The 110,298-nt window shown below is 70.3% G+C and carries 112 protein-coding genes, 1 tRNA gene, 1 other RNA gene and 1 pseudogene (1 of these 115 only partly in view); 52 read left to right on the forward strand and 63 right to left on the reverse strand.

Annotation, left to right across the window (positions count from 1 at the left end; translation table 11 throughout):
• The 7 genes from tnpC to G3576_RS21355 all read right to left on the reverse strand — a co-directional run.
• The coding region (gene tnpC / locus G3576_RS21325; protein WP_164696475.1) for an IS66 family transposase at positions 1-1,298 on the reverse strand (1,298 nt) is incomplete at its 3' end.
• A 65-nt stretch (positions 1,299-1,363) separates the two neighbouring features.
• A protein-coding gene (locus tag G3576_RS21330; protein ID WP_235952311.1) for an IS3 family transposase occupies positions 1,364-2,601 on the reverse strand; the annotation gives its coding sequence in 2 pieces (ribosomal slippage) (positions 1,364-2,265 and positions 2,265-2,601; 1,239 coding nt in all).
• 30 nt (positions 2,602-2,631) lie between these two features.
• On the reverse strand, positions 2,632-3,009 hold the full coding sequence (gene tnpB, locus G3576_RS21335) for an IS66 family insertion sequence element accessory protein TnpB (protein WP_164696476.1): 378 nt from the start codon (positions 3,007-3,009) through the stop codon (positions 2,632-2,634).
• A complete protein-coding gene (tnpA, locus tag G3576_RS21340; RefSeq protein ID WP_164696477.1) occupies positions 3,006-3,422 on the reverse strand; it encodes an IS66-like element accessory protein TnpA in 417 nt (138 codons plus the stop codon). The genes tnpB and tnpA overlap by 4 nt, the downstream gene beginning before the upstream one ends.
• Before the next feature lie 407 nt (positions 3,423-3,829).
• Positions 3,830-4,234, reverse strand: a complete 405-nt coding sequence (locus tag G3576_RS21345; RefSeq protein ID WP_164696478.1) for a hypothetical protein — start codon at positions 4,232-4,234, stop codon at positions 3,830-3,832.
• Positions 4,200-5,330: a relaxase/mobilization nuclease domain-containing protein gene (locus G3576_RS21350; protein ID WP_164696479.1), complete on the reverse strand. Its 1,131-nt coding sequence runs from the start codon at positions 5,328-5,330 to the stop codon at positions 4,200-4,202. The genes G3576_RS21345 and G3576_RS21350 overlap by 35 nt, the downstream gene beginning before the upstream one ends.
• Positions 5,327-5,671: a plasmid mobilization protein gene (locus G3576_RS21355; protein WP_164696480.1), complete on the reverse strand. Its 345-nt coding sequence runs from the start codon at positions 5,669-5,671 to the stop codon at positions 5,327-5,329. Before G3576_RS21355 ends, G3576_RS21350 begins: the two co-directional genes overlap by 4 nt.
• Positions 5,672-6,458: 787 nt before the next feature.
• On the opposite strand from G3576_RS21355, the gene G3576_RS21360 reads away from it, so the two are divergent.
• The 6 genes from G3576_RS21360 (at position 6,459) to G3576_RS21385 (ending at position 15,544) form a co-directional block, all read left to right on the forward strand.
• The gene (locus G3576_RS21360; protein WP_235952313.1) at positions 6,459-9,227 is read left to right on the forward strand and encodes a type I restriction endonuclease subunit R; all 2,769 of its coding nucleotides are present in this window, start codon (positions 6,459-6,461) and stop codon (positions 9,225-9,227) included.
• Positions 9,228-9,229: 2 nt separating this feature from the next.
• Positions 9,230-10,147 (forward strand): restriction endonuclease subunit S, encoded by a 918-nt coding sequence (locus G3576_RS21365; protein WP_164696482.1) that lies wholly within the window; start codon positions 9,230-9,232, stop codon positions 10,145-10,147.
• 120 nt (positions 10,148-10,267) lie between these two features.
• Complete coding sequence (locus G3576_RS21370; RefSeq protein WP_164696483.1) at positions 10,268-10,738, forward strand: restriction endonuclease subunit S domain-containing protein; 471 nt, start codon at positions 10,268-10,270, stop codon at positions 10,736-10,738.
• A complete protein-coding gene (locus tag G3576_RS21375; protein ID WP_164696484.1) occupies positions 10,735-12,186 on the forward strand; it encodes a type I restriction-modification system subunit M in 1,452 nt (483 codons plus the stop codon). Before G3576_RS21370 ends, G3576_RS21375 begins: the two co-directional genes overlap by 4 nt.
• Before the next feature lie 218 nt (positions 12,187-12,404).
• Positions 12,405-13,421, forward strand: coding sequence for a hypothetical protein (locus tag G3576_RS21380; protein ID WP_164696485.1), 1,017 nt, complete (start codon positions 12,405-12,407; stop codon positions 13,419-13,421).
• Positions 13,418-15,544, forward strand: a complete 2,127-nt coding sequence (locus tag G3576_RS21385; RefSeq protein ID WP_164696486.1) for a hypothetical protein — start codon at positions 13,418-13,420, stop codon at positions 15,542-15,544. Before G3576_RS21380 ends, G3576_RS21385 begins: the two co-directional genes overlap by 4 nt.
• Before the next feature lie 56 nt (positions 15,545-15,600).
• Here the strand turns inward: G3576_RS21385 and G3576_RS21390 are convergent, their stop codons facing one another.
• Positions 15,601-15,912 carry a hypothetical protein gene (locus tag G3576_RS21390; RefSeq protein WP_164696487.1) on the reverse strand — a complete coding sequence of 104 codons (312 nt, stop codon included), beginning with the start codon at positions 15,910-15,912 and terminating at the stop codon, positions 15,601-15,603.
• 818 nt (positions 15,913-16,730) lie between these two features.
• Here G3576_RS21390 and G3576_RS21395 point away from each other — a divergent pair.
• Together G3576_RS21395 and G3576_RS32720 are read left to right on the forward strand one after the other, a co-directional pair.
• The gene (locus G3576_RS21395; RefSeq protein ID WP_164696488.1) at positions 16,731-17,060 is read left to right on the forward strand and encodes a hypothetical protein; all 330 of its coding nucleotides are present in this window, start codon (positions 16,731-16,733) and stop codon (positions 17,058-17,060) included.
• A gap of 14 nt (positions 17,061-17,074) precedes the next feature.
• A pseudogene (locus tag G3576_RS32720) lies at positions 17,075-18,154 on the forward strand (recombinase family protein); the annotation flags it as partial.
• Between the two features lie 15 nt (positions 18,155-18,169).
• Here G3576_RS32720 and G3576_RS31885 read toward each other — a convergent pair.
• From G3576_RS31885 to G3576_RS21440, 8 genes are all read right to left on the reverse strand, one after another.
• The gene (locus G3576_RS31885; RefSeq protein ID WP_235952314.1) at positions 18,170-18,388 is read right to left on the reverse strand and encodes a hypothetical protein; all 219 of its coding nucleotides are present in this window, start codon (positions 18,386-18,388) and stop codon (positions 18,170-18,172) included.
• A 334-nt stretch (positions 18,389-18,722) separates the two neighbouring features.
• Positions 18,723-18,799, reverse strand: a tRNA-Met gene (locus G3576_RS21410).
• A gap of 46 nt (positions 18,800-18,845) precedes the next feature.
• Complete coding sequence (gene mnmA, locus G3576_RS21415; protein ID WP_164696489.1) at positions 18,846-19,940, reverse strand: tRNA 2-thiouridine(34) synthase MnmA; 1,095 nt, start codon at positions 19,938-19,940, stop codon at positions 18,846-18,848.
• Positions 19,940-20,650: a TenA family protein gene (locus tag G3576_RS21420; RefSeq protein ID WP_164696490.1), complete on the reverse strand. Its 711-nt coding sequence runs from the start codon at positions 20,648-20,650 to the stop codon at positions 19,940-19,942. The genes mnmA and G3576_RS21420 overlap by 1 nt, the downstream gene beginning before the upstream one ends.
• Before the next feature lie 15 nt (positions 20,651-20,665).
• Positions 20,666-20,995, reverse strand: coding sequence for a ferredoxin family 2Fe-2S iron-sulfur cluster binding protein (locus tag G3576_RS21425; RefSeq protein ID WP_164696491.1), 330 nt, complete (start codon positions 20,993-20,995; stop codon positions 20,666-20,668).
• Positions 20,996-21,004: 9 nt separating this feature from the next.
• On the reverse strand, positions 21,005-22,237 hold the full coding sequence (locus G3576_RS21430; RefSeq protein WP_164696492.1) for a cysteine desulfurase family protein: 1,233 nt from the start codon (positions 22,235-22,237) through the stop codon (positions 21,005-21,007).
• A gap of 8 nt (positions 22,238-22,245) precedes the next feature.
• A complete protein-coding gene (locus G3576_RS21435; protein ID WP_164696493.1) occupies positions 22,246-23,334 on the reverse strand; it encodes a cysteine desulfurase family protein in 1,089 nt (362 codons plus the stop codon).
• Between the two features lie 7 nt (positions 23,335-23,341).
• Positions 23,342-23,803, reverse strand: coding sequence for an Rrf2 family transcriptional regulator (locus G3576_RS21440; RefSeq protein WP_164696494.1), 462 nt, complete (start codon positions 23,801-23,803; stop codon positions 23,342-23,344).
• 536 nt (positions 23,804-24,339) lie between these two features.
• Between G3576_RS21440 and G3576_RS21445 the strand changes: the two genes are divergently transcribed.
• Positions 24,340-25,008, forward strand: coding sequence for an alpha/beta hydrolase (locus G3576_RS21445; RefSeq protein WP_164696495.1), 669 nt, complete (start codon positions 24,340-24,342; stop codon positions 25,006-25,008).
• A gap of 63 nt (positions 25,009-25,071) precedes the next feature.
• On the opposite strand, the gene G3576_RS21450 is transcribed toward G3576_RS21445, so the two are convergent.
• On the reverse strand, positions 25,072-26,166 hold the full coding sequence (locus tag G3576_RS21450) for an anhydro-N-acetylmuramic acid kinase (RefSeq protein ID WP_164696654.1): 1,095 nt from the start codon (positions 26,164-26,166) through the stop codon (positions 25,072-25,074).
• Positions 26,167-26,231: 65 nt separating this feature from the next.
• Here G3576_RS21450 and tyrS point away from each other — a divergent pair, with 65 nt between their 5' ends.
• The 4 genes from tyrS to G3576_RS21470 all read left to right on the forward strand — a co-directional run bounded on the left by tyrS (position 26,232) and on the right by G3576_RS21470 (position 30,574).
• The gene (gene tyrS, locus G3576_RS21455; RefSeq protein ID WP_164696496.1) at positions 26,232-27,458 is read left to right on the forward strand and encodes a tyrosine--tRNA ligase; all 1,227 of its coding nucleotides are present in this window, start codon (positions 26,232-26,234) and stop codon (positions 27,456-27,458) included.
• A gap of 403 nt (positions 27,459-27,861) precedes the next feature.
• Positions 27,862-29,571, forward strand: a complete 1,710-nt coding sequence (locus G3576_RS21460; RefSeq protein WP_164696497.1) for a DUF6311 domain-containing protein — start codon at positions 27,862-27,864, stop codon at positions 29,569-29,571.
• A gap of 6 nt (positions 29,572-29,577) precedes the next feature.
• Positions 29,578-30,279 (forward strand): AzlC family ABC transporter permease, encoded by a 702-nt coding sequence (locus tag G3576_RS21465; RefSeq protein WP_164696498.1) that lies wholly within the window; start codon positions 29,578-29,580, stop codon positions 30,277-30,279.
• The gene (locus G3576_RS21470) at positions 30,272-30,574 is read left to right on the forward strand and encodes an AzlD domain-containing protein (RefSeq protein ID WP_164696499.1); all 303 of its coding nucleotides are present in this window, start codon (positions 30,272-30,274) and stop codon (positions 30,572-30,574) included. Before G3576_RS21465 ends, G3576_RS21470 begins: the two co-directional genes overlap by 8 nt.
• Before the next feature lie 39 nt (positions 30,575-30,613).
• Here G3576_RS21470 and G3576_RS21475 read toward each other — a convergent pair whose 3' ends face one another.
• The 3 genes from G3576_RS21475 to hflK form a co-directional block, all read right to left on the reverse strand.
• Complete coding sequence (locus tag G3576_RS21475) at positions 30,614-32,128, reverse strand: DegQ family serine endoprotease (RefSeq protein WP_164696655.1); 1,515 nt, start codon at positions 32,126-32,128, stop codon at positions 30,614-30,616.
• A gap of 191 nt (positions 32,129-32,319) precedes the next feature.
• Positions 32,320-33,318, reverse strand: a complete 999-nt coding sequence (gene hflC / locus G3576_RS21480; RefSeq protein WP_164696500.1) for a protease modulator HflC — start codon at positions 33,316-33,318, stop codon at positions 32,320-32,322.
• Complete coding sequence (hflK, locus tag G3576_RS21485; RefSeq protein WP_164696501.1) at positions 33,315-34,541, reverse strand: FtsH protease activity modulator HflK; 1,227 nt, start codon at positions 34,539-34,541, stop codon at positions 33,315-33,317. Before hflK ends, hflC begins: the two co-directional genes overlap by 4 nt.
• Positions 34,542-34,782: 241 nt before the next feature.
• Here hflK and G3576_RS21490 point away from each other — a divergent pair, with 241 nt between their 5' ends.
• Positions 34,783-35,895, forward strand: a complete 1,113-nt coding sequence (locus G3576_RS21490) for an Mrp/NBP35 family ATP-binding protein (protein ID WP_164696502.1) — start codon at positions 34,783-34,785, stop codon at positions 35,893-35,895.
• Here the strand turns inward: G3576_RS21490 and G3576_RS21495 are convergent.
• From G3576_RS21495 to G3576_RS21515, 5 genes are all read right to left on the reverse strand, one after another.
• Positions 35,885-36,778: a ribokinase gene (locus G3576_RS21495; protein WP_164696503.1), complete on the reverse strand. Its 894-nt coding sequence runs from the start codon at positions 36,776-36,778 to the stop codon at positions 35,885-35,887. The genes G3576_RS21490 and G3576_RS21495 overlap by 11 nt on opposite strands.
• Positions 36,775-37,371 carry an HD domain-containing protein gene (locus tag G3576_RS21500; RefSeq protein ID WP_164696504.1) on the reverse strand — a complete coding sequence of 199 codons (597 nt, stop codon included), beginning with the start codon at positions 37,369-37,371 and terminating at the stop codon, positions 36,775-36,777. Before G3576_RS21500 ends, G3576_RS21495 begins: the two co-directional genes overlap by 4 nt.
• Positions 37,372-37,381: 10 nt before the next feature.
• Positions 37,382-37,615, reverse strand: a complete 234-nt coding sequence (locus G3576_RS21505; protein ID WP_164696505.1) for a hypothetical protein — start codon at positions 37,613-37,615, stop codon at positions 37,382-37,384.
• Entirely contained in the window at positions 37,605-38,543 is a 939-nt protein-coding gene (gene thyX / locus G3576_RS21510) for an FAD-dependent thymidylate synthase (RefSeq protein ID WP_164696506.1), read from the reverse strand. The genes G3576_RS21505 and thyX overlap by 11 nt, the downstream gene beginning before the upstream one ends.
• A gap of 74 nt (positions 38,544-38,617) precedes the next feature.
• Complete coding sequence (locus tag G3576_RS21515; protein WP_235952317.1) at positions 38,618-39,493, reverse strand: alpha/beta fold hydrolase; 876 nt, start codon at positions 39,491-39,493, stop codon at positions 38,618-38,620.
• Between the two features lie 69 nt (positions 39,494-39,562).
• On the opposite strand from G3576_RS21515, the gene ssrA reads away from it, so the two are divergent.
• Together ssrA and G3576_RS21525 are read left to right on the forward strand one after the other, a co-directional pair.
• Positions 39,563-39,891: a transfer-messenger RNA gene (gene ssrA / locus G3576_RS21520) on the forward strand.
• A gap of 73 nt (positions 39,892-39,964) precedes the next feature.
• Positions 39,965-40,477 (forward strand): SspB family protein, encoded by a 513-nt coding sequence (locus G3576_RS21525; protein WP_164696507.1) that lies wholly within the window; start codon positions 39,965-39,967, stop codon positions 40,475-40,477.
• Positions 40,478-40,505: 28 nt separating this feature from the next.
• On the opposite strand, the gene G3576_RS21530 is transcribed toward G3576_RS21525, so the two are convergent.
• On the reverse strand, positions 40,506-41,144 hold the full coding sequence (locus G3576_RS21530) for a calcium-binding protein (RefSeq protein ID WP_164696508.1): 639 nt from the start codon (positions 41,142-41,144) through the stop codon (positions 40,506-40,508).
• Positions 41,145-41,424: 280 nt separating this feature from the next.
• Between G3576_RS21530 and G3576_RS21535 the strand changes: the two genes are divergently transcribed.
• Complete coding sequence (locus G3576_RS21535) at positions 41,425-43,026, forward strand: fumarate hydratase (RefSeq protein ID WP_164696657.1); 1,602 nt, start codon at positions 41,425-41,427, stop codon at positions 43,024-43,026.
• A 4-nt stretch (positions 43,027-43,030) separates the two neighbouring features.
• Positions 43,031-43,282, forward strand: coding sequence for a DUF1272 domain-containing protein (locus G3576_RS21540; RefSeq protein ID WP_164696509.1), 252 nt, complete (start codon positions 43,031-43,033; stop codon positions 43,280-43,282).
• 18 nt (positions 43,283-43,300) lie between these two features.
• On the opposite strand, the gene G3576_RS21545 is transcribed toward G3576_RS21540, so the two are convergent.
• Positions 43,301-46,486 carry an AsmA-like C-terminal region-containing protein gene (locus G3576_RS21545; protein WP_164696510.1) on the reverse strand — a complete coding sequence of 1,062 codons (3,186 nt, stop codon included), beginning with the start codon at positions 46,484-46,486 and terminating at the stop codon, positions 43,301-43,303.
• A gap of 17 nt (positions 46,487-46,503) precedes the next feature.
• Between G3576_RS21545 and G3576_RS21550 the strand changes: the two genes are divergently transcribed.
• From G3576_RS21550 to G3576_RS21575, 6 genes are all read left to right on the forward strand, one after another.
• Complete coding sequence (locus tag G3576_RS21550; RefSeq protein ID WP_235952319.1) at positions 46,504-49,542, forward strand: bifunctional [glutamine synthetase] adenylyltransferase/[glutamine synthetase]-adenylyl-L-tyrosine phosphorylase; 3,039 nt, start codon at positions 46,504-46,506, stop codon at positions 49,540-49,542.
• Positions 49,543-49,556: 14 nt separating this feature from the next.
• Positions 49,557-50,033 carry a thioredoxin-dependent thiol peroxidase gene (bcp, locus tag G3576_RS21555; protein WP_164696511.1) on the forward strand — a complete coding sequence of 159 codons (477 nt, stop codon included), beginning with the start codon at positions 49,557-49,559 and terminating at the stop codon, positions 50,031-50,033.
• Positions 50,034-50,062: 29 nt separating this feature from the next.
• Positions 50,063-51,145, forward strand: a complete 1,083-nt coding sequence (locus G3576_RS21560) for a class I SAM-dependent methyltransferase (protein WP_164696512.1) — start codon at positions 50,063-50,065, stop codon at positions 51,143-51,145.
• 120 nt (positions 51,146-51,265) lie between these two features.
• Positions 51,266-52,480, forward strand: a complete 1,215-nt coding sequence (locus tag G3576_RS21565; RefSeq protein ID WP_164696513.1) for an MFS transporter — start codon at positions 51,266-51,268, stop codon at positions 52,478-52,480.
• A 349-nt stretch (positions 52,481-52,829) separates the two neighbouring features.
• Complete coding sequence (locus tag G3576_RS21570) at positions 52,830-53,276, forward strand: hypothetical protein (RefSeq protein ID WP_164696514.1); 447 nt, start codon at positions 52,830-52,832, stop codon at positions 53,274-53,276.
• A gap of 5 nt (positions 53,277-53,281) precedes the next feature.
• The gene (locus G3576_RS21575) at positions 53,282-53,920 is read left to right on the forward strand and encodes an aspartate/glutamate racemase family protein (protein ID WP_164696515.1); all 639 of its coding nucleotides are present in this window, start codon (positions 53,282-53,284) and stop codon (positions 53,918-53,920) included.
• 6 nt (positions 53,921-53,926) lie between these two features.
• Here G3576_RS21575 and G3576_RS21580 read toward each other — a convergent pair whose 3' ends face one another.
• The 5 genes from G3576_RS21580 to G3576_RS21600 all read right to left on the reverse strand — a co-directional run bounded on the left by G3576_RS21580 (position 53,927) and on the right by G3576_RS21600 (position 58,536).
• Entirely contained in the window at positions 53,927-55,246 is a 1,320-nt protein-coding gene (locus G3576_RS21580) for a M48 family metalloprotease (protein WP_164696516.1), read from the reverse strand.
• A 5-nt stretch (positions 55,247-55,251) separates the two neighbouring features.
• Positions 55,252-55,809: a LemA family protein gene (locus G3576_RS21585; RefSeq protein WP_164696517.1), complete on the reverse strand. Its 558-nt coding sequence runs from the start codon at positions 55,807-55,809 to the stop codon at positions 55,252-55,254.
• Positions 55,810-55,895: 86 nt separating this feature from the next.
• Complete coding sequence (locus G3576_RS21590) at positions 55,896-56,630, reverse strand: DsbA family oxidoreductase (RefSeq protein ID WP_164696518.1); 735 nt, start codon at positions 56,628-56,630, stop codon at positions 55,896-55,898.
• 11 nt (positions 56,631-56,641) lie between these two features.
• Positions 56,642-57,829, reverse strand: coding sequence for an aminotransferase (locus G3576_RS21595; protein ID WP_207622964.1), 1,188 nt, complete (start codon positions 57,827-57,829; stop codon positions 56,642-56,644).
• Positions 57,826-58,536, reverse strand: a complete 711-nt coding sequence (locus G3576_RS21600) for a DNA-3-methyladenine glycosylase family protein (RefSeq protein WP_164696519.1) — start codon at positions 58,534-58,536, stop codon at positions 57,826-57,828. Before G3576_RS21600 ends, G3576_RS21595 begins: the two co-directional genes overlap by 4 nt.
• Before the next feature lie 245 nt (positions 58,537-58,781).
• Here G3576_RS21600 and G3576_RS21605 point away from each other — a divergent pair, with 245 nt between their 5' ends.
• Complete coding sequence (locus G3576_RS21605; RefSeq protein WP_164696520.1) at positions 58,782-59,510, forward strand: response regulator; 729 nt, start codon at positions 58,782-58,784, stop codon at positions 59,508-59,510.
• A gap of 2 nt (positions 59,511-59,512) precedes the next feature.
• The gene (locus tag G3576_RS21610; protein ID WP_328729532.1) at positions 59,513-60,859 is read left to right on the forward strand and encodes an ATP-binding protein; all 1,347 of its coding nucleotides are present in this window, start codon (positions 59,513-59,515) and stop codon (positions 60,857-60,859) included.
• A gap of 9 nt (positions 60,860-60,868) precedes the next feature.
• Here G3576_RS21610 and G3576_RS21615 read toward each other — a convergent pair whose 3' ends face one another.
• Positions 60,869-61,072 carry a hypothetical protein gene (locus G3576_RS21615; RefSeq protein ID WP_164696521.1) on the reverse strand — a complete coding sequence of 68 codons (204 nt, stop codon included), beginning with the start codon at positions 61,070-61,072 and terminating at the stop codon, positions 60,869-60,871.
• 288 nt (positions 61,073-61,360) lie between these two features.
• Here G3576_RS21615 and G3576_RS21620 point away from each other — a divergent pair, with 288 nt between their 5' ends.
• Complete coding sequence (locus G3576_RS21620) at positions 61,361-62,122, forward strand: hypothetical protein (RefSeq protein ID WP_164696522.1); 762 nt, start codon at positions 61,361-61,363, stop codon at positions 62,120-62,122.
• Between the two features lie 25 nt (positions 62,123-62,147).
• On the opposite strand, the gene G3576_RS21625 is transcribed toward G3576_RS21620, so the two are convergent.
• The 6 genes from G3576_RS21625 to G3576_RS21650 all read right to left on the reverse strand — a co-directional run bounded on the left by G3576_RS21625 (position 62,148) and on the right by G3576_RS21650 (position 69,561).
• The gene (locus G3576_RS21625) at positions 62,148-63,965 is read right to left on the reverse strand and encodes a DUF6492 family protein (protein ID WP_164696523.1); all 1,818 of its coding nucleotides are present in this window, start codon (positions 63,963-63,965) and stop codon (positions 62,148-62,150) included.
• Positions 63,966-64,026: 61 nt separating this feature from the next.
• A complete protein-coding gene (locus G3576_RS21630) occupies positions 64,027-65,073 on the reverse strand; it encodes an ABC transporter ATP-binding protein (RefSeq protein ID WP_164696524.1) in 1,047 nt (348 codons plus the stop codon).
• Positions 65,070-66,053, reverse strand: coding sequence for an ABC transporter ATP-binding protein (locus G3576_RS21635; RefSeq protein ID WP_164696525.1), 984 nt, complete (start codon positions 66,051-66,053; stop codon positions 65,070-65,072). The genes G3576_RS21630 and G3576_RS21635 overlap by 4 nt, the downstream gene beginning before the upstream one ends.
• Positions 66,050-66,985, reverse strand: a complete 936-nt coding sequence (locus G3576_RS21640; protein WP_164696526.1) for an ABC transporter permease — start codon at positions 66,983-66,985, stop codon at positions 66,050-66,052. The genes G3576_RS21635 and G3576_RS21640 overlap by 4 nt, the downstream gene beginning before the upstream one ends.
• 1 nt (position 66,986) lies before the next feature.
• Positions 66,987-67,958 carry an ABC transporter permease gene (locus G3576_RS21645; protein WP_164696527.1) on the reverse strand — a complete coding sequence of 324 codons (972 nt, stop codon included), beginning with the start codon at positions 67,956-67,958 and terminating at the stop codon, positions 66,987-66,989.
• A gap of 13 nt (positions 67,959-67,971) precedes the next feature.
• Positions 67,972-69,561, reverse strand: a complete 1,590-nt coding sequence (locus G3576_RS21650) for an ABC transporter substrate-binding protein (RefSeq protein WP_164696528.1) — start codon at positions 69,559-69,561, stop codon at positions 67,972-67,974.
• A gap of 100 nt (positions 69,562-69,661) precedes the next feature.
• On the opposite strand from G3576_RS21650, the gene G3576_RS21655 reads away from it, so the two are divergent.
• The 4 genes from G3576_RS21655 to G3576_RS21670 all read left to right on the forward strand — a co-directional run bounded on the left by G3576_RS21655 (position 69,662) and on the right by G3576_RS21670 (position 72,572).
• Complete coding sequence (locus G3576_RS21655) at positions 69,662-71,245, forward strand: ABC transporter substrate-binding protein (RefSeq protein ID WP_164696529.1); 1,584 nt, start codon at positions 69,662-69,664, stop codon at positions 71,243-71,245.
• A gap of 84 nt (positions 71,246-71,329) precedes the next feature.
• Complete coding sequence (locus G3576_RS21660; RefSeq protein WP_164696530.1) at positions 71,330-72,034, forward strand: hypothetical protein; 705 nt, start codon at positions 71,330-71,332, stop codon at positions 72,032-72,034.
• Complete coding sequence (locus G3576_RS21665; protein WP_164696531.1) at positions 72,034-72,297, forward strand: hypothetical protein; 264 nt, start codon at positions 72,034-72,036, stop codon at positions 72,295-72,297. Before G3576_RS21660 ends, G3576_RS21665 begins: the two co-directional genes overlap by 1 nt.
• 95 nt (positions 72,298-72,392) lie before the next feature.
• Positions 72,393-72,572, forward strand: coding sequence for a hypothetical protein (locus G3576_RS21670; RefSeq protein ID WP_235952321.1), 180 nt, complete (start codon positions 72,393-72,395; stop codon positions 72,570-72,572).
• 11 nt (positions 72,573-72,583) lie between these two features.
• Here the strand turns inward: G3576_RS21670 and G3576_RS21675 are convergent, their stop codons facing one another.
• On the reverse strand, positions 72,584-73,048 hold the full coding sequence (locus G3576_RS21675) for an Lrp/AsnC family transcriptional regulator (RefSeq protein ID WP_164696532.1): 465 nt from the start codon (positions 73,046-73,048) through the stop codon (positions 72,584-72,586).
• Between the two features lie 175 nt (positions 73,049-73,223).
• Between G3576_RS21675 and G3576_RS21680 the strand changes: the two genes are divergently transcribed.
• Positions 73,224-73,724: a calcium-binding protein gene (locus G3576_RS21680; RefSeq protein WP_207622965.1), complete on the forward strand. Its 501-nt coding sequence runs from the start codon at positions 73,224-73,226 to the stop codon at positions 73,722-73,724.
• 36 nt (positions 73,725-73,760) lie between these two features.
• Here the strand turns inward: G3576_RS21680 and G3576_RS21685 are convergent, their stop codons facing one another.
• The 4 genes from G3576_RS21685 to thiS all read right to left on the reverse strand — a co-directional run bounded on the left by G3576_RS21685 (position 73,761) and on the right by thiS (position 77,057).
• Positions 73,761-74,891: a type III PLP-dependent enzyme gene (locus tag G3576_RS21685; protein ID WP_164696534.1), complete on the reverse strand. Its 1,131-nt coding sequence runs from the start codon at positions 74,889-74,891 to the stop codon at positions 73,761-73,763.
• 668 nt (positions 74,892-75,559) lie between these two features.
• A complete protein-coding gene (locus G3576_RS21690) occupies positions 75,560-75,943 on the reverse strand; it encodes a hypothetical protein (protein WP_164696535.1) in 384 nt (127 codons plus the stop codon).
• An 87-nt stretch (positions 75,944-76,030) separates the two neighbouring features.
• Positions 76,031-76,843, reverse strand: coding sequence for a thiazole synthase (locus G3576_RS21695; RefSeq protein WP_164696536.1), 813 nt, complete (start codon positions 76,841-76,843; stop codon positions 76,031-76,033).
• A gap of 1 nt (position 76,844) precedes the next feature.
• Complete coding sequence (gene thiS / locus G3576_RS21700; protein ID WP_207622966.1) at positions 76,845-77,057, reverse strand: sulfur carrier protein ThiS; 213 nt, start codon at positions 77,055-77,057, stop codon at positions 76,845-76,847.
• 162 nt (positions 77,058-77,219) lie between these two features.
• Here thiS and aroQ point away from each other — a divergent pair, with 162 nt between their 5' ends.
• From aroQ to accC, 3 genes are read left to right on the forward strand one after another with little or no spacing between them, the layout of a single operon-like run.
• On the forward strand, positions 77,220-77,675 hold the full coding sequence (aroQ, locus tag G3576_RS21705) for a type II 3-dehydroquinate dehydratase (RefSeq protein ID WP_164696538.1): 456 nt from the start codon (positions 77,220-77,222) through the stop codon (positions 77,673-77,675).
• On the forward strand, positions 77,675-78,139 hold the full coding sequence (gene accB, locus G3576_RS21710) for an acetyl-CoA carboxylase biotin carboxyl carrier protein (RefSeq protein ID WP_164696539.1): 465 nt from the start codon (positions 77,675-77,677) through the stop codon (positions 78,137-78,139). Before aroQ ends, accB begins: the two co-directional genes overlap by 1 nt.
• A gap of 10 nt (positions 78,140-78,149) precedes the next feature.
• On the forward strand, positions 78,150-79,493 hold the full coding sequence (gene accC, locus G3576_RS21715; protein WP_164696540.1) for an acetyl-CoA carboxylase biotin carboxylase subunit: 1,344 nt from the start codon (positions 78,150-78,152) through the stop codon (positions 79,491-79,493).
• On the opposite strand, the gene G3576_RS21720 is transcribed toward accC, so the two are convergent.
• The 5 genes from G3576_RS21720 to G3576_RS21740 all read right to left on the reverse strand — a co-directional run bounded on the left by G3576_RS21720 (position 79,477) and on the right by G3576_RS21740 (position 83,583).
• Entirely contained in the window at positions 79,477-80,235 is a 759-nt protein-coding gene (locus G3576_RS21720) for an ABC transporter ATP-binding protein (protein ID WP_328729546.1), read from the reverse strand. The genes accC and G3576_RS21720 overlap by 17 nt on opposite strands.
• Positions 80,232-81,308, reverse strand: coding sequence for a FecCD family ABC transporter permease (locus G3576_RS21725; RefSeq protein WP_235952325.1), 1,077 nt, complete (start codon positions 81,306-81,308; stop codon positions 80,232-80,234). The genes G3576_RS21720 and G3576_RS21725 overlap by 4 nt, the downstream gene beginning before the upstream one ends.
• Positions 81,274-81,954 (reverse strand): hypothetical protein, encoded by a 681-nt coding sequence (locus tag G3576_RS21730; RefSeq protein WP_164696541.1) that lies wholly within the window; start codon positions 81,952-81,954, stop codon positions 81,274-81,276. Before G3576_RS21730 ends, G3576_RS21725 begins: the two co-directional genes overlap by 35 nt.
• A gap of 60 nt (positions 81,955-82,014) precedes the next feature.
• The gene (locus G3576_RS21735; RefSeq protein ID WP_207622967.1) at positions 82,015-83,142 is read right to left on the reverse strand and encodes an ABC transporter substrate-binding protein; all 1,128 of its coding nucleotides are present in this window, start codon (positions 83,140-83,142) and stop codon (positions 82,015-82,017) included.
• A gap of 63 nt (positions 83,143-83,205) precedes the next feature.
• On the reverse strand, positions 83,206-83,583 hold the full coding sequence (locus G3576_RS21740; RefSeq protein ID WP_164696542.1) for a DUF2946 family protein: 378 nt from the start codon (positions 83,581-83,583) through the stop codon (positions 83,206-83,208).
• Positions 83,584-83,675: 92 nt separating this feature from the next.
• Here G3576_RS21740 and aat point away from each other — a divergent pair, with 92 nt between their 5' ends.
• Positions 83,676-84,359 (forward strand): leucyl/phenylalanyl-tRNA--protein transferase, encoded by a 684-nt coding sequence (gene aat / locus G3576_RS21745; RefSeq protein WP_164696543.1) that lies wholly within the window; start codon positions 83,676-83,678, stop codon positions 84,357-84,359.
• On the opposite strand, the gene G3576_RS21750 is transcribed toward aat, so the two are convergent.
• The 5 genes from G3576_RS21750 to G3576_RS21770 are packed head-to-tail and all read right to left on the reverse strand — an operon-like array spanning position 84,360 to position 86,270.
• Positions 84,360-84,758, reverse strand: coding sequence for a DUF805 domain-containing protein (locus G3576_RS21750; protein ID WP_164696544.1), 399 nt, complete (start codon positions 84,756-84,758; stop codon positions 84,360-84,362).
• A 28-nt stretch (positions 84,759-84,786) separates the two neighbouring features.
• Entirely contained in the window at positions 84,787-85,161 is a 375-nt protein-coding gene (locus G3576_RS21755; RefSeq protein ID WP_164696545.1) for a DUF2155 domain-containing protein, read from the reverse strand.
• A complete protein-coding gene (locus tag G3576_RS21760) occupies positions 85,158-85,382 on the reverse strand; it encodes a hypothetical protein (protein ID WP_164696546.1) in 225 nt (74 codons plus the stop codon). Before G3576_RS21760 ends, G3576_RS21755 begins: the two co-directional genes overlap by 4 nt.
• On the reverse strand, positions 85,379-85,897 hold the full coding sequence (gene mlaD / locus G3576_RS21765) for an outer membrane lipid asymmetry maintenance protein MlaD (protein WP_164696547.1): 519 nt from the start codon (positions 85,895-85,897) through the stop codon (positions 85,379-85,381). The genes G3576_RS21760 and mlaD overlap by 4 nt, the downstream gene beginning before the upstream one ends.
• A gap of 16 nt (positions 85,898-85,913) precedes the next feature.
• The gene (locus G3576_RS21770; RefSeq protein WP_164696548.1) at positions 85,914-86,270 is read right to left on the reverse strand and encodes an NADH:ubiquinone oxidoreductase subunit NDUFA12; all 357 of its coding nucleotides are present in this window, start codon (positions 86,268-86,270) and stop codon (positions 85,914-85,916) included.
• Between the two features lie 234 nt (positions 86,271-86,504).
• Here G3576_RS21770 and G3576_RS21775 point away from each other — a divergent pair, with 234 nt between their 5' ends.
• Genes G3576_RS21775 through G3576_RS21840 form a run of 14 tightly spaced genes read left to right on the forward strand, consistent with a single transcriptional unit; the run spans position 86,505 to position 99,200 of the window.
• Positions 86,505-88,004 carry a TSCPD domain-containing protein gene (locus tag G3576_RS21775; RefSeq protein ID WP_164696549.1) on the forward strand — a complete coding sequence of 500 codons (1,500 nt, stop codon included), beginning with the start codon at positions 86,505-86,507 and terminating at the stop codon, positions 88,002-88,004.
• 55 nt (positions 88,005-88,059) lie between these two features.
• Positions 88,060-88,527 carry a RidA family protein gene (locus tag G3576_RS21780; RefSeq protein WP_164696550.1) on the forward strand — a complete coding sequence of 156 codons (468 nt, stop codon included), beginning with the start codon at positions 88,060-88,062 and terminating at the stop codon, positions 88,525-88,527.
• Between the two features lie 42 nt (positions 88,528-88,569).
• Positions 88,570-89,736, forward strand: coding sequence for a GNAT family N-acetyltransferase (locus tag G3576_RS21785; RefSeq protein WP_164696551.1), 1,167 nt, complete (start codon positions 88,570-88,572; stop codon positions 89,734-89,736).
• Positions 89,736-90,131, forward strand: coding sequence for an MGMT family protein (locus G3576_RS21790; protein WP_164696552.1), 396 nt, complete (start codon positions 89,736-89,738; stop codon positions 90,129-90,131). The genes G3576_RS21785 and G3576_RS21790 overlap by 1 nt, the downstream gene beginning before the upstream one ends.
• Positions 90,128-90,580 carry a GNAT family N-acetyltransferase gene (locus G3576_RS21795; RefSeq protein ID WP_164696553.1) on the forward strand — a complete coding sequence of 151 codons (453 nt, stop codon included), beginning with the start codon at positions 90,128-90,130 and terminating at the stop codon, positions 90,578-90,580. Before G3576_RS21790 ends, G3576_RS21795 begins: the two co-directional genes overlap by 4 nt.
• A 10-nt stretch (positions 90,581-90,590) precedes the next feature.
• Positions 90,591-91,472, forward strand: a complete 882-nt coding sequence (locus tag G3576_RS32630) for a DMT family transporter (protein WP_164696554.1) — start codon at positions 90,591-90,593, stop codon at positions 91,470-91,472.
• A 46-nt stretch (positions 91,473-91,518) separates the two neighbouring features.
• Positions 91,519-91,812: a hypothetical protein gene (locus G3576_RS21805; protein WP_164696555.1), complete on the forward strand. Its 294-nt coding sequence runs from the start codon at positions 91,519-91,521 to the stop codon at positions 91,810-91,812.
• Between the two features lie 2 nt (positions 91,813-91,814).
• Positions 91,815-92,945, forward strand: a complete 1,131-nt coding sequence (locus G3576_RS21810; protein WP_164696556.1) for a glutathionylspermidine synthase family protein — start codon at positions 91,815-91,817, stop codon at positions 92,943-92,945.
• Positions 92,942-93,343, forward strand: a complete 402-nt coding sequence (locus G3576_RS21815) for a DUF350 domain-containing protein (protein ID WP_207622968.1) — start codon at positions 92,942-92,944, stop codon at positions 93,341-93,343. Before G3576_RS21810 ends, G3576_RS21815 begins: the two co-directional genes overlap by 4 nt.
• A complete protein-coding gene (locus tag G3576_RS21820) occupies positions 93,340-95,340 on the forward strand; it encodes a DNA/RNA helicase domain-containing protein (RefSeq protein WP_164696557.1) in 2,001 nt (666 codons plus the stop codon). The genes G3576_RS21815 and G3576_RS21820 overlap by 4 nt, the downstream gene beginning before the upstream one ends.
• Positions 95,341-95,348: 8 nt before the next feature.
• The gene (locus G3576_RS21825; protein ID WP_164696558.1) at positions 95,349-96,218 is read left to right on the forward strand and encodes an endonuclease/exonuclease/phosphatase family protein; all 870 of its coding nucleotides are present in this window, start codon (positions 95,349-95,351) and stop codon (positions 96,216-96,218) included.
• A 27-nt stretch (positions 96,219-96,245) separates the two neighbouring features.
• Positions 96,246-97,469, forward strand: a complete 1,224-nt coding sequence (locus G3576_RS21830) for an MFS transporter (protein ID WP_164696559.1) — start codon at positions 96,246-96,248, stop codon at positions 97,467-97,469.
• A gap of 13 nt (positions 97,470-97,482) precedes the next feature.
• Complete coding sequence (locus tag G3576_RS21835) at positions 97,483-98,361, forward strand: polyphosphate kinase 2 family protein (protein WP_164696560.1); 879 nt, start codon at positions 97,483-97,485, stop codon at positions 98,359-98,361.
• Positions 98,361-99,200: an alpha/beta hydrolase gene (locus tag G3576_RS21840; protein ID WP_164696561.1), complete on the forward strand. Its 840-nt coding sequence runs from the start codon at positions 98,361-98,363 to the stop codon at positions 99,198-99,200. Before G3576_RS21835 ends, G3576_RS21840 begins: the two co-directional genes overlap by 1 nt.
• Here the strand turns inward: G3576_RS21840 and G3576_RS21845 are convergent.
• The 6 genes from G3576_RS21845 to G3576_RS21870 form a co-directional block, all read right to left on the reverse strand.
• The gene (locus G3576_RS21845; RefSeq protein ID WP_164696562.1) at positions 99,185-99,667 is read right to left on the reverse strand and encodes a ribonuclease toxin HepT-like protein; all 483 of its coding nucleotides are present in this window, start codon (positions 99,665-99,667) and stop codon (positions 99,185-99,187) included. The two genes, G3576_RS21840 and G3576_RS21845, sit on opposite strands and share 16 nt — an antisense overlap.
• On the reverse strand, positions 99,660-99,983 hold the full coding sequence (locus G3576_RS21850) for a nucleotidyltransferase domain-containing protein (RefSeq protein WP_164696563.1): 324 nt from the start codon (positions 99,981-99,983) through the stop codon (positions 99,660-99,662). The genes G3576_RS21845 and G3576_RS21850 overlap by 8 nt, the downstream gene beginning before the upstream one ends.
• A gap of 27 nt (positions 99,984-100,010) precedes the next feature.
• Positions 100,011-100,352, reverse strand: a complete 342-nt coding sequence (locus tag G3576_RS21855; protein WP_328729588.1) for a carboxymuconolactone decarboxylase family protein — start codon at positions 100,350-100,352, stop codon at positions 100,011-100,013.
• Positions 100,353-100,453: 101 nt separating this feature from the next.
• Complete coding sequence (gene clpA, locus G3576_RS21860) at positions 100,454-102,808, reverse strand: ATP-dependent Clp protease ATP-binding subunit ClpA (protein WP_164696565.1); 2,355 nt, start codon at positions 102,806-102,808, stop codon at positions 100,454-100,456.
• A gap of 159 nt (positions 102,809-102,967) precedes the next feature.
• Positions 102,968-103,309 (reverse strand): ATP-dependent Clp protease adapter ClpS, encoded by a 342-nt coding sequence (gene clpS / locus G3576_RS21865; protein WP_203073370.1) that lies wholly within the window; start codon positions 103,307-103,309, stop codon positions 102,968-102,970.
• A 272-nt stretch (positions 103,310-103,581) separates the two neighbouring features.
• Positions 103,582-104,103 (reverse strand): phasin family protein, encoded by a 522-nt coding sequence (locus G3576_RS21870; RefSeq protein ID WP_164696566.1) that lies wholly within the window; start codon positions 104,101-104,103, stop codon positions 103,582-103,584.
• Between the two features lie 350 nt (positions 104,104-104,453).
• Between G3576_RS21870 and G3576_RS21875 the strand changes: the two genes are divergently transcribed.
• Positions 104,454-105,629: a D-alanyl-D-alanine carboxypeptidase family protein gene (locus G3576_RS21875; protein ID WP_207622969.1), complete on the forward strand. Its 1,176-nt coding sequence runs from the start codon at positions 104,454-104,456 to the stop codon at positions 105,627-105,629.
• 179 nt (positions 105,630-105,808) lie between these two features.
• Positions 105,809-107,035: an SAM-dependent methyltransferase gene (locus G3576_RS21880; protein ID WP_164696567.1), complete on the forward strand. Its 1,227-nt coding sequence runs from the start codon at positions 105,809-105,811 to the stop codon at positions 107,033-107,035.
• 3 nt (positions 107,036-107,038) lie between these two features.
• Here G3576_RS21880 and G3576_RS21885 read toward each other — a convergent pair whose 3' ends face one another.
• The 3 genes in view from G3576_RS21885 to G3576_RS21895 are tightly spaced (at most 47 nt apart) and all read right to left on the reverse strand, a layout consistent with a single transcriptional unit that may run on beyond the window.
• A complete protein-coding gene (locus G3576_RS21885) occupies positions 107,039-108,355 on the reverse strand; it encodes a protease (protein WP_164696568.1) in 1,317 nt (438 codons plus the stop codon).
• Between the two features lie 47 nt (positions 108,356-108,402).
• The gene (locus tag G3576_RS21890) at positions 108,403-109,512 is read right to left on the reverse strand and encodes a DSD1 family PLP-dependent enzyme (protein ID WP_164696569.1); all 1,110 of its coding nucleotides are present in this window, start codon (positions 109,510-109,512) and stop codon (positions 108,403-108,405) included.
• 15 nt (positions 109,513-109,527) lie between these two features.
• Positions 109,528-110,298, reverse strand: the 3' portion of a protein-coding gene (locus G3576_RS21895) for an aminotransferase class V-fold PLP-dependent enzyme (RefSeq protein ID WP_164696570.1). It continues 402 nt past the right edge of the window; the window shows 771 of its 1,173 coding nt (coding positions 403-1,173); the start codon falls outside the window, past its right edge — the gene reads right to left on this strand; the stop codon is at positions 109,528-109,530.

Genomic DNA, 110,298 nt, shown 5'->3' on the forward strand with positions numbered 1-110,298 from the left:
GTCAGGAAGCGCTCCAGCCCGGTCCAGTGGCGCAGGCCGTAGCGGATGGCCTTGGCGAGCGCGCTGTCGCTGCTGACGCGGTTCAGCTGCGCCCGCAGCCAGGTCTGCATGGCGGCGACGAGCGGCGCGGTGCTGGCCTGGCGGATGGCGACGCGTTGCTGCGGTGACTGGCCGCGGACTTCACGCTCGATGGCGTAGATCTCGCCGATCCGCAGCAGGGCCTCGGCGGCGATCGGCGAGGCGGTGCCGGCATGGATCTCGAAGAAGCGTCGGCGCAAATGCGCCCAGCAGAAGGCGAGCACGACCGAGCCGTCGTTGCGCGATCTCTCCAGCGCCTTGAAGCCGGCATAGCCATCGACCTGCAGCACGCCCCGGAAGCTGGCGAGATGGGCGGCGGGCCGTATGCCCTTGCGGTCAGGGGCGTAGAGGTAGGCGACCGCCGGCGGGCCGGTGCCGCCGCAGGCGCGGTCGTCCACGGCGTAGGCCCAGAGCCGGCCGTCCATGGTCCGTCTCAGGCCGCGCTCGAGGGTCGGCAGCGGCGTATCGTCCGCGAAGACCCTGGCGTTGCCGGTGATGTGGGCGAGGATCAGCCCGTGCAGCGGCCGCAGCCACCAGCAGGACTTGGCGACCCAGTCGCACAGCGTCGAGCGGTCGAGGTTGATGCCCTGGCGCGCGAGGATCGCCGCCTGGCGGTAGAGTGGCAGGCCGTCGCCGTACTTCGCGACCAGCACCTGGGCGAGCAGCGCCTCGGTCGGCAGGCCGCCGGGGATGGCGCGGGCCGGGGCGGGGACCTGGTGCACGCCCTCCTCGCATCGCCGGCAGGCATAGCGCGGGCGGATGGTGACGCGGACGCGCAGCTGTGCCGGCACTATGTCGAGCCGTTCCGACCGATCCTCGCCGATCCGGCGCATGGCGATCCCGCAGCAGGGGCAGCCCTGGTCGGAGAGGTCGAGTACCTCCTCGATCCGCTCGAGATGGGAAGGCAGCGCGCCGCGGTTCCGCCGACGCTGGCCGGGATCGTGGTGATCGCGAGGCTTGGCCGGGGTGTCGTTCGGGGGCTCGGGCAGCACTGGCGCGCGGCCGAGTTCCAGCGCGAGTTGGCCAGCCTCGGTGCGTTCGCTGCTCTGCCCGAAGCGGGCCCGCTGGAAGCCCTTGATGATCTGCTCAAGGGCCGCGATCCGGACCTCCGCCGCGGCTAGCGCGGCGCGCAGCATCGCGGTGTCGTCGGGCTCGGCAAGGCTTTGCGGGATGTCGTCCGGCACGAGGGAATCGTCACCGATGCGCCCGTGTTGCGGCAAGCCAGAATCTGCATCCGCACGGCGATCAGGTGGCGCTCGGCCGCCAGGTTCTGGAGTGGCCCCCATCAAACCGGACAAGCGGCTTGGTTGGTTGACTGCTCGGCGATGAACTCACGCGGCGACCGCATGCGCAAGCCGGAGTGAGGGTGGACGGTGTTGTAGTCCTCGAACCAGGCGGGCAGTTGCTGAAGAACGGAGATAGCGTCCGGCCTGGGGTTCACGCGGGCATAGTCGCGCTTGAGGGTTTTGACGAAGGCCTCGCAGACGCCGTTGCTCTCGGGGCTGCGGACCGGCGTGAAGCATGGAACCAGATTCACCGCGGCGGCGAAGTCGGTCGTCTCCGCGGCGGTGTAGGCGGAGCCGTTATCGGCGAGCCACTGGACCGGCTGTGGGGCGCGGATGTCGTCGAACCGGCGCTCGACGCAGTCCAGCATCATGTCTCGGATCATCTCGCCCGAGATGCCGCCGCCGGAGGTGGCGACCCATGCGATGATCTCGCGGTCATGGGTGTCGATGGCGAAGGCGATGCGAACCACCTCGCCGTTCCAGCAGGAGATCTCGAGGCCATCGGATGCCCAGCGCTGATTGGACGAGGGCGCGATGACGGTGCCCTCGTGAGCGCGGATCGGCCGCCTGCCGGTATGGGGCTGAAGAAGCATTGAGGAGAGGCGCATCAGCCGGAAGATGCGCTTGTGGTTGAGAGGCGGCTCGCCGGAGCTGCGCCTTGCTCTGTTCAGGAGGGCGGTGACGCGGCGGTAGCCATAGGTGGGGCGGGCATCGGTGATGGCGCGGATCTCGGCCAGCACGGCCTCGTCCTCGGCACGGCGGTAGGGGCCACGCCGCGGCCGGTCGGGGCGTCGGAGCTGGTCAACCAGGTTGGACCTGGCGACGCCGAGGGTGTCGGCCACGGCCTTCACCGGGAACCGCCCCGTGGCGGCAACGGCAAGCGCAACGGCTGTTTTTTTGGGCGTGAGGCTTCCAGAGCCTCGCGGAGTATCTCGGTTTCCATGGTCTTGCGGCCGAGAAGGCGCTCCAGCTCGCGCACCTTCGCCTCGAGCTCGCGGACGCGGCTCGCGGCCACGACGTCCTCGTCGGCCCTGACCGCCTCCAACCCGCCCTCGGTCATGCGTCGCCTCCACCCGAACAGAAGGCTGGGGGAGACGCCGTGAAGCCTGGCGACGGCAGAGACCGTCATGCCGGGCTGCATCGTCTCCTCGACCAGCCGGACCTTTTCCTCGGCAGTGTAGCGTCTGCGGCGCTCGCGGCCGGTGATGATTTCGACGCGCTCGATGGGCTTCGACATAGGCGCACGCCTAGGCTTCCACCTAGGCCCTCACGGTTGCGCCGCCTGTCCGGTCGAATTGGGGGCCGCTCCACTCGGCCGCCAGGTTCGCTGCGGATTTCGCCAGTCGATTCCTTCAAGCAGCATCGAGGCCTGCGCTGCCGACAGCGCGACACTGCCGGTGCTGGTCACCGGCCAGGGGAAGTGGCCTTGTTCCAGCCGTTTCGCGAACAGGCACAGCCCCTGTCCATCGTGCCACAGGCACTTCACCAGCCGGCCGCGACGGCCGCGGAAGAACCAAAGCGCGCCGACGAAGGGATCCGCGCCGAAGGACTGCTGCACCAATGCCGCCAGCCCATCCATGCCGCGGCGCATGTCGGTGTGGCCGCAGGCCAGGAATATCCGCGTCCCCGGTGCCGGTCCGATCATGGAGACGCCAGCGCGGCGAGCACCCGGCCCAGCGCGGACCCGTCCACATCGGCGCCGACGCGCACGACCGCGCCGCCCGGCAGTACGATTTCCATCTGGCCGGCCGCCGGTGCCGTGCCCGCTTTGACGGCAGCCGGATGTGGCGGCGCGGCCTCAGGTTCCACCGGCGGCGCCAGGCTGACCTGAGCGAAGGCCGGCGCCGCCACCGGCGGCTCGTTCAACTCGCCCGCAAAGAACTGCTGCCGCCATGTGTAGAGCAGACCCGTGCCGATGCCCCAGCGCCGCGCCACCTCCGTCGGCGTTGCGCCCGGCTGCATCGCCTCGGCGACAATCAGGCGTTTCTTTTCCACCGACCAAGCCCGGCGCCGCTCACCGCGGGTCACCACCTCCACCACTTCGCTGCGTGCACTCATACGACTTCTCGTATGAGCGCTCACAGCCTCCGCCTCGATCTCCATCCCGATCCCTATCGCGACATCGGCCGCGACAGCGCACCATCAGCAGCCCGCGCCGCAAGGTGGGTGCCAGACGACGGTTACCGTCATCCGACATCGTCACCTCCAGGCCCTTCAGCCTATCTGAGGTGTCCGCTTATGCGGGGCAGACCCAGGATGCGGTCCGCATATCACGATTCTCAGCAACGCCAGCCGAGCCGCAATTGCCGATCAGCTACGCCGTCGCCTGCGACCGAGCGGTCCAGACGGGCATACGCCAGTCGATGCCCTCGACCAGCATCGACAGTTGCTCCGCAGTGAGCGACACCGCGCCACTCGGTGTCTGTGGCTTGGTCGCTTTGGCGGCACCGCCGTGTTGCTCTCAACTAATCATTGAGATCTGCGTCGCGTGGTGCGCCTTTCAGCCGATCGATAATAGCCCCATGGATGTACAAGCAAACGACAAGAAGCGAGAACCAGCACGAAGCGATACCCAGCAGCTTAAACGTGTACCAGAGTTCCCGTGGCCCACCGTCAATCAGCCAGATCAGGAACCCGAGCGCCGCGCCGACGAAGTGCACGACGCAAAGTAGACTGACGATGCAGAACACGCCGACCACCGCGAGGTAGGCAGTTGCCAAGGGCAGCACCAGAAATCCTGCAGCAGCGACGCCAACCAATTGGCCGACACGGCCCGCACTACGAACCAGCCGCCCTGGCGCCTGGCGCGTACCGCCTGCCAGCGTTCGAGCGTCATCATCGCTCAATGGAGTACGAAGGTGGATCCGCATTTTTATCTCCCTGATCCGGCCTGCTGAGCTGCTGCCCGCTCGGCCGTCGACGGCCCAGCACAGGCGCAAGACTGCGAATCGCCCTTTGCGATGAGACGTCAGGCACATCACTGCGCCGGCGAGTTGAACGCAGTTGCAACTGACGGAGCAGCTCAGATATCGCCGGTTCTCCGGTAGCAGCCTCTTTCTCAAGCCATGCCGTCCAGTCGAGTGCGCCGAGGCGGGCCTTTATCTCTTTTCGCTCAGAGGTCCCGAGTTCGACGAGGAGCGAGCGGCGATTGCTCGTTTCCTGCCGCAACTGCCTGATAGCCTCGGGCAGTCTAGCCGGATCGACGTTCGCCAGGTTCTCGATGACCGCGCGCGTGGCTGCCTCTTCGGCCAGAAGGGCAGCCTTGCGCTTGTCCATGGAACGCCGCTGACGCGCTAGCTCGTCGCGCCGTATTGTCGAGCGCTCAGCCTCGGCACGTGCAAAGCGCGCGTGCAGCCTCGCCGAGAGAAGCGGATCCACATCACCCAGAAACGGATCGCGGCTTTCGCGACGCGGGCCGGGCGGCAAAGGGTTACGGCCACGGTACTCGCCATGATACGCGGGCACCAAGTTGTATCGGTCTTCCAGGACGCGCGACATCTGCATCAGTCGGCGTCGGTCGAAGCTGGGCGCAACTAGGCGGTCCGAGATCGGGTCCACGCGGCTCGCCAGCACATGCAAGTGCCGGTACTCGCTGTCGATGTGATACGCGGTGATCCGGCGATGGTGGGCCAAGCCAATTGCCTCCAGCAGGTGATGCTCGATGGCCTTAAGCAGGTAGACCGCGGGATTCTCCCCAGCCGCGAACGATGCAACGAGATGATAGGTAGCACTCGCCCGCTGCGCCGGACGATTGCGATAATGCGTCGCCGAGATCTCGATCGTCGCGAGTCCAGGGTCCGCCATCGCGCAGTTTGTCGTCCATGCCGCTCCGACATCCCGATGTGACACGTCGCCTCGGCGGCGCCACCAAGCCACGGGGCTCATCGAGGCATCAGCGCGTAGCACGTAAGCTGCTGTATCGAGAAAGGTGCGCTTTTGCGCACGTGGGATGACGCGAACGATCATCGCGGGAACACCAGCGCTTCCATGTGGCGCTGCAGGTGTTCGGCGTGCCGGATCACCTCGACGCGCTGTGCATCGGCGTCAGGGCCGAGGCCCTGCAAGTTCTTCAGTTCGATGATCACGTCGTCGTACCGCTCCAGCGTCTGCAAGACGGCGACGATGGTCGCGTGCGTCACTGCCGGAGGGATGACTGCTTGGAGACCGAGATCGCGCAGCAAGCCGCCAACGCTTCTGCCGGCGAGTCGCGCGCGCTCCGTGATGATCCCGCGCTCGACCGGGGTGACAACAAGCCGGATCGCTTCCGTCCGACGGTCAGCAGATGTGGATCCGGTGGGTTTGGGCATCTTGGAAGCTCCGGGCCGCTGGTGAGGAAACAGTGCTGCGGCCACCCATTATGTATATTGTATTTTGTTGGATTTTGAGGGCAACTCGTTGGTTTCACGATTTCGTGATGATGGCCGGGGTTTGTCGCATTCCATGCTCCTGGCACGCACATCGCGGGCGCGGCTGGTCGCGCCACACATGATGTCGGCGAGGTCGAGAGTGACAGGCGATCAAGAGCTGCCAGGGCGTTGGGGCGCCGGGCGCGTCGCCGTCCTCGCGCTGGCGGATAGCATTCGGCTTGATCTCGAAGCGGGCCACCCGCTCACAGAGATCTATCGCAAGCACAAGGCAACATTGGGCGCGCTCGGCTACGAGCGCTTTCGACAGCTTGTCACTCGAATCGTCGGCCCCATCCGATCGACGACCTCCGGCGCCCGCCAAGCGCAGCCGTCTAGCCAGGACGCGGGCGACCGAAAGACGCCCCGCGAGTCCGATGGAAGCTGATCATGGCCCAGAAGACATATCTTGCAGTCGCGCACGACGAACGGACGAACAGCGATTCGGCGAAGATCGGCGATGATCAGGAGAGATCGGCGATGATCAGGCAGGATCGGCGAAGTTCCGGCATCTTCGGCGAGGATCGGTCAAGATCGGCGAAGATCGGCAATTCTGCACCGTCGGGCCGGAGCGGGGGTTGCCGTCGCGCGACGCTTCGAAGCGGATGGTTGCCGGACCAACCAGAGGCGCAACGAAATCTGCGCTGCCACGTGGGGATTCTGCTATGTCTCCGGCATGACCGCCCGGCCCATGCAACACGCCGACGCGCCCGAGCGCCGATCCCGCCGCGTAATCGATGCTGCGCTGGCCGCGGCCGGCTGGATCGTCCAGGACCGGGCGGAGGTGAATCTTCACGCCGGGCCCGGTGTCATCGTCCGGGAGACACCGACGGCGACCGGCGCTGCCGACTACCTGCTCTTCCTAGATGGCCGCGCCTGCGGCGTTCTCGAGGCTAAGCCGGAAGGCACGACCCTCTCCGGCGTCGTGCCCCAGGGCACCGGCTATGCCCGCGCCGCGCCATCCGGCTATCCGGCCTGGGCCTCGCCACTGCCCTTCGTCAACGTCTCGACCGGCACTGAGACCCTGTTCCATGATACCCGCGACCCGCAGGCCCGGCCGCGCTCGGTCTTCGCGCCCCATCGGCCCGAGAAGCTTCGCGCCATGATTGCGGCGGGCGGAAGCCTCCGCGCCCGCCTCGTCACCCTGCCGCCGCTCGACCCGACCCGGCTGCGCCCCTGCCAGGCCGAGGCCATTGCCGGCGTCGAAGCCTCCCTCGCCCAGGGCAGGCCGCGCGCCCTCGTCTCCATGGCGACCGGAGCCGGTAAGACCTACACCGCCTGCGCGCTGACGCACCGCCTACTCTCGCCGCCCGTCCGCATGGGCCGGGTGCTGTTCCTCGTAGACCGCGCCAACCTCGGCACCCAGGCCAAGCGCGAGTTCGACGGTTTCGTCCCCTCTGGCGCCCCCGGCGGCGCCGGCCTGCTGTTCCGCGAGGAGTTCACGGTCCAGCACCTCCAGGGGAGCACCATCGATCCCTCAGCCAGCGTCGTCATCTCCACCGTGCAGCGCCTCTATTCGGTCCTGCGCGGTCAGCCCTTCGACGACGCCGACGACGAGCGCGGCGGCTTCGAGCGCGCGGCCGACGACGCGGAGCGCCCCGTCACCTACAACCCCGCCATCCCGCCCGAGACCTTCGACCTCATCGTCGTCGACGAGTGCCACCGCTCCATCTACGGCAACTGGCGCCAGGTGCTGGAATACTTCGACGCCTTCCTCGTCGGCCTCACCGCCACCCCCGGCCGCCACACGCTCGGCTTCTTCCAGCAGAACCTGGTCAGCCAGTATCCCTTCGAGCGCTCCGTCGCCGACGGCGTGAACGTGGACTTCGAGGTCTGGCGCGTCCGCACCGAGGTCGGCGAGCGCGGCGGCACCATCCCCGCCGGCTTCACCGTCCCCCACCGCGACAAGGCGACGCGCCGCCGCCGCCTCGCCGCGCTGGACGAGGACATGCCCTACACCCCCGGCCAGCTGAACCGCGCCGTGGAGGTGCCGAACCAGATCCGCACCGTCCTGCAAGCCTATCGCGATGCCCTGCCGACCCAGCTTTTCCCCGGCCGGCAGGAGGTGCCGAAGACCCTCATCTTCTGCCAGTCCGACAGCCACGCCGAGACGGTGACGGAGATCGCCCGCGAGGTCTTCGGCGGCGACGCCCGCTTCGCCCAGAAGATCACCTATCGCGCCACCGGCCGCAGCGGGCAGGAACTGATCCAGGATTTCCGGACCGACCACCTGTTCCGCATCGCCACCACCGTGGACATGGTCGCCACCGGCACCGACATCAAACCGCTGGAGGTCGTGATCTTCCTGCGCGACGTCCGCAGCGCCCAGTATTTCGAGCAGATGCGCGGCCGCGGCGCTCGCACCATCCTGCCCACCGACCTGCAGCGCGCCACGCCCTCCGCCGAGCGGAAGGACCGCTTCATCATCGTGGACGCCGTCGGCGTGACGGAGAGCGTGAAGACGCCGACCGAGCCCCTGGAGCGCGACCGCACCCTCAGCCTGGAAGCCCTGCTGGAGCGCGTCGCCTTCGGCCACACCGATGAGGACACCTGCGCCACCCTCGCCGGCCGCCTGGCCCGCCTGGAACGCCGCCTGCCCGACCCGGCCCGCGCCGAGCTGACCCAGGCCGCCGCCGGGGCGACGCTCATCCACCTCGCCCGCGCTTTGGTGGACGCCGCCGATCCCGTCCGCATCGAGGCTCGTGCGCGGGAGGCCGGCGCCGCGACGCCCGACGATGAAGCCGCCTGGGACGACGCCGCCGCGGCCCTGCGCGCCGAGGCCTGCCGGCCGCTCGCCGCCAACCCCGCCCTGCGCCGCGCCATCCTGGAGGCGCAGCGCCAGACCGAAATCATCGTGGACGAGCTGACGGCCGACGCCGTGCTCTCCGCCGATTTCGACCTGAACCGCGCGACCGAGATCACCGAGCGCTTCGGCCGCTTCCTGGCGGAGGAAGCGGACAAGCTCGCCGCGCTCGCCATCCTCTACGCCCGGTCGCATTCGCAGCGTCGATTGACCTACGCGATGCTGCAGGAACTGCGCGCGGCGATGGCGCGGCCGCCCTGGCTGCTGGACGACAAGGCGGTGTGGGCGTGCTACCGGCGCTTGCATGCAGGACAGACGCGCGCGCCGACAGGGCTGCTGACCGACCTGGTGGGGCTGGTGCGCTACGCCATCGGGGCACGCGCAGTGCTCGCCCCCTTCGCGCCGGACGTGAACCGCAATTTCGAGCTGTGGCTCGGCCGCGAGAAGAAGGCCGGGCGCGACTACACCGAGGCGCAGATGGAGTGGCTGCGGCCGATGAAGGACTGGGTGGCGAGCAACGTGGAACTGACGCTGGCCGATCTGCGCGAGGCCTCGGATTTCTCGTCCCGCGGCGGCACCGCGCGGGCGCGCGCGCTGTTCGGCGCGGAGCGGCTGCCGTCGCTGGTGGATGACCTGACCGACGCGCTGGTGGCGTGACGATGGATGCGCTGCTGTCGCGGGAGTTACCGCCCGGCTGGGCTGTTGCGTCGCTCGGCGACCTGATCGACGGCATCGAAGCCGGCAAGAACGTCGCCGCCATTGGCCGCCCGCCCGAGAATGGCGAAACCGGCATCGTGAAGGTGAGCGCCGTCACCTGGGGCGAGTTCGATGAGGACGAGAGCAAGGCACTGCACCCGGGCACCGAGATCGACCCGACGGACCTGATCCGCCCGGGCGATCTCCTCATCTCGCGTGCCAACACCATCGAGCTGGTCGGCGCCCCGGTCATTGTGAAGCAATTCCGGCGGCGCCTGGTGCTCAGCGACAAGGTGCTCCGCGTTCGCGTGGTCGAGAGCTTCGACCGCTGGCTCGAGTTGTTTCTCAAGTCGCATTTCGGCCGCACGCAGATCGAGCAGTATGCGACGGGCGCGCAGCTTTCCATGCGCAATATCTCTCAGGAGAACCTGCGACGCATTGCGGTGCCTGTCGCGCCGCGAGCCGAGCAGGACCGTATCGTCGCCGCGGTGAACGCGCTGTTCGAGGAGGTGGAGGCCGGCGAAGCCGCGCTGGCTCGGGCGCGCGAGGGCCTGACGCGGTTCCGCGCCAGCCTCCTCCACGCCGCCAGCACTGGCGCCCTCACTGCCGACTGGCGCACCGCAAACCCGACGAATGAGACAGCCGACGATCTGCTGGCGGAGATCATGGAGGCACGTGGCGAAATCATCGGCAGGCGCGGGCGGTCCCTGCTGCAACCCGACTTGTCGAACGAACCCGACCTCCCACCAGGATGGCGCTGGGCATCGGTCGATCAGGTGACCAATTTCCTGGGCAATGGCCTTGCCCGCGCGCCTGATGGTGACACCACGGACTTTCGCATTCTCCGCATCTCGGCGGTGCGCCCGCTCAAGGTGGATTAAGGAGAACATCGCTTCTACCGCCCCCTGCCAGGAGAAATCCTGGCTGGCGCAACGACGCAGCGTCACGATCTGCTGTTCACGCGCTATTCCGGCTCGGAGCAGTATGTCGGTGTCTGCGGGATGGTGCGCTTCGAGGAGCCGACACTGTTTCCCGACAAGGTGATGTGTGCCCGACCGCTTCCCGGTTTCGCCGACCTCGCTGAGTACCTGGAGATCGCGCTCAACGCAGGGCCAAGCCGCGCTTACATCGCACGGAACATCCGGACGACTGCGGGCCAAAAGGGCATAGCGGGATCGTCGATCCGGGCGTGCCCCGTGCCGCTCCCGCCGCGCAGCGAGTTGGCCGCCATCATCGCTGCGGTTCGCGAAGCACAGGCGGAGGCCACTGCTCTCCCGCCTGACGCCTTCGCGGACCAACTGCGCCAATCCATCCTCCACGCCGCCTTCACCGGCCGCCTCGTCCCCCAGGACCCGGCCGACGAGCCCGCCGCCGCCCTGCTCGCGCGCCTCCGCGCCACGCCGGCCGCTGCACGTCGCCCCCGCGCGCGCCGCACCGCCACGCAGCCCGACCTGATCGGGATACCGGCATGAGCGAGACCGAGAACGTCCTGACCGCGAAGGTCTGGAACCTCGCCCATGTCATGAACAACGCCGGCGTCGGCTCCGGCGACTATGTGGAGCAGGTCACCTACCTGCTCTTCCTCAAGCTCGACGCGGAGCGGGAGGAAGACGGCCTGCCCTCCCTGCTGCCGGAGGAGTGCCGCTGGGCGCGCCTCGCCGCGCTCTCCGGCCGCGAGCTTGCGCAGCACTACGCCCGCACGCTGGAAACGCTGGCCGGCCAGCCCGGCCTCGTCGGCACCATCTACACCCGCGCCCGCAACACCATCGAGGAACCGGCACATCTGCACCGCCTGGTGCGCATGATCGGCGCGGAGAGCTGGTCGGGCTTCGGCGTGGACGTGAAGGGCGCGATCTACGAAAGCCTGCTGGAGCGCACCGCCTCCGACACCAAGTCCGGCGCCGGCCAGTATTTCACCCCGCGTCCCGTCATCCAGGCCTGCGTCGAGGTGGTGGACCCCAGGCCCGGCCGGACCATCTGCGACCCCGCCTGCGGGACCGCCGGCTTCCTCCTCGCCGCCTTTGAGCACATGCGCCAGAAGCCCGAGGCGCGCGACCGCGAGACAGGGCGCAAGATGCGGGAGGAAGGCTTCACCGGCTACGACATCGTCGCCGGCGTCGCGCGGCTCGCCGCCATGAACCTCTACCTGCATGGCCTCGGCCGCGCCGACGTCACGCCGATCCACCGCGCCGACGCGCTGCTGGCCGATCCGGGCCGGCGCTGGGACGTGATCCTGACAAACCCGCCCTTCGGCCGCCGCCAGTCCATCCAGGTCTTCACCGGCGACGGCGAGGCGGAGACAGAGCGCGAGGACTACCAGCGCCCCGACTTCAACGTCACCACCGGCAACAAGCAGCTCAACTTCGTCCAGCACATCATGACTGTGCTGGCGCCGGGCGGCGTCGCCGCCGTGGTGCTGCCCGACAACGTGCTGTTCGAGGGCGGCGCCGGCGAGAAGATCCGCCGCCGCCTGCTGGACGAATTCGAGTGCCACACCCTGCTGCGCCTGCCGACCGGCATCTTCTACCGCCAGGGCGTGAAGGCGAACGTGCTGTTCTTCGAGGCGCGGCCGCGCCGCAAGGAGCCTTGGACAGAGGCCCTGTGGGTCTACGACCTCCGCACCAACAAGCGCTTCACCTTGAAGGAACGCCCGCTGCGCGACGCCGACATGTCGGAATTCGTGAGCGTGGCGAAGCTTTCCGACCGCGGGAAGCGGCAGGAGACCGAGCGCTTCAAGCGCTTCACCTACGCCGAGTTGGCCGCTCGCGAGAAGCTGGACCTGAACCTGACCTGGCTGCGCGAGGAAGGCGCCACCGACCCCGCCAGCCTGCCCCCGCCCGCGGAGATTGCGGCGAGCATCGCCGAGGATCTGGAGGCGGCGCTCGCGCGTTTCCGCGCGGTCGCAGCACGGCTTGGTTGACCCCTGGAGTTTCGATCGAAACAGCCACACCGGCAGCCATCCGCCATAAGCCAATTCGGATCGTCGGACCCCTATGCCACCCCGACCCTCCTTGTCCGAAATTGGAACCGGCATGGTGTCAATCGACTTAGTAGGTGAGGCACCAGCAGAGCAGTGAGATTCCTGTGTGACGCCGAGGCAGCTGAGTATGCCGGTGGGGTCAACCGGGAGACCCTGCCATGCCGAGGAAGCCAATCGTTAGGACGCCGAAAAGCAAGCCTGCCGTCGTCGATGATACACTCGATCCGCTGCTGAGCCAGGACGGCAGGGCTGCGCTCCAGGCGCTCCGGGACGCCGCCACGGAACTGAACAACGCCACCGACGCGGGCCACCACGCCCGGCAGCGCATCGATGTCGGTCTGACGCGCGCTGCCAGGTCGGTGGTGCAAGCCTGTTCCTCCCTGGCGGCAGCCGACATCGAAACGCTCCGCTCTCATGCGAGAACAGCAGGCCTGACGAAAAAGAGTTCCACGGGCCGCGCCTATGCGATGATGCGCATTGCCTGCGGCACGTCGCTGTCCGTTTCGATGGTGTCACGGGCGGCGAAGCTGTGCGACTATATCCTGGACCAGGGGCTTACCCTGGATTCCATCCTGCCGGAGCGATCGCCCTTTTGGCGGGTGTTTGAGCTCCACTGCGGGAAGCAGCGCTCGGCGGCGACCGGTGATCGCGTGGCCGTTTTGATGACTCCGGACCTGTCCACGCGCCTGCGCGGCGGCGAAGTGCTCACGGTAACCATGACTTGGAACAAGGCTGCGAAGTACGCGACTGCGAACGTGTACGCGTCCGTATCCGCTGGGGAAGCCCTGCCGCTGGCTGCCGCAGCAGTTCCGTCGTTGATGATCGCGTACGAGGTTGCTGTTGCGGATGCACCCCAGATCCCGGATCCAGCTCTGGTTTCGACGGAGACCTTTCCGGCAACGGAGACCGCGCCAGTTCAGGCTGAACTCGGTCGCGAGCTTGACGCTCATCAGCCAGTGGACGACGAGGTGCCCTGCTTTGTCTTCTTTGCACAGAACCTGAAGACCGAAAATCCAGGTGCCCTTGCAAAGCTGAATAATGCCGGCGCCTGGTGCAAGATCGCCCTGAACGGCAAGCAACGGACTGTGTGGCGAGGTCGCGTTAATGCGACGATCCGCCTGATCATCGATGCCTGCCGCGGGCAGCAGGTCGTCCCCGATCGGCTACTTACATGACCGCCGCGGCCTTCATTCGCATCGAGAGTTTCGCGCGTGTTGCCACCACGCAGCCCGGCAGGGCTGGTGCGCAACCGGGACGCCACAAGCGCACTTGGACCGTGGACGACGTCATCGGGGAACTCACACGACGACCTGGCAACATTCCCCACATCGATGTGCCCGAACCGCCTGTGCTTCTGATGGGACGACCTGCGGAGGAAGTCGGTGCAGAAGCTGCAGCAATGGCGGCGAGAGGCCGAGATCTGCGCGGGCGCTGCGTGAAGAAGGATGCGAAGATTCTCACTTGCATCGTTGCGTCTTGGCACGAGCCCTGGGCGGAAGTCAGACTCTCTCGAGCCAACACAGAGCGCCTCGACCGATGGTGCAACCTGACGGTCGACTTCGTCAGGAAGGAGTTTGGTGACCGCCTTGCCTGCGCTGTTCTTCACACCGACGAAGGGCGCCCGAATATACATCTGCTCCTTCTACCCTCGCTCACCAAGGTGACGCTTCCGACGGGTGACGAAATCGAGCACTTCAGTATTCTGCCCGTTGATCCCCTGCGCGCCGCGGCGAAGGCTGCCAAGCGAGAGTCAGGCGGAAACGGTCGGGAAGCCGCCGCCCGCGCCGCATCCGCTTTCCAAAATCGATACGTACGCGATGTCGGTTACCAGTGCGGCCTGACACGGGGCGACGGAAGCGCCGGGCCAAGGCAGTCCCGCACGGAAGCGTTGTTCCAGCGACGGGTTAGGGAAGAGACCGCCACCCTCACCGCCGAGATTTCCCGACTGGACGCGGAGGTCCGTCGTCTCGGCCAAGCCGCCGTAATCGATGCTGCAGAGAAGCGGGCAGCGAGCGCGCGATATGGTCCAAACGGTCGCAGTCGCGCCGCGAAGCTGACCGATAATGTCCGACTGGCTGCGATCCTCCGCATCCCCGACGGGCACTTCATACACCGGATCAGCGACGACGGTACCATCAAGCATGACGAGTTGGACGGGCGCCCGGGTGTCGAGCCTCGTTTCAGCAAGAGTCTGCATGGACGGCTCGAAGCCGCGCGCGGCGACGAGGCCGCCATCGGCGCGTATCGCGACGCTCTGGGCCACAGTGCATCAACACGTCAGGAGGCGGAACAAAGCCTCGATGCGGCTCGACAAGATGTGGCAAGACTGACTGCCGCGATCGAAACGCAAAGCAAACAACTAAAAAGGGAGTCGGATCGCGCGGAACTTGCCATCCGCAAGCAAAATGAAGAGTCTGCGAAGCGACGATCGGTTGAAACCGAGCTCGAGAGTCTGCGGCACGCGTTTGAGGCAGTGACGGCGGACCTGGCGGAGGCGCACCGTGGATGGAGGCGAGATCGCCAAATTCAGGAACTTGTCTTCCGGCAGCTTTCGGACGTTTCAAAAGAAGCGGATGGGGCGAAGGCAGCTGAGGAAGTAGTCCGGCAGACGCACGCGACACAGCAGCGCGTTATGGTCGAGGCGATGGCCAAAGCGGACGCGAGGGTCGAACAGCTGGAGAAGCAGCTTGGCGACCTTCGCGCACGGACGCCAATTTCAACCGTCATCTCACCCGTAGCTTTTGCGCTGAAGGCCGACAGAGTATCGGGCCAGCCGGCATCACCGGCGAAGCCATTCCTGGATAAGGGCCTTGGTGCAGGATTGAGGACCACGATCGTCGATGCCCCCGGCCCAATCGTTCCATCCACGGTAATTTCTCGGCCGCTTGCCGATGTCGACCTGATTCTCGGGCGCATCAGTGACGTGATCCAGTCAGCTGTCGCGTCGGGACAGGTCCCGGCGATCAGCGTGGTTGCACCGGCCCTGCCTGACCTCGAACGGCATTCTCACCGACTGGGCATCGCGCTGCGGCTGATGGATGCGCGGACGGTCGCTGATGCCCAAGCCATCGATGCGCTCTTGGAGAAGCGCAACGAGATCAGCGAAGCCGTCGAGACAATGGCGGGCGCCGATAGAGGCTGGGCGGACGTCAGCCGTCGTGTCCGCGCCGCGCTAGCGCCGCGGGTTCTGCGGTCCGTTGAGCCGCGCTTGGGCGGCTCCAAGAACGACCCGGCGTCACGAGAGCCACCGCCGTCTCTAGCGCGTTTACCGATGAGCACACACGTTACCGAACGCTGACGACAGTGTACGCAGCGTCGAGGAGCAATGGAATGTCGTCTCATACCGTCGTAGGCTCAGCGGCTGTACAGGAATCCACGCCAGCTGTGGCCCGTGTCATCCAGCGGGTTGTCCAAGCTCTCACGACGCTCATCGATGGGGCGATGATCGTCGAAGATCGATGGTCTGGGCCACTTGTCGGCCTTGAATCGAACGGCGTGAACATACTCGCTGCTGTCGAGCACCTTAGCCAATGCAGAGGTGCCGATGATGTGTTCGAACAAGCCTATAGGCGGATGCGAAGGGCCATCGCGGCCTTGGAAGAGTCGGCAGACGAGCTTCTTGCCGCAGCCGAGGCTGGACAGTTGTCCCTTGCCGATATCGATCAAATCCTACGACTTCGAAACGCAGCAATGGCGGCAACGAACGAACGGGTGGGCGCCTTGTTGATCTCTCGGCAGATACAGCCGGTCGAGAAGCAACTCCGACACCTCATCCCATTTGCGTTGTCGCGGGGTGAGGCACGTCGGTGGCGCGTGCGGCGAAGGCTCGCATCAGCCCGGCTGCAAGCGGCAAGCGGGAGGCTTTTGGCGCGTACACATTCAGATGAGCGCGGCGCTAGTGGCGACGTGGTGCGAACGCCTGTACTGAAGCAAGAAGGAAAATGAGGATGACGTCGCCAGTGATCGAGATAGATGATCGAATACCTTCATCATGCCTGGAATGCCGCTACTTTGACGACGATCCGGAAGCGAAAGATTCGGCCGAGATGTCCGACCGTAGAACGGGTCTTTGCCGACGCTCTCCACCGATAGCGACTGAGCCTCCTGATCGAGATCGTAGGATCCGAGGCGGTTGGCTTACCGTTCGCGTAACGGACTGGTGCGGCGCCGGCAGCACCGGAATTCGTGGGACAACTTGATCGCGAGGGCCGCGCGGCACCGCAGCTGGAATGCTCGACCCGATGGCGAGCGACAGCTGATCCAACCCAGTGGATACCAAGTCGAATTGGCGTTTTTTTGCAACATACGTGACGTGGATCGTTGGGTCGGTGGCGAGCTATGGCGATGTAAGTTGCGGTTTCGAGGCGCGCTGAAAGTCGAAGCAGACGTGAGGCACCGATGCGCCTCAGGAATAGACTGAAATTCGATTATGCCTTGGGCACACGGCGCGCCGGACGAAGGACGCCTCGGTCTCAGGAGCAACGATGATGCAGCGACGAACCCCTGTAGGCGCTGGCAAGGTGCACACCCGGGACGAGAGCGACCGGCGTGAGGTGCGCGCGGTTGTGCGCGCTGAGATACATGTACTCGAAGCGCCCGGCTTCCTGACTTCGGCGAGGGCCGAGAGGGACACCGCAGCGATCGAGGCAGATCGGAATGCCTCGGCCGCACTGCTTCTGTTCGCACGATCGATGGGTCGCTCGGCAGCGCGGAAGCGTTTCGGGATCGGACGCGGCATGTCGCGGCCAGCCACGATCGTCTGGCTGGGCGTGCTGGCATTGATGGCGTCCTTTGTGATCCTGTCGACTTGGTAAACAGCGAGCATCCCATGCAGATCGACAGTGCCCCATCATCGCAAGCGACACGCTGCATCATCTATGCACGCTACTCGTCCGAGTCTCAGAAAGATACCTCGATCGAGGATCAGCTGCGGACCTGTCAAGTGCACGCCAGGAATCTTGGCTGGCTCGTTATTGCTGAAATCTTCGATCGTGCGGTCAGCGGAAGCACCGACCAGCGGGACGGCTACCGACAACTCCTGCAGGCTTGCCGCAGCGGCGTCGTGGACGTCGTTTTGGCCGAGGGGTTGGACCGATTGTCGCGAGACCAGGAGCACGTCGCGGCGCTATTCAAGGAGGCCAACTACAGAAGGGTGAGAGTTGTCACGCTCGCCGAAGGCGAGATCAACGAGATGCACATCGGCCTCAAGGGGACGATGAACGCCTTGTTCCTGAAAGACCTCGCGCGAAAGGTGGTGCGCGGCATGGAAGGGCAGGTGATCAAGGGCAAGAGCGGTGGTGGGCTGCCATATGGCTACCGAGTTGTGCGGAGCTTCGACGAACGGGGCAACGTCATCACCGGCGAGCGCGAGATTGATGCCATACAGGCCGACGTCATTCGGCGAGTGTTCCGGGAGTATGTCGCAGGTCTCTCACCCCGGCGGATCGCTAAGCGGTTGAACGAGGAGGGCATCCCGGGTCCTCGTAAAGGCGGATGGACCGCCAGCATGCTGCTCGGCAACGAACAGCGCGGGCTCGGCCTGTTACGCAACGCCCTATACAGCGGCGTCCTGGTTTGGAACCGGCAGGCATTTGTCCGCGACCCTCATACCGGCAAGCGGCAATCGCGGCCCAATCCGCCGGAGATCTGGATCCGCTGTGAGGTTCCAGCCCTTCGGGTCGTCGACGCGGAACTCTGGGTCGCCGCGCAGGAGCGCTTGGCTGCATCTCGGCGCGCCACGCTCGCCCCTCGCCAGGATCGTACCAGCGCAGGCGCTGCCCTGGCGGCATTGCGGCGTCCGCCTAGCCTGCTGTCCGGGCTGGTCCGCTGCGGGCTCTGCGGTGGAAACTACGCCGTGGCTGCCCAGGAGCGGCGGCTCCGTTGCACGAACAACAAGGAACGCGGCACCTGCACAAACAACCGGTCAGTGCGGGAGCATGATCTCGAGGATCGGGTCTTCGCCGCGTTTCGCGAGCGCCTCTTGTCCGTCGATATGGTGGAGGCCTTCGTCGCGGCCTATCGCGCCGAGGCACAGGAATGGCTGCGGCGGCAGAACGCCGAGCGTCGGCGGCTTGGCGCCGAGCAACAGACGGTGGTCGGGCGGATCCGACGCATCATGGACGCGATCGCCGCCGTGGGTCATTCGAAAGCCCTGCTGGAGGAACTGGCGACCCTTGAAGCCCGTCAGGCGCAGCTCGAGGCCGACGCGCAGGCCGCTGAGCGGCCGCTTGAGGTGCCGGACCTCGACCCGGACCTCACGGACCTTTACCGCCGGCGCGTCGAAGACCTGAGATCGGCGCTGGCCGACCCGGAAACGACTGCCGCAGCTCGGGAGGCGCTGCGGGCCCTGTTAGTGGCGATCACAATCAGCCCCCCGCCCGAGCCGCGCGGCAAGGTCCTGGTTGCCCTGGAGGGATGTCTGGAACCGCTTTCCCGCGCCGGCCAAATCGGCCCCGGAAAGACAGGTATAGTATCGTTGGTAGCGGCGAGCGGACTTGAACCGCTGACCCCGGCATTATGAGTGCCGTGCTCTAACCAGCTGAGCTACGCCGCCCCAAGCGTCGCGGGCACCACGAAGGCGTCCGCCGAGGGCCCGCGACTTACGCCGCGGCCCCCTCGCTGTCAATCGCCGCCGCGCGCAGGAATCCGCCGCCCAGCACGCGGTCGCCGTCATAGACGACGCAGGCTTGGCCTGGCGCAGCGATGTTCGGCTCCTCCAGCGTCACGCGCAGCACGCCCTGCGTAGCGTCCCAACGCATGATGCCAGGCCGCGGCGCCTCCCGCCCTCGCAGCTTCACCTGGACGGCCCTGGGGCCCGCCGGCGGCGTGCTGAGCCAGTTCACCTCGCCTGCCACCACCTCCGCCTGCGGCAGGGCCGCGCGGGGGCCGACGACGACGCGCCGGCGCGGCGCATCGATGGCGGCGACGTAGAGACGTTCCTGCGTCCCGCCGACGCCGATGCCCCGGCCCTGCCCCACCGTGAAACGCCCGATGCCCTCATGCCGCCCCAGCACGCGGCCGGAGAGGTCGACGATCTCGCCGCCCTCCGCCGTCTCGGGGCGCAGCTTGGCCACCAGCCGGTCGTAGCGGCCTTCGGGGACGAAGCAGATGTCCTGGCTGTCCGGCTTCTGCGCAACCGCCAGTCCAAGCCGCTCCGCCACCGCGCGCACCGCCGCCTTGTCCGGCATGTCGCCGAGGGGGAAGCGGGCGAAATCCAGCTGCGCCTGCGTCGTCGCGAACAGGAAGTAGGACTGGTCCCGCGCGGGATCGACGGCGCGGTGGAGTTCAGCCCCGTCGGGGCCCTCCACGCGGCGGGCGTAGTGGCCGGTCGCCATCGCCTCGCAGCCGAGGTCGCGGGCCATCTCCACCAGATCCTGGAACTTCACGGTCTGGTTGCAGCGCACGCAGGGGATCGGCGTCTCGCCGCGGGCATAGGTGGCGGCGAAATCGTCGATGACGGCGGCGCGGAAGCGCGCCTCCCGATCCAGCACGTAGTGCGGGATGTCGAGCGCATCGGCCACGCGCCGCGCATCATGGATGTCCTGCCCCGCGCAGCAGGCGCCCTTCTTCTGCACGGCGGCGCCGTGGTCGTAGAGCTGCAGCGTGGCGCCGATGACCTCGTGCCCCGCCTCCTTCATCAGGGCTGCGACGACGCTGCTGTCCACGCCCCCGGACATGGCGACCAGGATGCGCATCAGGCGGCGTCCAGGCCCTGCTGCCAGAAGCGGGCTTCCAGGCGGGCGGCTTCGGCAAAGGTGGCGGAGAGCGTCCGGAACCGCGCCGCGCCGCCATGGCTCTCGCCCAGCGCATCGATCCGCGCAGCGGCCGCCCGCGCCATGGCCTGGTAGGAATCGCTGCTGTAGCTGTCGATCCAGGACTGGTAGGGATTTCCTTCAACCCGCCGGTTCGGGTCGGCCAGGATGCGGAGTGCGACCTCGGCGTAGCCGACCGTGCAGGGCGCCAGCGCCACCTCCAGGTCCAGGATGTCCCCGGCCAGGCCGCGATCGATCACGTAGCGGGTGTAGCTGACCGTCTCCGCGCTTTCGGGCGTGCCGCGCACCACCGCCTCCGGGATCCCCCACTCCGCGCAATAGGTCAGGTGCAGGGAGGTCTCGGCCAGGATCGCCCCGATGGAGGCGGTCTTCTCCCGCATCGCCTCGATGCTCTCCGCCTTGAAGACGGCGAGTGCCTTGGCGCGCGCGAAGTGGATCAGGAAGAGGTAGTCCTGGATCAGGTAGGTGCGGAAGGCCGCCAGAGGCAGCGTGCCGTCCGACAGGCCCTGCACGAAGGGATGCCAGGTATAGGCGACCCATTCGGCCGCGCAGCCATCGCGCAGCCGGCGATAGAGCCCGCCCTCGCTGCCGAAATCATGGCCCCCAGCGGGGATCCACGCCGGGGTGCCCATGACCTGCCCCTGCCCTCAGCCGCCGGCGTTGCGCGTGCCGGCGGGCAGCTTGACCACCAGACCGTCCAGCGCGTCGGTCATGATGATCTGGCAGCCGAGGCGCGACGTCTCCTGCAGGTCGAAGGCCAGGTCGAGCATGTCCTCCTCGTCCTCGGTCGCCTCGGTCAGCTTGCCGTACCAGGACCCGTCCACGATGACGTGGCAGGTGGAGCAGGCGAGGCTGCCCTCGCAGGCGCCCTCGATATCCACGCCGTGCTTGTGCGCGATCTCGAGCACGGACAGGCCGAGGGGGGCGTCCACCTCCTTCTTGTTCCCGTCGCGCTCGATGAAGGTCATCTTCGGCATGTCAGGCCCTTATTCCGCCGCGCTCGCCGGGCGGGTGTCCCGCTCGGCCGCCAGCTTGTCCGGTGCTTCGGTTGATTGCATGGCCCTGTGCCAGGCGCCGGCCAGCGCCCTTGCCGCAAGGTCCACTTCCGCGGGCGACGTAAAGCGACCGATGCCGATGCGCAAGGTGGAACGCGCCCGTGCCTCCTCGACACCGAGCGCCTTCAGCACATAGGAGGTCTCGACCTCCGCCGAGGAACAGGCCGAACCCGTGGAGACGCAGAGCTCCGGCGCCGCCGCCATGATCGCCTGGGCCGTGACGCCGCCGGGGAAACTGAGGGAGAGGTTGCCCGCAACCCGGCGCTCCATCGTCCCGTTCACCGCCACCCCCGGTACCGCGGCGGACAAGGCAGCCAGGAAGCGGTCCCGCTGCCCGGCGATGCGCCCGGAATCCAGCGCCCCCTCCAGCGCCGCGATCCGGCAAGCTTCCCCGAAGCCCACGATCAGCGGCGCCGGCAGGGTGCCCGACCGCAGCCCCCTTTCCTGCCCGCCGCCCGAGAAGAGCGGCGCGAGACGCACCCGCGGCCGCCGGCGGACATAGAGCGCCCCGATCCCCTTGGGCCCATAGACCTTGTGGCCCGAGAGGCTGACCAGGTCCGCACGGATCGCCTGGACATCGATCGCCACGCGTCCTGCCGCCTGCGCCGCATCGGTGTGGAACAGAGCCCCGTGGCGCTTCACCACCTCACCGATCGCGGCCAGATCCTGGGCCACACCGATCTCGTTGTTCACCGCCATGACGGAGACCAGCAGCGTCGGCGCCTCGGCCAGGGTGCTGTCCAGCAGGTCGAGGTCCAGCAGCCCATCCGGCCCGACCGGCAGCAGCACCGGCTCGAAGCCCTCCGCCACCAGGTCCTTCACGCTTTCCAGGACGCATTTGTGCTCGGTCACCGGCGTGACGATGCGCAGGCGCTCCGTGCCCTGCGTGCGGGCGAAGCGGGCCGCCCCCTTGATGGCCAGGTTGTTCGCCTCCGTGGCGCCGGAGGTGAACAGGATCTCCGCCGGTTCCGCCCCGATCAGCGCGGCGACGTGCCCGCGCGCCGCCTCCACCGCCGCCTCCGCCGCCAGGCCCATCCCATGCTCGACGGAGCCCGGATTGGCGAAGTTGTCCTCCCACCACGGCCGCATCGCCGCCAGCACCCGGGGGTCGACCGGCGTGGTGGCGTGGTTGTCGAGGTAGATGGGGCGGTTCGAACGGGTCATGGCGCCCCCTATGTGGCGGCGCCCGGGCCCTTGCGCGAGAGCCTTGCGCGCATGGCCGACCACGCCGCGAGGAAACGCTCCGCCGTATCCGGGGCCGCATCCCAGGGCAGGGAGACGCGGATGGCCGAACCGGCCGCCTCCCCCAGCCCCATCGCCGTCAGCACGTGGCTGGCCTTCACCTTGCCCGAGGAGCAGGCCGAGCCCGCGGAGACCTGCACCCCCGCCAGGTCGAGCGCGATCACCTGCGTCTCCGCCGCCACACCCGGCAGCACCAGGCTCGTGGTGTTCGGCAGCCGGGGCGCGCCGGCGCCCGCCACCGCCACGCCCGCGCCGGCCTCGATGGCGTCCCGCAGCGAGGCCAGATGCGCCGCGGCGGCGGGGTCGGCAGCCTCCGCGGCGGCGCCAAGGCCGGCGATGGCCGGCAATGCCTCCGTCCCACCACGCCTGCCGCGTTCCTGGCCCCCGCCCGCGATCAGGGCCGGCAGTTCGAGCCCCGGCCGCAGCAGCAGCGCGCCGGCCCCCTTCGGCCCGCCCAGCTTGTGGCCGGAGATCGCCAGGCTGTCCGCCGGCCCGAGCGCAAGCGGCACCCGCCCCGCCGCCTGGACGCCGTCCACATGCAGCAGGGCCCCCTGCGCCCGGCAGAGCCCGGCGGCCTGGTCCAGCGGGTGCAGCACCCCCGTCTCGTTGTTGGCGGCCATGAGGCAGACCAGGGCGGGCGGCCCCTCCGCCAGGGCGGCGGCCAGCGCCGCCAGGTCCAGCCTGCCATCGGCCAGCACCGGAAGCAGCGTGGCGCCGGGGGCCGCGGCCAGCACGGCGGGGTGTTCCGTGGCGCCCAGCAGCACGCGGCGGCCGCGACCCAGCGCGGCGATGGCCAGCGCATTGGCCTCCGTGCCCCCGCTGGTGAAGACGACCTCCGCAGGGCTGCCGCCGAAGCGCGCCGCCACCTGCTCCCGCGCCGTCTCCAGCACCCGCCGCGCCGCCCGCCCTGCGCCATGGACCGAGGAGGGATTGCCCACCAGGTCCAGCGCGCGGATCACCGCGGCGCGGGCCTCGGGCCGCAGGGGCTCCGTGGCATTGGCATCGAGGTAGAGGGCCATGACCGGCTCAGGAGGGCACTGCCGGCGCGATGGCGCGGCCCAGCACCCGGCCCTCGATCACATCCGCCAGCGTGACGCCCTCCAGGAACAGGCGGATCTGGTCGCCGAGTTCGGCCCAGAGGTCATGGGTCAGGCAGCGCTGGCCCGCCAGGCAGCCCGGCCCGCCCTCGTCGCAGCGCGTGGCGTGGATTGGCTCATCCACCGCCGCGACGATGTCGGCGATCGAGATCGCGCCCGCCCCCCGCGCCAGCCGGTAGCCCCCGCCCGGACCCCGGGTGGAGACGACCAAGCCGGCACGCCGCAGCGGCCCGAAGAGCTGTTCCAGATAGGCGAGGGAGAGGTGCTGCGCCTGCGCGATCTCCGCCAGGCTGACCTGGCCACGCGCCGCCTTGGCCTCCGCCGAGTCGTCTCGCGCCGCCAGTTCGACCATCGCCATCACGGCGTAGCGGCCCCGGGTGGAGAGTCTCATGTGTCACTCCCGCGCGGCGTGTTCCCGCACAGCACAAATCCCCCTGGGGGCGAGTGATGCTGTCCACTGTCCGGAACGTGAGGCGCCATCAGGCACCTCGGCAGCAGGAACATGCGGGCCATGCCATGAATCCGATATGAAACTTGCCCGCTCCTCACCTATATTCCGGCCACCCTGGGGCTCGGGAGCCCGCCTCGGGGTGTCCTCGGGCGCGGGCCTGCCGCGTCCACCAGAGCCAAGACCGGAGCCGGATGACCGCGACGACCCGTCGCCATCACGAGGCTATTGTTCCCGACCAACGCCGTCAACAATCGGCGTTGGACCCAGAAGGGGTCCCACCAGGGGCGGGGATGCCGAAGGATGAGGTCTGGCCCTGGGTCGTGCCTGAGGCGCGCCGCGGCGGCGGCGCGGGTGGTTCCCCAAACGGCCAGGTGGCGGGCAACGCGCAGCCCCGCCCCCGGTCATGGTGCGTGATGGACGGGTTGGGCTGAGGCCCGGACCATCGCGGACCCAACACGGACTGGATCGAAGGAACGATGCCCGAAGTCATGTTCGCCGGCCCCGACGGCCGGCTTGAGGGTCGTTATCACCATGCGAAGCAGGCCCATGCGCCGGTCGCGCTGATCCTGCACCCGCATCCGCTGCATGGCGGGACCATGAACAACCGGATCGTTCATGCCCTGTACCAACGGTTCCAGGCGATGGGGTTCTCCACCCTTCGCTTCAACTTCCGCGGCGTCGGCCGCAGCCAGGGCCGCTACGATGGCGGCATTGGGGAGATCTCGGACGCCGCGGCGGCGCTGGACTTCCTGCAGGCCGTGAACCCGAACGCCTCCTCCCTCTGGGTCGCGGGCTATTCCTTCGGGTCCTATGTCGGCATGCAGCTGCTGATGCGGCGGCCGGAGATGGGCGGCTTCGTCAGCGTCTCCGCCCCCGCCAGCCACTACGATTTCGGCTTCCTCGCCCCCTGCCCCTGCAACGGCCTGATGCTGCATGGCGCGGATGACGAGCTCGTGCCCGAAAGCTCCGTGCGCAAGCTTGTCGACAAGCTGAATACCCAGAAGGGCATCCGGATCGACTACCGCGTGATGCCGGGCGCCGGCCACATCTTCACGCCGCCCCAGGCGGAGCAGGTGGCGGATGCGGCGGAAGACCATGTGATGGGCGTGCTGAACCGCGGCCGCATGGCGCTCGCGGCCGACTGACCCGCCCAGGGTCATCGAGCCTTCCGGAACGGCGCGCGGCACCCCCGCGCGCCGTTTCGCGTTCTACAGCAGCGAACCCACCAGCCTGCCTCCTGGCAGCGGATACGGCGCGCCGGTCGTGCCCGGGAAGGTCAGCGGCAGGCCGCGCCAGACGCGGGCCGCCAGCACGCCGAAGGCCTGCGCCTCCAGCGCATCGCCATTCCAGCCCGCCACCTCCACCGCCCGCACCGGCTCCGCCAGCGCCGCACCCAGCGCCCGCATCATCGCGGGGTTGCGGCGCCCGCCCCCGGCGACCAGCCACTGCACCGGCGGCTCCGGGAAGTGCCGCGCGGCAGCCGCCACGCAGACGGCGGCGAAGGCCACCAGCGTGGCCGCGCCATCGGCAGGCGAGAGCGCGCCCGCGCCCGCTTCCCGCAGCGCGCGGTCGAAATCCAGCCGGTCCAGCGATTTGGGCGGCGGCGCCAGCAGCCAGGGATGGTCCAGCATATGGGCCATCACCCCGCCATCGACCTGGCCGGCCAGCGCCAGCCGGCCGTCGCGATCGAAGGCCTCCCCCGTATGCAGCCGCAACCAGTCATCCAGCGGGCCATTGGCGGGGCCGGTATCGAAGGCCACCAGCGTGCCATCCGCGCCGATCCAGGTGACGTTGGCCACGCCGCCGAGATTCAGCACCGCCAGCGGCTTCGGCAGGTCCCGCGCCATGGCGGCATGCACCACCGGCACCAGCGGCGCCCCCTGCCCGCCCGCCGCCACATCGGCGCTGCGGAAATCATGGGCGACGGTCATCCCCGTCTCCCGCGCCAGGCGCTGCGCATCCCCCACCTGCCAGGTGAAGCCGGCGGCATTCGTGCCGGGCCGCGCAGGCCTGTGCAGAATGGTCTGGCCGTGGAAGCCGATGACATCCGCGGGCCAGCCGATGGCGCGCACCGCCTCCACATGCCGGTCCGTCAGCCGCGCCACGCAGCCCTGGAGGAAGGGGTCCTCGGGCGACATCTCCGGTGCCCGGTCCAGCAACTGCCGCAGGTCACGCCGCAGCGACGGATCGTAGGGCAGGGTCAGCACCGGGCCCAGCCGGCCGATCGCCTCCCCATCCGTCTCCACCCAGGCGGCATCCACCCCATCGAGGGAGGTCCCGCTCATCAGCCCTATGGTTCGCAGCATCCCCCCAACGTGCTACGCCGCGCGCCGCCGGGAAAGACCCGGGCAGCCGATGACGGACGACCATGAGCATCACCAGCGACTTCCTGCGGATCGCCAAGGAACGCGGCTACATCCACCAGACCTCTGACGAGGCGGAGCTGGATGCCGCGCTGCGCAAGGGGGGTCTCACTGCCTATATCGGCTATGACTGCACCGCGGACAGCCTGCATGTCGGGCACCTGATGCCGACCATGCTGCTGCGGCTGCTGCAGAAGACCGGCGGCAAGCCCATCGCGCTGATCGGCGGCGGCACCACCAAGGTCGGCGACCCCTCCGGCAAGGATGAGGCGCGGCAGCTGCTGACCGACGAGATCATCGCCACCAACAAGCTCGGCATCCGCCGCACCTTCGAGGCGCTGCTCGATTTCGACGCCGGCGCGCTGATGCTCGACAATGCCGAATGGCTGGATGAGCTGCGCTACATCCCCTTCCTGCGCGACATCGGCCGCCATTTCAGCGTCAACCGGATGCTGACCATGGACAGCGTGCGGCTGCGCCTCGAACGCGAGCAGCCGCTCAGCTTCCTCGAATTCAACTACATGCTGCTGCAGTCCTACGACTTCTTGGAACTGCATCGCCGCCATGGGGCGGTGCTCCAGATGGGCGGGTCGGACCAGTGGGGCAACATCATCATGGGGGCGGAACTGATCCGCCGCGTGGCCGGTGGCCAGGCGCATGTGCTGACCACGCCGCTGCTGACCACGGCGTCGGGCGCCAAGATGGGCAAGACGGCGGCGGGCGCGGTGTGGCTGAACCCGGATCGCCTTTCCCCCTACGACTACTGGCAGTTCTGGCGGAACACGGAGGATGCAGATGTCGGCCGCTTCCTCGCGCTCTTCACCGAACTGCCCATGGAGGAAGTGCGCCGCCTCGGCGCGCTGGCCGGCGCCGAGATCAACGAGGCCAAGAAGATCCTGGCCACCGAGGCGACCGCCCTGCTGCATGGCCGCGCCGCCGCGGAGACCGCCGCCGAGACCGCCCGCCGCGCCTTCGAACAGGGCGAGGCGGCGGAGACGCTGCCGAGCCTGGCCACCAAACTGCCGGCCGGCATCATCGACCTGCTGGCGGAGGCGAAGCTCGTCGCCAGCAAGGGCGAGGCCCGGCGGCTGATGGCGCAGGGCGGCGTGCGGCTGAACGATGCGCCGGTGTCGGACGTCGCGGCGGTGGTGACGGAAGCCGATCTGCGTGACGGCGCGGCGAAGCTTTCGCTCGGCCGCAAGAAGCATCTGCTGGTCCGGCAGGCTTCGTGAGACTACTGCCGGTCTGGAACTCCCCGCAAAGCCGCTTCACCGTTTTGCGCGGACCCGGATCGGCGCCGGTCATCGACGGTTTCGCTGCGTTGCCGCGCCGCCGCCCTGGGCTAGGCGGGTTTCGATAGGGGCTCTTGGCCCGCTCTGCCGGTTCAACAGGGTTCCCGCTGGTGTTTGCGGAGGCGGCGCGCGTCGCGCCTCCGGCGGGCTCCGTATCCACAGCGAAATCCAGGCCTAGGATTTTTTGCCGCACACGGCGCTGCGGCGCCACCGTTTTTCGGCCTTGGCGTCGCCTTAATTTTTGTTCATCTGAGGGGCCATCAGCGGTGCTTCGGGAACCCCCGGGGCGCTGCCGTTCTTCAACCGCGCCGCGCATCACGCCGGCCGACAGGAACGACCTGCCATGCCCCGCGCCATCCTGGCTGGGCTGACGCTGCCCGCCAGCCGCCCCCTCTCCATTCCCCGCTGGTGGAGCGGCGTGGCGGCGGTCGCGCTGGGTTGTCTCGTCATTGCCGCGATCTACGGCCCCGGCATCCTCGCTCCCTGGCGCACCGGCTGGATGCTGGAAGGCACGATCGGACCCGACCCGGTGCAGTACTGGCTGGGCTGGACCTATTTCAGCCGCGCCCCCTGGTCCTGGCCGCCCGGCCTGAACCCGGATTGGGGGCTGGAGATCGGCTCCTCCATCTTCTACTCGGACTCCATCCCGCTGCTCGCCTTTGCCTTCAAGGCGCTGCGGCCGCTGATGGAGGTCTCCCAGTATTGGGGCCTCTGGCTCTATGCCTGCGGGGCCCTGCAGGCCTTGATGGCCTGGCGGATCATCGGCCTCTTCACGGCCGACCCGCTGGCGCGGTTGGCGGGGGCTGCGCTGTTCCTGGTCCAGCCGCTGATCCTGAACCGGCTGGGCGGTCATTTCGCCCTGGGCGGCCAGTTTCTCCTGTTGATGGCGCTGTATCTCTGCCTGACGCGAGAGCCCGCGGCTCGGCGGCTGGCGGGGTGGGCGGCGCTGGTGGGCGCTTCCTCCCTCATCCACGCCTATCTCCTGCCGATGGTCGCGGGGCTCTGGGCGACGGATCTGCTGGCCCGGGCGCTGCGCGATGGCCGCCGCCCGGCCTGGCTGGGCATGGAGGCGCTGGCCGTGCCCTTGATCGGCCTGTGCGGCCTGTGGCTGGCCGGTTTCTTCGTGCTGCAAAGTGGGCTCGGCGGCACCTGGGGCGGCTTCGGCCGCATGCAGCTCGACCTGCTGGCCCCCTTCGACCCCGGCGAATGGGGACGCTTCCTGCCGCAATTGCCGCGGGCGGACCATCTGGAGGCCGCCGATTCCTATCTTGGCCTCGGCGTGCTGCTGCTGCTGGCCGCTGGCCTGATCGCCTTCCTGGCGCGGCCGGGGATGCGGCCCGGATGGCCGTTGCTGGCCGGGCTTGCGGTCTTCATGGCGCTGGCCGTCACCCACCGCGTCTCGATCGGCGGGTGGGTGGTGACCGTCCTCGATCTGCCGGAGCGGGCCGTCAGCCTTGCCGATGCGCTGCGGGCCTCCGTCCGCTTCTTCTGGCCTGTCGCCTATGCCGCCATGGTCGGTGCGATCGCCGCGCTGGTGCATGCGCTGGGCGGGCGCCGGGCGGGCCTGGTCCTGGCGGGGCTGCTGGTGGTGCAGGTGGCGGACCTTCAGCCGGGCGTTGCGCGGTTGCACGGCTTCTTCCGCCCGGCGCCCGCGACCGCGCCGCTGCGCCTGGCCGATCCCTTCTGGACGCAGGCGACCGCGCGCTACGAGCGGATCCGCCTGGCGCCCACCGGGATGCAGGCCCGGCATTGGGAGGAAGTCGCCGTGCTGGCCGCGACGCGCGGCCTGCCTACCGATGCCGTCTACCTCGCGCGCCTGGATCCCGAGCGCGTGGCGGCGCTCAACGCCACCACCCTGGCGCGGCTTTCGACCGGGCGGCATGAGCGGGGCAGCCTCTACGTGCTGGGCGACAAGGATGCCCTGGCGGCCGCCTGGGCCGGGATGGACCCGACCCGCGACCTGCTGCGACAGGCCGATGGCATCTGGGTACTGGCCCCGGGCTGGCTCCAGCCGCTGGTCGCCGCCCACACTGGCGCGTCGCCGCCGCCCTGAGGTCCGATGCCCGACGAGACGCCGCCCGCATGCTTCACCACCGCCGGCGTGGCGCGCGGCATGATGCTCGCCTGGCCCCTGCTCCTCTCGACCGGGGCAGGCGGGCTCGCGATGGGCGCGGCCTGTCGCCAGGCGGGCATGTCGCTGCCGCTCGCCACGCTCTTCAGCGCCGGCGTCTATTCCGGCACGGCGCAGGCGCTGGCGCTGCAACTCTGGTCGGCCGTGCCGCCGCTGCTCGCCATCCTGCTGGCGGCGGGGGCGGTCAACCTCCGCTACCTCGTCATGGGGGCGCGGCTGGCCACGCTGTTCCCCGGCCTGCCCTGGCGTTCGATGCTACCGAGCCTCGCCATCTATGGTGACGCCACCTGGCTGATCGCGGCCGGCGAGGCCGAGCGGGGGCGGCCCGATGCCGGGATCCTCTTCGGCGCCAGCGCGGTGACGGTGGTGGGCTGGGTCGGCGGGACCGTCATCGGGCACGGCGCCGCCTTCTCGCTGGCCGGCCCCTGGGCGATGGCCGCGGCCTTCATCCCGCTGGGCTTCATCGTCGCCTATATCCCGGACCAGTGGCGAGGCCGCGCCACCGGGTTGCCCTGGGCGGCCTCCGCTGGCGTGGCGCTGCTGTCCCTGCCCTTCGTCGCGGCGCATTGGGCCATGCTCGCCGGCGGGGCGGCGGGGACGGCGATCGCGGTGCTGCGTGACGATGGCTGACCCCTGGCCCTGGCTGGTGGTGCTGGCGCTGGCGGCGCTGACCTTCTCCATGCGCGTCGGCGGCTGGCTGGCGGCGCGCGTCATGGGCGTCTCGCCGCTGATGGATCGCGTGCTGCGCGCGGCGCCGGGCAACCTGTTCATCGCGGTGGCCGCGGTCGCCATCCTGAAAGGCGGCGCGCCGATCGCGGCCGGCAGCATCGCGACGGTCGCTGCGATGCACCTGACCGGGCGGGAATGGGTGGCATTGCCGCTGGGGGCGGCGGCGGCGGCCGGGATAGGCTTGCTCGGACCCTGACGGTTTCGGAGGGGGGCGCCTGCGCGCCCCCCAATCCGGTCAGCCCGGCGCGCCGGGCGCGCGTGCCGGCGCCAGCCGCAGCGGCACCCAGCGCTGGCCCTGCGGCCCCTCGATCAGCAGCAGCGCCGTTGCCCGGTTCTGCCGGCGCAGCCGCTCGAGCCGCTCCTGCACTTCCTGCGGCGTGTTCACCCGCTCCTGCTGCACCTCGACGATCACGTCGCCGGGCCGCAGTTCACGCTCCGCCGCCGTGCTGCCCGGCGCCACTTCCGTGATTACCACGCCGCGGCTTTCCGCCCGCAGGCTGAAGCGCTCCCGCGCCTCCGGCGTGATCGGGCCGACGCGCAGGCCAAGGCCCGAGAGTTCCAGCGTCTGCGGCCGCGTGGCCGGCGCCGGCGTCGCCGCCGCCTGCTGCGCCTCGGAGGGCAGTTCGGCGACCGTCACCGTCACCGTCTGCTCACGCCCGTCTCGCCACACCACCACGGGCGCGGCGGTGCCGACATTGGTGTCGGCCACGATGCGCGGCAGGTTGCGCATCTCCCGCACCTCCTGCCCATTGAAGCGCAGGATCACGTCGCCGGCCTGGATGCCGCCGGCCGCGGCCGGGCCGCCTTCCTGCGCCCGCGCCACCAGCGCGCCGCGCGCACCGCCGCGGATGCCGAGGCTTTCCGCGATCTCGTCCGTCACCTGCTGAATGTTCACGCCGAGCCAACCGCGCCGCACCCGGCCCGCTTCGCGCAGCTGGTTCGCGATGTTGCGCGCCAGGTTGGAGGGGATGGAGAAGCCGATGCCGATCGACCCGCCGGACGGCGAGTAGATGGCCGTGTTGATGCCCACGACCTCGCCCGCCAGGTTGAACAGCGGGCCGCCGGAATTGCCGCGGTTGATGGCGGCATCCGTCTGGATGAAGTCGTCATAGAGGCCCTGGCGGATATCGCGGCCGCGCGCCGAGACGATGCCCGCGGTGACGGATCCGCCGAGCCCGAAGGGATTGCCGATAGCCAGCACCCAGTCGCCCACCAGCGCCGTGTCGCTGTCACCGAAGGAGACGGAGGGCAGGTCACGCTCCGGCTTCACGCGCAGCACGGCGATGTCCGTGCGCGGATCGGTGCCCACCAGTTCCGCGCGGAGCGTGGTGTTGTCCTGCAGCACCACATTGATCTCGTCCGCGCCATCGATGACGTGGTTGTTCGTCACCACGATGCCGGACGGGTCGATGATGAAGCCCGAGCCCAGGGATTGCGCGCGGCGCTGCGGCTGCTGCTGCGGCGGCTGGTTCGGACGGCCCTGCTGGCCGGGCGGGCGGTTGCGCTCCAGGAAGTCCCGGAAGAATTCCTCGAAGGGGCTGCCAGGCGGGGCCTGCGGCGTATCCGGCGCGTCAGGGCGCTGGGCACGGCCGGGCGAACCGGCCGCCTGGGTCGTCTGGATGTTCACGACCGCCGGCAGCAGCCGCTGCGCCAGCGGCGCGAAGGACGAAGGCGCGCCCGGCGGTGGGATCTGGGCGTGGGACGGCGAGGGCGACAGGGCCGCAAACGGCGCGGCGATGGCCGCGGCCATCAGGAGGGGGGCAAAGCGCACGGGCGGCACCTTCTTCTCAACGCTGGCGAACAGGGTGGGCGCGAAGGCCCGTCACGACAACATTGGCATGCGGGGCCGGTATCGGAAGCCCGCCGGCCGCCGCAAGTTGCATGGGGACCGGCGAGGGTTGGGGGCGGCCACGGCCAGCGCGGCCGCCCCCGTCACGCTGGTCAGGGTGCCACGGTCCCATTGGCCGGGGCCGGCACGGCCGCGGGGGCAGGCGCCGCCGCAGCCGCCGGGGCCGCCGGGGCAGGCGCCGGGGCCGCCGCGCCGCTGTTTCCGGCGTTGCCGCCGGCCGGCAGCGCCACCGGCATGCTCTCCCGGAAGAAGCGGAAGAACTCGCTGTCCGGCGACAGCAGCAGGCGCGTCTCACCCTCGCTGAAGGCCTCGCGATAGGCCTGCATGGTCCGGTAGAACTGGAAGAAGTTCGGGTCGCGCTGGAAGGCCTCCGCGAAGATGCGGATCGCCTCCTGCTCGCCCTGGCCCCGCAGGATGTCGGCCTGCGCCTGGCCTTCCGCCAGCAGCACGGTGCGTTCGCGGTCGGCGCCGGCGCGCACGCGCACCGCCACCTCGGCACCCTCGGCGCGGGCCTCGCGGGCCACGCGCTCACGCTCGGACTGCATGCGGTTGAGGATGGCCTGCGTGTTCTCCTCCGGCAGGTCGGCGCGCCGGATGCGGACATCCGTCACCTCGATGCCGAAGCGCCGCGCCTCCTCGTTCACCTGGCGGCGGATCTCCGTCATGATCCGCGCGCGGTCGGTGGACAGCACCGACAGCAGCGGCTCATTGCCAAGCACGCGGCGCAGCGCGGAGCTGACGATCGAGTTCAGCCGCCCCCGGATGCCCGCTTCCGCCGCACCGGCGGTCTGGAAGAACAGCAGCGGGTCGATCACGCGGTAGCGCGTGAAGCTGTCCACGATCAGCCGGCGCTGGTCGCCCAGGATCACCTCCTCGCCCGGCGCGTCGTAGTCCAGCAGGCGACGGTCGAAGGTGATGACGGAGTCGATGAAGGGCACCTTTGCATGCAGGCCCGGCTCGCGGATCACGCGAACGGGCTCGCCGAGTCGCGTGATCAGGACCTGCTGCGTCTGGTGCACCGTGAACAGGGTGGCGGATGCGATGACGAGGCCGATGGCCGCGACTACCGCGAGGATAAGGGCGCGGTTCATCGGGGCACTCCCGCCGGACGGTTGTTGCCGAAGCCCTGCGTCGGCGCAGGCTGGGGCGGCGGGGGTGGCTGGCGCGTCATCTGCTGGCTGCCAGCCGCGATGCCCCGCCCCTGCTCGCCCAGGTTCAGCAGCGGCACCACGCCCTGCAGTCGGTCATCCACCAGAACCTTCGGATTGCGCCGCAGGATCTCCTCCATGGTCTCCAGGTACATGCGCCGCACCGTCACGTCCTGTGCGGCCTGATAGGCCGTGAGAACGGAAATGAAGCGCCCCGCCTCGCCTCGGGCACGGGCCACCTGGCTTTCGCGGAAGCCCTCGGCCTCTTGCACCAGGCGCTCGGCCTCGCCGCGGGCGCGGGGGATGATGTCGTTGCGGTAGCTCTCGGCCTCGTTCCGCAGCCTCTCGCGGTCCGCATTGGCGCGCTGCACGTCGCGGAAGGCGTCGACGACGCTTGAAGGCGGGTCCACCTTCTGCAGCTGCACCTGCGCGACCTCGATGCCGGCACCGTACTGGTCCATGATGGTTTGGGTGCCGCGCAGCACATCGGCCTCGATCTGCGCGCGCGCCTCGGTCAGCGCCGGCTGGATCGGCGTGCGGCCGATCACTTCCCGCATCACGCTCTCGGCCGCGGACTTCACCGTGGCCTCGGGGTTCCGGGTGTTGAACAGGAAGGGCGCGACGTCGCGGATGCGCCAGAAGACGGCGAAGTCGATGTCGATGATGTTCTCGTCGCCCGTCAGCATCATGCTCTCCTCGAGCACGTCGCGGGACGGGACGGGACGCGCGACCTGCCCGCCATCGGCGGCCGCGCGGAAGCCGACATCGACGCGGTTGATGCGCGTTACGCGCGGCTTGGTGACGGATTCGACCGGCCAGGGGATGGCGTAGCCCCAGCCCGGCGGGGTGGTGCGGTTGAAGGCGCCGAAGCGCATCACGACGCCCTGCTCGTCCGGCTGCACGCGGTAGAAGCCCGATGCGGCCCAGATGCCGACCAGCACGACACCGACCAGCGCGAGCCCCATGCCGCCACCGCCGCGCGGCAGGAAGCGGCGCACCGTGTCCTGCGCCTGGCGGATGACGTCATCGAGGTCAGGCCCGCCACCGCGGCCACCGCCGCCGCCACCGCCCTGCCCCCCGCCCGAAGGCGGCTGCGGCGCCCCCCATGGCCCGCCTGGCCTGGGGTTCCCCCAGGGGCTGGGTCCGCCGCTGCTGTTCCACGCCATCGGGGTGTAGGCCTCCTCCAGTACGGGCAAACATGTGCCACGTCCCTTCCCGGCAAGGGAGGGGTGCAGCAATCGCGTCGTCGGTCCATATGGGGTGCCATATGGGGGCCGCGCCGGGTCGGTGCAGCCCGGCCTTCTCGGTGCCGGGCCAGACCGCACGGGCTTCCGCCGCACGAACACACGCGCGCCGGGGCCGACTTGGCCGGCGCGATATCGGATGGAACAGGGGGTTTTTCAAGCGATGGGCGAGATGCTGGAACAGGCGGTGCGCACCGCGCTGCGGTCGGTGCGCGACCCCGTCACCGGCCAGGACGTGGTCAGCGCCGGCATGGTGGACGGGCTGGCGGTGAAGGCAGGCATGGTCCAGTTCGCGCTCCAGGTCCCGCGGGAACGGGCGCGGGAGAGCGAACCGCTGCGCGCCGCGGCCGAACGCGCGGTCGCCGCCGTCCCCGGCGTGCTCTCCGCCACCGTCGTCCTGACGGCCCATCGGACGGAACCCGCCAAACCCACCCCGCATGCCCACGGCCCCGCCGCAAAGACGCCTCCTGGCCAGGGCGCGATGCTGCTGCCCGACGTCGGCGCCATCATCGCCGTCGCCTCCGGCAAGGGCGGCGTCGGCAAGTCCACCACCGCCGTGAACCTGGCCGTGGCGCTGGCGATGCAGGGGCTGCGCGTCGGGCTGCTGGATGCCGACATCTACGGCCCCTCGCTCCCCCAGATGCTCGGCACCCATGAACGCCCGCGCGCCGAGGGGCAGAGCATCATCCCGCTCAGCCGCTGGGGGCTGAAGGCCATGTCGATCGGCTTCCTGGTGGAGCAGGAGACGCCGATGATCTGGCGCGGCCCCATGGTGATGGGCGCGCTGGAACAGCTGATGGGCCAGGTCGCCTGGGGTGCGCTCGACGTCATGGTGGTGGACATGCCGCCCGGCACCGGCGACGCGCAGCTGACGATGAGCCAGCGCGTGCCCCTCGCCGGCGCCGTCATCGTCTCCACGCCGCAGGACGTGGCCCTGATCGATGCGCGCCGCGGCGTCCGGATGTTCGAGAAGGTGAACGTCCCCGTCCTCGGCCTGATCGAGAACATGAGCTTCTTCTGCTGCCCGAATTGCGGCCACCGCACCGATATCTTCGGCCATGGCGGGGCGGAGGCGGAGGCCAAGCGACTCGGCGTCGAATTCCTCGGCGGCCTGCCGCTGAAGCTCGCGATCCGCGAACTGGCCGATGCCGGCACGCCGATCGTCGCCGCGCGGCCCGATTCGGAGGAGGCCGCCGCTTATCAGCGCATCGCGTCCCGGCTGCGGGAGAAGCTGGCCGAGCGCGCGGGCGCGGGGCCGAGGATCGTCATCGACTAGCGAGCAGCGCGTCCGTCTCGGCCGCCGTCGGCATGGAACTGGCGGCGCCCGGGCGGGTGCAGGCGATGGCGGCCGCAGCCGAGGCGCGCCGCATCGCCGCATCCAGCGGCAGGCCGCGATCCATGGCGGAAGCCAGCACGCCGCACCAGCAATCCCCCGCCCCCGTCGTGTCCACCGGCCTCACCGGGAAGGCGGGGTAGCGATACATGCCTGTGGCCGTCGCGGCCGTGACGCCCGACCCGCCCATGGTCAGCGCCACGTCGGTGCCGAGCGCCGCGCGGATCGCCGCCGCATCCGGCGCGGTGCCGAGCCGGCGCGCGACCATCATCGCCTCATGCTCATTCACCACCAGCAGGTCGAGCGCGGCCAGGATGTCCCGCGGCAGGTCGGCGGTCGCCGGCGCCAGGTTCAGGATCACCCGGGCACCCCGCGCCCGCCCCCGCATCACCGCAACCGCGACCTCGGCCGGCGGAACCTCCATCTGCAGCAGCAGCACGGCGCCGGGCCGCAGCATCGTGTCCTCGATCTGCTGGGCGCTGGCCAGCAGATTGGCCCCGCTGCCGACCGCGATCAGGTTGGCGCCGTCGGGCCCGACGCAGACCGCCGCGCAGGCCGTCGGCGCCTTCACGGTGGCGAGGCGGGAGAGGTCGACCCCCGCCCCCCGTACGCCGGACAGCGCGACATCCGCCATGGCATCCGCGCCGACCGCGCCGACGAAGACCGTCCTCGCCCCGTCCCGCGCCGCCGCCACCGCCTGGTTCGCCCCCTTGCCCCCGGGCAGCGCCCGGTAGCCCGGCCCGAGCACGGTCACCCCGGGGCTCGGCAGTTCCGGCAGGTTGAACACCAGGTCCGCCGTGACGGAGCCGAAGACGATGACGGTCATGGGGCGAACATGCCCCCCGCCCGCGCCTTGGCATAGAGCAGGTCGATCAGCGCCTCGAAGGCGGGCGCGACCTCCCGCGCCGGGTTCATCCGGCCATGCGTCTGCGCTTCCCTGATTCCGGCATGGCGCCAATGCCCGGTGCCGATCACCCCCTGCATCATCCCCTGTGCGCGGTCGCAGGCCATGGCGAAGCGGGCCGCCTTCGTCTCGCCCTCCTCGAACTCCTCCCACAACGCGCGCAGCCTGCCGCCGAGGTCCGGCGGCAGCACGCCGAAGACCACATCCGCCGCCGCGCGCTCCCGCGCCGCCTGCGTCAGCAGATGCGCCTCGTCATAGGCGAAGGTGTCGCCGGCCTCGATCTCCACCAGGTCATGCGCCGCGATCATCGCGAGCACATGGCCGAGGTCGGGCGGATCCTCGACCTCCCCATGCAGCAGCACGGCGACCAGAGCGACGTTCCAGCAATGCTCGGCGCTGTTCTCGTTGCGGTCGGTGCCGTCCGGCCCGCGGGTGCGGCCACGCCGCTCCACATGCTTCAGGCGATCGGCCAACGCCATGAAGTCCAGCAGGGCCGCGGTGCGGTCGGGGGTCATGACTTCGTCCTCAACGGGGTGCGGTCCAGCGGCCGAGCAGGAAGCCGAACAGCACGGCGCCGCCCAGCAGGGCCACCACCTCCCCGAACAGCGCATGCGCCACCGGCAGGCCGATGGTCACCAGCGTCACCAGCAGCGCCACCTTCCACCAGCGCTGCACCCAGTCCCAGCGCCCGGCACCGCCGCGGCCGGAGGCCTTGCCCCGCGGCTTCGCGCCCCGCTTCGCGCTCGCGCTACTCGCCACGTCCCAATGTTTCCATCAGCTCGCGCCATTCGCGCTTGGAGAGGCCCGACCCCGCCTGCTCCACCGCCTCCCCCGTCAGCATCCGCCGCAGGATCGCCAGCATCTGGGCGGACAGCGTGACCGCGCCGAGGCGATAATCCTTGAAGGCCCCGGCCGCCATCGGCACCCAGGCCTCCGCCATCCCCATCATCGCCTCCGCATAGACGCGGATCTCGTACTGCGCATGCGCATCGGCGCGGAGCGACAGGAAGTGGAAGAGGTTGTGCAGGTCCGTCTTCCAGTACCACTGCGTATAGGCATTCAGCGTCAGGTTCATGCGCGCGAGTTCCCGCGCCAGCCCCTGCCGCGAGGGATCGAGCGGCTGCCCGCCCTCATCCTCGTTCAGCATCTCGACGTAATGGTCGTAGTTGCGGGAGGCATCCTCCCGCAGCAGGTCGAGCACGCGGGCGGCTTCCTCGCCTTCCAGCACGTTGCCGCGTCCCTGGCGGTTCATGGCGGATTGCGCGGCCAGCTGCGCGGGCGCCGGAATGTAGAATTCCCGGTCGAGGATCGAGTAGCGCGCGCTGTACTCGTTCACATTGGCCGTGCGGTGCCGGATCCATTGCCGCGCGACGAAGATCGGCAGCTTCACGTGGAACTTGATCTCGCACATCTCGAAGGGGGTCGAGTGGCGGTGCCGCATGAGGTAGCGGATCAGGCCGCGATCCTCATTCGCCGCGCGCGTGCCGCGGCCATAGGAGACGCGCGCCGCCTGCACGATCGCGGCATCGTCGCCCATGTAGTCGATGACGCGGACGAAGCCGTGGTCCAGCACCGGCACGGCCTGGAACAGCATCGCCTCCAGCGCCGGCACGGTCGGGCGGAGCGTCCGCGCCTCCGCGGCGCGCGCGGCCTCGATCTCCTGCTGCTGCTCGCTGGTCAGCGCCATGCCGGTCCCCCTGTGCCGGGTCGCGCGCGCGACCCGGTGGGGCGATAACGGGGCGGCGCCCCGGCGTCCAGCCGCTAACCGACCAGCCCGGGATTCGCCTGCAGGAAGCGCAGCAGCCCGGCCCGGAATTCCGGCGCGGCGGGCGCGCTGCCATGGCTCGCGCCCGCAATCGCCACCAGCTCAAGCCGTGGCATGGCGGCCTTCAGCCGCTCGAAATCCCGGAGGTAGGGGTCCGCCGTGCCGACGATGCCCAGCGTCGGCATCGGCACCCGCGCCAGAGTCTCCACCGGCACCACCTGGTCGGGGTTGGACCGCCGCACCGCCGCCAGCGCCCGCGCATCCTGCCCGGCCAGGCGGCGTTCCGAATCGGCTCGGATCTCGGCCTCGCTGGGCGGTGGCCGGTCCCGCGGCCAGAGCCGCAGGAACTGCGACCGCAGCAGCCCCTGGTCCATCTCCGCACTTTCCTCATCGACCCGCTTCTGGTCATCCGCGGTCCAGCCGAGCCGCCCGGCGGCGCCGCCCAGCGTCAGCGTGGCGAAGCGGCCGGGATCCAGCACCGCGAGCTGCGCCACGATATGCGCGCCCATGGAATACCCCGCGATATGCGCGCGCCTGATGCCGAGATGGTCCATCAGCCGCGTCACGTCCCGCCCCATCTCCGGCCCATAGGCGCTGCGCTCATGCGGCTTGCCGCTCTGCCCATGGCCGCGGGCATCGAGCGCGATGGTGCGGAAATGCGGCGCCAGCGCCGGGAAGACGCCGGACTGCACCCATTGCCGCTCCAGGTTGGTCGTATAGCCATGCAGCAGGATGACGGGTTCGCCCCGCCCTTCCTCGATGAAGCGGATCGGCACGCCGGCGCTGTCGAAGCGCCGGTCCTCCGCGGCCCGCACGATGCTGGCAGCGAACGGCATGGCGAGCGTCGCCGCGATGACGGCACGACGGTTCATGGCACGCTTCCTTCCCTCGGGGTCCGTCCCCGGGCAAAGCGCATCACCCGGCGCCATCATGGTCAAGCATGGCTGGAACTCCGGGCGCCCCTGGCCTATATGTCCGTCGTCGGCTTGCCGACTATGGCGATAAACACGGTTCGGAATAAGCGTTGCGGACCCGGGGGCAGTGCCCGGCGCCTCCACCATCATCCCCTCCGGTGCAAATCCGGTCGGGACGTCCCGGGGGCGAAACAGCTTCGACGCGCGTAGTAAAGGGATCGCTTTTGCCCGGCATTGTACCGCCGTTATCGGGCTAACCCTACAAGTGCGAACGATAACAGCCGCGAGGCTGTCGCACTCGCTGCCTAACAGGTAAGCGCGGTTCGGGGGGCACCGGGCAACAGAAGCCCCCCACTTCCTCATTCTTCTTGGCGCCTCTTTCCCGTCCGGCGGCGTCATCTTATGGTTGTATGCGTAAGGGGTGCACCCATGAGCGACGATGCCCGCCCGGCGCAGGGCCAGATCCCGTATGAACGCTGGACCGACGACGCGCTGCGCGAGGTGGTCGCCCGGTCGCTTGACCTGGCGGGGTCCAAGGGCCTGCCCGGCGACCATCACTTCTACCTGACCTTCCGCACGGACCACCCCGGCACACGCGTGCCCGGGCACCTCAAGGCCAAGTATCCGCAGGAAATGACGGTGGTGCTGCAGCACCAGTTCGAGGCGCTGGTCGTCGACCGCGCCGCGGGCTTCTTCTCCGTCCGCCTCTATTTCGGCGGCGTGCCGGCCACCCTGGTCGTCCCCTTCGCCGCGCTGACAGGCTTCGCCGATCCCTCCGTCCGCTACGGCCTGCGCTTCCAGCCGCAGATGGAAGCCGCGGCGGCCCCGGCGCCGGAGGCTGCCCCCGCGGCCGAGCCTGCGCCGGCGCCCGTGGCCGCGGTGGAAGCCCCCGCGCAGGTCGTGAGCCTCGACGCCTTCCGGCGCCGCCCGGCGCGGGATTGAAGCGGGGGGCGGACGCCCCCGATCCACGCTACTCGGTGCGACCTTGGAAATACTGGTAGCTGCCCGGCACCAGGCGCTCGAGCCCCGTGAAGCGGATCGTCTCGTTGCCGATGGTGATGGTGCCGCTGACGCCCGTCAGGTTGATGTAGTTGCTCTGGATGCTCGGCTGCGCCGACCCGGCATCAAGCCTGATGTTGCCCAGCAGCTGCTGGAGCGACAGGCCGCCATCCTCGATCACCAGGATGTCCGTGCCGCCGCCGCCCTGGATGGTGTCGTTGCCATCGCCGGGGTGCCAGCGGAAATTGTCGTCGCCATGGACGCCGAACATGGCATCGCCCATCAGCAGGTCGGCGCCGGTGCCGCCGATGATGATGTCGCTGCCGGCGCCGCCCGTCACGGTGTCCTGCCCGGCGCCGCCGGTGACGATGTCCGTGCCTTCCCCGCCATCGACGGAGTCGTTGCCCGCCTGCCCGCCCGCGATGTCGTTGTCCGACCCGGCATTGATCGTGTCGTTGCCCGTCCACCCCATGACGGTGTCGGCGCCATAGCCGGTGCTGTAGTTGTTGTTCGCGCTGGTGCCGTTGATGCGTTCGTCGCCGACGCCGCCGGTGACCTGCTTCAGTTCGTCCTCGCGGAGCGGTGCCTTGGCGGGATCCTGCGATGCCATCCGTTCTCTCCGATTGTTGGCAAAAGCATCTGAACCCGGAACGGACGCGCCGACCAGATGCGGACTGCTGACCGCCACGATAGCCATCCCCTCTGGAACGCCCGCGGGTCTCGCCCCCGTCCGGCCGTTGGCGCGCGCTTCCCGCTGCGCTACCAACCCCCAAACACCCTGCCCCGCCCGATCAGGGGCTGCCCGCGGAGACCCGCCCGTGACCGCACCGCTCGACATCGACAGCCCCGTCATCGCCCCCACGCGCCCGGAGGGCTTCCGCTACAGCCCCATGCTCCCGCTGGGCGAGGATGCGACGCCCTATCGCAAGCTCGACATCGCCGGCGTCTCCACCGCGACCTGCGATGGCAAGACCGTCCTGAAGGTGAAGCCGGAGGCGCTGGAACAGCTCGCCTTCCAGGCGTGCAAGGACGTCTCCCATCTGCTGCGCCCCGCGCATCTCGCCCAGCTCGCCAAGATCCTGCAGGACCCCGAGGCGAGCCCCAACGACCGCTTCGTGGCGCTCGACCTGCTGAAGAACGCCAACATCGCCGCCGGCGGCGTGCTGCCCATGTGCCAGGACACCGGCACCGCCATCGTCTTCGGCAAGAAGGGCCAGCGCGTCTGGGTCGAGGGCGATGAGGAGGAGGCGCTGAGCTACGGCGTCCACCGCACCTATACCGAGACCAACCTCCGCTATTCCCAGATGGCCCCCCTGACGATGTGGGAGGAGGTGAACACCGGCAACAACCTGCCGGTCGAGTTCTCCATCATGGCGCAGCCCGGCGACCACCACGCCGATGAGATGCACCTGATGTTCATCCTCAAGGGCGGTGGATCGGCCAACAAGACCTTCCTGTTCCAGCAGACCCGCGCCGTGCTGTCGCGGGAGAAGCTGCTGAAGTTCCTGGAAGACAAGATCAAGACGCTCGGCACCAGCGCCTGCCCGCCCTATCACCTCTCGATCGTCATCGGCGGCACCAGCGCCGAGATGAATTTGAAGACCGTGAAGCTCGCCTCCACCAAGTGGCTGGACGCGCTGCCGACCGAAGGATCGAAGGCCGGCCACGCCTTCCGCGACACCGCCTTCGAGGCCGAGGTCCACAAGCTGACCCAGAACCTCGGCATCGGCGCGCAGTTCGGCGGCAAGTATTTCTGCCACGACGTCCGCGTGGTGCGCCTGCCCCGCCATGGCGCGTCGCTGCCCATCGGGATCGGCGTCTCCTGCTCCGCCGACCGCCAGATCAAGGCCAAGATCACGCCGGAGGGCGTGTTCCTGGAGCAGCTCGAGCATGACCCCGCCAAGTACCTGCCGGAGGCGACGGACAGCATCCTCGGCGGCGACGTGGTCCGCATCGACCTGAACCAGCCGATGAGCGCGATCCGCGCCGAGCTGTCGAAGCACCCGGTGAAGACGCGCGTGTCCCTCACCGGCACCGTGGTGGTCGCCCGCGACATCGCGCATGCGAAGCTGCAGGAGCGGCTGGACCTTGGCGAGGGCCTGCCCGACTACCTGAAGAACCACCCCGTCTACTACGCCGGCCCCGCCAAGACCCCGACCGGCTACGCCACCGGCAGCTTCGGCCCCACGACGGCCGGGCGCATGGACAGCTATGTCGAGGCCTTCCAGAAGGCCGGCGGTTCGCTGGTGATGCTGGCCAAGGGCAACCGCAGCAAGGCCGTGCTCAACGCCTGCAAGAGCTATGGCGGCTTCTACCTCGGCTCCGTCGGCGGCCCCGCCGCCCGCCTGGCCCAGGACTGCATCCGCAAGGTCGAGGTTCTGGAATACCCGGAGCTCGGCATGGAGGCGGTCTGGAAGATCGAGGTCGAGGATTTCCCGGCCTTCATCGTCGTCGATGACAAGGGCAACGATTTCTACGAAGGGCTGGAATAGCGCCATGCTGGAGCTGCGCCCGAACTGCGAATGCTGCGGCACCGACCTGCCGCCGGATTCCGACCGGGCGCTGATCTGCTCCTTCGAATGCACCTGGTGCCGTGACTGCGCGGCGACGCGCCTTCCCGGCGGCCTCTGCCCGAATTGCGGGGGGAACCTCGTCCCCCGCCCGATCCGCCCGGCGGCGAAGCTGGAGCGCTTTCCCGCCAGCACGACCCGCAAGCGCAGCACGCTGCCCGCCTGTACGGGGGGCTGACGGGGCGAAGGCTGCGCCCTACGGCGTCGCCTGCCCGATCCCGAACAATCCCCTCAGGAACCCCGGCGTCAGCGCCGCCAGCGGGTTCACGCTGACCTGCGGGTCATCCGCCGGCCCGACCACCCGGAAGGTCGCCGCGAACAATCCGCCCCCCGTCTCCGGGGAGAAGAGCCGCCCGAGGATCGGGATGTTCCCCAGCAGCGAGTTGAAGATGTAGGCGGGCACGATCGTGCCCTCCATCGCCAGGCGCTGCTGGCGGCGATGCAGCGTGCCCTTGGCGGTCAGGCCTAGCGAGGCCGAGAAGGCCCGCGCCTCCGACAGCGTCAGTTCCTCCGGCGTCAGGCTGAAGGGCGCGACCATGCGGGAGAAGGACAGGCCCGGCCCGGACAGCGCCTCCACCAGCCCGTAGAACGTCAGCGCCTGCAGCAGCTTGGCGAAGCCCGGCGCGTTGCGCACCGCGAAGTCACTCATTTCCGCGGTGCCGGAGAGCGGCGCGCCCGGGCGGTTATGGGCGTAGGTGGCGTTGACCGTCAGCCGCCCGCCTTCGAGGTGCCGCAGCACGTCGAAGCTGCCGAGCAGCGCGCCGGCATCCTCCGCCGTCACGCGCAAGGCCCGTCCGGCGCCGGCGGCGGTGATCGAGGCCTCGAAGGGTCCGCGCGGTCCCGCCCGGCCGGCCACGCGTCCTTCCCGCACCACACCCAGCCCATCGACCAGCACCCGCGCCTCCATGGCGCCCAGTTCACGGCCGGGGCCAAGCAGCGTGCGGTCGAAGCGCGCATCCACCGCCCAGGTCGTGCCGGGCGGCGCCTGGGGCGCCGCGGCCGCGGCCGGGGCGGCGGGGCTGTCCTCCGCCATGGTGCGCCGCAGGTCCAGCACCGGGCCGCGCAACAGCAGCGACCAGGGGCCACCCTCCCGGCCGGGCGGCCGGGCTTCCCCCGCGAACCGGCTCTGCTCCACCGCGGCTTCGTTGATCGTCACCCGTTCCAGCCGGGCGCCGCGGCCGAAGGCGGCATTGCCGCGCATCAGCAGGGCAGGCGCTTCCAGGCGGAAGGTCTCCACGGCTTCAAGATTGTCGCCATTGAGCCGCAGCACGCCCTCCGCCGTCGCGATCTGGCCGGCGGGCTTGGTCCAGGACAGCGGCGCGATCTCCATCCGCGCATCGCGCAGGTCGGCCCGGATATTCGCCCTCCCCTGCCCGCTGCGCCGGCGCTCCGTCCGCACCTCCAGCCCCACCGCGCCGGTCGCGAGTTCATCCAGCGGCAGGCCGAGCGCCGCGATGGTGGCGGCATCGGTGCGGGCGGAGACGCTCTCCCGCATCACCACCTGGGTCGGCGGCCCGCTGCGGAAATCCATCTCCACGCCCAATCGCGCATTGATGCCGCCCAGCGTGCCGGTACCGGTGACGCGCAGCCCGTCGGTATCGACCGTCAGCTCCGCCTGGCCGCGTTCCAGCGGACGGCCGAACAGCACGTCATTGATCCGCACGTCGCGCAGCCGGGTGCGGGCGCCGATGCGCAGCGCCTCCACCGGCAGGTCGGCCAGCAGCGGGAAGCCGACGGTCAGCCGTCCCTCGAAGCTGCCGGTCGGGTCCTTCACCGGGAAGGGCCGGCGGTCGAACAGCTTGAGGCGCGGATGCTGGATGACGGCGACGGCCTGGGGGATGGGGCCGGAAAGGTCGAAGCTCATCTCCGCGCGGTCCTGGCCCTCCGGCGGGAAGATGAAGCGCACCAGCCCTTCCCGCGCCGTCACCACCGCCTGGCCGGCCGGGCCTCCGGTCTGCCGCCCGCCCGTGACCTTCAGCGATATCTCGTCGAGCCCGAAGGTCACGGTGCCGCCGGCACCCACCACGGGCGGGATGGGACGCAGCCAGTGGACGGTGGCGTCGGAGACATCGAGCGTGCCGGAGAGGCCGGTGACGCGGAGCACCGCGAGGTCGGCGCTGGCTTCCACCTCCGCCCGCCAGCGCCCGTTGCGGGCGGTGCCGGCGGTGACGTTCTCCAGGATCCAGTCCCGTTCATGGCCGACGCCGAGCCCCTGCGGCCAGTAGCGCGGCAGGTCGGCGACCAGGACCTGGTCCAGCGACAGCGTCGCGGCCCCGCGCCAGCCGGCGCCGCTGCGCGCCACCTCCGCCGTCGCGACCAGCACCGGCGCACTGGCGCCGCCGGTCAGCCGGATCGTCGCCTGGGGGATGGACAGCGCCGTGGGCGAGCCTTCCACGGCCAGGTCGATGCCGCCCAGCGGCAGCACCCGCCCGCCCCCGAGGTCGAGCCGCCCCGCGCCGGCCTGCAGCGTCGCCTGCATGTGCCGGATGGCGCCACCGGCATCGAGCCGCCCCGCCACCTCGATCCGCGTCGCGGCGTCGAGACCCGCCAGCGGCGCCAGGGGCCGCGCGGCGGCGGCCAGCAGGGCGGGCTGCACTTCCGGGATTGCCAGGCGGAAGCTGAGATCGGCGGGCCTGCCGACGGCCTCGGCCGAGATCGTCATCGGCACCCGCGCCTGGCCCAGCAGCAGGGTCGCGCCGCCATGGCCGGCGACCCCGCCCGATGACAGGCGCCGGATCTCCAGCATCGCCTGGTCCAGCACCCAGGTGGCGCCGAGCGCCTCGTCCTCCACCACGATGCGGGCATCGGTGATTCGCAGGCGGGAAAGCGCGCCGAAGGGCGTGTCGTCGCTCGGCGCGCCCATCATCTCGACCATCAGCTCATCGAGGCGGGAGGCGCCGCCGGTCGCGGCAGGCGCTTCCGCCGCATCCGCCTGGGCGCCCACGAGGACGGACACCTCGCCCGCCGCAGATCGGCGCAGCCGCAGCGCGGGGTGCTGCAGTTCCAGCGTGCGCGGCGCCACCTCGCCCCGCAACAGCCAGGGCAGCGACAGCGTCATGGCGGAGTCGGGGAGTTCCGCGCGCAGCGTCCCGTCCGGCCCGCGCAGCCTCACCCCGGCCAGCCGCAGCCGGACCGGCATCAGGTCGCCGTCCCGCCAGCCCTCCCACCCGATCTCGGCCCGGCCCACCTCCAGCCGGGCCTCGGGGTCGGCGGCATTGGCGCGGTCCTCGATCAAGCCCGCGAGGAAGGGCAGCTCGATCGGACCGGCGGAGAGCCGCCAGGCCGCGAGCCCGGCCAGCAGCATCAGCAGCACGCCGAGGCCGCAGAGGCGGTGCAGCCACCAATGCGCCTCCCGCGCCACTTGACCGGCGGCGCCCCTCATCGCTTCCTTCCCCGGGCATGCCGAAATCCCGCGCCCCGGCGAGCCCCCTCGCCGCCGAAGCCGCCGCCTTCGCCCCGCCCGCCGCGCCGCTGGCGCTGCGGCCCCACGATGCGGCGGCTGCGGCGATGCTGGCCGGGCGCTTCGCGGAGAAGGGGGCGGCGGAACGCGCCTTCGGCGCCACGGCCCAGGGCGCGGCGCTGATCGCGGCGCTGGGCGGGCACAGCCCCTACCTCGCCGACCTCGCGCTTCGCGAATCCGCGACGCTGCTGCGACTGATGGAACGCGGGCCGGATGCGACCTTCGCCCTCGCGCTCGATCCGCTCAGCCGGGCGGACCCGGCGGCGACGCGGCCGGGCGTCGCCTCCCTGCTCCGCCAGGCCAAGCGGCAGGCCGCGCTGATCGCGGCGGTGGCGGACCTGATGGGGCTCTGGCCGCTCGACCGCGTCACGGGCGCGCTGAGCGAACTCGCGGATGCCTGCACCGACTATGCCTGCGCGCATCTGCTGCGGGAGGCGCAGGCGCGGGGTGACCTGAAGCTGGCGGGTGGGGCGGCACGGCACGACCCGCGCGCGACAGGCAAGGGGTCCGGCCTGGTCGTGCTGGGCATGGGCAAGCTCGGTGGGCGCGAGCTGAACTACTCCTCGGATATCGACCTCATGGTGCTCTACGACCCGGAGGCCGCAGCCTACGACGCCGACCGGGCCGGCGCCATCTATGTGCGCCTGGCCCGCGACCTGGTGCGGCTGCTGGAGGAGCGGACGGAGGATGGCTACGTCTTCCGCACCGACCTCCGCCTGCGCCCGGACCCAGCGGCGACGCCACTCGCCGTGAGCCTGCCGGCCGCCATCGTCTACTACGAGAGCATGGGCCAGAACTGGGAACGCGCCGCCATGATCAAGGCGCGCCCCGTGGCCGGGGACCGCGCGCTGGGCGAGCATTTCCTGCGGGAGATCCGGCCCTTCGTCTGGCGCCGGCACCTGGATTTCGCGGCCGTGGCCGACATCCATTCCATCAAGCGCCAGATCCATGCGCACAAGGGCCACAAGGGCGCGCATGACAGCGTGCAGGTGGCCGGCCACGACGTGAAGCTCGGCCGCGGCGGGATCCGGGAGATCGAGTTCACCACGCAGGTGCTGCAGCTGATCTGGGGCGGCCGCGACCCGGGGCTGCGCGATCCCACCACACTCGGCGCGCTGGCGGCGCTGGCCGCGGCCGGGAAGATCGATCGCCGCGCGGCGGCAGACCTGGCCGATGCCTACGGCTTCCTGCGCACGGTCGAGCATCGGCTGCAGATGGTGGCCGACCGGCAGACGCACAGGCTGCCAGAGGAGGAGGCCGGGCTCGCCCTCATCGCCTCCTTCATGGGCTATGACAGCGCGAGCGCCTTCTCCGCCGCACTGGTCGGCCACCTGACGAAGGTGGAGCGCCGCTATGCCGGGCTGTTCGAGGAAGCGCCCGACCTCTCCGCCGGCGATGGCGTCGGGGGCGACCTCGTGTTCACAGGGGTGGAGGACGACCCCGGCACGCTGGCGACACTGCGCGGCCTCGGCTTCCAGAACCCGTCGGCCATCGCGGGCGTGGTGCGGGGCTGGCATCACGGCCGCACCCGCGCCACGCGCAGCGAACGCGCGCGGGAATTGCTGACGGCGCTGATGCCCGCGCTGCTGACCGCCTTCGGACGCCAGCCGCAGCCCGATGCGGCCCTGCTCCGCCTCGATGCCGCGCTCGGGCGGCTGCCGGCGGGCGTGCAGGTGCTGAGCCTGCTGGCGCGGAATCCCGCGCTGCTGGACCGTCTGGCCTTCGTGTTGGGGGCGGCCCCGCAGCTGGCGGATCATTTCAGCCGCAACGCGGCCGCGCTGGACGGGTTGCTGGCCGGCGCCGGTGGCGTGTTCAGCCCCTCGGGCAACGCCGCCGGCACCGATCCGACCGCCACCCTGCCCGCCCTGCTGAAGGACGCCCGATTCCTGGAGGAGGCGCTGGAAGCCGCGCGGCGCCTGGTGACGGAACGACGGTTCGAGATCGATGCCGCGGCACTCGAAGGCCGGCTCGACGTGGATGAGGCAGGAAGCGCCCGCAGCGCCCTGGCCGATGCCGCGATCGGCGGGCTGCTGCCGCGCATCGCGCAGGATTTCGCCAGGCGCCACGGCAAGGTGGCCGGCGGCCACCTCGGCGTCGTGGCACTCGGCAAGCTCGGCGGGCGCGACATGCTGCCGGGCTCCGACCTCGACCTCATCCTGGTCTATGACCATGCGGAGGAGGCGACGGAGAGCACCGGCGGGCAGAAGATTCTGGCCTCCAGCCAGTATTTCGGACGGCTCGCCAATCAGGTGGTGGGGGCGCTGACGGCGCCCGGTGCCGAAGGGCGACTGTTCGAGGTGGATATGCGGCTCCGCCCTTCCGGATCGAAGGGGCCGGTCGCGGTGTCCCTGCCGGCCTTCGAACGCTACCACGCCGAAAGCGCCTGGACCTGGGAACGCATGGCGCTGACGCGCGCCCGCTTCGTGGCCGGCGCGCCGGGGCTGAAGCGCAAGGTGGAAGCCGCGATCCGCGCCGCGCAGACCCGCCCCGCCGATGCCACCCAGGTCCTGGCGGATGCGACCGCCATGCGCGCGCGGCTGCTGCGGGACCTGCCGGGCGATGGCCCCTGGGACGTGAAGCACCGCGCCGGCGGGCTGATCGAGGTGGAGTTCATCGCCCAGGCCCTGCAGGTCGCCCATGCCGCGCGGTTGCCCGCCATCCTCTCCCCGACCACCCGCCTCGCCCTCGCGGCGCTGGCCAAGGCCCGCATCCTGCCGCCGGAGGAGGCCGAGGCGCTGGTCGCCGCCGAACGCCTCTGGCGCGCCATCACCGCCCATCTGCGCCTGACGGTCGGGGTGTGGCGGGAGGAGACACTGCCCGAACCGGTGGCGGCCGCCCTGCTGCGCGCCCTGGCAACCCACCTGCCACACCCGCCGGTTGACCAACCCGCGCTCCGCGCACAGATGCGGGACGCCGCGGCCCGGGTGAGGGAAAGCTTCATCCGGCATGTCGGCGACCCGACCATCCCCCCGGCCTGAGAGAGACGCCCGCCATGCCCGAAACCGCCGGCCCCGCAGAGGGAACAACTGCCCCCGCCTTCACCATGCCGGCCTCCGGCGGCCGCACCGTCAGCAGCACGGACCTCGCGGGCAAGCCCTACCTGCTCTACTTCTACCCCAAGGCGGACACCCCCGGCTGCACCAAGCAGGCCTGCGGCATCCAGGAAGCGCTGCCGGCGCTGGGCAAGACGGGCCTGACCGTCATCGGCATCTCGCCCGACCCGATGAAGCCGATCGAGAAGTTCGCCGCCAAGTACAACCTGACCTTCCCGCTGGCCTCCGATGAGGACCACAAGGTCGCCGAGGCCTATGGGGTCTGGGTCGAGAAGTCGATGTATGGCAAGACCTACATGGGCATGGAGCGCTCCAGCTTCCTCGTCGGCGCCGATGGCAAGGTCGCCAAGGTGTGGCGGAAGGTGAAGCCCGAGGCGCATGCCGCGCAGGTACTGGAAGCCGCGAAGGGATTGTGATGGCCGGGACGTCGGATCAGGGGCGCGGCATGCAACGCATGCCGGTGGATGGCTGGCGCGCGGGGGACGAGACCGCCCGGGAAGCGGCCGCCTGGGCCATCCGCCTGTTCTGCGGCCGCGAACCGGCGGATGAGGAGGAGATCCGGCACCTCAGCCAGTACGAGACGCTGGACGGCCTGCGCCGTGCCTTCACGGAGAACTGGGAATTCCGCCAGTTCGTGGATGGCATGAGCGGCGGGCGACGCCGTTGGGGCGTGCCGCCCTTCCTGATGCGTCCGCCCCGCACCGACATTCCCTCGAAGCACGAACAGCCAACCCTCGACGAGCCCGTTTCACAGCTCTGCACCGGCAGCCAGTTCAAGGAACCGGTCTACGCCGAGATCACCGAAGCGCTGGCGATGCACGCCAATCCCCACCGCAAGACCTGGGAGATGGCCTACATCACCTCCGTCCTGGCGACGCATGGAATGATCGGCGTCGGCCGGCGCGCGATCGGCTTCGGCTGCGGGCGCGAACGCCTGCCCTCACTCCTGGCCTCCCGCGGGGTGGAGGTGGTGGCGACGGACCAGCCAGCCAACGACACCGCTGATCTGGCCCGCTGGCGCTCCAGCAACCAGCACGCCAGCGGGCTCGGGGATCTGTTCCACAACCAGATCGTCCACCTCGACGATTTCGAGCGGCTGGTCGAATTCGGCGCCGTGGACATGAACGACATCCCGGCCAGCCTGGACGGCCAGTTCGATTGCTGCTGGTCGATGTCGGCGCTGCAATACATCGGCCCGCTGGAGCGCAGCCTGGCCTTCGTGGAAGCGAGCCTGCGCACCATCAAGCCCGGCGGCATCGCGGTGCACACGACCGACTTCAACCTCTCTTCCAATGGCGACACGCTCGACAACGGCCGCCAATGCATCCTGCGCCGGCGGGATGTCGAGGCGCTCTGTGTGCATCTCACGGCGCAGGGGCACCAGGTGATGCCGCTGAACCTGCACCCCGGCCATGACGCCACGGACGAGGTGGTGGACCTGCCGCCCCACGGCCTGCCGCACCTCAAGCTGTTCGTCGATCGCTACGTCACCACCTCGATCGGCATCGCCATCCGCAAGGGCGGCTGAGGAACCCCCGCGCCAGGCGCATGCCGCAATGCGGCAGGGTTGTGCCTGGCGCGGCCTTCCGTGATTGAGAAGCGCCGCCTGGGGTGGAACACTGACGCGGAAACGTCAGGATACCGTCCCATGACAACGCGGCCCGCCATCTCCGCCGGCCTGCTGATGACCTGCGCCGTGCTCTGCGCGGCCCTCGCCATGGGGCTGCGCAATTCCTTCGGCCTGTTCCTGGCGCCGATGACGGAACAGAACCTCTGGACCGCCTCCGGCTTCTCCTTCGCCATCGCGCTCCAGGTCCTGATCAACGGCGTCAGCCAGCCCATCTGCGGCCAGCTGGCGGATCGCTTCGGGGGGCGCGCCGTGGTGATCGGCGGGTCGCTGCTCTACGCCGGCGGCATCCTCGGCATGGCGCTCGCCACCCATCTCGGCGTCTTCACCGTCTTTGCCGGCGTCATGATGGGCGTCGCCGTCTCCGCCGCCGGCATGCCCGTCATCATCTCCACGCTCACGCGCCTGCTGCCCGAAAGCCAGCGCGGCCGGGCCGCCGGCCTCGGCACCGCCGGCTCCTCCTTCGGCCAATTCCTCGTCGTGCCGATGGCCGGGCTCGGCATCGCGACCCTGGGCTGGCAGGCGACCATGATCGGCATGGCCGCGGTGGCCCTGCTGATGATCCCGCTGTCCCTGGTCCTCGCGGAACCGCCGCGGCCGAAGATCGTCGCCGCCAGCGAGGAATCCGCGACCGAGGCCCTCAAGCGCGCCTTCCGCACGCCGAGCTTCTGGTTCCTCTTCTTCGGCTTCTTCGTCTGCGGGCTGCACATCTCCTTCCTCACGACCCACCTGCCCGGCTTCGTGCATACCTGCGGCCTGCCCGTCGCCGTCGGCGCCGGCGCCATCAGCCTGATCGGCCTGTTCAACATCGTGGGCTCGCTCGGCGCCGGGGAACTCACGCAGCGCTGGAAGCGGCGCGAACTCCTGGTGCTGATCTACGCCTCCCGCGGCGTGCTCATGGCCGCCTTCATGCTGGTGGAGAAGACCACGACGAGCGTGCTGATCTTCTCCGCCTTCATGGGCATCCTCTACCTCTCGACCGTCCCGCCTACCATCGCCCTCGTCGCGCGGAACTTCGGCACGCGATGGCTCGCCACCATCTTCGGCCTGGTGTTCCTGGGCCACCAGATCGGCGGCTTCACCGGCGCCTGGCTCGGCGGCATCGTGCTCGACCGCACCGGCAACTACGACGCCATGTGGTGGGCCGGCGTCGCCGCCTCCGCCTTCGCCGCGCTGATCCACCTGCCGGTGAAAGACCCGGCCCCGCCGGCCATGGCCAAACCCGCGGCGGCGTGACGGGGCGGGGCGCGCGGGTTGGAAGCCCCGGCGAGGGGCTTCGCGCCCCTCTCCGGACCTCTCCCGCGCCAGGGTCCAGCGGGACCCTGGACCGCGAGGCTACTGGTCGGTGAAGGGAGGGGCATGAAGCGACCGTTTGTTCGTCGCGCGCTCTGTGCCCCTCCCTTCACCGACCAATCCCATGGGTTCCAAGGGGCCGCTGCCCCTTGGCGGGGAAGGGGTCTGGGGAAGGGGCGGAGCCCATTCCCCAGGAGCCACCGCCCCGCCCTCCACCCCCGACACACCAGCCAGGGGTGTGCCCTGCCGGCCGGCCGGGTTATCATGGCCATGGACGAGCGAGGGGCGTGGCATGCGGCGCTGGGTGATGGTGGTGGCGGCGGCTTTGGCCTTGGGCAGCAGTGCGGGGGCCCAGCAGGGTGATCCGCCGCATGCCTGGGTCTTCGGGTCCTGGACCGGTGGGGTGTTCCCGCCGGGGGAGACGAGCGGACCGCGCTGCACGGGCCAGCCGAGCGTGATCTTCACCCGGGACGTCGTGATGCGGGCGTCCGTCTTCGACGTGCCCTATCGCCAGCGCCTGATCGAGACGGTGGCGACGGGCCCGGACGCGCTGGAGTTCCGCCTGGTGCCAGTGCCGGCGCAGTCCGGCCCGCTCGGTGCGCGGCTGCCGAACGACATCGGCTTCGGCTGCCCGGGCGGCCCGAACACCTTGCGGGTGGAGCGGCGCGGCCCGAACGAGATCGTCTTCCCGAATTGCGCGGAATTCCCCTCCCCGCTCATGCGCTGCGTCGGGAACTGAGCGTGATGCGGATCGCGCTGATCCACGCGCTGCGCCATTCGCCGCCGCCGATCGAGGCCGCCTTCCGGGAGTTCTGGCCGGAGGCGGTGCTGATGAACCTGCTGGATGACAGCCTCTCGGCCGACCTGGCGCGGGAGGGTTCGCTGACGCCGGCGATGACGGAGCGGTTCCGCACGCTGGGGCGCTACGCCGTGGATACGGGCGCGCAGGGCATCCTGTTCTCCTGTTCCGCCTTCGGCCCCTGCATCGAGGCGGTGGCGGCGGATGTCGCGCCGGTGCCGGTGCTGAAGCCGAATGAGGCGGCGATCGAGGAGGCCGTCGGATACGGCCGCCGCATCGGGTTGCTGGCGACCTTCGCGGGGACGCTTGCTTCCATGCCGCCGGAATTCCCGCCGGGGGTGGAGTTGGTGCCTTGCCTGGCGCCGGGCGCGCTGGCGGCGCTGGATGCGGGCGACGGGGCGACGCATGACCGGCTGGCGGCGGAGGCGTCGCGCGCGCTCCGGGATTGCGACGTGGTGCTGCTCGGCCAGTTCAGCCTGGCCCGCGCGGCGGGGCTGGTGGCGGAAGCGACGGGACGGCCGGTGGTGACCACGCCCGGCAGCGCCGTGCGCAAACTGCGCCAGGCGATGCTCGTCCCGGCCTGAGGGCCTTCACCCGCGCGGCGGCGGGGGCGCGGCCTCGTCGGGATTGCGGCCATCGCGGCGCGCTTCCTCCCGCTTCGCCTGGTTCTTCATGATCTGCGGGTCGAGGGTGCGCGCAAAGGCCGCCATGGCGTCCAGCCTTTCCTGCTGGTCCGAGCGGGGAGGCAGCGCGGCGGACGCGGCCGGTGCCCAGGGGGAGGCCTCGCCGCCGCCCGCGAAGGCCGGCGCGTGTTCCGGCTTCCAGGGCGCCATGGTGGCGTCGGGATCGCCGGCCTCGGCTTCGGCTTCGGGCGTTTCGTCCTCGATCTCCGGCAGCGGGCCCGGGTCATGGCCGCCGGCGTAGCGGACCAGCGCCTCGATCCGCCGTTCGATCGGCGGATGGGTGGCGAACCAGCCGACATTCCGGCTCAGCGCGCGGTCGTGCAGGAACAGGGCGCGGACCTGTTCGGCGACGTCCGGCAGTTGCGGCCGCTGGGCGACCTTGCGCAGCGCGCTGATCATGGCGTCGGCGTCCTGCGTCATCTCCACCGCGCCGGCATCGGCCAGGTATTCGCGGTTCCGCGACAGCGCCATGCGCAGCACGATGGCCAGCACATGCGCCATCACCGCGATGACGATGGCCACCAGGATGAGCACGACGACGACACCGGCGCCACCGCTGTTGCCGCTGCTGCGGTTGGAGGAGGACGAGGAGTTAGATGATCCGCCGCGGCCGAGCCGGACGTGCCGCATCGCCTTCAGGATGTTCCAGACGCCATCGGTGACGAGGGTGATGACGCCGCAGAAGACGGTGGCGATGACGCCAAGCCGCGCGTCGCCGTTGCGGATATGCGCGAGTTCATGCGCGAGCACGGCCGACAGCTCGCGATCATCCAGCGCGTCCATCAGCCCGCGCGTCACCGCGACCATGGAGCGGTCCGGCGTCAGCCCCGCCGCGAAGGCGTTGCGGGCCGGGCTTTCGATGACGGAAAGGCGCGGCAGGCGCATGCCGCGGGCGATGCAGAGTTCCTCGGCCAGGCGCCAGAGCCGCGGTTCGTCGCGCGGGTCCTGCACGCGCTTCGCGCCAGAGGCGATCTCCAGGATGCGGAGATTGGCGCGCCAGGCGATGAGGAACCACAGCCCCGCGACGACCAGCGCCAGCGGGATGATGGTCGGCAGCAGCCGCCAGGCCTGGGCGAACCCCTTGGCGACAGAGGGCGCATCCCAGGCCACGAGGAACAGCGCCAGCGCATAACCCATCGCGACCAGCAGGAAGGGAAAGCCGGCCAGCAGCAGGATGGACCGCAGCGCGGTGTTCCATCCATGGGTGCGAAGGCCGGTGGCCTGCATCGGGGCTAGAACTTCACCTGCGGCGCCGTGTTGACCGCCGCGCGTTCGTTCTCCGCCAGCTCGAAGAAGCCGCGCGGGGTGAAGCCGAGGCTGCCCGCGAAGAACACCGCCGGGATGGACTGGATGGCGCTGTTGAACTCGGCGACCGCGCTGTTGAAGAAGCGGCGCGCGGCGGCGATCTTGCCCTCCACCGCCGACAACTCCCCCTGCAGGGACAGGAAGTTCTGATTGGCCTTGAGGTCGGGATAGGCTTCCGACAGGGCGAAGAGCCGCCCGAGCGCGCCGGAGAGCTGGCCCTCCGCCGCCGAGGCCGCTTCCGGCCCCTGGGCGGAGACGGCGGCGTTGCGGGCCTTCACCACGGCGTCCAGCGTGCCGCGTTCATGCGCGGCGTAGCCCTTCACCGTCTCGACCAGGTTCGGGATCAGGTCATGCCGCTGCTTGAGCTGGACCTCGATATCGGCCCAGGCCTGGCCGGTGGATTGCCGCAGCGCCACGAGGCGGTTGTAGACCATCACCAGCCACAGCAGCAGCAGGACGACGATCCCGAGAATGACCCATTCCATCGCGCGGCTCCCAAGTGTGGCGGGAGCCTAGCGCGCGATGGTTTGCCAAGGAATTCACGCGGCCCTTGGGTCCGTGTCGCCGCGTTTCACGCGGCGCGGGCTGAGAGGATGGCATGGGCCCGGCGGAAGGCATCCGCCATGTTGGGGCCGGGCATGGCGCCGCTGAACAGCAGGTGCCGGTCCATCAGGAAGCTCGGTACGCCATCGAGGCCCGCCCGGCGCGCGGCCATGTCCTCGGCCAGGACTTCCTGCGCCCCTTCGTCGGAGGCGAGCATGGCATCCACGCCATCGAGCCCGGCTTCCGCCGCGACGGCCGCCAGCACGGCGTGATCCCCGATGTCCCGGCCCTCATGGAAGTAGGCGCGGAACAGCGCCTCCACCACCGCATCCTGGCGGCCGCCAGCCTCGGCGAAGCGGATCACGCGATGCGCGGCGACGGTGTTGGGGGTGCGGATCATGCGGTCGAAGCGGAAATCGAGGCCGACGCCCTTCCCCGCCTCCACCAGCCGCGCATCCATCTGGCGGCTGCGCTCGATCGAGCCGAACTTGGCCGCGCGGTAGGCAGCGCGCTCCACGCCCTCCACCGGCATGTCCGGGTTGAGCTGGTAGGGGCGCCAGCGCACCGCGAAGGCCAGGCCCTGGTCGCGCAGCTCGGCCAGCGCGGCTTCCAGGTTGCGCTTGCCGATCCAGCACCAGGGGCAGATGGCGTCGGAGATGACGTCGATGATGCCCGATGGCGCCGCGGCGGGCGTCACCGGCTGCGGCGCGGCGGCAGGGCCGCAGCCATCGGCGGTGCAGAACTCGGCGTTGCTGTCATCCATGGCGCTGGCTCCTAGAGGTTGGCGAGGCGGCCTGGCACCTGCGCCAGCACCTCCAGCCCCGCATTGGCGAAGGCCAGGCGGATATGGCGATCCTGCCCCGGTCCGAAGAAGGGGCCCGGAAGGCCCATCAGCCCCTGTTCCGCCGCCAGCCTTTCCGCTGCTGCGACAGCGTCCGGCGCGCCCTCCGGCAGGCGGAGATAGGCGAAGTAGGTGCCAATGGCATCGAGCCGCCAGCCCGGCAGCTGCGACACGCCATCGCGGAAGGCCCGCGCGCGATCCGCCATCAGCGCGCGGTTGCCCTCCCGCCACTCCCTGAGCGCCGGGATGGCCCAGGTCAGCGCCGTCTGCGCCGGCCGGGGCGGGCAGATCTGGAAGGTGTCGAGCGCCTTGTCGAGCTCCGCCCGGAAGGCCGGGCCGCTGGCGATGGCGCCCAGGCGGTGCCCCGGGATGCAGTAGGATTTGGAGAAGCTGTAGAGGTGCACCAGCACGTCGCCCCAGTCCGGGTCCCGGAACAGGCTGTGCGGCGGCGACTGGTCGGGGCGGAGGAAGTCCCGGTAGGTCTCGTCCAGCACCAGCATGGCGCCGCGGCGCCGGCAGAGATCGGCGAAGGCCTGGATGACCTCCGGCGGATAGACCGCACCGGTCGGGTTGTTGGGGCTGACCAGGACCACCGCCTTGATGGTGGCCGCCTTCATGATGAGTTCCGCCATGGCGGGGTTCGGCACGAAGCCGTCCTCCGCCCGCGTCGGCAGGGGCACGGCGCGCACGCCCTGCATGGTCAGCGCCATCTCGTGGTTGAAGTACCAGGGGGTGGGCAGCAGCACGCCCTCCCCTTCCGCCGCCAGCACGGCCATGGTCATGGCGAAGGCGAGGTTGCAGCCGGCGGTGATGGCGACGTCGCGGCCCTGGATGGGGGCGCCGTAGAAGCGCGCCATGTCGTCCGCCAGCGCGTCGCGCAGCGCGGTGTCGCCGGCGATGGGGCCATAGCCCGCGCAGGCCGGGTTGGCGGCGGCCTCCCCCAGCTTCGCCAGCAGTTCCGGCGGCGGCGGGTAGCCCGGCACCGCCTGGGTCAGGTCCAGCGCCGGCCCCGCCTGGCCGGCATAGCGGGCCGCCCAGGCGCGGGCGGCGGGAATCGGGGGCGCGGAGGTCCCGCGGATGCGGGCGGAAGGGGTCATACGGATGCGGGCGGACAGGCTCATGGGGGGACGGTGCCGCCGGGCGGGGTCAGCGGCAAGCCATCCTCGATCAACGGCCGTCCGGTGACCTGGCGCCAATGGTGCCAGAGCAGCCGCGCCGCCAGGCCCCGCCAGGGCTGCCAGCGCTGCGCAAAGGCGGCCAGCGCCTTGGGCTTCGGCCGCTCCTGCAGCCCCTTCAGATGCACCACGCTCGCCGCCAGCGCGATGTCGCCACTCGGGAAGATGTCGCGCCGGTCATGGGCAAACAGCAGATGCACCTCCGCCGTCCAGCGCCCGAGGCCGCGTATCGCGGAGAGATGCGCGACCGCCGCCTCGTCCTCCATCGCATCCAGTTCGTCGATGCGGAGCGTGCCATCGAGGATCGCCGTCGCCAGCGATCGCGCATGCGCCGCCTTGGGCCGGGACAGGCCCGCCACGCCGCAGAGAGTCGCATCGTCCAGCGCCAGCAGCCCCGCCGGTTCCAGCGCGCCCGGGATGGCGGAAAGCCGCCCCCAGATGGCGCCCGCCGCCTGGTTGGAGATCTGCTGGCCACAGATGGTGCGCAGAAGCCCGGGGAACCCCGCCGGGCGCGACCGCCAGGGCAGCGGGCCGGCCGTCTGCTCGATGCGCGCCATGTCCGGGTCGATCACGGCCAGCGCGGCCAGCCCGTCGCGCGCCCAGCCTGGCGGATGGGGGAAGAGGGGCGGCGGGGATGGGAGGGAGGGTGCCATCCCCGCCGCCACTACAGGACGCCACCCCGGAGTGCGAGGGGGATCGCCGCCGCGGCGGGAAGAGGGGGTTCCGCGGCGGGGGTGGCATCCGATGCATCGCATATGACCACGCCAGGGTTACGCGCCGAGGGGTCCGAAGGTCATGAAGTGCAACGCTTCGTTGCGCGCCGGGCGCCCGTCACACGCCGCAACATCCGCGAGCGGATGCCGCTTCGATCCCGCGCGTCGCGCGCTATGTTACAGCCATGGACGCCACCGCCCCGCACATCCTGATCGTCGATGACGACCGCGAGATCCGCGAGCTTCTGACCAAGTTCCTGGAGAAGCAGTCGCTCCGCGTCACTGCCGCCCGCGATGCGCGGGACGCGCGCAAGCTCTGGCCGCTCGGCCGCTACCACCTGGTGGTGCTGGACCTGATGATGCCGGGCGAATCGGGCCTCGACCTCGCGCGCTGGCTGCGCAGCCAGTCGGAAGTGCCGATCGTGATGCTGACCGCGATGGGGGAGGAGACGGACCGGATCGTGGGCCTGGAGCTCGGCGCCGACGACTACGTCGCCAAGCCCTTCAACCCGCGCGAATTGCTGGCGCGCATCCGCGCCGTGCTGCGCCGCGCCACGGCCGACAGCAGCACGGGCCCCTCGCAGGAGCCGCCGGCGAAGGTCATCCGCTTCTCCGGCTGGCTGCTGGAACCCGCCCGCCGCCGCCTGCTGAACCCGCAGGGGGTGGAGGTGCCGCTGACCGGCGGCGAGTATGAGCTGCTGATGGTGCTGGTGGAGCGCCCGAACCGCGTGCTGACCCGCGACATGCTGATGGACCTGCTGCGCGGCCGCCAGGCGGGCCCCTTCGACCGCGCGATCGACGTCGCCGTCTCCCGCCTGCGCCGCAAGCTCGAGGATGACGGCCGCAACCCGCAGGTCATCAAGACCGTGCGCGGCGGAGGGTATGTGCTGGCCTCGACCGTCGAACGGGCCTGAGCGTGTTCCGCTGGATGCGCTGGCTGTGGCCCTGCAGCCTGGCCGGGCGCACGGCGCTCGTGCTGCTCTTCGGCCTGGTGCTGGTGCAGGTTGCGGGGCTGACCATCCATGCGCTGGACCGCGTGGATCTCCAGCGCCTGCAGCAGGGCCGGGAGATCTCCCAGCGCGTCTTCAGCGTCTGGCGCAGCCTGCTGCAGCTGCAGCCGGACCGCCGCGCCAGCATGCTGGCGGACCTCGAGATGCCGCCGGGCCTGCGCACGACCTATGATGCCGAGCCGCTGGCCCGGCCCGGCTTCCCGCCCCCGCCCCCGCCGCTGATCCGCCTGTTCCGCCTCGAAGCGGTCATGAATGCGCCGCCGCGCTTCCGGCCGCGGGAGGTCCTGGTCTCCTTCGATCCGCGCCCGGACCTCCTGACGGTCAGCTTCCGCTTTCCCGACCAGGGATGGCTGAACCTGCGGCTGGAATTCCCGCCGCCCCGCCCCTGGCATTCCGAGCATTTCCTCTTCGCCTTCGTGATGATGACGCTGGCCGCGGGCTTGCTGACGCTCTGGGCCGTGCGGCGGCTGACGCGGCCGGTGCGATCACTGGCGGAGGCGGCGAACCGCCTGGGGCGCGACGTGAATGCGCCGCCGCTGCCGGAGGATGGCCCCTCCGAGGTCGCGACCGCGGCCAAGGCCTTCAACACCATGGCGGAGCGCATCCGCCGCTATGTCGGCGACCGCACCCAGATGCTGGCCGCGATCGGGCATGACCTGAAGACGCCGATCACGCGCCTCAAGCTCCGCGCCGAATTCCTCGATGACGACGAGCAGCGCCGGAAGATGCTGGCGGACCTCGACGAGATGGAGGCGATGATCGCCGCCACCCTCGCCTTCGCGCGGGACGAATCGACCGGCGAGCCCTCGGTGCCCGTGGACCTCGCCTCCCTCTGCCGCACCGTGCTGGATGAGGCCGCGGATGCGCGGCCCGACTTCACCGACAGCATCACCTATGAGGGGCCGGAACACCTGACCGTGACAGCCCGGCCCGGCGCGCTGAAACGCGCGCTGGCCAACCTGGTCGGCAACGCCGTCGCCTATGGCGGCGCCGCACGCCTCACCCTGGTCCCGCCCGTGGCAGGCCTGGTCCGGATCACGGTGGAGGACGACGGACCAGGCGTGCCCGATTCGGAACTGGAGAACGTCTTCCAGCCCTTCCGAAGGCTGGAGAGCAGCCGGAACCGCGAGACGGGCGGGACGGGCCTCGGCCTGCCGATCGCCCGCAACATCCTGCGGGCGCATGGCGGCGACGTGGTGCTGCGAAACCGCCCCAAGGGCGGCCTCCAGGCGCTGGCGACCCTGCCGGTCTGAACCGCCCCGTCAGGGCCCGAACAGCATCAACGCGACCTCGCCCGCCGCCATGCTGGCGGTCAGCCCGATCAGCGACCAGCGCATCGCCTCCCGCCACGCAGGCTCCCGCACTGCTGGCTGCGCCAGGCGCCGGCCGCGCGGCGGCAGCGGGATGCGGAGATCGGCCGGGACGGCGCCGGCCGAAAGGCGGGGGTCGAGGGCGATGGTGCTCATGCGAGTATGTGAACATAAAGGGAACATGACCGCAAGCCCGATGTTGAGGTTCTGTTCTCCAACGCCTCCACGCAAGCCCGGGGTCCCTTCGCCCCCGAACCGGACGCGCCCGCGAAGGCGATCCTCACCGAGCCGTGCGAGTCGCGCCGAATCATTCCGGCGGAACCTGCATCGCACCGCCCGCGATGACCGCGTATCGCCACGGCGCCGCCGCCGAGCAGCCATCCTGCAAAGGTCTTGTCCTGTGGTCGCCGGCACCGGAACATGGCCGGGAGGAAGGAGCGCCGCATGTCCGTATCCGATGGGTCACCCCTGGTCCGCCGCCTGCTGGTCCTGCGCCTGGCGACCCTGGGCGGGGCAGCCGCCCTGCCGGGCGTGGCGGTGGCGCAGGGCGCCAAGTCAGGCGGCGGCGGCGTCCCGGGCACCGGGGGCGGCGCGCCGAATCCGGGCAGCAGCGGCAAGGGCGGCGGCACCCCGCCTGCCCGCAGCGGCCTGACCGATAGCGACCCGGGCGACGAGCCCGGCAATGGCCGTGGCGGCAGCCGGCCGAATACCGGCACCTCCGACAGCGACCCCAGCGACCCGCCCGGCCAGGGCCGTGGCGGCAGCCGGCCGAATACCGGCACCTCCGACAGCGACCCCAGCGACCCGCCCGGCCAGGGCCGCGGCGGCAGCCGGCCGAATACCGGGACTACCGACAGTGATCCCAGTGATCCGCCGGGGCGCGGCCGCGGCGGCAGCCGACCGAATGCCGGCACCTCCGACAGCGACCCCAGCGACCCGCCCGGCCAGGGCCGCGGCGGCAGCCGCCCGGGCACGACCGGCGTCACGGACAATGACCCGAGCGACCCGCCGAATGGCGGCCGGGGCGGCAACAGGCCCGGCAGCAAGGGGGCTGGCGGCCCGACCGACACGGACCCCAGCGACCCGCCCGGCCGCGGCCGTGGCGGCAACCGGCCGCCGCCATCCGGCATTTCCGACAGCGACCCGTCGGACCCGCCGGGACGCGGGCGCGGCACCGCGCGGGAACCGCAGCAGAAGCGGACCTGAAACGCCGGCAGGCCCGCGCGCTACGCTACACCCAGATGGTCGCCAGGCGCCGCGCCTCCGCCAGCGCGGCCTCCGGCCCCTCCAGCGCCAGTTCCGACAGGCCCGTCGCCATGCGGTCGCGGAATTCCTGCGGCCAGTTGCAGTGGCGGATGTCACCCTCGAAGCCGCGTCGTGAATCCAGCTTGAAAGGCCAGAGCGAGGGGTCCGCGAAGGCATCGGCATGGCGTTCCAGCACGCGCGTCGCCTTCGGCACGAAGGCCACCACGTTGAAGCCATGCGTGACGAAGTGCCCTCGCGTCAGGTCGAAGCCCGCCGCCAGGAGTGCGTACATCAGGGCGCCGACGTTCCAGCCAGGATTGACCTTGCCGGCCGTGATGCGCGACCGCAGCGGCGGCACCACGACCGCCAGCCATCCGTCATCCTTCAGATGCCGGCGGCAGCGGTCCAGGAAGAGCCCCGGGTTGCGCTGGTTCTGTATGACATGGGATGCCCAGATGCCGTCCAGCGGCGCCTCCGGCTCATACTCATCATAGGGCAGGTTCAGCGCCCGCATGCCGCGCGGTTCCAGGATCGGCGCCAGGCGGTCCGGCCAGAAGCGCCCCTCGATCAGCGCCTCCACATGCTTGCCGAGCAGCGCCATCACCAGCGTCGAGCCGCCGCGATAGCAGCCCAGGTCGAGCACGCGGGGCCCGGTGAGGCCGGCGAAGACCTTGAGGATATCCAGCGTCTCCCGCCCCGTCCGGAATCCCGGGATCAGCAGGGCATCGACCGGATCGATCCTGGGCTCGGGCGGCGCCTGGGTTTCGGCAACCGCCTCGGCCGCGCCGCCCGCCGCCGCCTCCGCCGTGCCAGCCTGGTCGGGCCCGTCGCCATCCGGGGCTTCCTCCGCCGCGTCATCGGTCTCGGCCGCCTCCGCCGCGGGCATGCCCCCCGCGGTCAGGATCGCGATTCCCTCCTCGGTCGAGCCGATCAGCCCGAAGCCCTGCCACAGGCCGGTCACGACCTCCTTCAGCGCGGGATGCACCTCCTGCGTCTTGCGGTGGATGGCCAGCCAATGGAGATGCGGCAGGCCCGTCTGCGCGACGAGGCGGCGGAGCGGCCGCTCGGGATCCGGGAATTTGTGGGGCCAGAGCCCCGTCGCGATGATCGGCGCCGAAAGGTCGTAGATCCCCTCCCGCCCCTGCGCGACCAGCCAGGCGTAGTAGAGCGCGAATTCGAAGAACTGCCCCTTCGTCTCGAACAGCGTGGCCAGGGTCTCGCCGCGGCGCTCCAGCTCCTCCAGCAGCGACAGCACCTGCGCCGTGACCAGCGGATAGGGCGTGACGATGTTGGACACATCGGCAGGCCAGGATTCTTCCGGCACGCCGAAATACGACAGGCACGCATCGGGCACGGACCAGCGCTTGCGCCCGGGGACGATCAGGCGGCCTTCGGGCGTGCGGTAGATCGCCTTGCCCGTGGGCCGGATCAGGTGGTTCTTGCTGTCGATCGAGACGCTGACCGGTGCCTGCACCAGCCGGCAGGCCGCCAGCTTCAGCGCCTGCTGCCGCCGCCAGCCGCGGCGGGACTGGGTGATGCCAGGCAGCAGGCTGTCGGCCCGCACCACCTCCACCTTCCCTGCCAGGTCGCCATAGACGGGTCGGACCTCGGCCTCGAAGCGCTGGTCGAAGCTGGTGGAGTCGTTGTCGTTGTTGACGACGATGATGCGGCCGATGTCGTCCGGCAGGTGGAAGCGGGCGAAGCTGCGCGCCTGCAGGCGCAGCAGCGGCAGGTCACCCACGAAGCTCACCACGACGTAGTCGATCGCGGTGTCGGGGGGGAGGAGGTCGGCGGCGATGCTCATGCCCCCTTGATCCCCCAAGCGCCCCCCCTGACGCAAGCGCCCACCCGGGTCGGGATGCGCCTCAGGCCCGGTCGTTCAGGTGGCAGGCGCTGCGATGCAGGCTGTCCACGGCCTTCAGCTTCGGCACCTCCACCTTGCAGCGGTCGAAGGCGAGCGGGCAGCGCGGGTGGAAGTGGCAGCCTGAGGGCGGGTTCAGGGGCGACGGGATCTCCCCCTTCACCGTCGCGAAGGCGCGCTTGCGGTTGCCGATGCGCGGCACGCTGTCCAGCAGGCTGCGGGTATAGGGGTGGTTGGCGGCCGTGAAGACGCGCTCGGTGGGTGCTTCCTCGACGACGCGGCCGAGATACATGATCACCACGCGGTCGCTGAGATGCTCCACCACGCCGAGGTCATGCGAGATGAAGAGGTAGGTGAGGTCGAGCTCCCGCCGCAGCCGCATGAACAGGTTCAGGATCTGCGCCTGGATGGAGACGTCGAGCGCCGCCACCGCCTCGTCGCAGACGATGAATTCCGGCTGCACGGCGAGCGCGCGCGCGATGCCGATGCGCTGGCGCTGGCCGCCGGAGAACTGGTGCGGGTAGCGGCGCTTGAAGGCGGGATCGAGGCCCGCGCGGCGCATCTGCTCATCGACATACTCGTCGAAGCCGCCCCGCTTGATCAGGCCATGAACCTGCGGCGCCTCGCCCACGATGTCGGCCACCCGCATGCGCGGATTGAGGCTGGCATAGGGATCCTGGAAGATCATCTGCCGCCGCAGCTTGGCGGTGCGCGCGGCCTCGCCCGGCAGGGTCGCGACATCCTGCCCGTTCCACAGCACCTGGCCCTCGGATTGCGGCAGGATGCCCGCCACGATGCGGCCAAGGGTGGATTTGCCGCAGCCGGATTCCCCGACCAGGCCCACCACCTCCCCCTTGCGGACGCGAAGGTCCACATGGTCCACGGCGTGGACCACCTCCTCCTTCACATCGGCGCCGAGCTTGCGGGCGAGCTTGGCCGCGACGTCGAGCTTCTTGGCGAAGCGGCGGGAGACGCCCTTCAGCTCGATCATCGGGACTTCGGTCTCGGTGAAGCTCCGGGTGGCGTAGATCTCGGCGTCGGTCGCACTCATGCGGCGGCGGCCTCCTCGCGATGCGGATGGTGGCAGCGGGCGAGGCGCGCGGGCAGCCATTCGCGGAGTTCAGGGCGCTGCACGCAATCCGCCTGGGCGCGCGGGCAGCGGGCGCGGAAGGCGCAGCCTTCCGGCAGGTTCAGCAGGGATGGCGTCATGCCGGGGATCTGGCGCAACGGCTCGCCCCGCTTGTTGCGCGACGGCACGCTGCCGATCAGGCCATGGGTGTAGGGATGCAGCGGCTTGTCCAGCACCTCCCCCACATCGCCGTATTCGACGACCTTGCCGGCGTACATGACCGCGATGTCGTCGGCGAGGCCGGCGACGACCGACAGGTCATGCGTGATCCAGATCATCGCCGTGCCGGTGGTGGCGCACAGCTTCTGCACCTCCGCCAGGATCTGCCCCTGGATCGTCACGTCGAGCGCGGTGGTCGGTTCATCCGCCACGATCAGTTCCGGCCGGTGCAGCAGCGCGATGGCGATGGCGACGCGCTGGCGCATGCCGCCGGAGAACTGGTGCGGGTAGGACTTCAGCCGTTCGTCCGGGGACGGGATGCCGACCATGCCGAGCGCGTCGCGCGAGCGCTGGCGGGCCTCATCCTCCGACACCTTCTCATGCGCCAGCACCGTCTCGATCATCTGCGTGTCGATGCGGAGCACCGGGTTCAGCGTCATCATCGGGTCCTGGAAGATCATGGCGATGCGGTTGCCGCGGAGGTGCCGCATCTCCTCCTCCGACAGCGTCGCCAGGTCCTTCCCCTGGAACAGGATGCTGCCGGAGACGATGCGCCCCGGCGCATCCACCAGCCCCATGATGGAGAAGCCGGTGACGGTCTTCCCCGATCCCGATTCACCGACGAGGCCCAGCACCTTGCCGCGGTCCACGGTGAAGGAGACGTCGTCCACCGCCTTCACCACGCCCGCGCGGGTGAAGAAGTGGGTGCAGAGGTTCCGGACCTCGAGCGTAGGCGCGCTCACTTCTTCAGCCTCGGGTTCAGCACGTCCCGCAACTGGTCGCCGACCAGGTTGATGGAGACGATGGTCACGAGCAGCGCGATGCCGGGATAGAAGCTGATCCAGTACTTGCCGCTGAGCATGTATTCGTAGCCATTGGCGATCAGCAGGCCGAGCGAGGGCTCCGTGATGGGGACGCCAAGGCCGAGGAACGACAGCGTCGCCTCCAGCGCGATGGCGCGCGCCACCTGCATGGTGCCGATGACGATCAGCGGCGGCAGGCAGTTCGGCAGCAGGTGCCCGAACAGGATGCGGCGCTTCGGCAGCGCCAGGCATTCCGCCGCCTCGATGTATTCGCGCCGACGCTCCACCAGCGCCGTGCCGCGCACGGTGCGGGCGTAATAGGCCCATTCCACGACGACGATCGCGATGACGACGTTGGTGATCGACTTGCCGAGGAAGGCCAGGATCATCAGCGCGACGAGGATGGAGGGGAAGGACAGCTGCAGGTCGACGACGCGCATGATGGCGCTGTCCGTCTTCCCGCCCGCATAGGCCGCCAGCAGGCCGAGCGAGGCGCCGACCATGCAGGCGATGAAGGCGGAACCGGCGCCGACGGTCAGCGAGATGCGCAGCCCGTACATGATGCCGGACAGCATGTCCCGCCCCTGGTCGTCCGTGCCGAGCCAGAAGGTCATGGTATCGTCGCCGTTGCGCGACCCAGGCTCCAGCCGCCCGTCCATGATGTCCAGCACCGCCAGGTCATAGGGGTTCTGGGGCGAGATCCAGGGCGCCAGGATCGCGACCAGCGCGATCACGGTGAAGACCGCGAGGCCGAACAGCGCCAGCTTCGATTCCGCGAATTCGGAGACGAAGCGCTGGAACGGTGTCTCCACCTTGTCCTTGGCGGGGTCCTTAGCCGGGGCGACCGGCGGTGTACCGACAACGGCGCTCATGTCACTTGCCCTCCAGCCGGACGCGCGGATCGAGCACCGAATAGGTGAGGTCCACGATCAGGTTGATGGTGATGAACATCAGCACCACGATCATCAGGTAGGCGACGATCACCGGCCGGTCGAGCACGTTGATGCTGTCGATGATCAGCTTGCCCATGCCAGGCCAGGCGAAGATCGATTCCGTCACGACCGAGAAGGCGATGGTGCTGCCGAATTCGAGGCCCGTCACCGTGACGACGGGGATCAGGATGTTCTTGAAGACGTGCACGAAGGTGACGCGGAAGGGGGAGAGCCCCTTGGCGCGCGCGAACTTCACGTAGTCCATCAGCATCGTCTCCCGCACGCCGGCGCGCGTCAGGCGGATGACGAGGCTGATCTTGAAGAGCGCCAGGTTCAGCGCCGGCATGATGAGGTGCGAGATGCCGTCCGCCGTCAGGAAGGACCAGCGCATGCCGAGGATGGTCACCGTCTCGCCCCGCCCGGTGGAGGGCAGCCAGCCCAGCTGGACCGCGAAGACCATGATCAGCATCAGCCCGACCCAGAAGGTCGGCAGGGAGAAGCCGAGGATCGACCCCGCCATGATCGCCTTCGACCCCACGCTGTTCGGCCTGAGCCCGGCATAGAGGCCGAGCGGCAGGCCGATCAGGATGGCGCCGAAGGTGGCGGCGAAGGCCAGTTCCAGCGTCGCCGGCATGCGCTGCAGGATCAGCGTCAGCGCCGGTTCGTTGAAGACGAAGCTGCGGCCGAGGTCGCCCTGCAGCGCCTTGCCGAGGAAGATCGCGTATTGCTGCCACAGCGGCAGGTCGAGGCCGAGCGCCTTGATGGCGCGTTCCCGCTCCATCTGGTCCGCATCCGGGCTGATCAGGATCTCGACGGGATCGCCGATGGCGAAGACGCCGATGAAGACGATCAGCGACATCGCCAGCACGACGCCGACGGCCTGGATCAGCCGGCGGAGGAGATAGACGCTCATGCCCCGAGATACCTCACCGTGCCGCGGCCGGACGCACGTCCTGCGCCCGCGTCAGCTCATCGACGCGGGCCGTATGCGCCAGCGTGCGGCGCATCGCCCAGATGTTGGTCTGGATGTGCAGCGGGATCACCGCCACATCCTCATGCGCCATGCGCTGCGCCCGGATCAGGATCTGCTCCCGCTTCGGCTCGTCGAGTTCGACCAGCGCCTGGCTCAGCAGGTCATCGACCGCGGGGTTCGAATAGCGGCCGCGGTTGGAGGCCCCCCAGCCGCGTTCGCTGCTCACCGTCGCCATGATGTTGCGCAGCGGATGGCTGCCATCGGGATTGGACCCCCAGCCGATGAGGTGCGCCGAGTATTCAGCGCGGCCCGCGCGGTTGACGAAGATGGACCAGGTCTGTGCCTCCACCGTCGTGCGCACGCCGATCCGCGTCCACATGCCGCCGACCGCCTGCGCGATGCGCGCATCGTTGATGTAGCGGTCATTCGGGCTGTTCAGCTGGATGCGGAAGCCGTTGGGGTAGCCGGCCTCCGCCAGCAGGCGCCGCGCGCCATCGGGATCGTAGGCCGGCGCGGGCAGGTCAGGCACGTAGCTGAAGGTGCCGGGCGGCAGGAACTGGCCCGACGGCGTCGCCGCACCCTCCATGATCCGGCCCGCGATCGCGGTCCTGTCGATCGCCATCGACAGCGCGCGCCGCACCCGCACATCCTTCAGCGGGTTCCGCCCAAGGGGCCGCCCGTCATTGTCCGTGACGAAGGGCGAATTCTCGTTCGCCGCGCGCAGGTGGTCGAGGCCGAGGAACACCAGCCGCAGCCCCACCGTCTCCGACACCGCAAGCCGCTGGTCGCCGCGGATGCGCGCCAGATCCGTCGTCGGCACCTGGTCGATGAAGTCGAGGTCGCCCGACAGCAGCGACGCGGTGCGCGACGCGTCATTCGTGATCATGCGGTAGGAGACGCGCTGGAAGGCCGGCGCCTCCCCCCAATAGGTCGCGTTGCGCTCGAACTCGATCCGGTCGCCGTTCCGGTGGCTCTGCACCCGGAAGGGGCCGGTGCCGATCGCCGCGGTGCCGGCGTTGAACTGCTCCGTCGTCGCATTCGCATGCGTCTCGGAATCAAGGATCCGGACATTGGTCATGTCGAGCGGCAGCAGCGGATAGGGCTGCGCGGTGTGGAAGCGGATCGTCAGCGGATCGACGATCTCCATCCTGACGATCGGCCTTGCATAGGCGGCATAGGAGGAGGGGCTGTTCGGCACGTTCGGCAGGCGCTGGATGGTGAAGACCACGTCTTCCGCCGTGAAGGCGTTGCCGTTGTGGAAGCGGACATTCGGCCGCAGCTTGAATTCCCAGGTGGTGGGGCCGACCGCGCGCCATTCCGTCGCCAGGCCGGGGATGTTGCGGGCGGCGCCGTCCGTGTTCACCAGCTTGTCGAAGATCATGTCGCTGACGGCATTGTTCGGCGACAACTGGTGGTAGTGCGGGTCGAGCGACGTCACCGGCGAGCCGACGCCCATCGTGAGCGTCTGCGCCGAAGCGCCCCCGACAGTCAGCGCCAATGCCGAAACACCCGCCATCGCGGCGGTCCGGATGCTGTCCCGCATCATCATTCTCCCCGGTCCCAGACTTCCCGTCTCGTGTAGCAGCGTGCCACAGGTGAGGCTAGGTTGAAGCCCTGACGCGCAAACCGGGAGAAAAATACCCATGAAGACGAACCGGACCCGCCCCGCCGGGCTCCTGGCCGGCCTGCTGGCGATGGCCGCATTGCCGGCCGCCGCCCAGAACCTCACCATCGGAATCGGCGGGTCGCCGACCTCGCTCGACCCGCATTTCTACAACGCCTCGCCCAATATCAGCCTGACCATGCACCTCTTCGACCGGCTGGTGGAACAGGATGCGCAGGCCCGCATCCAGCCCGCGCTGGCCGAAAGCTGGCGCGCCATCTCCGACACCACCTGGGAGTTCAAGCTGCGGCCGGCCGTGAAGTGGCATGACGGCCGCGACTTCACCGCGGACGACGTCGTCTTCACCATCTCCCGCGCGCCCAACGTGCCGAACAGCCCGGGCGGCTTCGGCGGCTTCGTGCGCGCCATCACGCGGACGGAAGTGGTGGACCCGCTGACGCTCCGCTTCCACACCGCCGCCCCGCATCCGCTGCTGCCGACGGAGCTCGCCTCCATCCAGATCATCTCCCGTCATGTGGGAGAGGGTGCCTCGACCGAGGACTACAATGCCGGCCGCGCCGCCATCGGCACCGGCCCCTACCGCATCGGCAGCTACCGCCCGGGCGACCGCACGGAGTTCACCCGCAACCCCGATTACTGGCGCGGCCAGGAACCCTGGGCGCGAGTCTCCTACCGCTTCATCGCCAATGACGCGGCGCGCACCGCCGGCCTGCTGGCCGGTGACCTCGACGTGATCGACCAGGTGCCCTCCAGCGACATCGGGCGGCTGCGGCAGAACCAGCGCATCTCGATCTCGGAGATCCAGGGCCTCCGGCTCATCTACCTGATGACCGACTTCTCCCGCACCGATGGCCCGCCGGTCCACGTCTCCGACCATGAAGGGCGCCCCCTGCCCCGCAACCCGATGCTCGATCCCCGCGTGCGCCGGGCGCTCTCCATCGCCATCGACCGCGAAGCGCTGGCGGAGCGCGTGATGGAGGGCACGGCCCGGCCGACCGGCCAGTGGCTGCCGCCCGGCTCCTTCTCCTACAACCCCGCCGTGGTGGCGCCGCGGCCGGATCCGGAGGGCGCGCGCCGGATGCTGGCGGAAGCCGGCTTCCCGCAAGGCTTCCGCGTGACGCTGCACAGCCCGAATGACCGCTACCCCAACGATGCCCGCACCGCCCAGGCGGTGGCGCAGATGTGGACGCGGATCGGCGTCCGGACCCAGGTGGAGACCCTGCCCTGGTCCGCCTACGCCGCCCGCACCGCGCGCCAGGAACACAATGCCCGCCTGGCCGGCTGGGGCAGCGTGACCGGGGAGGCGAGCTACATGCTGGTCAACATCTTCGGCACCTTCAACCGGGAGAAGCGCACCGGCGCCTCCAACAACTCCCGCTACTCCAACCCGGAGCTGGACGCGCTGACGGCCCGCGCCACCGCGACGCTGGACGACGCGGCGCGCGAACGCCTGCTGCAGGAGGCGGTCGCGATGGTGGACCGGGAGACGGCGATGATCCCGCTGTTCCAGCTGGTCAATTTCTGGGCCACCCGCCGCGGCATCACCTATGAGCCGCGGATGGATGAGCGGACCGTCGCCATGGGCGCGCGCCCGGTGAATTGAGGCCGCACCATTGTCATTGCCTTTTGTCCTATAAAGGAATATAATCCTTCATCAGGAGCTGTCCTGATGACGCGATAAGTCCCGGTGACCGAAGCCAGCCTGCGCCGCGCCATGCGGGACGCACGCTATTGGAACAACGCCAGCCTTGAACGGCCCGGCTATGTCCAATGGGTCACCGAGGGCTATTGCGCACTGGCGGGGCCGACCATTCGGCTGCCGGATGGCGGCGGCATGGTGTTCGTGCGCGCCTACACCCGCAGTCGCGATGGGAAGACGGAGCAGGTGCGCGCCCACTACAGGGCGGACCCTCCCGGCGGCAAGGATCGCGGCGGGGAGGGCGGCACGGGTACAGGGAAACGCGCCGGGAGCCCACCGGCAGGGAAGGCATCGTCGCCCGAGGATGACGGAACCACGCTGCCGGCCTCCTGGTGGCTACTGCCGCGCGGGCCGATCATCGGGGCGCGCCCGCCGGTCATCCCGCGCCTCCCCGGCCAGCGGCTGCCCGAGGGCATGCGTGATCCCGGTGGTGTGCCCCTGCCAAGGGCCGCCGGGCGCAGCGGAAAGGAAGCGGCGACGGACACCCCCGGCTGGGCCAGGGAGTTCCCGCGACATTCGACAGAAACCCCCAGGCAGTACGCCGAACGCCTGATGGATTGGAAATACGGCGGACGGCAGAACTGGGACAGCCGGCAGAACCGGGGGCAAGGGTCCGAATTCAGCCGCATCCAGAAAAATGGTAATCGTGGATTTGAAACGCGCTCAATCCCCGGCTCGCAGGAGTTCTACTGATGGAACCCAAGTCTGCCTGGATTTTGCTCCACTACGAAATCGCCGCCGACGTGGATGAGACTGAGATCGACGAGACGATCCTGAGCGAGCGTGTCGCGGGATTCTACAGTTCTGAGGAACAGGGCCAGGCCGCCATCCAGCGATTGCGCCTCAAGCCAGGCTTCCGGGACTGGCCCGACGGCTTCAGACTTTTCCCGATCGAGTTGGACCGCGCGTGGTGGAACGAGGGTTTCGTCAACACGGATGAGGGGGGAGTGACATGACGACACCCGCCACCACGCGTGCCTTGCAGCGCGTTTGGCGCCTTCGCCACTACAAGGTGGCTGAGGATGCCGATGAAAGGATTGATCCTCGCGTCATGATGCAGTTCTTCGAATTGGGCACCTTCACCAGCCGGGAATTGGCGGAGGCCGCCGTGCAGCGCCTGGTCCTCCAGCCCGGCTTCCGCGACTACCCCGGCGGCTTCCGCCTCTTCGAATACGTCGTGGACCGGGACGTCTATCCAGAGGGCTACGACGCCGACACGCCCCATCGCTGAACGGCGCGGCCCTACTCCTCCTGCGCCGCCGCCACCGGCAGGATCGCCGTCTCCTTCGGGCTGGCCAGGGCCAGGATCGTCTCCGTCCGCTCCACTCCCGGCTGGCCGCGCACCTCGTCGGAGACGAAGGCCTCCAGCGCCGCGATGTCGGCCAGGCGCAGCTTCACCAGATAGCACCAAGCACCGGTGATGGTGTGGCATTCCAGCACCGCCTCATGCCGCTTCATGGCACGCAGGAAGGTGGCGTCATCCTTGCCGGGCCGCATGGCGACGAAGACGAAGGCCAGCAGCGGGCAGCCGGCGGCGACGGGGTCCAGGTCGATCCGCCAGCCGCGGATCACGCCCCTTTCCTCCAGCCGCTTCACCCGCTCCGCGGTGGCGGAGACGGAAAGCCCAGCGGCCTTGGACAGTTCAGCCAGCCCCGCCGCGCCGTTCTCCTGCAGCGCGACAACCAGGTTGCGATCGATCTCATCCATGGCGTCAGGTTAGACCGGGACGGTCGCAAAAAGAAACGCCCGGGATGCGCGGCGACGACCACAGGCGATCCCTATGGCGCCGAAAGGCCGCATGGCTTGGTCGGCCGCCGCTTCGTTCCGCTATGCTCCGTCCTGGGCCCGCAGGGCTGCGGGCCGTGATGGCGTGGAGCGACGGATGAAGACCCCAACCCTACCTTCCACACCCCAGCCCCTCGATGCGGCGGCGCTGGATCGAGTGGTCGGCGGCGCGAAGATGAGCCTGGGCGAGCCCAGCACCGACGGCGACCAGGCCATCCAGGGCACGATGATGGGGGACATGCTCCAGGGCGGGGATGGGCAGGACACCATCCTGGGCGAGGGCGGCGACGATCAGATCGTTGGCGGCTTCGGCGCCGACCACGTCGAATCCGGCAGCGGGAACGACACGGTGATCTGGTCGCCGGGCCAGGGCAACGACACCATCGATGGCGGCGCGGGCAGCGACACGCTGCTGGTGAACATCCGCGGCCTGACGCTGGATGGCCTGCTGGCCGCGATCGAGCCCGCCCCGGGCAGCGCGGCGCCGTCCATCCAGGACGGTACGATCAACCTCGCCGGCGTCACGGGCACGCTTGTGATCGGGGACGAACGGATCAGCTTCTCCAACCTGGAGACGCTGCGGCTGACGACGAAGTAGGACGCAGGGGAGGCGACAGCCCCCCCTGCTCCCGCGTCAGATGTAGTGCTCGGCCAGCGGCTTGAAGCCGTTGAAGGCCTGGCTGGCATAGGTGGTGACATAGGCGCCGGTGGAGAGCAGCTCCACCCGGTCGCCATCCTCCAGCGCCATCGGCAGGCGGTAGTTGGACTTCTCGTAGAGCGTGTCCGTGCTGTCGCAGGTCGGGCCGGCGATGGTCACGGGGCCTTCCGCGCCGCCGTCATGCGGCGTGCGGAATTCGTAGCGGATGGCCTCGCCCTCCGTCTCCGCCAGGCCGCCGAAGCGCCCGATGTCGAGATAGACCCAGCGCACCGGATCATCCTCCCCCTTGCGGGAGACGAGGACGACCTCGCTGCTGACCACGCCGGCATCGCCCACCATGAAGCGGCCGGGCTCGATCACCATCTCCGGCAGCGCATTGCCGAAATGCTCGGTCATGGCGCCCATGATGGCGTCGCCGAAGGCGTCGATCTCCGGCACCTCGGCGCGGTAGCGCACGGGGTAGCCGCCGCCGAGGTTCACCATCCGCAGGTTCACGCCGGCCTCTCGCAGGTCGGTGAACAGCATCGCCACGCGAGCGATCGCGGCCTGGTAGGCGCCGGTCTGGGTCTGCTGGGACCCGACATGGAAGGAGATGCCATAGGGGTCCATGCCCCATTCGGCCGCCTTCACCATCAGGTCCTTCGCCATCCCCATCTCGCAGCCGAACTTGCGAGAGAGCGGCCACTCGGCGCCCTTGTTCTCGACCAGGATACGGCAATAGACGCGGGCACCGGGGGCATGCTGGGCGAGCTTCTTCAGCTCCGGCTCGCTGTCGAAGGCGAACATGGTCACGCCGGCCGCATGCGCGGCCTTGATGGCGGAGACCTTCTTGACGGTATTGCCGAAGGAGATGTCGGCCGGGCGCGCGCCGGCGGCCAGGCAGGCCTCGATCTCTTCCCAGGAAGCCGCGTCGAAGGAGGAGCCGAGCGCGGTCAGCCGGTCCAGGATCGGGGCGGCCGGGTTGGCCTTCACGGCGTAGTAGACGCGTGCGAGCGGCATCGCGGCCATCAGGCGGCGGTAGTTCTGCTCCACCCGGTCCACGTCGAGGACGAGGCAGGGCGTCGCCGGCGCGCGGTCGCGCAGATAGGCTGCGATCTTCGGGTTCATCGCCCCAACTCCCCAGCAAGGCGGGGGCGGCCCTGCGGGGCGGCCCCAGATTGACGAAACGGTCGAACGAACCAGCGACCAAGTGAAACCGGCGGGGTGAGCCGCCGGGGTTGCCAGAACGCTTGACGTCGTTGCGTTAACCTTGCGCCGCGGTGACCCCGGGATGCGCGACATCGCCCGTCACCCCACCGGGGCTTCGGCCGCATCGCTGTCCGGTGGTTCCGTGGGCCTGGGGCCTTCGGCACGTGCGTACTGCGTCTGGGGCGGCATATAGGCCCCCCCTCCCCCCTTGGAAAGCGGTTTTTCGGCCCACGCCGTTTTTTTTCCGCGGAGGCCCTTAAGACGCCGGAAACACCCCCTGTCCGCCCCCGGGTGCAACCGCGATGGCTCCTGAAAACCCCAGCCTTTCCACGTGATTCAGCCGGAAAGGCGAGTCGCACCCGTGGTCGCGCCTGGGTTTGCGGCAAGCGCCGCCGCCGAAAGGACTCGCCCGGCGGACAATGTTTCCGCTATGTTCCGGACATCACCAGCAGAGATGCGTCCGGCCACGCCAGCGATGCACCTCGGTGGCCTGGCACCCCGCCAACGCCACCGCGACATCGGTGCTAAACGTCCTAAATCGGCTAAAACGGCTAAAGCGGGTTAGTGGCTCAAACGCCACAGTGCCGTCAGCTCGCGAGCAAGCCGCCATTCGTCACGGTGATGCGGCTGGCGCGGCAGATGTTCACGCCCCGCACCTCTGCGGCCCGGCCATTGGTCCAGACCACGCGGAAATCGTAGTTGCCGGCATTGGCCGCGCGGTAGGACACGTTGCGCCCGGGTGGCAGCACGTTCTGCCCCAGCTGGTCGGCGCCCCAGCCGCCCAGGCTGGAATGGCTGAAATACAGGCGCTCCACCGTGGCCGAGGAGTTGTTCACCACCACGAAGCTGGTGTCGCAGGCCTGCGCCGCCGGTCGCTGGACCACCACCACCTGCTGGGGCTGCTGGGGCGTGCAGGCCCCCAGCATGAGGGCCGCGACAGCCAGCGTGCCCAAGGCGCGACGACGAACCATGCGATATCCTCCCGGGGCGTTTCCCATGCCCTGGGACAAAATCTACATCGTGTCGAAACCGTCACACAACCCGGGGACGTATCGACGTCACGTGATCAGACCCGTGGTGGGGGAGGAGGGATCGGCCGCCGGCGACCGCGGCATGCGCCCGGCCAGGAAGGCATCCCGTCCCGCCTCCACCGCCGCCTTCATGGCGCGCGCCATGCGCACGGGGTCGCGGGCATGCGCGATGGCGCTGTTCAGCAGCACCGCATCGCAGCCCAGCTCCATCGCCAGCGCGGCGTCGGATGCCGTGCCGATGCCGGCATCGACCAGCACGGGCACCTTGGACTGCGCGATGATCGCCTTGATCATGAAGGGATTGGCCACGCCAAGCCCTGACCCGATCGGCGCGCCGAGCGGCATGATGGCGACGCAGCCCATCTCCTCCAGCCGCTTCGCGGCCACGGGGTCGTCGGCGCAATAGACCATCACCTCGAACCCGTCCCTGATCAGGGCCTCGGCGGCTTCGAAGGTCGCGCGCATGTCGGGGTAGAGGAAGGGCGGCGGGCCCAGCACCTCCAGCTTCACCAGGTTCCAGCCCCCGGCTTCCCGCGCCAGGCGCAGCGTCCGCACCGCATCCTGCGCGGTGAAGCAGCCCGCCGTGTTGGGCAGGTAGGTATAGCGGTCGGGCGGCACGAAATCCTGCAGCATGGGCTGCGAGGCGTCGGAGAGGTTCACGCGCCGCACCGCGACCGTCACCATCTCCGCGCCCGACGCCTCGATGGAGGCCGCGGTCTCCTCCAGGCTCTTGTAGCGCCCGGTGCCGACGACGAGTCGCGACCGGAAGCGGCGGCCTGCGACGGTCCAGCCTTCATCCGTATCGGCCAGGGGGGTGGTCCCAGGGGTGATCCCGTCCATCTCAGCCACCTCCGATGAAGTGCACGATCTCCAGCCTGTCCCCGGCGCCGAGGCGCGTGGTCGTCCAGGCGGAACGCGGCACGATCTCCAGGTTCCGCTCCACCGCCACCTTGGGCGCGGCCAGGCCGATCAGATGCAGCAGGTCATGCACCGAGGCGCCTTCCGGCACCTGGCGCGCCTCGCCATTGACCTCGATGGAAATGGTCCCCGTCATGCGTCGGAACATGGCGGGCAGGCGCCGCCGGGACAAGCCATGCCGGCGCGGGGCAGCCATCCGCCGGGGTGCACAACCGAGGGGCGTGCTTGCCCGGCGCGGAGGCAGCGTGCTAGGCGCACCCTTCCCTGCGATCCTGTCGCGACAACCGGGACACCTCCCTTGACCCCGCCGATGATCGCCGTGCTGAACGGCCCGAACCTGAATCTGCTCGGCACCCGCCAGCCCGAGATCTATGGCGCGGAGACGCTCGACGATGTCGAGGCGCTCTGCGCCGAAACCGCGGAAACGCTCGGCCTGGCGATCGACTTCCGCCAGACCAACGGGGAAGGCGAACTGATCACCTGGGTGCAGGAATGCCGCGGCCGTGCCGCCGGCATCATCATCAACCCCGCCGGCTACAGCCATACCTCCATCGCCCTGATGGATGCGCTGAAGGCCGTGGACCTGCCCATCGTGGAGGTCCACATCTCCAACATCCACCGCCGGGAGGAATTCCGGCACCTGAGCTACGTGTCCAAGGTGGCCACGGGCGTCATCGCAGGCCTCGGCATCCGGGGCTATGCGCTGGCGCTGCGTGCCATGGCCGACATCGTCGCCCCAGAAGGAGAGCCCTGATGTCGGGCGTCCAATTCGACCCCGCGGCGATCCGCGAACTCGCGAAGATCCTGCGTGAAACTGACCTGACCGAGATCGAGCTGGTCGAGAAGGACAGCCGCATCCGGGTCGCGCGCCAGATCACCGTCCAGCAGGTCGCGACCGTCGCGGCGGGCCCTGCCGCCGCGCCCGCCGCCGCCGCGGCGCCCGCACCCATCGCGGTGCCGGAAGCGATCAGCGATGCCGCCCATCCCGGCGCCGTCACCTCCCCCATGGTCGGCGTCGCCTACCTGGCGCCGGAGCCAGGGGCCGCGCCCTTCATCACGGTCGGTGGCCGCGTCGCGCAGGGCCAGACGGTGCTGCTGATCGAGGCGATGAAGACCTTCAACCAGATCCGCGCGCCGCGCGCCGGCGTCGTGACGCGGATCCTGATCGAGAGCGGGTCGCCGGTCGAATACGGCGAACCCCTCCTGATCATCGAGTGATCGGGACGCTATGTTCGGCAAGGTCCTGATCGCGAACCGGGGCGAGATCGCGCTCCGCGTCCATCGCGCCTGCCAGGAGATGGGCATCCGCACCGTCGCCGTGCACTCCACGGCCGACAACACGGCGATGCATGTGCGCCTGGCGGATGAGAGCGTCTGCATCGGCCCGCCCTCGGCCCGCGACAGCTACCTGAACATGGCGGCCATCCTCTCGGCCGCCGCCATCACCGGCGCGGATGCCATCCATCCGGGCTACGGCTTCCTCAGCGAGAACGCGAACTTCGCGGAGATGGTGGAGGCCCATGGCCTCGCCTTCATCGGCCCGACGGCGGCGCATATCCGCATGATGGGCGACAAGATCGCCGCCAAGGACGCCATGCGCTCCCTCGGCGTGCCGCTGGTCCCCGGCAGCCTGGGCGCGCTGGAGAGCCTGGAGGAGGCGCGCGCCGTCGCCGACCAGATCAAGTACCCCGTGCTGATCAAGGCCGCCGCCGGCGGCGGCGGTCGCGGCATGAAGGTGGCGCGCAGCGAGGAGGAGCTTGAGGAGGCCTGGCGCGTCGCGCGCACGGAATCCAAGGCCGCCTTCGGCGACGATGCCGTCTACATGGAGAAGTACCTGGACCGCCCGCGGCATATCGAGCTGCAGGTCCTGGCCGACATGCACGGCAACGTCGTGCATTTCGGCGAACGCGACTGCTCCCTCCAGCGGCGCCACCAGAAGCTGGTCGAGGAGGCCGGCAGCCCCGTGCTGACGGCGGCGGAGCGCGATGCGCTGGGCGCCCAGGTCACCAAGGGCCTGAAGCAGCTGGGCTACCGCAATGCCGGCACGCTGGAATTCCTGTGGCAGGACGGCCAGTTCGCCTTCATCGAGATGAACACCCGCCTGCAGGTGGAGCATCCGGTGACGGAAATGGTCTGCAACGTCGACCTGGTGAAGGAACAGCTGCGCGTCGCCGCCGGCGAACCGCTGGGCTACACGCAGGAACAGGTCCGCTTCTCCGGCCACGCCATCGAATGCCGCATCACGGCAGAGGATCCCGAGACCTTCGCCCCGAACCCCGGCCGGGTGGACATGTATCACGCGCCGGGCGGCCTCGGCGTGCGGGTCGATAGCGCGCTCTACTCCGGCTACACCGTGCCGCCGCATTACGACAGCCTGGTCGCCAAGCTGGTGGTCCACGGCCAGACGCGGTCGGAGGCGATCGCGCGCCTCAAGCGGTCGCTGGACGAGATGGTGGTGAGCGGCATCAAGACGACGCTGCCGCTGCACCAGCGCATCGTCGCCGACCCGGAGTTCCAGGCCGGCGACTACACCATCCATTGGCTGGAGAAATTCGTCAGCCGCGGGCACTGACCGCGCGCGGCAGGGCTTCCAAGGGCATGACGAAGGGGTGGCCGGCGCTGCCGGTCACCACCTCCGCGCGCAATCCATAGACATCGGCCAGCAGCGCGGGCGTCAGCACTGATGCCGGGGCTCCGGCGGTGATCAGCCTGCCCGCCTGCAGCACCGCGATGCGGTCGGCGAAGCGGGCCGCCGCATTCAGGTCGTGGATCGCCACCACCACCAGCAGCCCCTGGCGCCGCGCCAGGTCGCGCAGCAGCGCCAGCAATTCGAACTGGTTCCGCAGGTCGAGCGCGCTGGTCGGTTCGTCCAGCAGCAGCGCCGCGGGCTCCGCCGCCAGCAGCTGTGCCAGGAACACCATCTGCCGCTGCCCGCCCGACAGCTCCGCCAGCATGCGTCCCGCCAACCCCTGGATGCCGAGCCGCTCCAGCGCCGCCATGGCGCGCGCGACTTCGGCCTGCGGCACGCGCAGCCCGAGCGCGCGCATCCGGCCGAGCAGCACCGTCTCCAGCACCGTCAGCGCCGCCCGGGCGCCATTGTCCTGCGGCAGGAAGCCGACCTCCCCGGCGCCCTCGCGGCGGATACGGCCGCCATGGGCCTGCAGCCCGGCCACGGCCCGGAGCAGGGAGGATTTGCCGGAGCCATTGGGGCCGAGCAGCGCCAGCACCTCGCCCCCCGCCGCGGACAAAGACACGCCATCGACCGCCCGGGTCGTCCCGTAGCGGATGGAGACGTCCTCGATCTCCAGCCTCACCAATGGGCCCTCCGCGATGCCAGGATCAGCCACGCGAAGAAGGGCACGCCGACCAGGGCGGTGACGATGCCGATGGGAAACAGCGCGCCGGGGGAGACGGTCTTGCTGGCCACCGAGGCGGCGGAGAGCAGCACCGCCCCGGCCAGCGCCGCGCCCGGCAGCAGCACGCGCTGATCCTCCCCCAGCAGCATCCGGGCGAGATGGGGAGCCACCAGGCCCACGAAGCCGATCGTGCCGACAAAGGCGACGGCGACGCCGGTGGCCACGGAGACGAAGAGGAAGCCGCGCAGCCGCAGGCCGCGGACCTTCACGCCCAGCGCCGCCGCGCGGTCATCCCCCAGGCGCAGCGCCGTCAGCCCCCAGGCATCGCGCATCAGCAGCGGCACCGTGGCGGCCAGCACGCCCGCGACGATGCCGAGCTTCGGCCAGGTGGCGCGCTGGAGACTGCCGAAGAGCCAGAAGACGATCTGCTGCAACGCCTCCGGCGACGCCATGAATTGCAGCAAGGCCAGCAGCGCCTGGAACAGGAACATCAGCGCGATGCCGGCCAGCACCAGCGGCTCCGGCGTCGCGCCGCGGATGCCGCCCAGCGCCCAGACCCCGGCGCAGGCGATGGCCGCGAAGACGAAGGCCGCGATCGGCACGGCCTGCGCTTCCGCCAGCGGCAGCGCGGCGCCGAAGACGATGACCAGCGCCGCGCCGAAGCCCGCACCGGCGGAGACGCCGAGCGTGTAGCTCGACGCCATCGGGTTGTTCAGGATGGTCTGCATGACGGCGCCGGTCAGGCCCAGCGCGGCGCCGACCAGCAGCGCCATCAGCGCGACGGGCAGCCGGATGGACCAGACGATGGCATCCACCATCGGATCGGGCGCCAGGCCGAGCAGCGAGGCCGCGACGGCGGAAGGCGACAGCATCGCCGGCCCCGTCGCGACATCCAGCACCAGGCAGAGCGCCAGCAGCGCGAGCCCCGCGGCCAGCACCACCCGGCGCCGCGCCGCGAGCCGCGTCCATTCCGGCGCCACCGCGGCGTGCATGCGCTCAGGCCGCCCGGGCGCGGCGACGGGGCAGGTCATTCGCGACCTCGCCGGGATCGCCGGGGCCGGCATGGGCAACCACGTCGGTCCGCGCCGCCCACCAGGCCAGCGCCATCATCGCGATGAAGGCCACGGGGATCAGCGCCATCGCCGCCCAGAACAGCACCCAGGGCGTCCAGTAGTAGCCGAGCAGCACCAGCGCCATGGCGACATTGCCGATGGCCAGCAGCGCCTCCCGCGCCGCCGCTTCCTCCGCACCCGGTGCGGCGGGCGCCGCGGCCAGGATGCGGCCGGGCTCGACCGGCGCGCGCGCCGCCAGCCGGGCGACGCCCGCCATCGCCAGCGTCCCGACCAGCGCGATGGCGGGTTCCAGGAAGCCCTGGCCCAGGGACAGCAGCCAGGCCGTCCCGCCACCGCCCAGCAGCAGGATCGCCAGCGGCAGCGCGGCCGCCAGTCGCCCCGCGACATCGAGGCGGGAGGGCGCGCCCATGGCATCGCCGAGCTGGCGGAGGTTCTGGATCCAGAAGAGGCCCGCGAGCGGCAGGGAGGCGGCGAGCAGCACGCCGCCGGCGCCGGTCGGCACGGCGCCGAGGCTGGCACCGGGCAGCACCAGCCCGATCAGCGCCCAGAGCGCGAAGGGCGTCAGCATGAACAGGGCAATGGCGAAGGGAACCCAGCGCTTCATCGGGGGTGGCTCCTGCGTGTCATGGGCGGGCGAAGGGGGGGAGTCGGAAAGCGCGGGGCATCAGGCCCGCCAGGGCAGCATCCAGGTGCCGGAGAAGGGCACGGGCAGGTAGCGCCGGTGGTAGTCCGCCAGCGCCGCGACGGGGTCCATGTCCTCGAACGCCGCCGGCCAGGCGCGCTTCGCGATGTAGAGCGTGGCGGTATCGTCGAAGAGCGTGCGGCACAGCCCGTGCTCGATCGCGTGCAGCTCGCCGTTGCGGATGGCGGTCAGCCCGGCCCAGCCGGGGCGCGTGGCGTAGGGCGCCAGGCTGCGGCGCGTCTCCTCCGCCGTCACGCCATAGCCCGTGCGGACGGCGCGCGGGCGGTTGGTCCAGGAGGAGGCGCCGATGTAGATGAAGTCCGGATTGGCGGCGAGCACGGCCTCCGCCGGGATCGGCCCCCAATTGCCGGCCAGCCGCCCTTCCGCGACGTTCATCACGCCGAGCATCGCGAAGATGCGGCCCCACATGGTGGCGGGGGAGTAGCTGTTGCCCACCACCTCCATGCCGCCCTGTCCGAGTTCCAGGTGGATCTTCGGCCTCACCGGCCCCGCGGCGCGGGCGGCGCGGTCCAGGATGGTGCCGATGTTGCGGCGGTAGCGGTCCGCCAGCTCCGCCGCGCGGGCCTCCTCCCCCATCGCCGCGCCGATGGCGAGGGTGGAGGCGACGTGGCGCTCCAGCGTCTGGGCGTTGTAGTCGAAGACCAGGATCGGGATGCCCGCGGCGGCGATCTGGTTGCGGATCGTCTCCGCCGCCATCCAGGCCCAGGCCGGCATCATCAGCAGGTCGGGGCGGAGCCCTATCACCTTCTCCGCGCTGAAGGTGCCCTCATCCGTGTTGCCGACATCGGGCAGGGTGGCGAGGGCTGGGACGAGGTCGCGGTAGCGGGAGAAGATGGCGGGGCGCCAGCCTTCCCACACCACGCGGTTCATGCCGACCACGCGGGACCAGCCGCCGGTGCCGGCGATGGCGGTGAACTCCTCGTAGTTGAACATCACCACGATCCGCTCCGGCCGCGGCTTCAGCGCGACCTCCCGCCCCAGCGCATCGGTGATGCGCCGCATCTGGGCATGGGCTGGCAGCGCCAGTGGCGTGGCGAGGGCAGTGGCAAGCAGGGCGCGGCGCGGCAGGGCGCGCGGGAAGGCGGACATGGCGGAGGCTCCTGGACATGCGACGAAACCCCGGGCCGAGGCCGGCCCGGGGCGCTGCGATGGTCAGGAGAGGAAGGGTGGTCCGGTCGGGCGGTAGGGCGGCGCCCGGGCGCCGAGCGCCGGCACGCTGGGCGCCACCCAGGCCGGCAGGGCGGCGACCACCATCGCCGGCAGAGGGACGGAGGAGGGCTCCGGCAGCAGCGCGGTGGCAGGCCCGTGGCAGGCCAGGCAGAAGGCGGCAGCCTCATGCGGGGCCGGCGCCTCATCCCCCGGCCCGCCCATATCCACCGCCACCATCCCGTCCGGCGTGCAGAGCTCCACCAGGAAGGCGTGGTGGGAGACGGGGGCAACGAGCCGCAGGCAATGCGCCAGCGCCAGGCTGCTCTGCAGGCAGAGCGCCAGGGCCAGCAGCACCAGCAGGCGGCGGGAGGGACGCGACACGCGCGGAACCTATGGCGCGGCGAATGAGCCCGCAAGCAGCCGCGTTGCACGATTCCCTCGCCCACCGCGCCGGCGCCCTGTAGAATGGGCCGGTGAGCCGAAGACAGTTCGAGATCACCCCCGAGTTGATGCTCCGCGCCTATCGCGCGGGCCTCTTTCCCATGGCGGAGACGCGGCGCGGCGACCGGCTCTACTGGCTGGACCCGGAGTTGCGCGGCGTGCTGCCGCTGGATCGCTTCCACCTCTCCCGCCGCCTGGCCCGGACCGTCCTGGCGGGCGACTACCTCGTCACGACCAACCGGGACTTCGGCGGCGTCATCGCGGGCTGCGCGGCGCCGGCGGAGGGGCGGGAGGACACCTGGATCAACCCGGAGATCGAGCGGCTGTTCACCGCGCTGCATCGCATGGGCCATGCCCATTCGGTGGAGGCCTGGGCGCCCGCGCCGGGCGGCCCCAAGCTGGTCGGGGGGCTCTACGGCGTCGCGCTCGGCGGCGCCTTCTTCGGGGAGAGCATGTTCTCCCGCGCGCGCGATGCCTCCAAGGTCGCGCTGGTGCATCTGGTGGCACGGCTGCGCCTTTTCGGCTTCACGCTGCTCGACAGCCAGTTCCAGACCACGCACCTGGCGCAGTTCGGCTGCACGGAGATTCCGCGCCAGGCCTATAAGCGGCTGCTCTCCGAAGCCGTGGAGGAACAGGCGCGCTGGGATGACGAGGCCGAGCCCGAGGCGGTGGCCGAGGAGATCCGGCGGCTGCGAGAAGCCAGCCGCGGCAAATAGCTAGCGGTTCACCGGCCAGGGGCGCTGGCCCGGCGGCAGCGCGGCGCCGCCGCCGCGCGGGTCCGGACCGAAGCGGTTCGGGCCATTCTCCCCGGGCTGGCAGTACCAGATCAGCAGCACGATCCAGCCGAGGACAGGCACGAAGCCCAGCAACTGCCACCAGCCGCTGCGCCCATTGTCATGCAGGCGCCGGGCAGCGATGGCGATGGAGGGGATGATAAGCGCGACAGCCAGCACCGCGCCGAGGATGCCGCCCGTCGCGGCGTCGTCGATGATGCCGGTGATCACCTGGGCCAGCAGGACAAAGAGGTAGAAGAACCAGAACTCCGACCGTCGCGCGCGGCCCGCGAAGGTGGCGTAGTTGCGGAACGCGCTGGCGACGGCGTCGGGGAAGTTCATGCGCGCTCCATCCTGGCCGGGTGCCGCCTCAGCTCGCGCGGCATTCCATGATGCGGATGTCGTAGACCGGGTGTTCCAGCATGTTCACGCCCGGGGCTTCGGCGAACATCCAGCCGCGGAAGACGGCGGCGCCATTGGCGGGGGCGCGGCTGTCCGCGATCTCCAGCCAGGCGGCGGCGTCCGGCACCTCGTCCGGCGGGCGCGCGTTGCAGGCCCGCACGGTGATGGTGAGGCTGCCGAAGCGCTCGGGCTGGTTCAGCGTGGCGCGCAGCGTGATGACGCGCGCCGTCACCTTGTCCAGCGCCTGCAGCACGGCGATGCGCTGCGGCCGCCATTCCTGCGCGGCCGCAGGCATGGCCAGCCCGCAGGCCAGCGTGATGGCAGCGGCGAGGGTGCGGATCATGCCGCGCGCTTCGGGCTCGGCAGGGCGGCGACCATCTCGGCCAGGATGCGCCGCATCGCGGCCTCGTCCACGCCCATCAGCACCGCATCCTCGAAGGCGTCGCGCAGCACCTGCGCGGCTTCCCGGTGGTTCTCCGCCAGCACCTTCAGCTTCTCCCGGCATGACAGGGGCGCGCCATCGGCACCCGGCCAGGCGGCGGGCGGGTCGAGCGGCGTGCTCATGGGCGGGCCGGCGCGGTTCCCTGGGCGGGGGCCGTGCCGCCGCCCTCCCCGGGGGAGGATCCGCCCTGGGTCATGGAGAAGATGAAGCGCCCCAGAAGGCTCTCCAGGCTGATGGCGGATTGGGTGATCGTGATCTCCCCGCCATCGCGCAGGATGCGCTCCGACCCGCCCGGCACCAGGGAGACGAAGCGCCCGCCGAGCAGCCCCTCGCTCGCGATTTCCGCCGAGCTGTCGGAGGGGATGCGGAGGCTGCCATCGATCCGCATGGTCAGCACGGCCAGGAAGGTCTGCGGGTCGATCCGCTGGCCGGTGATGGAGCCGACCTTCACGCCGGCGATGCGGACATCGGCGCCCGGCGCCAGGCCATCGATCCGGTCGAACTTGGCGGTCAGCGTCAGCCCGGGGCCGGACATGGTGGTCCGCCCGCTATTGGTGACGGCGAACAGCAGGAAGCCGGCCGCGACCAGCAGCACCACGGCGCCAGCCAGCACCTCGGCGATCGAACGGCCCTTCATGCGCGCTTGCCTGCCATCAGGTCCCGGGCGTCCAGGCCTCGTAGTCGCCCGTGGTCACGGCGCGACGGCCTCCGGCATAGTCATGGCCGGCGGGGCGATAGGCATTGGCGGTGCCCGTCTGGTTCGGCTGGTGGTCCAGCATCCAGGCATGGCGCTTCGTCTCCGCCATCGGCTGCGGCGCGGTGTGGTGCAGCCAGCCATGCCATTCCGGCGGCACCTTCGTGGCCTCGGCCGCGCCGTTGAACAGCACCCAGCGGCGCTTGCGGCCATAGCCACGAAAATCGGCCTTCGACTCGTAATAGGCATTGCCGAAGCGGTCCGTGCCGATCTTGCGGCTGGACAGGGCGGAGGTGAGGCGCAGCAGCACCGACATCGGATATCCTCGCAGCGGCCGTGGGGAGGCCCGCCCGCCATGTGCGGACGGCGCCAGTTTCGCACAATGGGGGCCCGCGCGCAAAACGCGCGGCGTCCGGGCCCGGGGCTGCGATTCTGTCCACAGGATGTTGCGGTTCCGGCCGCGCAACACCACCACATACGGCTTCCGTCCCGCCCCCCGAGTGCCTAGATTGGTGGCATGACAAGCTTGGCCGGGACGATCTGGGACGGAATGGCTCTGTGGCGCCTGCGCGCCGCGCCGGATCCGGATTCGAAGCCCAGGGCCATCGCCCTGCCCGTCTCCTGGGATGAGGAGGCGGCCGAGGCGATCGCCGCCATCGCCCCGGGCCAGGCACCGGTCGCCCTGCCCCGCCTCGCGGAATCCTGGATCGCGCCGCTCGTCGCGCGCGGTCGCCAGCTCGGCATCCTGGCCGATGCCGGGGAGCAGGACAGGTTCGCCCATGCGCTGCGGGGCCTGCTGCTGGCCCGCGCCGCGGCGCCGGGCCTCGCGATCTGGCGGGGGGACACCCGTTCCGCCAGCCGCTTCGTGCTCAACCTGCCGGCCTTCCTGGATGCCGAGGGAGGCTTCGACGCGCGCGCTTATGCCGCGGCCGTCGCGACCGGCGTCCGGGTGCTCGACATCTGGACCCAAGCCAAGTCGCCGCGGCTTTCCGTTGGATTTGCTGACCTTGCCGGCCTGCTGGCCGGGCTCGGGCTGACCTACGACTCGGCAGAGGCCCGCGCCGTGGGGGCCGCCATCGCCGCCTTGACGCGCGGCGCGGCGGAGGCCGAGTCGGGCCGGATCGCGGAGCGACTCGGGGCGCGGGAGCCCGTGGCGCTGATCGCTCCCTCCCCGCCCGAGGAGACCGTGGTGCCGGGCCTGGCCGCGGCCGCCCGCGCCGCGCTGGACGAAGCCGCCGGAAGCCTCGGCCTGCGCCACCAGGCGCTGGTGGTGTTGGCGGCGCCCGATGCCGTGGAAAAGCTGCTCGGTGCCGAGACGGGCGGGCTGGCGCCCGCCAGCGGGCCGACGCGCCTGACGCTGGACCGCGAAGGCTGGGTGGCAGAGGTGCCGACCCGCGCCGCGCTCCGCCTGGGCCGCGCGGAGGCCGAGCGCCTGCTCGCGCCCCCCTCCGACCAGGCCTGGACCGCCATGGCGCAGGCCATCGCCCCCTTCCTGCACGCCCCCGCCCCCATGCCGCTGGCCAGCGCCGCGCCGGCGAGCGCGCCCGCACCCCTGCCCGCCCGCGCCACCGCCCTGGCGACTCGCCCGGGCGGGTCCGTCTGGCGCGTGTCGGTCGGCGGCCACAAGGTGGTGCTGCGCACGACGGAGGATGGCAGCGGCAAGCTGTCCGAGGTGACGATCGCGCTGACGAAGGAAGGCGCCGCCTATCGCAGCCTGATGGATGCGATGCTGCATTCCGTCTCCATCGGCCTGCAGAACGGCGTCGCGCTGGACCATTTCGTCGAGGCCCACGCCTATACCCGCTTCGGCCCCGCAGGCGCCGTGGAGGGCGACCCCGCCATCCGGCGCGCCACCTCCGTGCTGGACTGGGCCTTCCGCCGCCTGGCGCTGGAGTATCTGGGCCGCCGCGACCTGGCCGACCCGTCGGAGGCCGATTGCGCCCCGGATGCCACGGGCAACGCGGCCGAACAGGCGCCGCTGCTGCCGATGGACCTGCCCGCATCGCCGGCGCCGCGCGCCCGGCGGCGGCAGTTCAAGCTGGTCGGGTAGCGTTTTCCGCGCGCCCGACGCAGTCTCCCGCCCGGCAAGCAGGGAGACCGCGCCAATGGCTGGAACGATCGAAGGCAACCTCGCGAAGCTCGGCATCACGCTGCCGGTGCCCGCCGCGCCGGTGGCGAACTACATCGCCTACAACATCGTGGGGAATCTGCTGGTCGTCTCCGGCCAGATCCCCTTCGTGGATGGCAAGGTCGCCTTCACCGGCAAGGTCGGCGCGGGCCTGTCCGTGGAACAGGGCCAGGAAGCGGCGCGCATCTGCTTCATCAACCTCGTCGCCCAGGTGAAGGCCGCCTGCGGGGGAGACCTCGATCGCGTGAAGCGCGTGGTGCGGCTCGGCGGCTTCATCGCGGCGGGGCCGGACTTCACCCAGCATGCGCTGGTGATGAACGGCGCCTCCGACCTCGCGGTCGCCGTCTTCGGCGATGCCGGGCGCCATGCGCGGACCACCATCGGCGTGCCCTCCCTGCCGGCCGATGCGGCCGTCGAGGTCGAGGGGATGTTCGAGATCGCCTGAGGCGGGCTTGAGCATCCGCCCGCCGACCCAAGCTGGACCTGCATGCCCGATACGGCGCCCGCGCTGAACCTCTCGCTCCATCCCTCCATCGCGGCGATCCCCGCGATGGAGTGGGATGCCTGCGCGGGCTCCGCGAATCCCTTCGTCAGCCACGCCTTCCTCCTGGCACTGGAGGAATCGGGCAGCGTCGGCGGGCGAACGGGGTGGCTGCCACAGCATGCGGCGTTGCGGGACGAGGGCGGAAGGCTCGTCGCCTGCGCGCCGATGTATGCGAAGATGCACAGCCAGGGCGAATACGTCTTCGACCATGGCTGGGCGGATGCCTTCGAACGCGCGGGCGGGCGCTACTACCCGAAGCTGCAGGTGGCGGCGCCCTTCAGCCCGGTGCCCGGCCCGCGGCTGCTGGTGCGCCCGGGCTGCGAGGCCGGCGTCGCCGCGCTGGCGCAGGGGCTGGTGCAGGCCTGCGGGCAGCTCGACCTCTCCTCCATCCACGTCACCTTCTGCCAGGCACCGGAGTGGGAGGCGCTGGGCGAGGCCGGGTGGCTGCAACGCATCGGCACGCAGTTCCATTGGACCAATGCGGGCTACACCAGCTTCGACGACTTCCTGGCCGCGCTGTCATCCCGCAAGCGGAAGCAGATCAAGCGGGAGCGCCGCGATGCCGAGGCCTCCGGCTTCGTCCTCAAGACGCTGCGGGGCCATGAGATCACGCCCCGCCACTGGGACGCCTTCCACCGCTTCTACCTCTCCACCTCCGACAAGAAGTGGGGCCGCAGCGCCTACCTGAAGAAGGCCTTCTGGCCGATGCTCGGCGAACGGCTCGGCGACCGCGTCGTGCTGATGGTGGCGGAGCAGGAGGGGGAGCCCGTCGCCGGCGCGCTGAACCTGCTGGGGGAGGACGCGCTGTTCGGCCGCAACTGGGGCTGCCTGGTCGATGCGCCCTTCCTGCATTTCGAGCTCTGCTACTATCGCGCCATCGATTTCGCGATCGAGCACAGGCTGCCGCGCGTCGAGGCCGGCGCGCAGGGCGAGCACAAGATCCAGCGCGGCTACCTGCCCGTGCCGACCTACTCCGCCCATTGGATCGAACATCGCGGCCTGCGTCGCGCGGTCGCCGATTTCCTGGCGCAGGAACGCCCCGCCATGATGCAGGAGATCGAGGCGCTGGCGGAGATGTCGCCGTTCCGGAAGGACGGCGAGGCGGGCTGATGGGCTCGCCCTTCTACGCCCGCATCAAGGGCGACGTGCTCGCCATCGTCGCCACCATCCCCGCCGGACGCATCGCGAGCTTCGCCGATATCGGCGCGCATCTCGACGTCATGCCCCGCCACGTCGCCTACATCCTCTCGATGCTGTCGGAGATCGAGAAGGCGACGCTGCCCTGGCACCGCGTGGTGGCGGCGGATGGCAGGCTCGGCGTGCCCAAGGCGGGCGCGGATGGCACGCCGCAGCGCGCGGCTTTGGAAGCGGAGGGCGCGGCCTTCGATACCGACGGGCGCATCACCGATGCCGTCGCGCGGTCGGTCGCGGTGGACAGCCTGCCGCATGGCGTGCCACGGCAGACACGCCCCGCCACCGCCCCGAAAGCCCCGCGCCGCCGATGATCGCCATCGAGGATCCCGCCCAGCCCGAGATCATCGCCATGCTGGAGGAAGGCGAGGCGCACAGCGCCAGCCTCTACCCCGCGGAGAGCAACCACCACCTGCCGCTCGACGCACTGCGCGCGCCCGGCGTGCTGTTCCATGTCGCACGCGATGCCGCCGGCCGCGCCATCGGCACCGGCGCCATCGTCGTGAAGGGCGACTGGGCGGAGGTGAAACGCATGTGGACGGCGCCGGACGCGCGCGGCCAGGGCGTGGCGGCCGCCATGCTGACCGCGGTGCTGAACGCCGCCCGCGCGCGCGGCATTGGCCTGCTGCGGCTGGAGACCGGCATCCACAGCCACGCCGCGATCGCCCTCTATCGCCGCCACGGCTTCATGGAGATCGAGGCCTTCGAGGGCTACGCGCCCGATCCGCTGAGCGTCTTCATGGAACGCCGCGAACCGGTGTAGACCCCTCCGCGTGATCCTCGCCTATTTCCAGCTCGCCCTCTCCATGGCGTTGGTCGGCGCCAATGTGGGCGTGGCCAAGCTCCTGGCGCAGGACCTGCCCATCCCCATGATCGCGGGCCTGCGCTGCGCGCTGGCCGTGCTGGTGCTGTGGCCGCTGGCCAAGGCGATGGAGGGGCTCCCCTCGATCGAGCGCCGCGGCCTCTGGAACCTGGCGCTGCAGGCCTTCTTCGGCACCGTTATCTACAATGCCGGGCTGCTGGGCGGGCTGCGGCTGACGACGGCGCTGGAGGCGGGACTGGTGCTGGCGACGCTGCCTGCCGTCGTCGCCATCGGCAGCGCGCTCTGGCTGCGGGAGAGGCTGCCGCCTCGGCAATGGGCGGCGGTCGCACTCGCGGCCTTCGGCATGGCGGCGATCACCCTGGCGCGGCTCGGCGGCGACGGCGGGCATGGCAGCCTCATCGGCAATCTGCTGGTCTTCGGCGGCGTCTGCGGGGAAGCGCTCTATGTCCTGCTGGCGAAGCGGCTGGCGGGCCATGCGCCGGTGGTCACCGCCAGCCTCTGGATGCAGGTCTTCTCCGCCCTGATGCTGCTGCCCTTCTGCCTCCCCGTGGCCGGCGCGGTGGTGGCGCTGGCGGAGCCCGCGACGGCGGGACTGCTCGTCTTCCATTCGCTGACCGCCTCCGTCCTCTGCCTGCTGCTCTGGTACCAGGGGCTGAAGCGGGCGCCGGCGGGGATCGCCGGGGTCTTCACCGCCTTCCTGCCCGCGACCTCTGCCCTGGTCGCGATCTTCTTCCTGGGCGAGGTCTTCACCCTCACCCACGGCGCCGGCTTCGTGCTGCTGACCGGCAGCATGCTGCTGGCAACCTGGCCATCACGCCGGCGCGCAGCCTGACCGGAAGGGCTTCGCAAGCCGGCCAGGCCGCTGTTACGCTTTCCGCGTGAGACGAACGAAAGCCCTGCGCCTGGTGCTGCTGGGGGGCGGCGTGACATCCCTGCTCGCGGCCTGCGGCGATGACGAGGCGCGCGCCGCGGAATGCGCGCGGGCGCGCGCCGAACAGCGCCCGAATGCGGAGCAGATCTGCCAGCAGAGCCGCTCGCGTTCATCGCATTACGGCGGCTCCTGGTTCAGCGGGCGGACCTCCTCCGCCTCCGGCGCCGCGACCGCCGCCAGCCAGGGTGGCTCCTCCGCCCGCGGCGGCTTCGGGGGCTCCACCTCCTCGAGCAGCAGCTGAGCATGCGGCGCGTCGCGATGCCCGCACGGCCCGACCTGCGGGAACGCGCCGCGCGGCTCGGCTTCGCCTTCGCGGAGATCGCGGGCGAGCCCTATTGGGACGAGACCGCCTGCTACCGCTTCGACGCTGGCGAGATCGACGTGCTGGACGACGCGACGGTCGAGATCGACGCGCGGTGCCGCGAGGCCGTGGCCTATGCCGTCGGGCATGGCATGAACGGGCCGCTCGGGATCCCGGATGGCGCCTGGCCGCTGGTGACGCGAAGCTGGGAAAAGCAGGAGCCCAGCCTCTATGGCCGCTTCGACCTGCGCTGGGACGGCACGGGCGCGCCGAAGCTCCTGGAATACAACGCCGATACGCCGACCGCGCTGTTCGAGGCCGGCGTCATCCAGTGGGAATGGCTGCAATGCCTCAGCGAGGGCGAAGCGCGGCCCGCCGACCAGTTCAATTCCATCCATGAGGCGCTGATCGCCACCTGGCCGACCATGAAGCTGCCCGCCCGCGTCCACTTCGCCTGCGTGCGCGACCATGCGGAGGATCGCGGCACCATCGACTACCTCCGCGACACCGCCATCCAGGCGGGGATCGAGGCGCCCTTCCTCTTCATGGACGAGATCGGCTGGGGCCGCGGCCGCTTCCGGGACATGGAGGAGCGGGAGATCAGCGCGATCTTCAAGCTCTACCCCTGGGACTGGCTGCTGGCGGAGCCTTTCGCGGCCAACATCGCCACCGCGCCGACGCGTTGGATCGAGCCCTGCTGGCGCCTCATCCCGGCCTCCAAGGCCTTCCTTTCGCTGCTCTGGTACCTCTTCCCGGACCATCCGAACCTGCTGCCCGCCTTTCTCGAATCCGGGAAGACGGGCGGGCCGGAGATCTCGAAGCCTTTCTGGGGGCGGGAGGGTGCCAACATCGTCGCCCCGGGGATCGAGACCCCCGGCCCCTATGCCGCGCAACCGCGGGTCTGGCAGGAATATGCGGAGTTGCCCTGCTTCGATGGCCGCTATCCCGTGATCGGGTCCTGGATCATCGGCGGCCGCGCCTGCGGCATCGGCATCCGGGAAGACGCGACGCCGGTGACGCGCGACACCAGCCGCTTCGTGCCGCACCTCTTCCAGGGGGAGAACCCATCGTGACCAGCCTCGCCACCCTGCCCGGCTTCCTGATCCACTTCCTCGTCGCCATCGCGCTGCTGGCCTTCGCGCTGACGACCTATCTGCGCGTCACGCCGCATGACGAGATGGCGCTGATCCGCGCCGGCAATTCGGGCGCAGCGATCGCCCTGGCGGGCGCCATCATCGGCTTCGCGCTGCCCATCGCCAGCGCCTTCGCGCATTCCGTCAACATCCTGGATGCCGCGGTCTGGGCCGTGGTGGCGCTGCTGGTGCAGCTGCTGACCTTCTTCGCGGTGGCTAAGCTGCTCGGCAGCGGCTGGCGCGCGGCGATGGAGAAAGGGGACAGCGCGGGGTCCATCCTGAAGGCGGCGGTGGCGATCGCGGTGGGGATGCTGAACGCGGCCTGCCTGAGCACGTGAGGGCGTGGTTCGCCTGCACCGGCGCAGAATTGCTGGCGCGCGACCCGCAGGACACCATCGGCCGCCTGGCGGCAGCGCAGCAATCCCGCGGCCATGCCGGCAGCATCGACCAGGACTACGCCTGGCAGGGACAGATACGCGCTCTGGCCGCGGCGATCTCGGAAGCCGGCGGCGAGGCCTGGACCATCGCGATGGAATACGACCTGTTGCGGCTGGAGAAGCGCATCGACGCCGTCATGCTGACCGACCGCGCCATCATCGCGCTGGAGTTCAAGACTGCCGCGGCCACCAACGCCACGCTGGCGGAAGCGGAGGATTACGCGCTGGACCTGCGCGACTTCCACGCCGGCAGCCGCACCCACCCCATCGTGCCGGTGCTGGTCGCGGGTGCGGGCGGCTTCGTGCCGCCGGCGCAGCCGCCGCTGATCTGGCATGGCGTGACGCAGCCCATCGCCTGCGGCAGTGCCGGGCTCGGCGCGCTTCTGCGCTGGGTGCAGTCGGCTGCACCGGAACCAGCCCGGCGCCTGGATGGCCCGGCCTGGCTCGATGCGCCCTATCGCCCGGTGCCGACCATCGTGGAGGCGGCGACGCTACTCTACGCCCGGAACGGGGTGCAGGAGATCGCCACGGCACGCGCCGATGCCGCCAACCTGACGCGCACCGCACAGGCGATCCGCGACGCCGTGGCGGAAGCGCGACGGGATGGCGCGAAGCTCGTCGTCTTCGTCACCGGCATCCCTGGCGCGGGCAAGACTCTCTGCGGCCTCAACGCCATCTTCGGCGAAGCGCGGATCGAGGGAGCCGCCTTCCTGACCGGCAATGCACCGCTGGTCACCGTGCTGCGCGCGGCGCTCGCGCGGGATGCGGTGGCGCGTGGCGAGTGCAAGCGGCCGGAGGCGGAGCGCCGCGTGAAGGCCGCGCTGCAGAATGTGCACCGCTTCCTGGAAGACAACGCCCGGCCCGGCCTGGCCGCGCCGCCGCCCGAGCGCCTGATCGTCTTCGACGAGGCGCAGCGCGCCTGGAACGAGGCGAAGGCGGTGCTGGGCACACGCAACAGGCCCTCGACTCTGACGATGAGCGAACCCGCGCACACGCTCGACATCATGGGCCGGCACGAAGGCTGGGCGGTGGTGGTCGCGCTCATCGGCAATGGGCAGGAGATCAACACCGGCGAGGCAGGGCTGCAGGAATGGGGCCGCGTCATCGCCGCCGATGCGCGCTGGCGCGCACTCGCCGCGCCGCGCGCCATCAAGGCGGAGGAGCCCGCGCAGCGCCTGGCCGACCCCGGCGCGCCGTGGCTGCGGATCGAGCCAGCGCTCGACCTGGCGACGCCCATCCGGAGCGTGCGCGAAAGCGCCGGCGCCGCCTGGGTGGATGCCGTGCTGCGCGGCGCCGTGGCGGAGGCGCGCGACATCGCGGCGGGCTGCGAGGCGCTGCCCTTCCTGCTGACACGCGACCTCGATGCCATGCGCGCCGCGCTGCGCCGCCTTGCACGCGGCCAGCGCCGCGCCGGGCTTCTCGCCGCGGCCGGTGCCAAGCGGCTGCGGGCGGAGGGGCTCGGCGTGCAGGTGGAGGATGTGGCCGACTGGTTTCTCCGCCGCTGGCCGGACATCCGCGCCTCCGACGCGCTGGAGACGATCGCGACGGAATATGACTGCCAGGGTCTGGAGTTGGATGTCGCGGGCCTCGCCTGGGGCGGCGATTTCATCCGGCAGGCGGGCGAATGGCAGGCGCGGCGCTTCGTCGGCGCGGCCTGGCAGCGCGACCTCAAGGAATTCGACTTCGTCCGCAACACCTACCGCGTGCTGCTGACCCGCGCCCGCTACGAGACGGTAATCTGGGTGCCGCGCGGCAGCGCGCGCGGCACGCCCTTCCATGACCCGACGCGCGATGCCGCGACCTACGACGCCATCGCCGATTTCCTCGAGGCCTGCGGCGCCGTGCCCCTGACCGCTGACGCGCCCGTGCGGGACGAGGCCCCTGCCCTGCTGCTATAGCCACGCGCATGCGCGCCCTGCTCCTCGCCCTGCTCCTCCTCGCCACCCCCGCGGCGGCACAGACGGAGATCAAGCTTGCCACCTGGAACATCGCCTGGCTGACGCTGAAACAGGCCGGGCATCCGGACCTGCCGCGTGACCTGCGGGCGCGCGAACCGGGCGACTGGACACTGCTGCGCGGCTACGCCCAGCGCCTGGCCGCCGATGTGATCGCATTGCAGGAGATTGATGGCGAACAGGCCGCCGCCCGCGTCTTCGACCCCGCCACCTACGCCATCCACCTGACCGATGAGGACGACATCCAGCGCCCCGGCTTCGCGGTGCGGCGGACGCTGCGCGTCATCCCGCAGCGCGACCTTGCGGCGCTCGACCTCCGCGCCGGCGCGCGGCGCAGCCTGCGGCGGGGCGCGGACATCATCGTGGAGGCACCATCCGGCGCGCGCCTCCGGCTGCTCTCGGTGCATCTCGACGCCGGCTGCCGGGAGGATCCCTTCGGCGCCAATGCCTCCCGCGACTGCCAGGGGTTGCAGCGCCAGGCCGAGATCATCGCCCGCTGGGCGGAGGCGCGGCGGCGGGAGGGGATCGCCTTCGCCATCCTCGGAGACTTCAACCGCCGCATGGGCGGCAATGACGACTTCCTCCGCATCGTCGAGGAAGCGGCGCCAGTGGCACGCCCGACCGAGGGCCTGTCCTCCCCCTGCTGGGCGGATCCGCGCGGCGGGCGCCCCTTCATCAGCCACCTGCTGCTGGGCGGCCCGGCGCGGGACTGGCTGGTGCCGCGCAGCCTCTCCGTCCTGGCCTATGCGGAGCGCGACCGGAGCTACCGGGAGAGATTGTCGGACCATTGCCCGGTCTCCGTGCGGATGCGGCTGCCGTAGCAACCGAAGCCGTGCCACCATGCCGGCATGCGCCAATTCGCCCGGCTCACCCTCCCGCTCGCCGGGCTGAACTTCGTCAACCAGGCCTCGCGAACGATGATCGCGACGGTGGGGCCGCTGCTGGCGCTGGAATTCGGGCTCAGCGCCAGTGAGCTCGGCCTGCTGGCGGCGTTGTTCTTCGCGAGCTACGGCCTGGCGCAGTTGCCGATCGGGCTGGCCATCGACCTCTGGGGATCGCGCCGTGTGCAGACGGTGCTGGGGGCGATCGCAGGCCTTGGCTTCGTGATCTGCGCGCTGTCTCCCGGGCCGGTCTGGCTGGCGGTCGGGCGCGCGGTGACGGGCTTCGGTGTCTCGGCCGGGCTGATCGCCATGCTCAAGGTGAACACCCAATGGTACCCGCGCGACCGGGTGGCGGGGATGACGGGGCTCGGCGTCTTCGTCGGCGCCTGCGGCAGCGTGGCCGCCACCGTCCCCGTCGCCTGGATGGTGCCCGTCATCGGCTGGCGCGGCGTCTTCGTGGTGCTGGCGCTGCTGGCCGTCGGCGTCGCGGCCTGGATCTGGTCCAGCGTGCCGGATCGCGGGCCCGGCGCGCCACCGCCGCCGCGGCGCAGCTTCGCGCAGGAGATCGCGGAGTTCGGCAAGATCTTCGTCCACCCCGCCTTCCTGCGCTTCGCGCCGGCGGTGGCGGTGCTGTCTGCCCTCAACTTCACCTACCAGGGTCTCTGGGCCGGGCCCTGGCTGCGGGACGTGGCGCTGATGGATGACGCGGCGCGGGCATCCCTGCTGCTCGCCTATGCCGCGGGGCTGATGGTGGGCAGCGCCGGGACCGGCCAGGCGGCCTCCTTCCTGCAGCGCCGTGGCGCGGGGCCGATGCTGGTGCCGCTGGTGGCCATGGGCATCATCGCGGTGGTGCAGGTGCTGCTGATCTGGCTGCCCTTTCGCGGCCCCATTCCGCTCGGCCTGCTCTGGTTCACCTTCGCGCTGTGCGCCGCGGCCGGGCCTTCCGGCTATGCCGCCATCGGGCAGCGCTTCGGGCCGGAACTGGCGGGGCGCGTCGCCACCGCCATCAACGCCTCCATGCTCGGCCTTGTCTTCGTGCTGCAGAATGCCATCGGGTGGATCCTGGACCTCTGGCCGCGCGTTGCGACCGGCGGTTGGGACCCTGCCGGTTACGGCTGGGCGCTCGGCATGACGCTGGCGTTGCAGGTGCTGACCATGGGCTGGATGCTGCTGCCGGGTCGCCGCGGCTGAACGGAGGATTTGCGTGGAAAAGCGGATCGAGAAGCTGCTGTCCCGCTACCGGGTGGAAGGCGGCAAGTTCCGGCTGAAGGACCACGACCCCGCCGATACCGGCGGCCTCGACCTGAAGAAGGATGAAGCGACGGCGCTGCTGAAGCAGGGGGTGGAGGCGCTGTCGGCCCACCAGGACATGCTCTACGCGCAGGATCGCTGGTCCGTGCTCTGCATCTTCCAGGCCATGGATGCGGCGGGGAAGGACGGCGCCATCAAGCACGTCTTCTCCGGCGTCAACCCGCAGGGCTGCCACGTGGTGTCCTTCAAGGCGCCGACCTCGACGGAGCTCGACCACGACTTCCTCTGGCGGCATTCCATCGCGCTGCCGTCGCGCGGCCAGATCGGCATCCATAACCGCAGCTGGTACGAGGAAGTGCTGGTGGCGCGCGTCCACCCCACCATCCTCGAACACCAGAAGCTGCCGGCACGCCTTGTCGGAAAGCACATCTGGGATGAGCGGCTGGAGGATATCGCGGCCTATGAGCGCTATCTCGGCCGGCAGGGCACGGTGGTGTTGAAGTTCTTCCTCAACGTGAGCCAGGAGGAGCAGAAGCGCCGCTTCCTGTCCCGCATCGAGGAGCCGGAGAAGAACTGGAAGTTCAGCGCGGCGGACGTGCAGGAGCGACAGCACTGGGATTCCTACCAGGACGCCTATGAGGAGGCGATCCGCGCCACCGCGACCAAGGCGGCGCCGTGGTACGTCGTGCCGGCGGACCACAAGTGGTTCACCCGCCTGGTCGTCGCGGCCGCGATCGGCCGGGCGATGGAGGGCCTCGGCCTGCACTACCCCGCGGTGACGGAGGCGCAGCGGGCGGCGCTGGCGCAAGCGCGGGAGGATCTCGGCCCCTGATGGCGCGGCGCGCCTGGCTGGGGCTGCCGCTGCTGGCCGCCGCCTGTTCTCCGGCGCGGATCGCGGGGGCGCTGACGCCGCGCGGCGGGACGACCACGCGGGAGGGCCTGGCCTATGGCCCCCTGCCCCGCCACCGGCTGGACCTGGTGCTGCCCGCGACGGTGACGGCGCGGACACCGCTGGTCGCCTTCTTCCATGGCGGCGGCTGGACCAGCGGCGGGCGTGGCGACTACGCCTTCCTGGCACGGACGCTGGCCACAGCGGGCATCGCCGTGGCGGTGCCGGATTACCGGCTGTTCCCCGAGGGGCGCTGGCCCGATTTCGTGGAGGATGGCGCGCGCGCCGTCGCCTGGCTGCGGGCGGAGATGCCGGCGCAGCCGCTTTTCGTCATGGGCCACTCCGCCGGCGGCTTCATCGCGGCCGCGCTCGCGCTCGATCCGCGCTGGCTTTCGGCGGCGGGATCATCGCGCGCCGCGCTGGCCGGCGGCGTGCTGCTGGCCGCCCCGATCGCCTGGCAGCCGGATGAGGAGCCGACCATCAGCATCTTCGCCAATGCCCCCGGCGGAAGGATCGCGGCGGTGGCGCGGGCGGAGGACCTGGCCGGCGCGCCGCCGCTGCTGCTGCTGCACGGGGCGGATGACCGGGTGGTGGGGCCCTTCCACTCGCTGGACCTGGCGCGCGACCTGCGCGCGGCTGGACGGCCAGTGACGCTGCAGGTCTATCCCGGCGTCGAGCATGTCGGCGTGCTCTCCGCCATGGCAGCGCCGGTGCGGGCGCTGGGGTTGGCGCACGCGCCGGTGTTCGAGACGGTGGTGGGGTTTCTTCAGGCGCCGGGCTGAGGCGGCAGCAGGCCGAAATCACGGCCGAAGGCCTCGAAGGCTGCGGGAAGTTCGGCGATCAGGCGGCGGGCGGCCTGCACGGCGGGGGCAGCGCGATCCATGTCGAACTCTGCGTAGGAATGCATCGCTCGATGCCGGAAGAGCCGCAATTCGCGGAGCGCGCCTGCAAGCTCCGGTGCGAAGGCCGGCCGGTGGTCACTCGTGCGGCGGATCATCTGGAGCAGATGCTCATGCCAGTGTTCGCCGGTTGGGCGGGGTTCGGCCGCAAGGCCGAGGATATAGATCGATGCCTGTTCGAAGGTCGAATAGGCGTCCTGCAGGCTCTTCTGGAAGGCCTTCTGCTGGATCAGTGCCGCGCGCCCCGGAGCCATGCGGGCATGCGCCTCCCAGGTCTCGATGGCCAGGTCGAGGTCGGCGATGATCATGTCGCAATAGGCTTCCAGAGGAAACCAGCGGGAATCAGCCACAGCGGACTCCCTCAACCTCGGCTGCGGCGCGGACGACCTCCGCCAGATCCTCCCACAGCATCACATCGCCCCGGACCTTCAGCGCGCGGCAGGCCTCGTGGGCCGCGCTCTCCGCCGCCGCCCAGTCCCTCCCCGCGCCGACGATGGCGATATCCGCGTCGCTCCCCCGCCGCGCCGTGCCACGGGCCAGTGATCCGAACAGGATGTAGTGCCAGGGCCTGCCCTGCGCGGCGGCCGTCAGCGCCGCGATCAGCGGCGCCCGGGCGGCGGCGAGGTGGGCGGCCTCCGCCCGGTCGATATCCTGGATGGTCGGCATGGCGCCCTCATCCTAGCACAGGCAGGGTCAGCCCTGCCCCGCCCCGTCCATCGCATCCAGCACATGCATCGAATAGGTCAGCGCCGCGCCGGCGTTCAGCGCCACGGCAACGCCGAGCGCCTCCGCGATTTCCTCCTTCGTCGCGCCCGCCGCCTTGGCCTTGCGCGCATGGGCGTCGATGCAGCCCTGGCAGCGGGTGGTGACGGCGACGGCCAGCGCGATGAATTCCCGCGTCTTGGCATCGATGTGCTTCGTCGTGGAGGCACCACGGCTCAGCGCGCCGAAGCCCTTCATCAGTTCGGGATGCAGCTGTCCCAACTCCTTGCCGCGCTCGCGCAGCGCGCCGCTGTACTCGTCCCAGTCCGTGATCCGGGTATCGGTGGTCATCGCTCTCTCCCACACACGCAAAAGGCGCCTCCCGGCCACCCGGGAGACGCCTTCGCAACTATGACCGCGGCAGCCCGAAGAATCTATTCGGCCGTCTCCGGCTCCTTCTCCGCCTCGCCGTCGCCGCTGTCCTCCGGCTTCGGCAGGGCGGGGGGCGCGGCCTCGACATAGTCGAAGACCAGCGCGCCGTCCTTCAGGCCGACCTTCACCGCGCCACCCTTCACCAGGCGGCCGAAGAGCAGTTCCTCGGCCAGCGGCTTCTTCACCACTTCCTGGATGACGCGGGCCAGCGGCCGCGCGCCGTAGAGCGGCTCGTAGCCCCGCTCGGCCAGCCATTCGCGAGCGGCGCTGGACAGCTCGATCGTCACGTTGCGGTCGGCGAGCTGCGCCTCCAGCTGCATGACGAACTTGTCCACGACCCGCGCCACGATCTCCGGCGTCAGGCCTGAGAAGGGGATGACGGCGTCGAGGCGGTTGCGGAATTCCGGCGTGAACATCCGCTTGATCGCCTCCTCATCCTCGCCCAAGCGCTGCGTGCGCTCGAAGCCGATGGTCGGCTTCGCCATGTCGGCGGCGCCGGCATTGGTGGTCATGATGAGGATGACGTTGCGGAAATCGACGGTCTTGCCGTTGTGGTCCGTCAGCTTCCCGTGGTCCATCACCTGCAGCAGGATGTTGTAGAGGTCCTGGTGCGCCTTCTCGATCTCATCGAGCAGGAGCACGCAATGCGGGTGCTGGTCCACGCTGTCCGTCAGCAGGCCGCCCTGGTCGAAGCCCACATAGCCCGGCGGCGCGCCGATGAGGCGGGAGACGCTGTGGCGCTCCATGTATTCGGACATGTCGAAGCGGATCAGCTCGATGCCGAGCGTCTTGGACAGCTGCTTCGCCACTTCCGTCTTACCGACGCCGGTCGGGCCGCTGAACAGGTAGTTGCCGATCGGCTTCTCCGCATCCCGCAGCCCGGCGCGGGACAGCTTGATGGCGGCGGAGAGCGCGTCGATCGCCTTGTCCTGGCCGAAGACCATCGACTTGAGGTCGCGCTCCAGCGTCCGCAGCGTCTCCTTGTCGTCGTTGGAGACGGTCTTGGGCGGGATGCGGGCGATCTTGGCGACGATCTCCTCCACATCCTTCAGCGTGACCGTCTTCCGGCGCTTGTTCTCCGGCAGCAGCATGCGCGACGCACCGACCTCGTCGATCACGTCGATCGCCTTGTCCGGCAGCTTCCGGTCATGGATGTACTTGGCCGAGAGCTCCACCGCCGCACGGATGGCTTCCGGCGTGTAGCGGACCTTGTGGTGCTTCTCGTAGTTGGTCTTGAGGCCCTGGAGGATCTTGACCGCATCCTCCAGCGTCGGCTCGTTGACGTCGATCTTCTGGAAGCGCCGCACCAAAGCGCGGTCCTTCTCGAAGTGCTGGCGGTATTCCTTGTAGGTCGTGCTGCCGATGCAGCGCAGCGTGCCCTGGGCCAGCGCCGGCTTCAGCAGGTTGGACGCATCCATCGCGCCGCCGGAGGTGGCGCCAGCGCCGATCACCGTGTGGATCTCGTCGATGAAGAGGATGCTGCCGGGCTGCTGCTCCAGCTCCGACACCACCGCCTTCAGCCGCTCCTCGAAATCGCCGCGGTAGCGGGTGCCAGCGAGCAGGCTGCCCATGTCGAGCGCGAAGATGGTGGACTTCGCCAGCACCTCCGGCACGTCGCCCTCGATGATCCGCTTGGCCAGGCCTTCGGCGATGGCCGTCTTGCCGACACCGGGGTCACCGACATAGAGCGGGTTGTTCTTGGTCCGGCGGCAGAGGATCTGGATCGTCCGCTCGATCTCGGAATCGCGGCCGATCAGCGGGTCGATCTTCCCCGCCTGCGCCTTCTTGTTCAGGTTCACGCAGTAGTTGGTCAGCGCGTCCTGGCCGCGCGGCGCATTGCCGCGCTGGGGCTTCTCCTCCTTCTCCGGGGTCTCCTCCGGGGTCTGGGGGGTGCCCTGGACGGGGCGGCTGGTGCTGCGGCCGGGGGCCTTGGCGATGCCGTGGCTGATGAAGTTCACCGCATCCAGCCGCGTCATGTCCTGCAGCTGCAGGAAGTAGACGGCATGGCTCTCCCGTTCGGAGAAGAGGGCGACAAGGACATTGGCCCCCGTCACCTCATCCCGGCCGGAGGACTGCACATGGATGGCGGCGCGCTGCACGACGCGCTGGAAGCCCGCGGTGGGCTTGGCGTCGCCCGCGCGGTCGGAGACCAGGCCCGCGAGGTCCTTGTCCAGGAACTCGGCCAGGTCGCGCTTCAGCTTGTCGTTATCGACGCCACAGGCGCGCAGCACGGTGGCCGCGTCCGTATCGTCGGCGAGGGCAAGTAGCAGGTGTTCGAGAGTCGCATATTCGTGCCGGCGGTCATTGGCGAGGCCGAGGGCGCGGTGGAGCGTCTGCTCGAGGTTGCGGGACAGCATGGTCTGACGCTCCCTATCGGGTAGGCTCAGCGTTCAACGGAACGCCGCGGCCCGGGTTGCCCTCAATGTGGTCGCTCCCTCTTGCTTGCGACAGTCCCCCGCCGGCCGTTTTGCCGGGCCTTGCTTCCATCCGCCGCCGAGGGGGTGGCGGCGTGCCGATCATTCTTTTTCGATCGTGCACTGGAGCGGGTGCTGGTTCTGCCGTGCCAGGTCCATCACCTGGGTGACCTTGGTCTCGGCGACCTCATAGGTATAGACGCCGCAGACGCCGACGCCGCGGCGGTGGACGTGCAGCATGATGCGCGTCGCCTCCTCCCGGCTCTTCTGGAAGAAACGCTCAAGGACGTGCACGACGAATTCCATCGGCGTGTAGTCGTCGTTCAGCATCAGCACCTTGTACATGGAGGGCTTGCGGGTGCGTGGCCGCGCCTTGACCACCACGCCGGTGGTCGGCCCCTCCGCCCCGTTGCCCTGTCCTGGGCGCTTGTCGCTGTCGCTCATGCCTGCCTTGGTTGCCTGCCGGGGGATCGCCCCGGTCGTCGTGCCGCATAGGATATCGGAGCCGAGGGCCGGGAGTGAAGGGCTTGACGAAATTCTCCCGCAGAAGACCCCGCCCCTGGTTAGCCTTCGGTTAGCTTAACCCGGATTTCCACCCCTGAAACGGGAAAGGCCCGCCGCGGCTGCCCGCCTCCCCTGTCGGGGAGGCCGGGCGGCCGGGCGGGCCTTCCGGACCCAGGGCAAGGGGGCGATCGGCACCCCCCTGCCGCGTTGGATCAGGCCGCGAGGGGCTTGCCCATCTTTTCGACCGCCAGCGTCATGCGGGCGGCGAGCGGCGCGGAAGCCTGCTCGGCCAGGCGGTAGGCGGCCTCCTGCAGCTTCGTCGCCTCGCTCATCGTGCGCTCCAGGGAAGCCTTGGCGAAGGCGGCCTGGATGTCGGCGGCTTCCTTCAGGGACTTCACGGCGGCGAGCGCCTTCGCGCTCTCAAGCGCATGGTCCGTCAGGGCCTGGGACACGGCGAAGTACTGCTTGCCGAGGTCCTGGAAGCCGACCGTCAGGGTCTGCGTGGCCTTGGTGAAGGCCTCGATGTTGCCGCGGCCGAACTCAGCGGCCTCCTCGGCGGCCTTGAAGAAACCCTCGGCCGTCTTCGTCGCCTGTTCCATGCCCTTCTCCATCGCAGTGCGCGCCGTCGTGGCGCCGTTGTCCATGATCTTCTTGGTCTGCGCGGCGCCCTGCGTCGCGGCATTCTCGACGAGCGCGATGGCGCGCTTGGATTCGGTCTTCGGCTCGGTGGCCATGGGGTTCTTCCTCAAGCTGGTTCACCGGCGCCCGGCGCGGTGGGAGCCTGCTACCCGGCCCCAGGGGATTTTGCTGCGATGCAGCACGACCCCTATCTGCCTACGCTCGCATTCCGATGCAAGCACAATTTTGCAGTGCAGCAATTTCGATGGCTGAAAAAAATGCCCGGGGTTCGCCGGCGCCTTCGCACAACCCCGAGAGGGGGTGCGAAGTCGCTGGAGAACAATCCGTTAAGTCCTTGCGGTTACACCGTGTTCCGCAAACACCCCCGTGGACAGGGGCAGTCCTTCGTCCGTAGGTTGTTGCGGGCGGCGATGCACGGGGGGTGTGTTGCCGGGGGGACTATCTGATGCGTTTCAGGCTCGGGACCTGCGCGGGACTCGTCGGCCTTGCCTTGTCCGTCCTGGGCCCTGCCCCGGCGGCAAAGGCGCAGATCGGCAGCGACCGCTACTCCGCCATCGTGCTCGACAACCGGACCGGCAATGTCCTGGTCCAGGCCAGCCCGGACGAAACCCGCCATCCGGCCTCGCTGACCAAGATGATGACCCTCTACATGGTGTTCGAGGCGCTGCGCGAAGGCCGGCTCTCCCTCACCTCCGCCGTTCCGATCTCGGAGGAAGCGGCCTCCCGCCCCCCCTCCAAGCTCGGCCTGCCGCCCGGCAATTCCCTGACTGTCGAGCAGGCCATCATGGCGCTCGTCACCAAGTCGGCGAATGACGTCGCGGCCGCGGTCGGCGAACGCCTCGGAGGCTCCGAGGAACGCTTCGCCCAGATGATGACGCTGCGCGCCCGCAGCCTCGGCATGACGCGCACCACCTTCCGCAACGCCTCCGGCCTGCCGGACCCGGACCAGGTGACCACGGCGCGGGACATGGCGACGCTCGGCCGGCGCCTGCTGCAGGACTTCCCCGATCGCTACCACTACTTCGGCATGCAGCACGCGGCCTTCCGCGGGCTGCGGCTGCGCAACCACAACCGCATGCTCGGCGAGTATGAGGGCGTGGACGGCATCAAGACCGGCTACATCCGCGACAGCGGCTTCAACATCGTCACCAGCGCCAGCCGCGGCGGGCAGCGGGTGGTCGGCGCCGTCTTCGGCGGCAACTCCTGGGTGGAGCGCGACCAGCACATGGCCGCGCTGCTGGACCAGTCCTTTTCCAGCATGGGCATCACACCGCGGCCGGTGATGGCCCGCGCCCCCGCCAGCGTGGTGCGCAGCGCGGATGCGGCGCCTGCCGCCCGCCCCGCCCGGGCCGCCGCGCCGACGACGTCCCGCCAGCAGGCGGTGACGCGCAACGCGACCGCAGCGCGCGCCACGCCCCGCACGCCGCCCCGCACGACCACCACGGCCCGTGCCACTCAGCCCGCCCGCGCGACGCCGGCGGCCACCACGCGCCCGGCAACCACCCGACCGACCACCCGTCCCGCCGCGGCGCCGGTCACCCGCACCACCAACCGCGCGGTGCCGATCCCGACCACCCCGACGCAGGCCGCGCCCCGCATCCGCACCGCCGAGGCCCGCTGACACCGGCGCCTGACAGCTCCGACCCGCTGCCCACTCGGCCAGGCCAGCTCGCGGCGCGAAACGCGCAGCGGGCTGGCGCGTCATGCGTCATCGGTTAAGGTTTAGTGACTGCGGGGGACCGCCCGCCCTGCCGGCGCCGCCCCGATCCGTCCGATACGAATACCCGGGACGAAGACGCGATGAGCCACACCTTGGATGACGGCGCGACCGCGCCAAACGCCGTGCCTCGCATCGGCTTCCGCGGCGCGCTCCTCCGCCGCATCGCCGCCCGCCTCAGCCATGGCAGCCTCACCGTCGTCACGCCGGCGGGCGCAACCTGGCGGCACCGGGCACCCAACCCCGGCCCCGACGCCACCATCGTCCTGCATCGCTGGCGCGCCGTCCGCCGGCTGGCCTTCGGTGGCGACGTCGCCTTCGCGGAGGCCTTCGGCGATGGCGACTGGTCCAGCCCCGACCCCGCCACGGTGGTGGCGCTGGCCTGCGTGAACGGCGCGACGATCGATCCGCTTGTGGTGGGATCCCGCCTTGCGCGGCTTTGGAACAGGCTGCGGCACCGGCTGCGTGCCAATACGCGGGCCGGCAGCCGCCGCAACATCATCGCGCATTACGACCTGGGGAACGAGTTCTTCGCCGCTTGGCTCGACCCGGGCATGACCTATTCCTCCGCCCTCTATCGCCGCCCCGGCGCGACGCTGGAGGAAGCGCAGACCGCCAAGCAGGACCGGGCGATCGAGCTGCTGGACCTGCGCGGCGGAGAGCGCGTGCTGGAGATCGGTATCGGCTGGGGCGGGCTGGCGGATCGGCTGCTGACGACGAGCGACGCCACGCTCACCGGCATCACCCTCTCCCCCCGCCAACTCTCCCATGCGACCGCAAGGCTTTCCGCGGCGGGCCTGGCGCCACGCGCCGACCTGGCCTTGCAGGACTACCGCGACGTCACCGGCAGCTTCGACCGGATCATCTCCATCGAAATGTTCGAGGCGGTGGGGGAGGCTTATTGGCCGGCCTTCTTCCAGGCGGTGCGGGACCGGCTGGTGCCGGGCGGCCTCGCGGTGCTGCAAGTCATCACCATCGCGGAGGAACGGTTCGAGGCGTATCGCCACGGCGCCGACTTCATCCAGACCCACATCTTCCCGGGCGGCATGCTCCCCTCCCCCTCCGTGCTGCGCGCCCATCTGGCAGCGGCCGGCCTGGTGCTGGAGCAGGAGGAGTGCTTCGGGGAGAGCTACGCCCGCACGCTCGGCGAATGGCATGCGCGGTTCCAGGCGGTGCAGCCACAAATCGGCGCCATGGGGCTGGATGACCGCTTCCAGCGGCTCTGGCGCTACTACCTGGCGTATTGCGAGGGCGGCTTCCGGACCGGCGCCATCGATGTCGGGCTGTATCGCATCCGGAAGCCGGCCTGACCCTCAATCCGCGCCCGTTTCCTCCGGGCGGCGGAAGCGGGCGAGGAACCAGGTGAAGCGGTGGTGCCAGGACAGGTCCGGGCGGTCCACGATCCGCGCCAGCGGCACCGCATAGTCAAGCAGGAAGCCCGGGGTCCAGGTGGCGCTGTCGGCGCGCAACCGCATCAGCCCCGCCAGCCACATATCCGGGTTGACCAGCAGGGCCAGCAGCCGCTGCCAGGGCCGGTCCGTCGCCAGCACGCCCTCCAGCGCCGCATCCAGCGCGCCGGCGATCACCGTGGAGCAGTTGCGGTTGACGACGTTGTAGGTGCTGTCCTGCCGGTAGCCGATCCAGAAAGCGCGCAGCCGGCGGGCATTGTAGGTGTGGAAACGCACCTCCCGGTCCGCCTCCACCCATTGCGCCACCTCCGCCGCGTAGCTTGGCTGGAACAGGCCCGGCGCGTCATTCTCCTTCGACCCGCGCAGCGCATGCAGGAAGTGGTTGCTGGACCGCGTCATCTCCTGCCTGGGGTAGTGGCTTATATAGACATCCGGCGCGACCTCCATCGAGGAATGGCCGGTCGAGATGCTGCCGTCCCGGTCCACGGCGCCGATGTAGCGGTCGAGGATCGGCAGGCGGTCGGTGATGTTGGCGCATCCTCGCGGCGTCCAGACGCGGACCAGGATCGGCTCCGCCTGCCGTCGCGCGCCGGCATCGTCCTCCACCAGGATCGGCGCGTGCTCGTACCAGCCGCGCCCGGCGAAGAGCGGCAGCATGAGGATCGCGACCTCCTCCTCCAGCGTGCGCAGCATCACGCCGAGGCGCAGCAGCAGCCACCCCGCGCCACCGATGAAGACGCCGACGCAGAAATGCACGGCGTGGGTGCGCGGGATGGGCCACCCGGCGATCAGCAGCAGCGCCAGGACGAACTCACCCACAGCCACCGCGACATGGATGCGCCAGCCTACATAGCGACCGACCATCGCCGGCACGATCCGGCCGACGCCATCCACCAGCAGCAGCACAGCGTAGAACAGGCCGAGTGCCAAGTCGCTTTCGATCGGCGCCAGCAGGACCGCGAGCCCGGCCAGCATTGAGGCCGCCGGCGCCAGGCAGGCCAGCGCCCCGCGTCGCGCCACCGCGGCCGCCGCCAGTGCCAGCGCACCGTAGACGGCGAAAGCAAGGCCCAGCGCGTGGTAGGTGATGGCGGAGATGGCTGGCACGACATCCGTTACCACCAGCGCCGCCAGCACCATCAGCCCGACACCAAGCGCCGCGATGCCATGCCAATGCCCGCGAAAAGAGGCCGGGCCGATGAGAAGGAATGCCAGCTTCAGCATGCACACGCCCGGATTGCAGGACGCCGGGCATAATCCACCAGAGGCGCCTAGGCCATTCCCCCCCGTGCCGCGATCGGCCAGAGGCATTCCACCCGGCCCTTGCGCACGCCGACATACCAGTCATAGCGATCGACCGTCGGGTCGCAATGGCCCGGGATCAGCCGCAGCTTCTCGCCCAGCTTCGGCGCCAGCGCCGGGTCCTCCGCCCTGATGTTCCCGTGCTCGTCGGACGCGCCGGTATAGGCAAGCCCCGGCCGCCCATGGACCAGCGGCAGGCCGCTATCCACCGCGACGGCCTTGTGGCCGGCATCCAGCACCGCGAAGCCCTCCCGCGGCGCGCTCATCACCTGCGAGAGCACGAAGAGGGAATGGCGGAAGGGCGGCGGGTCCTCGTTCCGCCCATAATCCGCATCCATGAAGGCGTAGGAGCCCGCCTGGATCTCGTTCCAGATGCCCGACGCGGCCTCATGCTGGAAGGTGCCGGTGCCGGCGCCGCCGATGATGGCGCAGGAAAGGCCGCGCTGGCGCAGCTGCTCCACCGTGCGGCGCGTGCCTTCCGCCGCATGGGCGATGGCATCGCGGCGCTGGTCCGGCGTGCGGCGGTGCTGGGCATTGCCGTGGTAGGATTGCAGCCCGCCGAAGATGAGGTGCGGGCTGGCCGCGATCCGCTCTGCCAGCGCCACCGCCTGCGGCCCCGGCTCCACGCCGCAGCGGCCGGCGCCGCAATCGATCTCGACCAGCACGGTCATCCGGATACCGGCATGCTCCGCCGCGGATTCGATGGCGGCGATGCCCGCCAGGTCATCGGCGCAGACAGCGACCTTGGCGATGCCGGACAGCGCGGCCAGGCGCGCCAGCTTGCGCGGCGCGATCACCTCGTTGCTGACCAGGATGTCGGGCACGCCGCCCCAGGCCAGCGCCTCGGCCTCCGCCACCTTCTGCACGCATTGCCCGACGGCGCCGCGCTTCATCTGGGCAAGCGCCACCACCGGCGATTTGTGCGTCTTGGCATGCGCGCGCAGCTTCGTGCCGGTCGGGGCCAGTAGTGCCGCCATGGTGTCGAGGTTGTGTTCGAAGGCGTCGAGGTCGAGCACCAGCGCGGGGGTGTCGATATCCTCCTCGCGCATGCCGGGCTCGGCGGGGGGGTGCTGGAGCATGCTCTGTCCTATTCCTCAGGAAGCCATGGCGGCGGTCAGCGCGGCCATGATCGGGTCGAGTTCGCGTTCGTCGTTGTAGCCGTGGAAGCTGATCCGAATGCGCCCACGGCCATTCCAGGCCAGCACGCCGCGCGCGGCCATGCCCTCCACGATCGCGCCGGCGCGCTCATGCGCGATGCAGACGCTGGCGCCGTGGCGGGCGGGGTCGGGCGGCGTGATGGAGGGGATGCCCGCGGCGTCGAGCCGCCTCAGCAGCCCGCTGGTCAGCCGCTGCACATGCCGCTGCACCACGCCTTGCGGGATCGCCTCGAGGACATCGAGCGCGGCATGCAGCGCATAGGCCGGCGCATGGGCCGGGTTGCCGCGCGTGAAGCGCCCGCCATCCGGCCGCAACGCGATGGGCGCGGCATAGTCGGGCCGCGGCCCCGTGACGATCGAGTACCACCCCGCCGTCGCCGGCGCCCAATCCGGCTGCCGCGCGCGGTTCCAATAGGCCACAGCGAGTCCGGTCAGCCCCAGCATCCATTTGTAGCAGGCGGAGAAGGCGAAATCGGCGACCTCGGCCTCGATCGGCATCCACCCATTCGCCTGGGTGTAGTCCACCACCAGCATCGCCCCCGCGCGATCCGCCACCGCCCGCAGCGCCACCAGATCGTGCCGCGCGGCATCGAGGTAGGAGACGGCGGAGACCGCGATCATCCGCACCCGCCCCGTCGCGGCGGCCGCCACCGCATCCGGATCGCCCATCGGCACGAAGCGCAGCTCGACGCCCGGGCGCATCGCCAG

Source organism: Falsiroseomonas algicola, from assembly GCF_011040385.1.
GTDB lineage: Bacteria > Pseudomonadota > Alphaproteobacteria > Acetobacterales > Acetobacteraceae > Falsiroseomonas > Falsiroseomonas algicola.

Excerpts from the sequence above, each read along its gene's own strand:
- tnpB (WP_164696476.1), bottom strand. The coding sequence starts at position 3,009 with ATGATCGGACCGGCACCGGGGACGCGGATATTCCTGGCCTGCGGCCAC.
- tnpA (WP_164696477.1), bottom strand. The coding sequence starts at position 3,422 with ATGAGTGCACGCAGCGAAGTGGTGGAGGTGGTGACCCGCGGTGAGCGG.
- G3576_RS21345 (WP_164696478.1), bottom strand. The coding sequence starts at position 4,234 with ATGCGGATCCACCTTCGTACTCCATTGAGCGATGATGACGCTCGAACG.
- G3576_RS21350 (WP_164696479.1), bottom strand. The coding sequence starts at position 5,330 with ATGATCGTTCGCGTCATCCCACGTGCGCAAAAGCGCACCTTTCTCGAT.
- G3576_RS21355 (WP_164696480.1), bottom strand. The coding sequence starts at position 5,671 with ATGCCCAAACCCACCGGATCCACATCTGCTGACCGTCGGACGGAAGCG.
- G3576_RS21360 (WP_235952313.1), top strand. The coding sequence starts at position 6,459 with ATGCAACACGCCGACGCGCCCGAGCGCCGATCCCGCCGCGTAATCGAT.
- G3576_RS21365 (WP_164696482.1), top strand. The coding sequence starts at position 9,230 with ATGGATGCGCTGCTGTCGCGGGAGTTACCGCCCGGCTGGGCTGTTGCG.
- G3576_RS21370 (WP_164696483.1), top strand. The coding sequence starts at position 10,268 with ATGGTGCGCTTCGAGGAGCCGACACTGTTTCCCGACAAGGTGATGTGT.
- G3576_RS21375 (WP_164696484.1), top strand. The coding sequence starts at position 10,735 with ATGAGCGAGACCGAGAACGTCCTGACCGCGAAGGTCTGGAACCTCGCC.
- G3576_RS21380 (WP_164696485.1), top strand. The coding sequence starts at position 12,405 with ATGCCGAGGAAGCCAATCGTTAGGACGCCGAAAAGCAAGCCTGCCGTC.
- G3576_RS21385 (WP_164696486.1), top strand. The coding sequence starts at position 13,418 with ATGACCGCCGCGGCCTTCATTCGCATCGAGAGTTTCGCGCGTGTTGCC.
- G3576_RS21395 (WP_164696488.1), top strand. The coding sequence starts at position 16,731 with ATGATGCAGCGACGAACCCCTGTAGGCGCTGGCAAGGTGCACACCCGG.
- G3576_RS31885 (WP_235952314.1), bottom strand. The coding sequence starts at position 18,388 with ATGACCCACGGCGGCGATCGCGTCCATGATGCGTCGGATCCGCCCGAC.
- mnmA (WP_164696489.1), bottom strand. The coding sequence starts at position 19,940 with ATGCGCATCCTGGTCGCCATGTCCGGGGGCGTGGACAGCAGCGTCGTC.
- G3576_RS21420 (WP_164696490.1), bottom strand. The coding sequence starts at position 20,650 with ATGGGCACCCCGGCGTGGATCCCCGCTGGGGGCCATGATTTCGGCAGC.
- G3576_RS21425 (WP_164696491.1), bottom strand. The coding sequence starts at position 20,995 with ATGCCGAAGATGACCTTCATCGAGCGCGACGGGAACAAGAAGGAGGTG.
- G3576_RS21430 (WP_164696492.1), bottom strand. The coding sequence starts at position 22,237 with ATGACCCGTTCGAACCGCCCCATCTACCTCGACAACCACGCCACCACG.
- G3576_RS21435 (WP_164696493.1), bottom strand. The coding sequence starts at position 23,334 with ATGGCCCTCTACCTCGATGCCAATGCCACGGAGCCCCTGCGGCCCGAG.
- G3576_RS21440 (WP_164696494.1), bottom strand. The coding sequence starts at position 23,803 with ATGAGACTCTCCACCCGGGGCCGCTACGCCGTGATGGCGATGGTCGAA.
- G3576_RS21445 (WP_164696495.1), top strand. The coding sequence starts at position 24,340 with ATGCCCGAAGTCATGTTCGCCGGCCCCGACGGCCGGCTTGAGGGTCGT.
- tyrS (WP_164696496.1), top strand. The coding sequence starts at position 26,232 with ATGAGCATCACCAGCGACTTCCTGCGGATCGCCAAGGAACGCGGCTAC.
- G3576_RS21460 (WP_164696497.1), top strand. The coding sequence starts at position 27,862 with ATGCCCCGCGCCATCCTGGCTGGGCTGACGCTGCCCGCCAGCCGCCCC.
- G3576_RS21465 (WP_164696498.1), top strand. The coding sequence starts at position 29,578 with ATGCCCGACGAGACGCCGCCCGCATGCTTCACCACCGCCGGCGTGGCG.
- G3576_RS21470 (WP_164696499.1), top strand. The coding sequence starts at position 30,272 with ATGGCTGACCCCTGGCCCTGGCTGGTGGTGCTGGCGCTGGCGGCGCTG.
- G3576_RS21475 (WP_164696655.1), bottom strand. The coding sequence starts at position 32,128 with ATGGCCGCGGCCATCGCCGCGCCGTTTGCGGCCCTGTCGCCCTCGCCG.
- hflC (WP_164696500.1), bottom strand. The coding sequence starts at position 33,318 with ATGAACCGCGCCCTTATCCTCGCGGTAGTCGCGGCCATCGGCCTCGTC.
- hflK (WP_164696501.1), bottom strand. The coding sequence starts at position 34,541 with ATGGCGTGGAACAGCAGCGGCGGACCCAGCCCCTGGGGGAACCCCAGG.
- G3576_RS21490 (WP_164696502.1), top strand. The coding sequence starts at position 34,783 with ATGGGCGAGATGCTGGAACAGGCGGTGCGCACCGCGCTGCGGTCGGTG.
- G3576_RS21495 (WP_164696503.1), bottom strand. The coding sequence starts at position 36,778 with ATGACCGTCATCGTCTTCGGCTCCGTCACGGCGGACCTGGTGTTCAAC.
- G3576_RS21500 (WP_164696504.1), bottom strand. The coding sequence starts at position 37,371 with ATGACCCCCGACCGCACCGCGGCCCTGCTGGACTTCATGGCGTTGGCC.
- thyX (WP_164696506.1), bottom strand. The coding sequence starts at position 38,543 with ATGGCGCTGACCAGCGAGCAGCAGCAGGAGATCGAGGCCGCGCGCGCC.
- G3576_RS21515 (WP_235952317.1), bottom strand. The coding sequence starts at position 39,493 with ATGAACCGTCGTGCCGTCATCGCGGCGACGCTCGCCATGCCGTTCGCT.
- G3576_RS21525 (WP_164696507.1), top strand. The coding sequence starts at position 39,965 with ATGAGCGACGATGCCCGCCCGGCGCAGGGCCAGATCCCGTATGAACGC.
- G3576_RS21530 (WP_164696508.1), bottom strand. The coding sequence starts at position 41,144 with ATGGCATCGCAGGATCCCGCCAAGGCACCGCTCCGCGAGGACGAACTG.
- G3576_RS21535 (WP_164696657.1), top strand. The coding sequence starts at position 41,425 with ATGCTCCCGCTGGGCGAGGATGCGACGCCCTATCGCAAGCTCGACATC.
- G3576_RS21540 (WP_164696509.1), top strand. The coding sequence starts at position 43,031 with ATGCTGGAGCTGCGCCCGAACTGCGAATGCTGCGGCACCGACCTGCCG.
- G3576_RS21545 (WP_164696510.1), bottom strand. The coding sequence starts at position 46,486 with ATGAGGGGCGCCGCCGGTCAAGTGGCGCGGGAGGCGCATTGGTGGCTG.
- G3576_RS21550 (WP_235952319.1), top strand. The coding sequence starts at position 46,504 with ATGCCGAAATCCCGCGCCCCGGCGAGCCCCCTCGCCGCCGAAGCCGCC.
- bcp (WP_164696511.1), top strand. The coding sequence starts at position 49,557 with ATGCCCGAAACCGCCGGCCCCGCAGAGGGAACAACTGCCCCCGCCTTC.
- G3576_RS21560 (WP_164696512.1), top strand. The coding sequence starts at position 50,063 with ATGCAACGCATGCCGGTGGATGGCTGGCGCGCGGGGGACGAGACCGCC.
- G3576_RS21565 (WP_164696513.1), top strand. The coding sequence starts at position 51,266 with ATGACAACGCGGCCCGCCATCTCCGCCGGCCTGCTGATGACCTGCGCC.
- G3576_RS21570 (WP_164696514.1), top strand. The coding sequence starts at position 52,830 with ATGCGGCGCTGGGTGATGGTGGTGGCGGCGGCTTTGGCCTTGGGCAGC.
- G3576_RS21575 (WP_164696515.1), top strand. The coding sequence starts at position 53,282 with ATGCGGATCGCGCTGATCCACGCGCTGCGCCATTCGCCGCCGCCGATC.
- G3576_RS21580 (WP_164696516.1), bottom strand. The coding sequence starts at position 55,246 with ATGCAGGCCACCGGCCTTCGCACCCATGGATGGAACACCGCGCTGCGG.
- G3576_RS21585 (WP_164696517.1), bottom strand. The coding sequence starts at position 55,809 with ATGGAATGGGTCATTCTCGGGATCGTCGTCCTGCTGCTGCTGTGGCTG.
- G3576_RS21590 (WP_164696518.1), bottom strand. The coding sequence starts at position 56,630 with ATGGATGACAGCAACGCCGAGTTCTGCACCGCCGATGGCTGCGGCCCT.
- G3576_RS21595 (WP_207622964.1), bottom strand. The coding sequence starts at position 57,829 with ATGAGCCTGTCCGCCCGCATCCGTATGACCCCTTCCGCCCGCATCCGC.
- G3576_RS21600 (WP_164696519.1), bottom strand. The coding sequence starts at position 58,536 with ATGGCACCCTCCCTCCCATCCCCGCCGCCCCTCTTCCCCCATCCGCCA.
- G3576_RS21605 (WP_164696520.1), top strand. The coding sequence starts at position 58,782 with ATGGACGCCACCGCCCCGCACATCCTGATCGTCGATGACGACCGCGAG.
- G3576_RS21615 (WP_164696521.1), bottom strand. The coding sequence starts at position 61,072 with ATGAGCACCATCGCCCTCGACCCCCGCCTTTCGGCCGGCGCCGTCCCG.
- G3576_RS21620 (WP_164696522.1), top strand. The coding sequence starts at position 61,361 with ATGTCCGTATCCGATGGGTCACCCCTGGTCCGCCGCCTGCTGGTCCTG.
- G3576_RS21625 (WP_164696523.1), bottom strand. The coding sequence starts at position 63,965 with ATGAGCATCGCCGCCGACCTCCTCCCCCCCGACACCGCGATCGACTAC.
- G3576_RS21630 (WP_164696524.1), bottom strand. The coding sequence starts at position 65,073 with ATGAGTGCGACCGACGCCGAGATCTACGCCACCCGGAGCTTCACCGAG.
- G3576_RS21640 (WP_164696526.1), bottom strand. The coding sequence starts at position 66,985 with ATGAGCGCCGTTGTCGGTACACCGCCGGTCGCCCCGGCTAAGGACCCC.
- G3576_RS21645 (WP_164696527.1), bottom strand. The coding sequence starts at position 67,958 with ATGAGCGTCTATCTCCTCCGCCGGCTGATCCAGGCCGTCGGCGTCGTG.
- G3576_RS21650 (WP_164696528.1), bottom strand. The coding sequence starts at position 69,561 with ATGCGGGACAGCATCCGGACCGCCGCGATGGCGGGTGTTTCGGCATTG.
- G3576_RS21655 (WP_164696529.1), top strand. The coding sequence starts at position 69,662 with ATGAAGACGAACCGGACCCGCCCCGCCGGGCTCCTGGCCGGCCTGCTG.
- G3576_RS21665 (WP_164696531.1), top strand. The coding sequence starts at position 72,034 with ATGGAACCCAAGTCTGCCTGGATTTTGCTCCACTACGAAATCGCCGCC.
- G3576_RS21670 (WP_235952321.1), top strand. The coding sequence starts at position 72,393 with ATGATGCAGTTCTTCGAATTGGGCACCTTCACCAGCCGGGAATTGGCG.
- G3576_RS21675 (WP_164696532.1), bottom strand. The coding sequence starts at position 73,048 with ATGGATGAGATCGATCGCAACCTGGTTGTCGCGCTGCAGGAGAACGGC.
- G3576_RS21680 (WP_207622965.1), top strand. The coding sequence starts at position 73,224 with ATGAAGACCCCAACCCTACCTTCCACACCCCAGCCCCTCGATGCGGCG.
- G3576_RS21685 (WP_164696534.1), bottom strand. The coding sequence starts at position 74,891 with ATGAACCCGAAGATCGCAGCCTATCTGCGCGACCGCGCGCCGGCGACG.
- G3576_RS21690 (WP_164696535.1), bottom strand. The coding sequence starts at position 75,943 with ATGGTTCGTCGTCGCGCCTTGGGCACGCTGGCTGTCGCGGCCCTCATG.
- G3576_RS21695 (WP_164696536.1), bottom strand. The coding sequence starts at position 76,843 with ATGGACGGGATCACCCCTGGGACCACCCCCCTGGCCGATACGGATGAA.
- thiS (WP_207622966.1), bottom strand. The coding sequence starts at position 77,057 with ATGACGGGGACCATTTCCATCGAGGTCAATGGCGAGGCGCGCCAGGTG.
- accB (WP_164696539.1), top strand. The coding sequence starts at position 77,675 with ATGTCGGGCGTCCAATTCGACCCCGCGGCGATCCGCGAACTCGCGAAG.
- accC (WP_164696540.1), top strand. The coding sequence starts at position 78,150 with ATGTTCGGCAAGGTCCTGATCGCGAACCGGGGCGAGATCGCGCTCCGC.
- G3576_RS21725 (WP_235952325.1), bottom strand. The coding sequence starts at position 81,308 with ATGACCTGCCCCGTCGCCGCGCCCGGGCGGCCTGAGCGCATGCACGCC.
- G3576_RS21730 (WP_164696541.1), bottom strand. The coding sequence starts at position 81,954 with ATGAAGCGCTGGGTTCCCTTCGCCATTGCCCTGTTCATGCTGACGCCC.
- G3576_RS21735 (WP_207622967.1), bottom strand. The coding sequence starts at position 83,142 with ATGTCCGCCTTCCCGCGCGCCCTGCCGCGCCGCGCCCTGCTTGCCACT.
- G3576_RS21750 (WP_164696544.1), bottom strand. The coding sequence starts at position 84,758 with ATGAACTTCCCCGACGCCGTCGCCAGCGCGTTCCGCAACTACGCCACC.
- G3576_RS21755 (WP_164696545.1), bottom strand. The coding sequence starts at position 85,161 with ATGATCCGCACCCTCGCCGCTGCCATCACGCTGGCCTGCGGGCTGGCC.
- G3576_RS21760 (WP_164696546.1), bottom strand. The coding sequence starts at position 85,382 with ATGAGCACGCCGCTCGACCCGCCCGCCGCCTGGCCGGGTGCCGATGGC.
- mlaD (WP_164696547.1), bottom strand. The coding sequence starts at position 85,897 with ATGAAGGGCCGTTCGATCGCCGAGGTGCTGGCTGGCGCCGTGGTGCTG.
- G3576_RS21770 (WP_164696548.1), bottom strand. The coding sequence starts at position 86,270 with ATGTCGGTGCTGCTGCGCCTCACCTCCGCCCTGTCCAGCCGCAAGATC.
- G3576_RS21775 (WP_164696549.1), top strand. The coding sequence starts at position 86,505 with ATGGCTCTGTGGCGCCTGCGCGCCGCGCCGGATCCGGATTCGAAGCCC.
- G3576_RS21780 (WP_164696550.1), top strand. The coding sequence starts at position 88,060 with ATGGCTGGAACGATCGAAGGCAACCTCGCGAAGCTCGGCATCACGCTG.
- G3576_RS21785 (WP_164696551.1), top strand. The coding sequence starts at position 88,570 with ATGCCCGATACGGCGCCCGCGCTGAACCTCTCGCTCCATCCCTCCATC.
- G3576_RS21790 (WP_164696552.1), top strand. The coding sequence starts at position 89,736 with ATGGGCTCGCCCTTCTACGCCCGCATCAAGGGCGACGTGCTCGCCATC.
- G3576_RS21795 (WP_164696553.1), top strand. The coding sequence starts at position 90,128 with ATGATCGCCATCGAGGATCCCGCCCAGCCCGAGATCATCGCCATGCTG.
- G3576_RS21810 (WP_164696556.1), top strand. The coding sequence starts at position 91,815 with ATGCGGCGCGTCGCGATGCCCGCACGGCCCGACCTGCGGGAACGCGCC.
- G3576_RS21825 (WP_164696558.1), top strand. The coding sequence starts at position 95,349 with ATGCGCGCCCTGCTCCTCGCCCTGCTCCTCCTCGCCACCCCCGCGGCG.
- G3576_RS21830 (WP_164696559.1), top strand. The coding sequence starts at position 96,246 with ATGCGCCAATTCGCCCGGCTCACCCTCCCGCTCGCCGGGCTGAACTTC.
- G3576_RS21840 (WP_164696561.1), top strand. The coding sequence starts at position 98,361 with ATGGCGCGGCGCGCCTGGCTGGGGCTGCCGCTGCTGGCCGCCGCCTGT.
- G3576_RS21850 (WP_164696563.1), bottom strand. The coding sequence starts at position 99,983 with ATGCCGACCATCCAGGATATCGACCGGGCGGAGGCCGCCCACCTCGCC.
- clpA (WP_164696565.1), bottom strand. The coding sequence starts at position 102,808 with ATGCTGTCCCGCAACCTCGAGCAGACGCTCCACCGCGCCCTCGGCCTC.
- clpS (WP_203073370.1), bottom strand. The coding sequence starts at position 103,309 with ATGAGCGACAGCGACAAGCGCCCAGGACAGGGCAACGGGGCGGAGGGG.
- G3576_RS21870 (WP_164696566.1), bottom strand. The coding sequence starts at position 104,103 with ATGGCCACCGAGCCGAAGACCGAATCCAAGCGCGCCATCGCGCTCGTC.
- G3576_RS21875 (WP_207622969.1), top strand. The coding sequence starts at position 104,454 with ATGCGTTTCAGGCTCGGGACCTGCGCGGGACTCGTCGGCCTTGCCTTG.
- G3576_RS21880 (WP_164696567.1), top strand. The coding sequence starts at position 105,809 with ATGAGCCACACCTTGGATGACGGCGCGACCGCGCCAAACGCCGTGCCT.
- G3576_RS21885 (WP_164696568.1), bottom strand. The coding sequence starts at position 108,355 with ATGCTGAAGCTGGCATTCCTTCTCATCGGCCCGGCCTCTTTTCGCGGG.
- G3576_RS21890 (WP_164696569.1), bottom strand. The coding sequence starts at position 109,512 with ATGCTCCAGCACCCCCCCGCCGAGCCCGGCATGCGCGAGGAGGATATC.